Here is a 115,343-nt window from a genome sequence, read left to right as displayed (position 1 = left end):
CCATTCCATTTTTACTGAGTCTGCAGATAGCTGACAGACTGTTAAGCTAAGAGTAAAGAAATAGGCGCTCACTGCCGATGTATAGGGATGCGGGAGGAAGTATCAGCATGAAAACTGTCATCACTTACGGCACTTTTGATTTGTTCCACATCGGCCATGTGAATTTACTTAAGCGGGCGAAAAGCCTGGGAGATAGGCTGATCGTTGCCGTCTCTAGCGACGACTTTAATCGTCAGAAAGGTAAAACCACCCTGGTGCCTTACGAACACCGCCATGCGGTGGTGGAAAGTTGTCGCTATGTTGATCAAGTGATTTCCGAACACGACTGGCTGCAGAAAATCGACGATATCGAAAAATACCAAGTCGATGTGTTTGTTATGGGCGATGACTGGCAGGGCAAGTTTGACGAACTTAAACAGCACTGTGAAGTGGTATATCTGCCCAGAACCCGGGATATTTCCTCAACCGCCATTAAGCAGGCTATGGCCGTCATCGCCCAGGTTGAACGGGAACTACGTTGATATGTCAGCACCCAGTGTGACCGCGTTGATGACCACCTACAACTGCGCTGAAGTGGTGGGGGAAACCATCCAGAGCGTATTGGCGCAGACTCTCGATGACTTTGAGCTGTTGATTGTTGATGATGGTTCAACAGATGATACGGTGGAAAAAATTAGGTCTTTTTGCGATCCACGAATCCGCTTCTATCCGCAAGCTGATAATGCCGGAGTTGGCTATCGCCTCAATCAAGCCTTGCAATGGGTTAATTCCGCATTTGTTGCCAAAGTGGACGCTGATGATATCTGTATGCCGCAGCGCTTTGAAAAACAAAGGGATTATTTATTAGCGCATCCTGAACTTGGCATGGTGAAAAGCTATTTTGAGTATTTTACTGACGATCCTGTGGTAGCCGATAGTGAGCGCTATCGTCAGTTTAAACGGGTAAAAGAGCCTCAGCACAACAGCATAGATACTCCTCAGGCTCTGGCTTTACAACTGATGCGTTGGAACTGTGTGGTGCATACTAGCTATTTTGCCCGCACCGAAGTAGTTAAAAGAATCGGTTATCCTGATACCCGAATTGGTGAAGACTACAGTTTATTTTTTCGGGCGGCGAAAGATGGGGTAGGTATTGGTTGTGTGCCTGAGTGCCTGGTTAAAATGCGCTTGAGCCAATCATCCGTGACAACAAAAGCCGATTCTGCCCTGCATTTCGCTAAAACCCTGGTTGAGCTGAAGCAAGATGAATTGCGGGCTTTATATCAGCGACATAGTGAGCTTTGGATATATGGAACCGGCGCGTTGGCCAAGGGAATGATGCTGAGCTTACCTGAAATTGGGCTCAGTGCCAGCGGCTTTATCGATCGAAACGCCGCTGATTTTTATGCACCAGAGCTGGGCCGATACCCGGTACTGGCACTCAGTGAAACTCTGCCTAAAGGCGTAGTGATTGCAGCTCAGCCAGTGCGGGATGAGATCTGCAGCTTCTTTATCAACGCGGGTTGGGCTGAATGGTCTGATTTTATGGTGATAGCTTGATGAAAGTGTCAATTATTACGGCAACTTACAATAGTGCAAAAACGCTTTCTGCTTGTCTTGATAGTGTTGCTAGTCAAACCAAACTAGCTAATATTGAACACATTATCGTAGATGGTCGTTCCAGTGACGAAACCCTGACAATTGCAGGACGTTACGCGCATATAAATCAAATAATATCCGCACCGGACAGAGGGATCTATCACGCATTCAATCGGGGATTGGCTATTGCTAATGGTGAGATTGTGTATTTTCTGAACTCTGACGATAGCTTTTACGATCAGCATGTTCTCGAAGATGTACTAAATACATTTGAGCCAGAGACAGATTTTTATTGCGGTACGATTTTTTGCGTAGACCAAACTACTGGTAATTCCTTTTACACAGTGCCTTATTTGCAAAGTACTGATAGTTTTAAACCACGACACCAAGCATTCTTTTGTCGCAAGCGAGTGTTTGACAAGCTTGGGCCATTTAATGAATGTCTGAATATAGCAGCAGACACCTATTTTATGAAAAAGGCGATGAATAATTGCCAAGGTGTTTTCACCGAACGGGTGGTAGCCAAGTTTAGCTTGTTGGGAATGAGCTGTGATGATGAAAACAGAGCTGATGTATTAACTCAGGATCTTATTGTTGATACTTTACTTGGCCTTGCAACGAATCATGAAGAACATAGCAATAAACTCGCCACCCAACTGAAGAACCTTTCTCAGTTGAAGCAATTGATGCTCAAAGCTGTACAGGACAGTTTAGATCTGACTGCATTTATGGGAAAGCGTATCGCAATATTTGGTACGCGAGAGCTATCACTTATTTTGGGGCATTTGATATCAAGGCATGGTGCGCAATTAATATGTTATGTGGTGTCTTCAAATATGGAGAAGGAGACGGGAAGGGAAGTGCCTGTGATTGGATTGCCTCAACTGGCTGCTCAACAAGTAGATTTGGTAATCAACTGCATTGAAGGAGAGCATGAGTCGGCTGTGGCTGAACTTATTGAACGTGCTGAGCCTAATGCCACAGTCGTTAGTTGGCGGTACTTTTGTGAATAAGATTAAACTAGTTTATACAGAAGAAGTTTGAGATATGAAGCGAGCACTGATTACTGGCATTACAGGACAAGATGGCTCTTACCTGGCGGAACTGTTGCTGGAAAAAGGATATGAGGTTCATGGTATTAAGCGCCGCTCTTCATCTTTTAATACCCAGCGGGTCGATCACCTTTACCAGGATCCCCATGTAGACAACCGTAATTTTATTTTGCATTACGGAGACTTAACCGACACCTCGAATCTGACCCGTTTGGTGCAGCAGGTTCAGCCAGATGAAATATACAATCTAGGGGCACAAAGCCATGTGGCGGTGAGTTTTGAAGAGCCTGAGTACACGGCTGATGTAGATGGGCTTGGTACGCTGCGATTACTAGAAGCCATCCGTTTGCTGGGACTGCAGGATAAGACACGTTTCTATCAGGCATCGACGTCGGAGCTTTATGGTCTGGTGCAGGAAACTCCGCAACGAGAGAGCACGCCTTTTTATCCCCGTTCCCCTTATGCTGCCGCCAAACTCTATGCCTATTGGATTACGGTAAATTATCGTGAGTCTTATGGCATATACGCATGCAATGGCATTCTATTTAATCATGAGTCGCCACGTCGTGGTGAAACCTTTGTGACCCGCAAAATTACCCGTGGTTTGGCAAATATTGCCCAAGGGTTGGAGCAGTGTCTGTATATGGGCAATATTGATGCCTTACGGGATTGGGGCCATGCCAAAGACTACGTCTATATGCAATGGTTAATGCTGCAACAACATCAGCCTGAAGACTTTGTTATAGCAACCGGCCAGCAATATTCGGTACGGCAGTTTATTTTGTGGGCGGCGGCAGAATTGGGGGTGCAATTACGCTTTGAAGGGCAGGGCTTAGAAGAGACTGCTGTTGTTGAAAGTGTCACGGGAGACAATGCGCCAGCGTTAAAGCCGGGTGACATTGTTGTGCGTATTGACCCCAAGTACTTTCGTCCTGCAGAAGTGGAAACGCTGCTGGGAGATGCCAGTAAAGCGAAAGAAAAACTGGGGTGGCAACCCAAGATTGATGTGCGCTCGCTTTGCGAGGAAATGACCCGCCATGATTTACATGAAGCGAAAAGATTGGCTTTTTTAAAGCGCAATGGGTTTGATTGTGCGATAGGTGGTGAAGGGTAAATGGCTGGGGGATTGCATGAATAGGCGTAGGATATTTGTCGCCGGACACATGGGGATGGTTGGCCGTGCTTTATGCCGGCAACTGGCACTGGATAATGAGGTTGAGATTATCACGGCGACCCGCGCTGAGTTAGATCTCACCGAACAACGAACTGTACAAGCATTTTTTCAACAACATCGTATTGATGAAATGTATTTGGCTGCGGCTAAAGTGGGTGGAATCTATGCCAACAATACGTTCCCGGCTGAGTTTATCTATCAAAATATGATGATAGAAAGCAATCTTATTCATGCCGCTCATTTAGCCGATGTGCAGAAAATTCTCTTTTTAGGCTCCAGCTGTATTTATCCTAAACTGGCCCCACAACCTATTCCTGAAAGTGCGTTATTAACCGGGCCATTGGAGCCCACCAATGAGCCTTATGCCATAGCAAAAATTGCTGGCATCAAGCTGTGTGAAAGCTATAACCGGCAGTATGGCGGGGATTATCGCAGTGCAATGCCGACTAATCTGTATGGCCCCTATGACAACTTTCACCCAAAAAACAGCCATGTTATTCCCGCGTTGATAGGGAAGTTCCACCGCGCCATACAAAATAACGAACCTCACGTTGAGATATGGGGTAGCGGTAAGGCTAGGCGAGAGTTTATGCATGTGGATGATTTGGCGCGCGCTTGTGTGTACCTGATGGCTGTTCCTGCCCAACGCTATTGGCTAGAGTTAGATCCAATGTGTTCTCATATTAATGTGGGGACTGGCAGTGATTGTTCTATTCGAAAATTGGCTGAACTCTTGCAGGAGATTTGTCGATTTGAAGGTGAGTTGGTATTCGATAGCTCAAAACTAGAAGGGGCTAGGCTTAAAAGGCTTGACGTAAGCTTAGCTACCAGGTTGGGATGGAATAGTTCGATAGGACTTGACGCGGGATTACATAATGTTTGGAAATGGTATTTGAGTGAAGAAAATCCTTCGAATCGAGAGAGAATGATTTCAAATGGGTAATGATATAAAAGTTGTTCATTTGATCGCTGGTAGTCTTAGTGGAGGGGCTGCTCGAGGTGCTTATTGGCTGCATAAGGGCTTATTGAAAGAGGGAGTTAACTCTAGGATTATTACCTCAAGCACTATAACCCTAGGTGAGGCGGAAATTACTAGTGTTGCCAAAGGAAGAGGAATTGCAAAGTATCAAGCGAACAAAGAGGCCGAGCGTTTACTGCTTTCTTCATATCCGAATAGAAAAAATGAACTGTTTAGCTCGGGTATGTTTGGTTATGATTTGTTTGATCTTGATGTTTTTAATGAAGCTGACATTGTTCACCTCCATTGGATAAATGACAATTTTATTGATATTTCTATCATTAGAGAAATAGAAAAACCAATAGTTTGGACAATGAGAGATATGTGGCCAATGACTGGAGGCTGCCATTATGCGGTGGATTGTGATAAGTATGTAGACGGTTGTGGTAAGTGCCCTCTATTGAAAAGTGATATTGAGAGGGATCTTTCTACAGAGATCCAGCTATATAAATCAATTCATTTTCCTAGCAGAATACAGTTTGTAGGTATAAGCAATTGGCTTAGCGATCTAGCAAACAAAAGTTGGGTAATGAATGGCAAGGCGATTAGAACAATACATAACTGCATTGATACTGAATCATTTCTCCCTATTTCTAAAAGTGTCGCCCGCGAAATTTTGGGGCTGGCTACTCGTAAAAGAATAATTGTTTTTGGTGCCAGCAGGGTAAATGATTATTATAAGGGCTTCTCTTTTATAAAGCAGACCTTAAATCTTCTGAATAAAGAAAAATACTATCTTCTAATATTTGGTGCTTCGTATGAAGAGGACTTTAGTAATCTAGGTTTTGAATACAAAAGATTGGGTTACTTAAATGATATACTATCAATGCGTATAGCTTACTCGTCTGGAGATGTATTTTTATGTGCTTCTATCATTGAAGCATTTGGTAAGACGGTAGCTGAGTCTATGGCTTGCGGTACACCTGTTGTATGTTTTGACAATGCTGGGCCAGGAGAAATAGTCGAACATAAAATATCTGGCTATAAAGCAAAACCATTTAGTGCTCAGGATATGGCAAAAGGCATAGAATATCTTTGTTTTTCATGTGATATAAATATGATGAGTAGTGCGTCACATTCTCGCATTAAGAATTTTTTTTCATGTACAAAGATTGCACCTATTTATAAAGAATTATATAAATCCATGTTGTAGTGTATGGCCATTAAACGTATTGAAATCAAGCCTCATTTAGTTGAGTCATCTTGTTCTCTTGATGAACTAACTGCTATCATCTCTAAGGTAGAACCTAAGATATTATTTGTAATTAAAAAAAATGGAAAGCTTTTAGGTGCAATAACACAAGGTGATATTTTAAGATTAGAACCAAAGATAGAATATAAAGCTGATGATATTGCAAATAAAGAGACATTGTTTTGTGGTGAAAATGATTCTGATGATAAAATTACCAAAAGCATGACGAGTAAAGTTAATTGCATTCCCTTGCTCAATGAAAATACTGAGCCAGTAAAACTAGCCATAAAAAGTAATTCTTATGATAAAGTAAATCTTAATGTTGGTTCTGGAGGTGTTTTATTGCCAGGTTTTCAAAACTTGGATTTGGAATCTGAGTGGTATGGTGGAGGTAAAGGTGAATTTGTAGCCTATGATATGAGGAAGGATAAGATCCCTTTCGAAGATGATACGGTTGATAATATCTATTGTTCACATGTTATAGAGCATGTTAAAGACTGTACTGCGCTATTTTTCTTTAAAGAGGCATATCGGGTTCTAAAGAAAAATGGGGTGCTGAGAATATCCTGTCCTGATGCTGCGTTTCTTTGTAGGGTAAGCTCCTTTGATAATCAATACTGGTTTTGGCGAAGAGATTGGTTTTTGAAAAATAAACAAGATTTTCCATTAGTTGATATTAGGCAGGAAGACTTTCTAGTTAGGGAGATTGCAACAGAGAAGTTATTCAAAGCTGATGCTCCCAAGTTTCCAGATAATAGTGAAAAGTGGAATGAATATCTTGAGAACTTAACAGCCGATTTAGAGTTTTGTGCTGATAGTGTAGGTAACCATATTAACTTTTGGACCTTTGAAAAAGTAAAGCGTTTAACAGAAAATATTGGATTTTCATATGTTATTTTGAGCAAGTATCAGGGATCTGTTACTCCAGATATGATCGGGGAAAGCTTTGATCAAACAAAACCTGGTATGTCTTTGTACGTTGATTTCGTTAAGTAATTTACATTCAAATATTCATTTCAATCTTACTCACTTCCTTTGGCATTTCGTCGTAGGTCAGTAGCGCAGCGTCGCTGTTTGTATATAAAGTTGAACCAAATTTTCCAGGAAGATTAAAGTCGTTCAAAGTTACATCCAGCGGTTTGTAGCAATACAATCTTATTTGCGGGAAAGATAGATTTATAATATAAAAAGCGGTTGACGCATATCCATGTATTGATGAAGGTGGGGTCACTTGCTTTGAAAGCCAATCTTCAACAGGTTCACTTGTTTTTAGTAGTATAAGTTCTGGATTATTGCTTAGGATGTAATCTACATATTCTTCTGGCTGTCCTCTGTGGGGTATATAATAGACCTTTTCTTTCTTGCAGTTAGAAATAATTTTCTTTGTTAGCTTGTCATATAGCTCGAGCGTCATAAAGCCTCGCTGCACTATTTTTGCACCAATAATTATTGCAGCTTCTTCATCTAGGCTACTGAATGACTTTCTTAAATGTGTAAGGTTATTCTTCTTAAGCTCACCTTTAAAGTCCCTTGTGTGATGAAATATTGTATATACCTTAATGTTATCTAGTGGCTTGCTACAAATTCCCTCTTCAGTTTTAATTTTTTCTGCCTCTTTACGTCTTTCTACTGTTCCATAATTTGGTATGGAAAAGTATGTTTTAGAAGGCATGTGATATTTCATGAATGCTAGGGTTATAGCTCCATCATCAATTAAAAAAGTTTCATCATTCCTTAGCGTTTCTACAAAGTCTTTCTGCCATTGAGTTCTAAAGTCACTAAAAAACAAGTATGAATAACTTTTATTTCTAATGGAATTTAGAATGGAGGAATACTGATTTATTCTTTTCTTTAGATCTTTACCTTTTACTTCGTCATAGTCTAAGTATGTAACCTTGGTTTTTGCTTTTCTTTTTAACTCTTTAATTTTTCTAACGATTTGGTTGGTATTTTTAGATTGACCTTCAATATAAATTATCACCTCTATTTCATCTAATTTGAAATCAATAATTGCTTCTCTCAAGCATGTAATGTTGAAAGGTGCCGATATTAAAAAAAGTGCATTACTTGTTATCATGATTGATTTGGTGTTAAAAGTTGTATTTTTCTAATTTTTCAAGTGCAATCCAAAATCCTTCTCCATCATTCTTATGTCCCTGCCATATCTCTGGAATAAAGGATGCTCTAGGGCATAATTTGGAGAGGTTATCTGCTAGATCTGCGAAGTCAATTTCACCTTCATCTATTTGTAGGCCTTCTCCGTCGATACCATCTGCATCAACAATATGCAAATGCGCTGTGTAAGGGGCTACTTTCTGAATAAATTGGCTAAAGGACTCTTTTGTTAGATTACAAGCCAATTTAGAATGTGAAACATCTAAGCAAATTCTAGAATTATACTTATCGCAATACTTGGATATATCATCTGCGTCCATAAATAGATTGTGAAAACGTTGACCACCAAAATGCCATGGATAGGGGGGCATAGTTTGTGGAATTATCTCTACTCCTTCACTATCAATTTCATCTAGTGACTCTGCAATAATTTCGTACTTTCTCTCTCTATCTGTTCTCTTCATGAATCCATCTAATGTAAACCCACCTGCATTAATTATTATTAATGGCTTATCATTTTTATGAAAGTATGGCTTTAATTTTCTAGTTGCATTGATAACATTTTGTAGTTCTAAAATAGATCGCTTTCTATAACTCTCATCATCAGAACAGAGATCCATAATATGGTCGCCAGAAAAAAGCTCTGGGCTATGAACTAAAAAATCAAGTTGATAACCATTCTTATCAAGAAATTTAGCTGGTTCCAGATCCAGATCTTTATAACTTAAATGAAACTCTACAAAATCAAGGTTAGACTTTGCCGCTAGGTTGGAAAAATCATGATAACGTGCTGGAATTCCAAAAGGGCGAGTGAATTTGTACGAGCGAGAAGTTATTACGCTGTCAGCTAAGTCTGACTGATAAAAAAAGTCTCCTTCCTTGATATCTCTTAGCGCTTTCCGCCCAATTAGAGTTTCTTTGAAGTATGGAGCAAGGCCTTTTCCGGGGCTTCGGATGTCAATATCTAGTTCTGTAATGATGTCTCCTGCTTTAATTTCACGGTTGCTAAGCAGGCTTTTACCTAGAACCTCTCGGTTCATCATTTCTCCCTGGGTTACTTTTCTGGAGTCAGAGTGCCCTATAGCTTGCTCTACCTCTCTAATTCCTTGTGCCAGCTGTTTAAACTCATCGGGTAAGAGGCTAACTCTATGATCATTACCTTCCATATTCCTATCTAAGGTAAAATGTTTTTCAATTACTTTAGCTCCTATAGCAACAGCAGATATTGCAACAGAGGTACCTCTTTCATGGCCTGAATAGCCAACAAAACCTCCTCCTGATAGGTCTCGCAACCGCGAGATATACTTCAAATTGATGTCTTTGAAAGGTGCAGGATAAGTTGAGTTGCAGTGTAGTAGTACGAACGAAGCTCCGAGTTGCTTTAATAACGCTATTGCATCTTTGATTTCAGATTCAGTTGACATACCTGTGGAACAAAGCAATGGCTTGCCCGTTTTCGCAAGCTTTGCTAGTAACCCATGGTTAGTTAAGTCTGCTGAAGCTACTTTATAAGCTGGCATTCCGTACCGCTCTAGCGCTTCTAAGCTGGTTTTGTCCCACGGCGTGCACAGTGGGAGAATTCCTTTTAGTTTGCAGTAATCAAAGACTTCGAACATTTGCTCTGTTGATAGTTGAAACCGAGTCAGTAGATCTAGAGTGTATTCAGCCCCCAGATCTTCTCCACAAGTATCATCCTTTGCTCTCCTATACATGGAGTCCAAATGGCGAAGTTGGAATTTGGCGCAATCTGCCCCAGCAGTGATTGCTTCATCCACTAATCTTTTCGCTAACTGGATATCACCGTTATGGTTATTCCCTATTTCGGCAATGATGAAAACTTTGCTTTCATCAGAAATAGTGAAGCTACCAATTTTCAGTACTTGTGGTTTATGGGATGCAATTGCGACTAGTCTGCCTTGCTTGTCAAGTAGGGGAACATATTCGATTCTATCTGAAAATAGCTTTTCAATTTCATTTGGATGGGAATCTTCTTCCGCAGAGATGTAGTTAGTATTACAAGCAGAAGAGACTGGAAGTTTTAAGTTGAAATCATCTGTTTGAAGAAGCCAGCGACGAACATCACCATCTGTAAGTATTCCTTCCAGTACACCATTCTGTGACAATGCAAAGATAATTCTTGATTTATTGTTACTTATTTTTTGTAGAGCATGACCTAACTCGTCATCAGTAAACACAATAAAACGATTTATATTTCTTTCAACTATCATATGCCGCTTTCCTTTAAAAGCTGACTTACAATATTGAAGTCAGTTATTGAATCAATTTCCCATGACTCTACTTCACTCATGCAATACATTGCTATTCTTCCTGCTAGTCTATTTCCAGCCTTCTTTAACTGAGGCAACTTGGTTAGGTATATAGACCCATTCTCTCTGTATAGCCGCTCAACGGGTTGTATGTCTTGCCTACGAGGTCGATTCATGAAGTCGTATTGAGCTTTAGGATTCTGAATGTTTGTCCAGAAAAAAGAGTGACTCTCGCAAACGGATACTAAGGAATCAGCATTTTGTTGTTCAAAATAAGTGATGGCGTTGTCAAGTGTTGAAGCGAGTCTTATGGGGGAGGTTGGCTGTAGTAAAACAATGACCAAGTCTTCCTGCCATTCCAGCCAGTTTTGGGCAACGTGGATCATTACTGACTCTGTGGAAGCTGTATCACTAGCTAAGTGCGAAGGTCTTAGCTCAGGTACTTCTGCTCCTGCCTCTACAGCAATCTGTGCTATTTGCGGGCAATCGGTGGATACCAAAACTCTCGCAATTTTGCTACTACGTCTTGCTTGCTCTATGCTCCAGCAAACTAACGGCTTATTGTGTAGGAGCATTGTGTTTTTACCTGGCAAGCCTTTTGAACCCCCTCGTGCAGGGATAACTGCTACATATTTCATTTTTCTACACTAAAGCAATTGTTTGAAGTTTGGATAGAGCATGCCTGCCAGCTCTATTCTTTTTAGGAAGTCAGCATGAGGGGTAGAGATATTCCTGCCAGTTTGCTGAATTTGTCGTTTCATATTTTCTATGGAAAATTTTATAGTTTGACTATTATTGGCACCTACAGTAAAAAACATAGCCTTTTTAGAAGACTTTCCAATGATTTGATTGTATAAATTAAATATAACTTCACCAAATTTACAAGTGTTGTCTCTATCTCCTAGAAATTTTCCTATTGATAGGAATTTTCTTTCCAGCCAGTCTCTCTGTTTTCCTTTATGTGTTATTCTCACATCAAATATAACAACATCTCCAGGTTCTGAAGGAATAGAGATTTCTTCCATGCTTTCACTTCTTTCAACCAAGTGCGATCCAGGTTTAACTGTTAAGCCCCCTTTATCCTTGCTATGATCTCCCGTGTATATACCTATTTTATAAACTTGGCAATTTTCGTCAGACATGTAATCCCCATTAAAGTAGCGGCCTCTCCCATCATCTTTATGCCAGCCGAAGTTTATATTTCTATGAATATCTGCATGTCCAGTAAAATAAAAAATCTTATCGTCAAAGATGGATCTCATAATGTCAAGAATCTTTGGTTGAGTTAAGACCCACTCAAATTCTCTATTCTCATTTATGATGTTAGGCTGTGCTTTTCCATATCTATGAATTATTCCACTTTTCTTAAAGTGCTCAGTTATATGAAGATCTAGCTTTTCTATGTCTGATATTTTAAAAGCATTTTTGATCAAGGCATACCCTTCTGTATATAATTTCTTCCTGATTGAGTTTCTTTCAATTTCGCTGAAGGGGGGAGGGATTTGTTTCATTATAGGCTCTTTTTTTATACTATCGATGTAGTATCTTTGATTTTTCTTTTATTTAAATGTTTATTTATTACAGTCATTTGCCTTTTGTATGTGTTTTTTTCATTGAATTCTATTGGTTTTTTATTTGACAATTTAAATACTCCCCAAAGCTCGGAGTTTTCTTGCCCTATTATGACCGCTTCTAAACCTGCCATATTAGCAGATTTTACCAAGGTTTCCTTAGAGAAGTAGAAAGTATGTACGGTTCTGAACCAATAATTTTCTAACTCACCTTTAGGATTCATCATGTCTGGTACAGCTATATAAGCAAAGCTATCATTCTTCATATGTTGAGCAACTTTTTTGAGAGAAGATATTGGGGACATGAAATGCTCTAACACGTGTCTTAGTATAATTAAATCAAACTTTCCGGCATCCCAATTAGAATCCAGATCATCAGTTATGTATTGGATGAAGTCACTACTCTCTATGTTTTTCTTACATTCGCTTGATGGTTCAATAGCAGCGTAAACTTCAAAATTTTTGTAATTTTCCTTTAGCCATGAAAGTGAATATCCCATTCCTGCCCCAATATCTAATACACTTTTTTGGGCTTGGCCTACTTGGATACTTGAAAGCCGTTGCATAATTAACTCTATGCACTTGGAGTGGACTTTTTTTTCATCCTCTTTACTTCGACTACTTCTATAGTAATTATCATATTCTTCTCGGTAAAACTGATTATACTTGGGTTTACTCCAACGAGGAGTCAAATACACCAATCCATCATTTTCGCAGATGGACACATTGCATGTTAGTGAAAACTGTCCTTTTTGCGTTATTCTTTTAGGAGAGCAGTTTCCACACAGCGGACAGTTTACATCGACAAGATTTTTTAGTTCTAAAGGAGGAATATGCATGGCTATTTCTCAGGCTATTGTTTAATATTTTAAATAGTAATAATCAAATATTTCCATTATTTTTATAATGGCATCTTGTTTTAAGTGCCTTTTATCTTCCATCCAAGGATCTTCTATATAGTGGTTTATTAATTCATATGAGGGAAAGTAATATAGTGCTGGATCTTGCTCTAACGTGTTAGCTAAAAACTCATGAAGTGCAGCCTTTAAAGTTGACTTTGAAGCTGTATTAGCACTAATCACTGAGCGTCCCTGGTATGAGCCAAGTAAAGGAATTGGAGATAATGTGAATAATATTTTCGCGGACGGTAAATTGGCTCTAATAAGGTTATAAATTCTCTTTATGTTTTCTAAGTTTTCTGAAAATTTAACAAAGCGATTCTCAAATCGTCCCGAGTTTAGCTTTTTATTTGGTACAAACTTCCAAAGATATTGTTTTTTTTCTTTGTCATACCAAGCTTCAGTCAATCCTAAAGTGATGATGAAAAAATCGGTTTTTCTTATTAATTCTCGGCACTTTTCTAAATTATGATAGGTTTGAATTTTCTCTTCTGCACCGCCTATGAAAATTGACTCTAACGTTCTGTTAGAAAAAGCCCACTCAAATTGCATTAATAGGGCTGGAGTGTGAACCATTATTTCGTCAATTCTGATTATGTCAGACTGATTATGATCCCAATCGTGTCCATTCACAGAGTAGCCTTTTTGACGCATATATCTCGATACATTTCCAGCAAAACAGGAGCCAAAAGCAGTCACATTGTTCGATTTGGAAATCAATGGTTCATTAGGTGCGTATCCATTCATAAAGTAGTCAGCAACAGCTCCGGGTTTCCGAAGTTGCTCTTGAGTTGGCCATCGACTAATGCCTTGAAATCCATGTTTTTCTAACACAGTCATTTTTTTCATAATACTGCCTTAACGCGCGTTCTGTACGGGGTAATATGACGCTGGTGAACTAATGAACACGAGCGTGATTTATCAACAGCACAATTAAATGCTATTACCTCTATATTGGTTATCGACAAGTTGCTTAACAAATTGAGTGAACCTCTCTAAGAATTAGGCGACAGCCTGCTCGCTGATTCTTCAAGGGTAGGCGATAATCCCACTAGGGTCTGGATAGTATTGGTGGCATCAACTGCAGGGGGGACTTGCACATCCCTATGCACCCCGGTCAGCACGCGAACTGTCTGCATACCCAGCTTATTCAGATTGACAAAATCTTTGGCTGGGTTGTCACCAATGTACAGCATATCTTGCCAGTCGCAGCCCTCGGCCTTTTTTATCAACTCAAAACAATGGGTAGATGGCTTAGCATGCTGTATGCCGAAGCGGTGGGTGATAAATACCCGTTTGAATAAAGGGCCGATGCCGAGGGCATCAACTTTATTCTGCTGAACTATTTTATGCCCGTCAGTGACCAGGTAGAGTGGTTTAGGGAGTTCGTTTAGCAGAGCAAGATGCGCTTCGGGCATCTTTAGACTGGGTTTATGCCGTCGATAGCTGCGCACGCAGGCCTGAATATTGCCTTTGTTTGCCAATGAATGTGCCGCCAGCCAGTCGTCAAAAATGCGCCCTCGTCCCTGGCTGTCGAGTAGGTTAATTAGCCTGGCAAAACTTTGTGTTTTATCCAGTCCCCAGCGCTGCTGTGCCATATCAGCCACTGCTTGAAAGCCACTTTCAACATATTGGCGTTCGTCGTACAAGGTATCGTCTAAATCAAAAATAAAAATCATAAATAATGGTCGCTTGCATGGCGCACTTGGCGAATGGGCTGTGAGGCTGGGGTAAAGGGGAGCCCACTCAGGTCATGACCCAGGCTTTCGGCCAGACTCCAGTAAAGGCTATCTACACCCGCTCTAATGCCTAAGGTGGAAGCGCCGCCAAAACGGCTGTTACATTCAATGACATTCAGCCCGCCGTCGTTATCGATAATGGCTTGTAATACCACAGGTCCACTTAGCCTTAAGCTTTCCAATAAGGCTCGAATAACGCTGTCGAACTGGGGCAAAGTCACGGTGCTGCTGACTTGCGACTCGCCATGTACGACCTTTTCGCGGTAGCGGCAAATATGCCCCTTTAGTTGATGGTCACGACTAAGCCAGGCGTCAATACTGATTTCCTGTCCTTTTACGAAGGGTTGAAATATCGGCTGGCTGAGTTGTTGTGCATGTTGCAGTGCTTGGCTGTGGTTTAAATTTAAGCCCAAAGATTGACTGCCTGCACCAAAACGCTCTTTGACAACTAAGCGGGGAGCAGACAACTCGCAGGCTTTGCGACTGGCTGGAATGATCACCCCGTCAAAATCAGTGGTGAGCTGTGCGAAGGTCAGTTTGTCCAGGCATTGGGTAATTGCATCTGTGGGGGCTACCAGTATGTCTACACCGTGCTGGCGAAAGAATACCTGATGTTTTGCCCAAAACAATAACTCCCCATCCCTGCTTGGCAGAATATGGCTGATATTCTGTTGCTGGCAGCCGCGCAGGATATTATCGAGTTGTGCATCTTCGGTTGCCGGCATGGCCCAGAATTCATTGGCAAGGTAGCGGCAAACCACTTGGTCTGAAAGGTCAGCGGCTATTACCTGTCCTGTCGGCGAGAGTGTTTTTACTGCGTGCTCCAGCGCCCTCAATAGAGGAACTTTGGCACCGGCACTGCTTAGCATGACGCGTAAGGTCATTGTTTAACGTCCACTAAAAGCCGCTTACTCACCCGGGCTTTCATCTCTTCGACCGGTAATTGGGCGCGCCGATTTTGGTATTCGGTGATCTTCGTGCCTTGTTTGGGCTCTTTCCAGTTGCCATACATAAAGGTTAGAAATTCGTCGGCCTTGGTGGGGATATAAAATGGCTGCTCAAGAAAGCGGAGCTCGTCATACTGAGCAAAATGTTCAGCCGGGGCAAAGAACAGTCCTGAAGAGGAAACCAGCTCAGAATGAGAACCTTGCAATCTTCGCATTTGCAGGCTTAAGTCAAAAGGTACAAAGTCTGAAGCGGATTTGTTTATAAACTCAATATTAATGCAGCAATCCTCACCGTCTACTCTGAGCAAAACCACCTGCCAATCCAGCCTTTCTTGCTCTGGAAGCTGGTGATAGAACTCCGGAATCGCGGCGATCAAGCTGGAAAACTCACTGGCATCAATGGCCAAATCAATATCGTCATCCCAGGGAATAAAATCTTGATGGCGGATGGCGCCAAGCAAGGTTCCTGAGTCTAAACAGGCGCGAATTCCCCTAGCGCGCAAAAATGTGTTCAGACGTGTCAGTAGGCTCTGGGCTAATGCCAGGGTCGGCGGGTGAGAAAAGGGTAGGTTGGCCTTGACCTGCTGCTTGGTTGGCACCTCAATCTGTTCAGGGGCAACGCCTAATTCATTTATCAACTGGGTACGAATGGCGTCGGCCCATTGGCTGGTGATGACAATCCTATCAAAGCTAAGCTCAGCAATTCGTTCTGGTGCAAATATCTGTATGCCGTGGAACGTCTCCCCTTGGCGGGCAGGATCGTTGTCCACAAAGCCAAGGACATTCAGTTCAGGGTGTTGGCTTAAGAAAAATTCCCCGGCCTTGCTGGCCCCAAACAGTAATACAGACATACTCAGATCAACTCCCAGCTCATTGGTGTGCCCTTGGGGGCATCGGTTTTGATCACTTTACCCAATAACAAGGGCAGGTATTTGGGGGGTAAGCCCAAGCCCGGTCGCACGGAACGCAGATTCTTCTCTGTTAATATGTCCCCAGCTTTGACATTTTCGGCGATGTACAAGGAGCGACGATGGACTCTGGATGCTAATTCCTTATCTGTACAGCCGTAATGGACTTTGCCAAGGGCTGTCCAGGCGCGCTCGGTTTCTTCTACTAACATCTTGACTTCATGGGGTTCGAGGGAAAATTCCGCGTCAACTTCTCCGCCATTTCTATCCAGTACGAAGTGCTTTTCCACTACGGTCGCGCCTAGCGCAACGGCAGCCACGGCAACGCCTACCCCTGGGGTGTGATCCGATAAGCCTACCTGGCAGTTAAATAGCTCGGCCAGATGAGGAATAGTACGCAGATTGGCATCCACAGGCCGGGCAGGATAATTACTGGTGCACTTTAACAGGATAAGGTCTTTACAGCCCGCGGCGCGCAGTACCTCCACTGACTCGGCTATTTCTGTCTGACTGGCCATGCCGGTGGAGACAATCACCGGTTTGCCGGTTTTTGCCACGGCGGCTAGCAGGGCATGATCGATGTTTTCAAACGAGGCGATCTTGTAACAGGGAACGTTGAGACTTTGCAAAAAATCAACCGCAGTCAGATCAAAAGGCGTGCTAAACGCTACTAACCCTTTACTGCTGGCATAATCAAACAATTCCTGATGCCATTCCCAGGGCGTCATGGCTTCCTGATACAGGTTATAGAGCGAATTTCCCTGCCACAGACTATTTGGATCCGCGATAAAAAATTCACGTTCATGTACATCCAACGTAATGGTATCTGGTGTGTAGGTTTGCAGCTTTAGGGCGTGGGCGCCTGCGTTGGCAGCAGCATCAATGAGTGCTTTGGCTTTTTCTATTGATTGGCCGTGATTACCAGACATTTCCGCAATGATAAAAGGCGGGTGGTCTGGGCCAATTTGGTGGTGACCGATAGTAATACTAGCCATTTATACCTCTGATGATTCTGTCAATTTCTTCTATCACATAGTGAGTGCCAGCACTGGTCGGCACTATTTTATTGGCGGCACGTGACATGGTCTCTAGCTGGTCGGGCAGCTGAAGATACTTATCCAGTTGTGCGGCTAAGTAGCTGGCACTCATCTCTTCTGCCTTACCCAACCACAGGCATGCACCTTGCTCTGCGAGATAACGGGTGGTGGCTTCCTGATTGTCGGCCACGGTTACCACTAGCCCTGGGAGGGCGCAGATACATCTTTCCCAGTGGCTGGTACCGCCGCTACCCAGCATTAAACTGGCTTGATGCATTAACTTGGCCATGTAGTTACACTGCACGTGCAGGGTGAAATTTTCCTGCTCTGCAAGTTGCAGTACAAGCGCTTCTCGCCGGGGATGACTGGCACCAATAACAATATCGGCGTGAATATCGCTGAGCTTTAATTGCCCTAGGGCGTCTATTGCCATGCCAGTCATATTTTGGGCATCACTGCCACCAAAGTTTACCAGTATTCTGTTGTGCTGCCTTGGTGGAGCACTCTGATAGAACTCTTCCCGCAGCAGCGCAAAGCGCGGCCCCAGCATAAGATGGCAAGAGGCTGGCACAAGCGCGGTGTAGCGTGATGGCGCATCGGGGAACAGATTCTGATCAAGCAAGATATCGCAATCGTGTGAGCGGTTAGCCAGATCGTCGATCACCATGATATAGCGGCATTGTCCGCGCATCGCCTGGCTGTATTTTGCGCCTAATGCATAGTGGTCAATAATCAGTAAGTCGTAGTGCTTATCAAGATGTTGCAAACAGGCTGCTGCATCTTGTTGTTCGTTAAGCGGTGCTGTGGCGGGTAACATCAATAGCTTAAAGCCTTGCGCCGCTATCAGTTGCCCCAGATGCCCGGTTTCTGCACGACAAACAAAAGTGATATCGGCGTGGGGGCTTAAGCGCGCCGCTAACGCCTGGCAACGCATGATATGCCCGGTGCCAATTTGTACTGAGCCATCGACCCTAATCAGGACCCTCAAAGATATCCCTCTTGTTTCAGTAACTTGTAAAGTAATTCGGCGCGCTTCCAGTCATCCAGCGTATCAATATCTTGAACCAGGTAGTCAGGCAGTACGATCATTTGTGAGCTTGGACTGAAGATTCGCTTATCTAGATCAAGCCAGGTACGGTAGTGACCCCAGTAAAGCTGCCCGGCATCATGAAACGCAGGGGGGAGATCCTGAGAGCGTTGAGTGATACCGACCGGGTCAAAAGGTGTCACACCACCGGATTCTGTTTGCATAATGGCGCGCTGAATAGGAAAGGAGAAGCGAGCGGCGGCAAATACATAGTCTGCTTGTTCTGCAATAAGCTGCTGGTAAGCGCTGGCGACTAAACGCGGGGAAAGCAGCGGGGCCGTGGCATAGATACATGCTACATACTCAAGGGGCCAATCGAGTTTACGCAGCGCTTCGATAGCATGCCTAACGACCGGGCTAGTTCCCACATAATCATCGGCTAATTGTGGTGGGCGTAGAAAAGGTACCTCGGCGCCATAGCTTTTGGCCACTTCAGCAATTTCCTCATCGTCAGTTGACACCACCACCTTGTCCACCACGCCGCTTTGTAATGCACAGGTAATAGAATGAGCGAGCATGGGCTTGCCACAGAAGTCTTTTATGTTTTTACGAGGAATGCGTTTGCTTCCGCCTCGGGCTGGAATAACCACAATATTCATCTATCTATCCTGCCGGGTAATTTGAGGTTGTTTAACACAAGGGCCTTATGTGTTATCGGCTCGACTGGGAAAATCCTCACTTTCATCTCGTTCTGCCATTGCTGTCTGGACTTGTGGTCGGCGAGGTAAAAAGTTTGCGTAGCTGATGGTGCCAGCAATGTTGTTGCTCGATTTGTTGGTGAGCCTGTTTACGGCGTTGCTGGTACTCTTTGTCGCTAATTTGCCCGCTAGATTGCTTGGCATCCAGGCAGACCTGGGGAAAGGTTTGATTTACATAGGGTGTTTCAAAGGTCAGCACCAGTGTACCTAAGGCTAACGGATAGATAACCCGTTCATGTAAGCCACGCTCAAAGCCTGGAGAATTGTGCACCACATAACGTGCTGCGGCGATTTTTTGCTGCAGATCTGTAAAGTCCATGGCGTTTAGGTATTGATGCGTGGGCGCAATGGATTGGTAGCAATGCGAATTCCTGCCAATCACGGTTAAGTTCACATTTTGTTGTGCAAAAAAATGCAGGCAGGCCTCCCGTTGTTTGGCGCGCAGATAGCTATCGACGGTGACACACAGCCTTAATATTTGTTCATTCAGGGTCAAGCTAGCAGGCCGGTTTCCTATGGGAAGCACGCCAATAAATTGCATAAAACGGGTTACCGAGCGACTTTGTTCTACCCAATGCCCGATTTGTGACCAGTATGGTGTCAGTGCCTGTCGATGGCTGCCAGAGTCCATGTAAGAGACCGGGAAAACAACCTCGTTGCTTTTATCCTCCAGCGGCATCATTGAGGTGTTGGCAAGTTGCTGCTTACCAATAGCATGGGGGAATAACCTGGCGTTAAATCCGCACAGCTGCGCAAAGCTCACGTGTTCTTCATCGACGCAGAGCAGGATGACATTCAAGCCGATAATGCGCTTCAGAATATGCATGGGGTGGTCGACACAAAAAACCCAGACTGGCCTTTGTTTAAGATATTGCGGCACAGAGAGTTCAGCCTGTTCCAAATGCAGCCCCATACCATTAAAACTGATGAGCTGGTCATACTCTTGCAGTGGCAAAAGTTGAGGCAAATCTCTGTGGATATGTTGTTCTGATTCGACTGACAAACTGTCTGTGCGTACACCGACTGATTCTAAGTCCTCTCGCATGCCATCAAGAAAATGACTGACAACACCATATTGATTTTGTCCGGTAATAAATAGTACCTGCATTGGGTCCTTGTTCCGTCTTTTTGTATCCGCCGCATCTGTTCAGTGTATCTGGAGACCACCTTGTACCTGCCTTAACTTTAGGTATAAAAGTTAAGGGTAAAGGTATGGTTTGGCATAATTTTGCTGCGTTTGGCTGCTTACTTTCCCATCAACCCTCTGCTATTCTTAGGGCTGAGGTTTGAGGGGGGCTTATGTTAGAGATTAACAGTACCAAATCCAATGCGTCTTTGCTGCAACAGGTGCAGCAGAAGCAGAATTCGCTGTTTGAGAAACTGGCTTCGGGTAAGCGGGTAAACAGCGCTGCGGATGATGCAGCGGCCCAGCAGATTATTGATCGTTTGACGTCGCAAACATCCGGTGTGCGTCAGGCTTATAACAATGCCTATGACGGCGTGTCTTTAGCACAAGTTGCCGAAGGCGGTTTGTCAGGTATCAGTAACGATGTAAATCGTATTCGTGAACTGTCAGTTCAGGCCGGCAGCGGTATTCTGACCGATGGGGACCGCAAGGCATTGCAAAAAGAAGTGTCTCAGCTACAGGACAATATCAAGCAGACCATTGAGCAAACCGAGTTTGCCGGTAAGCCGCTGCTGTCAGGCGAGGGCGATGTTGATTTCCTGGTGGGCGCTAATGCCGGTCAGTCTATCAGTGTTGGCACCAAAGACATTGCCGGTGGCTTAAGTGATGTGCTGAATATTGATGTCAGCACGGCTCAAGGTGCAGCCGATGCGTTGGAAGCCGCTGATAATGCCGTTGATTATGTGGGAGCAGCACGAGCCGATTTGGGTGCCACTCAGAATCAGTTTGAAAGCGCGGCACGTAATCTGGCCAATACCGAAGTGAATGTACAAGCCGCCAAAAGCCGCTTGCAGGATTTGGATTATGCACAGGGCACGGCCGATAAAGCAGCCAATGATATTCTGAGTCAGGCGTCTATCGCTGTGCAGTCTCAGGCCAATCAGCAAAAAGGCCAGGTGTTGGCGCTATTGGGTTAAGCCACTAGTCCCCATAAAAAACGCCGCAATTGCGGCGTTTTTTATGGGGACTGCGATGGGCTTATTTCTTCACGATGCCAGCCAGTTTGCCGTTATTTAATACCAGCAGTGAAGTGATGCGGTTTTGTTCCATCAGCATAAAAGCATCCGACATCTTAGCGGTGATATCGATGCTTTTGGGGTTTAATGTCATCATCTGCGCGGCATTCAGATCGAAAACGTCTTTTTTGTGACGAGTAAAGCCTCGTCTGATATCACCATCGGTAATAATACCGTAGCCTTGCCCGGCATCGACAATGGCTATGCCCAGTTGTCCGGTGCTGATGGCGTCTACTACCTCGGCAAAACTGGCCGACAACGCTACCACTGGCAGAGGCTCGTTAACCATCTCATCCTGCACTCTGGATAGTAAACGTCTGCCAAGGCTGCCCCCCGGGTGGAAGCGCGCAAACTCTTCGGGTTTAAAATCTCTGGCTTTCATCAGGGTAACCGCCAAGGCATCCCCCATAGCCAGCGTCGCGGTGGTGGATGCGGTGGGCGCAAGCTGAAGTGGGCAGGCTTCTTTTTCAACACTGACATTCAGTACCGCATTTGATGCTTTGGCTAGGCTGGAGTTAAGGCCCCCCGTCATGCCAATCAAAAAGTTGCCATTTTCTTTTAGAAAGGACAGCAGTTTCACGACTTCTTCGGTTTCCCCAGAGTTGGAGATAGCAATAAAGATATCTTCTTTGGCTATCATGCCCAGGTCGCCATGATAGGCTTCGCCTGGGTGCATAAAAAAGCTTGGCGTACCTGTGCTGGCGAGTGTTGCGGCTATCTTGCGACCAATCTGACCTGATTTGCCCATGCCGCAAACCACTACGCGGCCTTTGGCCTGTAATATAGTGTCAATGGCCAGAGTGAATTGAGCATCCAGTTTGTCTGATAACTGGCTGACGGCCTGAGCTTCAATAGCAAATACGTCTTTAGCAATCTCTAAATAATTCAAGGGAAGGGATCCTGTTCGGGGCGAAACTGGCTACTTGAGGCTATTTTGACGAAAGGTGAGCGGCTTGTCGAATATCCTGGTGGATGCTTAGAGAGGTATTGGGGCTATGACTTATCCCTGGCGAACAAAAAAGATACCTATTATGTTATTGGCTACCCTTTGTAGCATTGCTATGCTGCTGTTGGAGAAGATCATTTCAGATGACTTTTCTGTCTGCAGGTCACTATCACGGGATCGCCTGACCAAAAACGACAAAAACAGGTTGTTAAAAACCATTCCAGGCGATTTATTGTGCGCTTCTTAAGCGCTTGATCATAAACCTGAATGTCTCAGGTTGCCATTGATTGGGTAATGGTTAAAATCCATGGATAGATGATTGGGCGTTGGCAAGCTAGTTTGTCGTCCTTCACACTCTCGTACGGCTAATCATGAATTAGTCAGGTTTAATGTTTTGCGTGGGTTGTCCGCAACTTTGAGGTCGCTAAGGTATGGGTAAAATTCTGATTATCAGTGGGCTGGAGGCTCGCCGGATAAGTCTTCAGACGGTACTCAACTTTATGGGCGAACATTGCGACTGCGCCTTGCCTGAGCAGGGCCCAGAGTATCTGGTCAAAGACGGCCCTTATGCCTGTGTTTTACTTGATGCCGAGTGCCGGGAGCTGAATGACAACCTGCTACGCCAATATCCAGCTCAACCTTTTGTGATGGTGGGCAGCGACGGCTTTGAACATCAGGGAAACCTGGTTGGTATATTACCGGAGCCGGTTACCTATCCGCAGCTAACCCAAATGCTGCACCGCTGTCAGGAATACTTGCAACGACGTCCCAATGTAGGCGGCGCGGTGCACAATAAAACTAAGTTGTTTCGCAGCCTGATAGGCAAAAGCTCGGGCGTGCAGTTAGTACGCCATATGATCGAGCAGGTGGCCCCAACCGACGCCAATGTGTTGGTGTTAGGAGAGTCAGGCACCGGCAAAGAAGTTGTGGCGCGTAATGTTCACTATCTGTCCAACCGCAGAGAAGGGCCGTTTATTCCTGTTAACTGTGGTGCTATTCCTGGTGAATTACTGGAAAGTGAACTGTTTGGCCATGAAAAAGGGGCCTTTACCGGTGCAGTGAGTGCCAGAAAAGGCCGTTTTGAATTAGCCGAAAGCGGCACGCTATTTCTCGATGAAATAGGGGATATGCCGCTGCAAATGCAAGTGAAGTTATTGCGGGTGTTGCAAGAGCGCAGTTACGAAAGAGTTGGCGGAACCAAGCCGATTCAATGCGATGTGCGCGTGATTGCTGCGACTCACCGTGACCTGGAAAGTATGATCAGTGAAGGAAAATTCCGCGAAGACTTGTATTACCGTCTCAACGTGTTCCCCATCGACAGTCCGCCGCTAAGAGAGCGTAAAGAAGATATACCGCTGCTTTTGCAGGAGCTGGTTTCTAGGGCTCTAAGCGAATCTGGGCGCTCTATTCGCTTTACCGAAGGTGCGTTGAAGTCGTTAATGGAACACCATTGGGCGGGTAATGTTCGCGAATTGTCTAATCTGGTGGAGCGCTTGCTTATCCTGTATCCGGATAAAGTGGTTGATATTGGCGATCTTCCGCACAAGTATCAGCACTTGCAGGCTGACAATTATGAGCCCGAGTACCCCGAAGAATTACTGGAGCGTGAGGCAATCAATGCCTTGTTTGGTGGCTTTAGTGACGATGATGAGGATACTGCCGTTGATGACAATACGGTGGCCGTGGCCCAGGAAAGCGAGCTCAACGGGCAATCTCAGGCGCTGCCAGAACAAGGGCTGAACCTAAAAGAGTATCTGGCTGAGTTAGAAGTTAGCCTGATAAGCCAGGCACTGGAGCAGCAGGAATGGGTGGTTGCCCGGGCTGCTGAAGTTTTGGGGATGCGACGTACAACGCTGGTGGAAAAAATGCGTAAATACGGAATGAACAAAGGCGAAGAGTAGCCTGACCACCATGTTGTTCTTACAGCGCAGAGTCTGTATAGCCATCTTTCTCCAAGCCAGAACCTTGTTGCTTGGCGGCCTGCTGTCTGCAGAGTAAGCTGTTAGCTTTGACTTTACAAAGCGAGGCAACCATATGGCGCGTATCCTGGCCTTTTCCGGCAGCAGCCGCAAAGATTCCTTTAATCAAAAGCTTGTTACTCTTGCTGCCAAAGCAGCCGAGCAGGCTGGCGCGAGTGTGACCCTGATAAACCTCGGCGATTACCCCATGCCTATTTACAATCAGGATCTGCAAAATGAGCAGGGTTTTCCGGCTGAAGCATTAGCCTTTAAAACCTTATTGCTTGAGCATGATGGACTACTTATTGCCTCACCTGAATATAATAGTGCCTTCAGCCCGTTATTGAAAAATGCCATTGACTGGGCGTCTCGCGCCAGTGAACCCAATGAACCCCCATTGAGTGCGTATCGTGGAAAAACCGCCGCTATTATGTCTTGTGCGCCCGGAGCCCTTGGTGGGCTGCGTGGGCTGAGCTTTTTGCGTATGTTGCTACAAAATATTGGCGTGATGGTAGTCCCAAATCAGCGGGCAATTGGGTTTGCCGGCGCTGCTTTTGATGAACAAGGGCAGCTAAAGGACAGTGAACAGCAAAAGGCTATAATCCGTTTGACTGAAGAATTAGTACAAACAGTAGATAAGCTTGTCAGCCGCTAACAGGCTGACTATTGGAGTGGGATATGCAAGAGCAGTCGTTGATTCATGCGTTGTTATTGGATGGGCAGGGGGGCGCCAGAGAGCTTGACTGGCCAGCCGTTAAACAATGGAAGCCAGAAGATGGCATTCTGTGGGTGCATCTGGATTATAGTCAGCCAGAGAGTATTGAATGGCTGGAGCAGCATTCTGGGGTCAACTCCGTTGTAAGTGATGCATTGCTAAGTGGTGAAACCCGGCCAAGAACTATTCGAGTTGAGAATGGTTTATTGCTTGCATTACGTGGAGTGAATCTGAATCCAGGTGCCGATCCTGATGACATGGTATCGGTGCGTCTGTGGGTTGAACAAGGCCGTATCATTAGTACCCGAAAGCGTCGCCTATTGTCGGTCACCGATGTGGCCACGTCTCTTAGGACAGGAGAAGGGCCGGCTAGCACAGATGACGTGTTGGCAAGTATTTTGGCCAGAATGGTTGCGCGGATGTCTGACACCGTGGATTACTTTGAAGAGCAGGTGGCTGACTTTGAAGAGCAGGCATTGGAACAACAAAGTGCGCAAATGCGTGCAGACCTTGGCCGGGTTCGTAGGCAAATTATTTCCCTGCGCCGTTATCTGGCACCACAGAGAGAGGCTATCTCACAACTGTTGTCAGACCGAATTGAATGGATTGGCCGGGATGTGCGTCTGAGTTTCCAGGAGACCCTGGATGGCTTGATGCGTCATATGGAAGATCTGGACGCGGTGCGAGAAAGAGCGGCTGTCACCCAGGAGGAGATAGGTAACCAACTGGCAGAACAAATGAACAGTCGCATGTATGTGTTGTCTATCGTGGCTGCTTTTTTCTTGCCTCTGGGCTTCCTTACCGGGTTACTTGGGATCAACGTCGGCGGTATTCCAGGTGCTGAGAATCCACTTGGCTTTGGTGTATTTATCAGCCTGTTGATTCTGGTTTGCGTCTTACAAGTGGTGTGGTTTAAACGCAAAGGATGGTTGTAAGCTCAAATTTTTAACAATTAATCTCAGGGGCTCTTGAGTTCTTGGTCTCTTGCTCCATATTAAGGGTATGAGCATTTTTCGGTATCGCCACGTGCGCCAAGCAGTACACAGGCCCCCTTACTCCAGCTTTCTGACAACAGCGCTATGTTTGCTGGCTTGTTGGTTTAGCAGCGCTGCAAGCGTTGCTAAACCCGGCTCAGATACATCTTTGCTCACGGTCAGTCAGTACGCTGATGGTCAGGCGCTGCAAACCGAACCGGATAAGGACGCTCCTTGTTTAGTTAGGGCTGCCCCATCTACAAATGTTATCACTCAAGCCTCTATGCTGGTTTCCTGTGTTCCAGCGGCTTTCTATTCTGCCAGTATTGGACTGCCTCAGCCAAGAGCACCTCCCCAGGCAAGTTGAACCCTAAAAGACATCCCGCATCGCCTATACTTATAACCTCGGTTTCTTTGCGAGCGGGCTAGCTATGTTCAGTTTGTTGGAGAACCCAAATGACAAATAAAATATTGAAAACCCAGGCGCTTGGCCAGGTAACCCAGTTTTGTGCTACCGAAAGCGCTGAACCCTTAAATCTCGATAGTGCTGCTACCAAAGTGGTGACCGATTTTACCCGTCGTAGTCCTCAGTTAATCGATAAAGATGTTTCTGTGGATCAGGCTTTGTTTATGATGAGGAAAGGTCATGTAAAGTCCAAGCTGGTGGTGGATGCGGAGCAGCAGTTTTTAGGCATTGTCAGCTTTGCTGATTTAAACAGCCGCAAAATACTGATGATTGCCAATCAGCGTCAGCAGGACAGGCATGAGTTGACCGTGGAAGATGTGATGGTGCCCCGCAGCGAGTTACACGGTATTCGCTACGAACACCTGAAGAATGCGACAATAGCTGACTTGGTCGATACATTGCGTAGTTTGGGGGAGCAGCATATTTTGTTAACCGATGAGCAAAGTCGGTTGCGGGGGCTTATTTCCTCCAGTGATATTGCCAGAGCGTTGCATATTCCGCTGGATATCAGTCTCAAAGCGAGCAGTTTCAGAGACATCTTTAATGTACTGCATGAGCACAGCGAATTAGTCTGATTCGATTAGTGCATTCTGTTTCAGCAGGTGGCTGGACCATCTGCTGAATTTCCTTTATCCCAACGCCCGCAGGGCCTGTCAATCCATGCTGTAATCGGCTAAAATCCGGCTCCTTTGTAAGCAAGAATTAATAGCTGATTTATGTTTGAAATCAATCCGGTGAAAAACGCCTTGGCGGATGTCCGGGAGCGCTCTGATGCGCTCAGGGGGTATCTTTGACTTCGATAGCAAGCAAGAGCGCTTAGAAGAAGTCAATCGTGAACTTGAAAGTCCCGATGTTTGGAATGAACCAGAGCGGGCGCAGGCTTTAGGCAAGGAAAAAGTTGCCTTGGAAAAAGTCGTTGACACTATTCTGGCCCTGGAAAATGGGGCCGAGGATGTGGATGGGCTACTGGAATTAGCGGTGGAAGCCGAGGATCAGGAAACTTTTGATGAAGCGCAAGCTGAGCTTCAGCAACTGATCGTAAAACTGGAAGACCTTGAATTCCGTCGTATGTTCTCCGGCCCCAATGACGCTAATGACTGTTATCTGGATATCCAATCGGGTTCCGGCGGTACTGAAGCTCAGGACTGGGCTAATATCATGCTGCGTATGTACCTGCGTTGGGGTGAAGAGCATGGCTTTAAGACCGAACTGATTGAAGTATCAGAAGGCGAGGTCGCCGGTATTAAAAGTGCCACTATCCGTTTCCAGGGTGAATATGCTTTTGGCTGGTTGCGCACCGAAACCGGCGTGCACCGCTTGGTAAGAAAGTCTCCCTTTGACTCAGGTAACCGTCGTCATACTTCTTTTGCTTCGGCTTTCGTTTACCCGGAAATTGATGACGATATTGAGATTGATATCAATCCGGCGGATTTACGTATTGATACTTATCGCGCGTCCGGCGCCGGTGGTCAGCACGTAAACCGAACCGACTCGGCGGTACGTATTACTCACGTGCCCAGCGGTATTGTGGTGCAATGTCAGAACGATCGTTCCCAGCATAAAAACAAAGATCAGGCCTTCAAGCAGTTAAAAGCCAAGCTGTACGAAATGGAACTGATGAAACAGAACGAGCAGAAGCAGGCCATGGAAGATGGCAAATCCGATATCGGTTGGGGTAGCCAAATCCGTTCATATGTACTGGATGATTCCCGTATTAAAGACCTGCGTACTGGCGTTGAAACCCGCAATACGCAAGCCGTGCTGGACGGTGGATTAGACCGATTTATTCAGGCCAGCCTTAAATCTGGCTTATAAGCGCAATCAGTAATCAGGAACAGAGCAGATGACAGACATTCAACAAGACGAGAATAAATTGATTGCGGAACGCCGGGGCAAACTGGCCGAGATTCGCAGCAATTGTCCGGCTAACGGCCATCCTAATGAATTCCGCCGTGAGCACTACAGCCAGGAGTTGCAGGATGCGTTTGGCGACAAGGACAAAGAAGAGCTGGCAGGCCTGAATCATCAGGTGAGTGTTGCCGGCCGTATTCTGGCTAAACGTGGCCCTTTTTTGCTTCTGCAGGATATGAAAGGACGTATTCAGGCTTATGCTAGCAAAGAGACGCAGCAGGATATTAAGCAGCGTTATGGGTCATTGGATATCGGTGACATTATCGGTGTTAAAGGGGCACTGCATAAATCCGGTAAGGGCGACTTGTATGTCGATATGGCTGACTATCAACTGCTGACCAAATCATTGCGTCCGTTACCTGAGAAATTTCATGGTTTGGCCGATCAGGAAACCAAATATCGTCAGCGTTATGTTGACCTGATTATGAGTCAGCAGACCCGCGACACTTTCAAAGTGCGTAGTCAAATTATCAATGGTATCCGTAAATTCCTGACCGAAAGGGACTTTATGGAAGTGGAAACCCCGATGCTGCAGGTTATCCCTGGTGGTGCCTCGGCTAAGCCTTTTGTGACTCACCACAATGCACTGGATATCGAAATGTATCTGCGTATCGCCCCTGAGCTTTACCTCAAGCGCTTGGTGGTGGGCGGTTTTGAACGAGTGTTTGAGATTAACCGTAACTTCCGTAATGAAGGTTTGTCGACCCGCCATAATCCAGAATTCACTATGATCGAGTTCTATCAGGCTTATGCGGATTACCATGACCTGATGGATTTGACCGAAGACATGCTGCGTACATTGGCGCAGGACGTGCTAGGCACCACCGAAGTGGTCAATACCCTGCGTGATGCAGATGGTAATGTGCTGCAGGAAAAACGTTATGATTTCGCTCAGCCTTTTACCCGTCTGAGCATGGGTGATGCGATTCTGAAGTATTGGCCAGAAGCCGATGAAGCCGCTATCCGCGATCCGGAGAATAATCTGGATGCCATGAAGGCCATGGCGAAGAAGCTGCACATCAAAGAGCCGGACGTGGATGGTATCTGGGGTGCGGGTAAATACTTGTGCGAAATTTTTGAAGCTACCGCTGAAGAGCAATTGGATCAGCCGACCTTTATTACTGAGTACCCCTGGGAAGTGTCGCCGTTGGCGCGTCGTAATGACAATAATCCATTCATTACCGACCGCTTTGAGTTCTTCGTTGGCGGCCGTGAATTAGCGAATGGTTTCTCAGAGCTGAATGATGCCGAAGATCAAGCCGCCCGCTTCCGCAAGCAGGTGGAAGAGAAGGAAGCCGGTGATGATGAAGCCATGCACTATGATGATGACTACATTCGCGCGCTGGAATACGGTTTGCCACCTACGGCAGGCGAGGGAATCGGTATCGATCGTCTGGTCATGTTGTTTACCGACAGCCCCAGTATTAAAGACGTAATACTGTTCCCACATATGCGTCCACAAGCCGCAGAATAATGCAAAAAAGCCGGGCAATGCCCGGCTTTTTTTCTTTAATATTAAGGCGTTAGCCTTAAGCATTAATGCTCGTGGCCGCAGCCGCCTTCACCATGCACATGGCCATGGGCTAATTCCTCTTCCGTGGCGTCTCGCACAGCCAGGACTTCAACATCGAATTTCAGGGTAACGCCGGACAGTGGGTGGTTGCCGTCGACGACAACTTCATCGTCGGTAATATCAATGATCATCACTGATTGATCACCATCATCAGTGGTCGCACGAAACTGCATGCCAACTTCTACATCCATGCCTTCAAACATAGACTTGGGTACCAGTTGAATCAGTTCGTCATGGCGTTCGCCGTAAGCATTTTCAGGGGCCACTTCGGCGACAAACTTATCGCCTGCAACTTTACCTACCAGGGCGTCTTCCAGGCCTTTGATTAAAAAATGTTGTCCGTGCAGAAAGCTCATGGGGTTACCATCGCGTGAAGAGTCGATTTGAACGTCTTCTTTAGTGCTGACAGTGTAGTGCATGGTCACGACTTTGTTTGGTGCGATTTGCATGGATAACTAGCCTTTATTTTCAAGTGAATAGGGTAGGGGCTGAACCTCGAAGACGACATCGGGTTGTGCCTTGCTGCGCAGCAGAGCGCCTTGCTGTGTGTCATTTGGCAAAATAGCCATCAACCAGGTTTCCTCGCTTAAGGTGGCACAGCTTAACACAGTCCCACCGCGACGCCAGTTTTCCTCAAGCTGTACTTCCAGGTCATCACCGGGGGCCATCTGTATGCCAACCTTTGCTCGCAGTATGTAGCTGGCACGTTTGTTTTTGCCTAGGTAACGGGTGCGGGCGACGGTTTCCTGCCCCATATAGCAGCCTTTGGTAAAGCTGATAGCATCCAGCGCCTGCATGTTCAGCATCTGAGGGACAAACTCACAGCTAGTTTGCGTGGCTAAGCTGGGAAAACCCGCCTGAATATCCAGCATTTGCCATAAACTGTGGCAATGGTGATAAGGCTGCATATGTGTCAGTAATTGCGCAGCCATCTGCTCATCCAAGCCTATCAGATAACGAAGTGTAGGACTGTCGTAACGTACCACCAACATGCCACCGGTTTGGGTATAGGTCAGATCTTCTGCAGGAAGCTGGCCTGCAATGTTCTGTAGCCAGGCTTCCAAATAAGGGCCCGCGCCGCCAAACCACACACGCTCACTCGTATGCCAGTCAACCTTGGAAAACACGGCGTATTTTTTCAGCTCAGGTAGCGATTTTTCTATAGCGGCGGTATCACCCAATAGCAATTGGCTATCCGTTAATGCCAACAGTTGATACAACGCCCAGGTCTTGCCCTTGGCATCGCAATGGCAAGCGCGCATAAGCTTGCCCGCAGACTGTGTGTTAAGGTCGTTGGTGAGTTGGCCTTGTAAATATTTTAGCCGCTCCTCTCCACCAACTTGAATGTCACTAAGCTGAGGCAATGTGACCAGATAGTCATCAGGCAGTGCATCTGCATGGGATATTGTCTGGAGAGTCGATGACATAAATGTCCTGCTTAAGTTAACTAAGTTCCGATCATGGGGTTTAAGCTAAACTGAAACAAGATCAGTTTGTTGAATTGAGTTAATATACTGGCCTTACCACAGGTTGTTTCAAAGAGGGCTGGATGTTTACAACGCAGAGAGTTAATCGGATCCGCTGGGCGTGTCGGCGTGGCATGCTTGAATTGGATGTCTTGTTTCAACCCTTCTTTGATGAAGTGTTCAGTGAGTTAACGGACGAAGACAAAGAAACCTTTGAACGACTTCTAACCTGTGACGATCCGGATCTTTTTGCTTGGGTAATGGGCCATCAGCAATGCGAAGATCCAATGCTGGCGGCCATGGTGGAGACCATAGTGAGCCGTGTTAAAGCATAGAATTGAGATAGGACGGTCAACCTACCAAAGGTGTATGTTGATTGCGCTGTATGTACTGCTCATCGGATCGGTGTGGTGTTGGCAGCCGCACGTTCTACCCTGGCAAACGGTTTGGCAGTTGTTATTGGCTGCGTTGCTCGGATTGATGCTTTATCGTCAGCTTAGAAAACCACAACCTACAGGTGTGGTAAATTTGAGTGAGGATGGAAAGTGGCAATGGCTGGATGGCCAAAGTTCCCCCATGCAAGTCACCGCAGATAGCAGGGTAACTGCCTGGCTGTTGTTTGTTTCTCTTCAGGATGCGCTGGATCATCGCCAGCGACAGTACCTGTGTATATTTCGTGATGCAGTTTCTGTGGCCGATTATCGACGTCTATGTCGTATACTCAGCTTAGGTCACCCATCCAGTTTGGAGGGCAATTGATGAATATTAGACAGTTTACCCCGGAATCTTTGCCTAAAGTCCCTGCCATGCTGTTGCGTGCAGCAGTCAAATCTGGTCAGCAAGCACCGGCGCCGCAGTTACCTGAGTTGGTACTGCGATGTGATGGCATAAGTGCCTGTTCTGACAAGCTGGATGAATACCATGGGTTGCTGGCCTGGCGGCAAGAGAGCGTGCATCCGGGGTGGTTGCATTGCCTGGCGTTGCCGCTGCATTTGGGATTGCTGCTGGACAAAGGTTTTCCGTTTAAGGTGATGGGACTGGTGCATATGGAAAACCATATTCGCCAGTATCGTGCCGTGGGGCGCCATGAAAAACTTTCCATTAGTTGCCGTTTTGACAAGCTTCGCCGCCATAGGTTGGGCTGGCAGTTTTCACTGTTAACCGATATTCAGGTTGGTGAAGAGATGGTTTGGCAAGGCCGAAGTGTCAGCTTGGTTCGTCATGGTGATTTGCCAAAACGCAGCTTACCTTCCGCGTCGGCAAATCTGCCCTGTGGCGAACAATGGCATTTAGATGCTAATTTAGGTCGCCAATATGCCAAGGTGTCTGGTGATTACAACCCGATTCACTTGTATCCCTGGTCTGCACGTTTCTTTGGTTTTAAGTCTCAGATTATTCACGGTATGTGGAGTAAGGCGCGCTGCATTACTGCACTAGCGCCCATAGTGGGAGAGGCATTTGAGCTGAGTGTGAGCTTTCGCAAACCGGTATTTTTACCCTGTGATGTCAGCTTTCACCATCAGCCAGAGCCGGATAAGGGCAGTTTTACCTTAGGCTCGGCAGATGGTCACGATTTGCATCTTAGTGGCAAATATCAGCGCTTCCCACTGGCGCCATTAAATTAATTTATGGCGGCTGGCAGCGCTATCTGGAGGGATAGCGCTGCGGGTATAGCACGGAAGGTTGGGGGGCGTCCTGCAAATCCGGGTAATCCAGATTGTAGTGTAGGCCGCGGCTTTCTTTTCTTTGCATCGCACATCTGACAATTAATTCAGAAACCGTCACCAAGTTACGTAATTCCAGCAAGTTATTACTAACCCTGAAGTTACTGTAATACTCATCGATTTCTTGTTTCAGCAGCTCAATCCTGCGTAACGCGCGCTCAAGTCGCTTGTTCGTGCGTACTATACCCACATAGTCCCACATAAAAAGCCTTAACTCATGCCAGTTATGCTGAATCACAACCTCCTCGTCGGAGTTGCTCACCTGGCTTTCATCCCAGGGCGAAATCGCTTCCTTTTCGTCCTCTTGTTCCAGTCTGGCCATAATGTGTGTGGCCGCCGCTCTGGCAAATACCACGCATTCCAGTAAGGAGTTGCTGGCCATGCGATTGGCGCCGTGCAGGCCGGTATAAGCCACTTCGCCTATTGCGTAGAGATTGTCTAGGTCGGTGCGGGCATCGAAGTCTGTCATCACTCCGCCGCAGCTGTAATGGGCGGCCGGGACGATAGGAATGGGATCCCGGGTAATATCAATGCCAAGTGAGCGGCACTTTCGATAGATAGTGGGGAAATGCTTGATAATAAAATCCGCAGGCTTGTGGCGGATATCCAGGTACATGCAATCGGCACCCAGACGCTTCATTTCATAATCGATGGCCCTAGCCACAACATCGCGCGGTGCAAGCTCAGCAAGTTCGTGGAACTTGTGCATAAAACGGGTGCCATCGGCATGGGTTAAATAAGCCCCTTCACCACGTAGCGCTTCGGTGATCAGAAAGTTTCTGGCCTGTGGATGATACAGGCAGGTTGGGTGAAACTGGTTGAATTCCATGTTGGCGACCCTGCATCCCGCGCGCCAAGCCATGGCAATGCCATCACCACTGGAGACATCCGGATTGGAAGTGTACTGATAGACTTTGCTGGCGCCGCCGGTTGCTAACGCAACGAAGCGGCTTCTGACCACCTCAACATGCTCAAGGTTACGGTTCCAGGCGTAAGCACCAAGTACCTTGTTAGGAGAGCGTCGGCTACGAATCAGATCGACCGCATTGTATCGTTCAAGCACTTCAATATTTGGATGACTGCGTACCGCATCAATCAAGGTTGTTTGCACGGCTTTCCCGGTTGCATCGGCAGCATGCAGAATGCGTCGGTGGCTATGCCCGCCTTCCCGCGTCAAGTGAAAGCGCGCTTCACCATGAGCATCGGTTTCCTGATCAAAGGGAACGCCGAAGTTAATCAACCATTCCATGGCTTGCTTGGCATTTCCCGCCGTAAATTCAACGGCGGCCCGGTCGCATAGGCCTGCGCCAGCGACCATGGTGTCTTCCACATGGGAGTCAATGGAATCGGTTTCATCGAAAACGGCGGCAATGCCGCCTTGGGCATACATAGTTGAGCCTTCACTAATGCCGCTTTTGCTTAGCACTATGATGCGGCACTTTTGGGCCATTTTCAGGGCCAGGCTGAGACCAGCTGCGCCGCTGCCGATGATTAAAAGATCACATTGATGTTCAACCGCTTGATGCATGGGGTAAACTGTTCAGGTTCTATTTCATTTGGGCATGATACTATCTTATTGGTTTAGTATGAATTCCCGTGTGGTTCAGACTGTTCTCTCGGCGCTTGTGATGGGCTTGGAAAGTTGATTTAGCGTACACTTTGCAAAAACATTTCATAAGCTTGAAATAATTTCGAACTTTTTTTCAGACTGACAGTCTATTTAGGTGCTTGCGAGAGCCAAGAGCATCAGAAAAGCGGTTCAAAAGGGGATGTGGCTCGGATGAGCGAGCAATTTACAGATCAACAATTGGTTGAGAAAGTACAACAGGGCGACAAAAACGCGTTTAATTTTTTGGTCATTAAGTACCAGCATAAGGTTGCCCACTTAGTGTCCCGATACGTTAAGAACAGCGGAGATGTTGCAGATGTGACGCAAGAAGCCTTTATTAAGGCTTACAGAGCGTTACCCAGTTTTCGCGGTGAAAGTGCCTTTTATACATGGTTGTATCGGATCGCGGTAAACAGCGCGAAGAATTATTTGGTGGCACAAGGCAGGAAGCCACCGGCTAATGATGTGGATGCAGAGGAAGCCGATTTTTATGACGGCAGTGACGCGCTTAAGGAGAATGCTTCTCCAGAGCGTAAGCTGATGTCAGAGCAGATGGAAAAGTTGTTGTTTGACACTGTCGATAAGCTGCCCGAAGATTTACGTATGGCTATTACCCTACGTGAGTTGGAAGGGCTAAGCTATGAAGAGATTGCTACTGTGATGGACTGCCCTGTGGGTACTGTGCGATCACGTATCTTCAGAGCGCGGGAAGCTATCGATAAAGTGATTCAACCCCTGTTACAGAAATAGCTGACACTGAAGTTAAGTGCCACGTTACTCAGGAACTTTGTTTAATGAAGCAGCAAAAACTAGAAAACCTCTCGGCCTTGGTAGACGGTGAACAGTCCTTAGAGGGACTGGCATTGGATGACCAAACCGAGCGGGAACTGGTCGATAAATGGCGCAGCTATCATTTGATTCGTGATGGCTTGCGAAAAGAACTGCCTCCCCAATTAGACTTTGATATAAGTAGCAAAGTATCTGCAGCGCTTGAAAACGAACCGACCATTCTGGCCCCGCGCAAAGGTTTACGTGACCTGCCGGTGATTGGCCATGTGATCCCTTTTGTTCGTCAAGGGGGCCAATTTGCCCTGGCCGCATCGGTGGCGGTAGCCATGATTTTAGGGGTTCAGCAGTTTAATCAGCCTAAGCCTGAGCAGCCATTTAGCTCAGCGCCAGCCTTGGCCATTCCAGGTATGCAGCAAGGTGGTTTGTCACCGGTGAGTTTAGAGCAGACCCGCCCTTTGCCACAGACGGATGCGCTTGAGCAAAAGCGCCGTATAAATGCCTACCTGACAGATCATGAAAGACAAATGCGTTTGAAAGCCAGCCAGCATAGTGAGGTTAGCGAGCACCCCGCACAACCAGAGCCGCAGCAGAAGTAATATGCGGCGATGGTGGTGGTGCGCAGTTTTTTGTTGTTTTTCGGTCGTAGCCCAACCTGACGATAGCGCCCAAGCCTGGATGGATAAAATGGCATCGGCGCTTAAGCAACTCAATTATCAAGTGTCCTTCGTATTGGTTCAGCCTAATGGTGGGTTTGAACCTTATCTTTGGCGTCATGCTGTTCAGAACGGCATAGAAGTCGAACATCTTAGTTTGCAAAACGGCCCCGGTAGGGAAATCGTCCGCATCGGAGACCTGGTCAGCTATTTCGAGCCTAATGTACCTGCATATTCTATACGTTCAACTTCCATAAATGGACCGCTGCCGGTTACTTTATTCCGTCAACCAAAGCTTCTTGAAGAGAGTTACGATTTTGTTGTGGTGGGTCGCAGTCGCGTGGCTGGACGCTCTGCCCAGCAGATTCGTATCATCAGTAAAGATCGCAGTCGTTATGGCTATAACTTATGGCTCGACCAAGACAGCGGTTTGTTGTTGAAACTGGATATGATGAATCTACAAGGGGAACCGCTGGAACAGGTGCAGGTAACCTCATTGCATGTTACGCCTGAGCCTGATGAGTATTTCTTGCGGATTGAAGAAGACAAAATGCCTGAGACCTTGCATCTCAATGAGACTGATCCGGTTCCAGGGAATTGGAAAGTAAACTGGCTGCCGGTTGGTATGGTTGAAGTGCGTCGTGATATGCATAGATTGCCAATGACGGGGCAGATGGTGGATTACGTCATGTTTAGCGACGGTCTTATCGACGTTTCTTTATATCTGCAAGCGGTGCAACCAGGCTCGTCTGAAAACGGCTGGCTGAAATATGGTGCAAACACCCTGCTGTCCTTACAAAAAGGTGCTCTGGAGATTACCGTGGTTGGCAAATTGCCACCGCAAACAGCCAATGCCATCGCCAACTCTGTGCAATATATCGAGACACCGCAGTGATTGAAGAGCTAGGTGTTATCAAAGCGGTCGATCAAGATCACATTTGGGTTGAAACTCAGATAAAGACTACCTGTGGGGGCTGCAGCGTTAATCAGGATTGTGGTACCGGTGCTGTCGCTAGGGGACTGTCACCAAAGAGTCAGTTATTGATTTTTCGTTGTACTAAACCCGCGACTATCGGTCAGCAAGTCAAACTTGGGATCCCGGAAGAGGACTTGTTGGGTGCCTCGGCGTTGATGTATCTACTGCCGTTGTTGGTATTGATGGCCAGTGTCTTGCTGGGCAGCGCGTTTTTACCTGCTGTTGGGTTACAGCACGAACTTTGGAGTGTGCTTCTGGCTGCTATATTTACTGCCCTGAGCTTTTGGCAGATAAAGCGTTACCTGCAAAGTGCGAAGCGTTCGCAGTATCAGCCACGTTTGCTGGAGTTACTTCCCTATCATGGTCAGACGCTGGATGTGGTTGAAGTCACCGATCACTAACCTGCCCGCCGTTATTTATCCCCGGCTTTTCCGCCAGTTTGAGTGCATACCATAACAAGATCGCAAAGCGCGCAATAAAACGGTAAAATCGCCGCCTTATTGCAATAGTTCAGTTTTTTGGCCTTAAGTAGGAATGTCAGACATTACCATGCAGCTCAAGCATATCCGCAATTTCAGTATTATCGCCCACATTGACCACGGTAAATCCACTCTTTCCGATCGCCTTATTCAGCATTGCGGCGGTCTGAGCGACCGGGAAATGGCTGCTCAGGTTCTTGATTCGATGGATCTGGAGCGTGAGCGTGGCATTACCATTAAAGCGCAGAGCGTTACCCTTAACTATAAGGCCAAAGACGGTGAGACCTATCAACTGAATTTCATCGATACCCCCGGACACGTAGACTTTTCTTATGAAGTGTCACGCTCCCTGGCTGCCTGTGAAGGGGCGCTGCTGGTGGTGGATGCTGGGCAGGGCGTAGAAGCCCAAACCCTGGCAAACTGTTACACCGCCATCGAAATGGATCTGGAAGTGGTGCCAATCCTGAACAAGATCGATTTGCCTCAGGCCGAACCTGATCGTGTGGCGGCCGAGATTGAAGATATTGTGGGTATCGATGCGATGAATGCCGTGCGTTGCTCTGCCAAAACGGGTATTGGCATCGACGACGTGCTGGAAGTTATTGTTAAGCAGGTACCTCCTCCGGTTGGTAATACCGAGGGCCCTCTGCAGGCATTGATTGTTGACTCCTGGTTCGACAACTATCAAGGGGTCGTGTCTCTGGTGCGCGTCATGCATGGTGAGCTTAAAGCCGGTGATAAAATTAAGATCATGTCTAACGGACAGGTTCATCAAATCGACAAGATTGGTATTTTCACCCCTAAAGCGACAGATACCGGCGTATTGCGTACCGGCGAGGTTGGCTTTGTTATTGCCGGCATTAAAGAGATCCATGGTGCCCCGGTAGGGGATACTATTACTCTGGCTAAGCAACCAGCTGATAAGGCGTTACCTGGCTTTAAGAAAGTGAAGCCGCAAGTCTATGCCGGTATGTTTCCCATCAGTTCTGATGACTACGAAGACTTCCGTGACGCGTTGGCGAAGCTGAGTCTGAATGATGCTTCTTTGTTCTTCGAGCCGGAAAACTCCAGTGCGCTGGGCTTTGGATTCCGCATTGGTTTCCTTGGCATGCTACACATGGAGATTATTCAGGAGCGACTGGAGCGTGAATACGATCTGGACCTGATCACCACAGCCCCAACGGTAGTGTACGAAGTGGTGACAACCAAAGGGCAGACTGTTCAGGTTGATAACCCATCAAAACTGCCGGCGGTTAATGATATTGCCGAGATTCACGAACCTATTGTTGAAGCCAATATTCTGGTTCCCAAGGATTACTTGGGTAATGTCATCACCTTGTGTATCGAAAAGCGTGGTGTACAAACCAATATGACCTATCACGGTAACCAGGTGGCGGTAACTTATGAGTTGCCCATGGCCGAAGTGGTGATGGACTTTTTTGACCGTCTGAAGTCAACCAGTCGTGGTTTTGCTTCCCTGGATTACAACTTTAAACGTTTCCAAACGGCCGATATGGTGCGCTTGGATATCTTGGTCAACGGCGAGCGAGTTGATGCCCTGGCAGTGATCACTCACCGCGAGAATTCACAATACCGAGGTCGGGAGTTGGTTGAGAAGCTGCGTGAGCTGATTCCAAGACAGATGTTTGATATTGCCATTCAGGCGGCTATCGGCAACCATGTCATCGCACGTAGCACGGTGAAGCAATTGCGTAAGAACGTTATTGCCAAGTGTTATGGTGGTGACGTAAGTCGTAAGAAAAAGCTGCTTCAGAAGCAGAAAGAGGGTAAGAAACGGATGAAGCAGGTTGGCAACGTGGAACTGCCGCAAGATGCCTTCTTGGCCGTACTGAAAGTAGGAAAGTAAATGGCAAATTATTTCTCCATAGGGCTAGTTTTTATCACCCTGGCATCAGGTTTGATTTGGCTGGCTGATGCCCTGTTATGGGCGCCTAAGCGTAAAGAAAAGATGGCATTGGCCAAAGCCAGTAACGGTGGCACCAATCTGGATGACGAGACACTGCAAAAGATAGCGCCAGAGCCTTATCTGGTGGATACCGCAAAGCAGATATTTCCGGTTATTGCCTTTGTTTTGGTATTACGTTCATTTTTATATGAACCCTTCCAAATTCCATCCGGTTCAATGATGCCCACCCTGCTGGTTGGGGACTTTATTCTGGTGGAGAAGTTTACTTACGGCCTCAAAGATCCTGTCGCCCGTAATAAGTTTCTGGAAGTAGGTGAGCCAGAACGCGGTGATATTGTGGTGTTTAAATACCCCGAAGATCCTAATATTGACTTTATCAAGCGTGTGGTTGGCCTGCCTGGCGATACAGTGGTATACAAAAATAAGCAGGTGTTTATTAAACCGGCTTGTGATGTCACTGCCACACCACAATGCCCACCGTTAAAGCCGGTGGAGCTGACGTTTGAGCAACGGGGTGAGTTCTTTCAGGATCTAGTGCCCCTTGAGCGCTTTACCGAAAAACTCGGAGAGGTGAGCCATCAGATTCTGCGTAATCCTGCCGTGCCGCCTCATCCTCAGATGTACTACCAACAGCCAGGTACCGCTGCCGGAGAGTTCCTGGTGCCAGAAGGCCAATATATGGTGTTAGGGGATAACCGTGACAACAGCCGTGATAGCCGCTACTGGGGATTTGTGCCGGATGAAAATCTGGTGGGCAAGGCCGTGGCTATCTGGATAAGTTTTGAATTTGATCGTGAGCCAAGCAGTTGGGTTCCTGGTTGGATCCCAACCGGTGTGCGTTTCTCTCGTGTAGGTGGTATCCACTAGATGCTGGATCCTTATAAGAGCCTGACAAGGAAACTGGGTTATCAATTTAAGGACATAAGCGGACTTGAGCTGGCGTTAACGCACCGCAGTGCTGCCAAACAGCATAATGAGCGCCTGGAATATCTCGGTGATTCTGTGCTGGGCATGGTGATTGCCAGGGCGTTGTATCTGCGCTTCCCCGAGCAGCCGGAAGGTAAGCTAACCCGTATGCGTGCCACTTTAGTAAAGGGGGATACGCTGGCAGAATTGGCACGGGAGTTTGAGCTGGGCGAATTGCTAAAATTAGGCCCAGGTGAGCTCAAAAGTGGCGGTTACCGTCGTGACTCTATTCTATCCGATGCGATGGAAGCCATTATTGGCGCGATATTCCTCGAAGCTGGATTAGATACCGTCAACAAGCTGATCCTAACCTGGTACGCCAGCCGTATTGAGCAACTGGATCCTAATGTTCACCCCAAAGATCATAAGACGCGCTTGCAGGAGTACCTGCAAGGCCGCAAGCAGCCACTGCCTGAGTACGAAGTGGTAGATGTGAAAGGTAAGTCCCATGATCAGACCTTTGTGGTGGAATGTCGGGTAGTTGAACTGCTCGAACCTATACAGGCTAAAGGCAACAGCCGCCGTCGCGCTGAACAACAGGCCGCCAAGTTGGTACTGGAGAAATTGAACCATGCACTCTGAACATTCAACCTATTGCGGCATGGTGGCCATTGTAGGGCGGCCTAATGTTGGTAAATCTACCTTACTTAACAAGTTGTTGGGACAGAAAGTCAGCATTACGTCACGTAAGCCACAGACCACCCGACATCGTATAGTAGGCATTGACACCGAGGGTGATTACCAGGCCATTTATGTAGATACGCCAGGTTTACACCGTGAAGAGAAACGCGCCATCAATCGCTTGATGAACCGTGCAGCCTCAAGCTCTTTGGCTGATGTGGGGTTAGTGCTCTTTGTGGTGGAAGGAACACGCTGGACCGAAGACGATGAGATGGTCTTGAGTAAGGTCAAGGAGTCCGGGCTGGAATGCTGGCTCTTGGTCAACAAAATTGATCAAATCAAAGACCGAGAGGCCCTGCTACCCCATCTGCAATGGTTAGGCAGCCAACATAAGTTTGAGCATGTGATACCGATTTCGGCAAAGCAAGGCAGTAACTTGGACAGACTGCGTGAGCTGGTTCACCAAAGCCTGCCCGAGTCGGAATTTTATTTCCCGGAAGAATATGTTACGGATCGCTCATCACGTTTTATGGCGGCAGAGATCATCCGAGAAAAACTTATGCGTTTCACCGGTGACGAGCTACCTTATTCGGTCACGGTGGAAATCGAGCAGTTTAAGTTGTCTGACAATGGCATCTATCAGATTAATGGTCTGATCTTGGTTGAGCGAGACAGTCAGAAAGCCATGGTCATAGGTAAGGGCGGACAACGCCTTAAAACCATTGGTCAGGAAGCGCGTCAGGATATGGAGCGTTTGTTCGATAATAAAGTGTTTCTGGAACTCTGGGTGAAGGTCAAGTCTGGCTGGGCCGATGACGAGAGAGCACTGCGCAGCTTAGGCTACGGTGAAAATGACTAACTAGTCGAACAGGTGGCCTGCGCCAGGTGGGCCAGTTCCCCGGCGCGGTATACCTATGTGCTACAGAGGGGAAGTGCATGCTGGATAAATTAGCCGATATTCGTCGTGAATACAGCCGGGGCGGATTGGACAGAAAAGATCTGAACGATGACCCCTTTGTACAATTTGAAGCCTGGCTGAAAGAAATTATAGCTACCGGCCTGCCAGATCCAACCGCGATGACAGTGGCGACAGTGGATAGCGCGGGGCAACCTTCGCAACGCATTGTGTTGCTAAAGGATGTGAGTCCCAAGGGCTTTATCTTTTATACCAACCTAGGCAGTCGGAAAGCTGCCGAGCTTAAATCCAATCCTCGTATTTCGTTGCATTTTCCCTGGCATCTTATTGAACGTCAGGTCAAGGTGTGCGGTGTGGTTGAGCCTTTGTCGACCTTAGAAGTCAGTAAATATTTCCTGTCCCGTCCCCGCGAAAGTCAGTTAGCCGCATGGGCGTCGGAGCAAAGTCGGCCGGTATCCACGCGTCAGCTGCTGATGAGTAAATTTGCTGAAGTGAAAGACAAGTTTGCCAAGGGCGAAGTTCCTCTGCCTAGTTTCTGGGGAGGGTATCGGGTTGTGCCGCATGAAATAGAGTTTTGGCAAGGTGGTGAGCATCGCTTGCATGACCGTTTTGTCTATCGCCGTCAATCTGATCAGTCCTGGACAATTGAACGCTTGATGCCTTAATGGGATGCTTGTCACTCAGAGGGCAGGCCAGTCAGGGTAAGTAAAATGATAGACAGTCATTGCCATCTGGATTTTGCCGCTTTTGATGCCGACAGGCAGGCTCAGATTGACTTGGCCGTCAGCAAAGGAGTCTCGGACTTTATCATTCCCGGTGTCAGTGCTGCGCAGTGGCCAGCATTGATTCGTTTGTGTCAGCGCACGCCGGCTTTGCATTTTGCCCTAGGGTTACACCCTCATTTTCTTACCGATTACCAACCCGAGAACCTGGCCTTACTGGACTCCTTGTTGCAGCAACATCGAAGCGCGGTGGTAGCGGTTGGTGAGATAGGCATTGACCTGGCGATTGATGTGGACCCGTCATTACAGGAGAAGCTTTTCTGCACTCAGCTTGAGTTAGCTAAGCAGTATAAGCTGCCAGCTATCGTGCACCATCGAAAGTCCCATCACCGTATTATGCATTGCCTGAAAGCAACCAAATTTGACCAGGGCGGTGTGCTCCATGCTTTCTCTGGCAGTCTGCAGCAAGCGCAGCATTACCTGGATATGGGATTTAAACTGGGTATTGGGGGCACCATAACCTACCCCAGAGCAGTGAAAACCCGTGATACGGTGCGTCAATTACCCCTGGAAGGGATTGTTCTTGAGACTGACAGCCCGGATATGCCAATAATGGGCCGTCAGGGGCTGCGCAACAGCCCAGTATATCTGGAGCAGGTTCGTGACTGCCTGGCGGATTTACTCGGGATGGACAGCCTCAGCGTGGAAAGGCAAACGGATAACAATGTGCAAAGGTTATTTAAACTCGGCAACTGAACGTGTAGTTTCTACATCCACAGAAAGTTTGCGATAACGGACCTTATAGAAAGCCCGGGTCACCAATACACCGATAGCGAAAGCCAACAGCAATAGCGCGTAGGTTTGCTGACGACGATGATCTTGGACCTGAGTTTGGTATTGCATAATGGCTTGTCTGTCCATAATCAGACGTATATAGCCAATTAACTGGTCGTCATTAAAAACTTCTTTTACATAGACCATAGGTTGATTTTGTACCTGGGTCTTAAATTGCGTCACCAGATCCAGTGGATCACCCGCTTCGTACATCAACTCACCTTTGTCATTATGCATGGTGGCATTGAGCACATGATTATCTTCCACTAACTGTTGTAACGTGCGCTGCACTGCGCTGATATCTTCGTCCTGCATCAAGGTCGCTGCGAGTTTGGCACTATGAGAAACCAGGCTATTGCCTAACTGGTCCGCCTGGGCTGCCAGAATATGCTGATCCTGATCGACACTGGATAACCAGATGTTGATACCAATAATGGCTGCAATGACCGCCAAGCCGAAGTTGGCCAGACGTTTATAAATGGAGTAGGTGCTAGGTAGCTCCCACTCCATATGAAAAAGATGCTTAGTATTCATAGCCGCTACAATAGGGGATTACTGGCTAAATGCAAGCTTGGCAGTTAATCAGACACCGGGGCATTTATTACCCCTAGGTGGACTAAGTGGGTCAACTCCTCGCCAGTTAAGCCCAGGCGTTGTCGTAAAATCTGTTCACTGTGTTGCCCCAATGCCGGTGGCGGGCTGTGGTATTGCACCGGCGATTGACTGAACTGGATAGGATTACCGACAAAGGGTTGTGTATGACCGTCTTTATCGCTGAACTGCCGCTGCATCTGCCGGTGCTGCACTTGTGGATTAGCAAATGCTTCTCCCACGTTATTGATAGGGCTGCATGGGATGGAAAGCGCTTCCAGATTCGTCAGCCACCACTGGCTGCTTTGCTGGCGTAAAATATCCGCCACTAGTGGCACTAATGTTTCTCTGTGCTGTACCCGCTGCGCATTGGTTAGATATTGCGGCTGGCCTAACAGTGCTTCACAACCTGGCAGGCTGCAAAAACGGGCAAATTGCTGGTCATTGCCGACAGCCAGAATAATATGGCCGTCGGCCGTGGCGAAACTTTGATAAGGCACAATATTCGGGTGGGCATTACCGAACCGGTTTGGAGATTGACCTGTGGTCAAATAGTTCATGGCCTGGTTAGCCAGGCAGGCTATTTGTACATCCAGTAACGCCAAGTCAATATATTGCCCAAGGCCAGTAGAATGACGGTAAAGCAGGGCCGCTTGAATCGCATTGCAGGCGTAGAGTCCGGTGAGAATGTCGGCCAGCGCCACACCCACCTTCATGGGCGAGCCATCTGGTTCACCGGTTACGCTCATTAGCCCCCCCATGGCCTGGATCATAAAGTCATAGCCTGGTTGGGATGCCATAGGTCCTTGCTGGCCAAAGCCGGTAATAGAGCAATAAATCAAGCCAGGATTACTGATTTTTAGGCTGTTGTAGTCAAGTCCGTACTTCGCCAGGCCACCCACCTTGAAATTCTCTACTACAACATCAGATTGGGCGGCTAACCTATGTATTAGTGCCTGGCCTTCGGGTTTACTGAAATCTATTGCCACAGAATGCTTGTTGCGGTTGGCTGTATGAAAATACGCAGCATCACAACCCTGTTGGCCCTGAATAAAGGGCGGTCCCCAGCCACGGGTGTCGTCCCCTTTGCCGGGAGGCTCAATTTTTATCACCTCAGCACCGAAGTCGGCCAGCATCTGAGTCGCCCAGGGGCCAGCCAAGACCCGGCTGAGATCCAATACCTTAATACCGGCTAACGCTGAGGTTTGATTTTGTTGCATATGTCCTCCGTCGTGCAGACTGAGTCATTATGCTACAACGGCTAAGCTGCGTTTAACTATTGAATTGTGCGGGCAAGCCTGCAAGAATCCTGAGCCTTATTTCGCCAGTCCCGCCAAGGTAGTCTAGTGACCGAATTACAATTGACCTCTGCACAACGTTGCTCAAGTGCTTTTCTCGTTAAGTTGTTTGCTATTCCTGAACTGCAGCTATTTCATCTGGAGGCGAGTCGCGTTTGCACTAACCTCAGTGCCGAGCAATTGGGTGGCATGGCGTGTTCCATAGGACAGAGCAGTGAGCCGCAGATAACACCTGACTGGCAACCCGCTGTTATGGTGGTGAATGCACAGGCGCTGACATTGGAGAAGTTGTTGTCTGTCCAGTCAGCCCTTAAGCCTTGGTTGCAAATTGGCAGTGTCACAAAGTGTCATACTGTTGATGAGTTGGATGGCCTGGCCGTTGCCATGCAGGTACGAGTTTGTCCGCAAGGGCTACCGTCAGGTACCCTGCAACAACTGGCTATTGCCCAACAGCTTGAACTCAATCTGTTGCAAAGCCAACCGCGTCTGGATCAGCCTGGTTTGCTGGTGATGGATATGGACAGCACAGTTATTCAGATGGAATGTATTGATGAAATTGCCACATTGGCCGGGGTGGGACCTGAGGTTGCAGAAGTGACCGAGCTGGCTATGCAGGGTAAATTAGACTTTGCGCAAAGCTTGACCCAGCGTGTTGGTTGCTTAAAGGATGCCGATGAAAAGATCCTTCAGCAGGTTCGTGACAGCTTGCCGCTGATGCCTGGATTGGAGCGCTTGGTCAAGGTGCTTAAGGCCCATGGCTGGAAGATTGCCATCGCGTCGGGCGGCTTTACCTATTTTGCTGATTATCTGAAAGTGCGTTTGGGACTGGATGCGGCAGTGTCAAATAAGTTAGGCATTGCTGATGGCAAGCTGACTGGATTGGTGGACGGCGCTATCGTTGATGCCAATGTTAAGGCGCAAACCTTAAAAGATCTGGCACAACAATATGGTATTGAACCTCAGCAAACCATCGCCATGGGAGACGGGGCTAATGACTTAGTCATGATGTCGGCGGCGGGCCTCGGCGTGGCATACAAAGCCAAACCCGTGGTGTTAGAGAAAGCCGACGCGGCGATTCGCTTCGGTGGACTGGATGAACTGCTGTATTTACTTAAGTAGACACCGATGAGCACAGAGCTTATTCACCATACAAGGTATCTGGATGGCGGCGATCATAAGCTGCATATTCGCCATATCCAGCATCATGCGCATCCACAAGGACCTGCGGTGTTGATGGTGCATGGCTCCATTGAAAATGGCCGGATATTCTATAACGACAAAGGTCGCGGCCTTGGTAACTATCTGGCCAGGCAGGGATTCAACGTTTATGTTCTGGATTTACGCGGTCGCGGACAAAGTAGCCCGGCTATTGGTCGGGGTGATGAACATACCCAGTGGCATTACCTGAGCGAGGATTTGCCTCGCGCTATGCACTGGGTGGCTGAACAACATCAAGGCAAGTTCTGTACGGTGGCGCACTCCTGGGGCGGGGTATTAATGATGGCCTGCTTATTGCGCCATCCTCATCTGATTGAGTTGGTTGAGCGCCAGGTATTTTTTGGCAGTAAGCGAAGCGTTAGAGTACACAACCTCGAACGTTGGTTTAAAGTGGATGTGGTGTGGGGCCTGGTATCTCCGCTGGTGGCTGGTTTTCATGGCTACTTGCCAGCCAGAAAAATTGGCCTTGGGGCTGACAATGAGACTTATGCCAACTGGCGGGATGTAACCAAATGGGTCAGACAGCGCCGTTGGATTGATGCCTCTGATGCTTTTGATTATCAGGCGGCAGCTAAAACACTGCGCCTTCCTCCCACCTGGTTTATCACAGGTAAAAAGGATCATGCTTTGGGTCATGTCAGAGATATGCGGCGTTTTATGGCTGAACTGGGGATGCATGATGCGCCCCAGGCATTGCTGAGTAAACGCAATGGTAACCTGCACGACTATGACCATATTAATATTCTTACCCATTCAGCCTGCCTGGATGATCACTTCCCTAAGGTTAGCCAGTGGTTAAAGGGCGAAGATAAGGATCCTCAAGTCAGTTAAGGGGGGGATGTAGTGGGTTTCTTATTGAATGAGAAGGAACCAAATACCGCGTATAATGTCTACCTTTCCTGATGAGCATAAGCTCGCATTACAATGGCGGAGGTTAGTATGGCAAGAAGCAAGGATACGCCGCATCAACATGAACGCGGTGTAATTAATGACAATGCGCTAAAAGCATTGGTGACCAGTAAACTTTTTACCACCCGTGTGGTGAAGGCGAAAAAGGGCAAAGGCTCCTACTCAAGAAAAGGGCGTAATTCCAAAAATTACGCCTTTTTTGTTTGTGGTCTGTTTGCGGTTTAAGCAACTCGATTTATTCGTTATCCTTTCGCATCTTACGCTCTGAACCCTGATAATTCGCTTCGATATGATGTTTGTTAAAACCATAGCGATACATCATCTCGGCGGTTACATCCTGCATATCCACCACAGCCGCCACATTCCATAATTGTTCTTCCAGTAGCTTGGCCTTGTGCACAGCATAGCCACCCACGTAGGTAAGCTCGGAGTGCAACAAGCTGATATCCGGCCTCCCCGTTTTGGTTAAGAACAACTTGAGCGCGTAGAAGCGGCCTTTGCCCATAGCCAGACTGATAAATTCACGTCGTTGGGCATCGTTATTGAACTGTTGTACCAGCTTAACTTGAATCGCTTGCTGGATATTGCCCAATGTCGGATTAAAAGCAATAAACAGCTCAAATGCGGCGGGAACGTTATGGGTGCGCATGTTTTTAAGGGTTTGCTCGATAAAGTTGCGACTTTCGATTCTTGCCGCATACAGCGCGTATAAGTTCAAATGCTGTTCATCACCGCGATATGCCAACAGGGGTTTCAGGCTATGTTCTGAGGGCACATGCGCAATGCTGTCTGGCAGTAGTTGCACGCCGTCTTTACGGATAAATATGGCGACATTAAGCGGGTTGGCGGCATAGATATTACGCAACGCTTCACCAATGCCTGCCATATCCTGCTGTTCATGCACGGGCTTCAGGCTACGTCTGTTGTTCTTTATCAGCTCCTGGAAAAATTCCTTGGCATGCAGTTCATGACTGCTGTCACCGAGCATTAAATGGACGATGTTTCGGTCTGCGCTGACATGCACAACCTGGTAAACAATGTCACTGAGGTGATGTTTTTGCGTCAGCTTTTGCAACTTTGGCAGGCTGATTTCTAACTGTGCGCCGACTTCCAGAGGAAACTGGTTTTGCAGTTCGATCCGCAGTCCGCCGGCGGAGAAGTCCTCTGATACGCCGTTTAATTTCATATCCTCATGCATCAGGTTGACTGGCGTACGCAGCAGAAAACGCGTTTCCCTGCGCAGTTCCTGATATTTAAAGCGAAATGGAATGATGGGCACCGGTGCGTGGTTACGGGGATGACAAAAAACCTGTAATTTGGCCAACAGCGCTTTGTGCAGCTTGCGTTTTTGGTAGGCCTGCGTCGCCCATTCACTGCTGATATCCGTCACCAGGGCGATGTAACGCAGGTTTTTCAGTTTGGATTGCAGCCTGGGGGAGGGCGGCTGGTTCTGCCGTCGTACCATCTCACTGACCGCATCCGGCAGAGACAACGGAATATGACATTGCTCCGGATGCATATCGCTCAGTTGCAGTTTAAACACCCGCCAACTTAGTTTACGTGAGCCATAGGCCAAAAATGCGCCTTTCAGCTCTGGGTGAGCATCCAGCTCGTCGCTACTGGCCGAATAGAAATAACAGCGTCCCTGGGTGACGTGTGAGAAAACAAACAATGTCATTTCCCGCTGACCAGGAGGCAGCTTAAGTAACTTTTGTAATCGTTGACGGCTGAACAGGTAACCGAGTCGCAGGGCATTGTTTTCATCCAGCCAATATTGGTAGATTTCCCGGTTACAGTCGTTAAACAACAGGTACTGCGGCTGTAGCTGATCTTCCTGCTGACTGATATAGACAGGCAGTGAAGTAAAGTGGGGAATGTAGTATTGCTCGTAGCCCTTAGCGACAATGGCATCTATGGTGTTGTCCATATTCACCTTGTAACGGCGCTTGTTGCCCTGGATGAACTTCTCCAGAAACTCATCAAAGGCTTTTTGCTCCTGATCGTACAGACGTTTCAGCGACAGGCGTTGCTCTTCACGGCTGCGATCAATGTCGGTGAGCAGGTAATGCACGCCCTCTCCGCGATTTAAGCCATAATCTAACTCCAGTCCGCGAAAATGTACGGTAAGGCGTTCACCGGGTTTGAACATATAACGCTTGGGGGCTTTGATTTTCAGACCACTGACGGAGATATCTATGCTGGTGGCATGAACAGACTCCTTCAATTCGGTAAATAGCTCTACCGATACCACAAAATTCATGCGTTCTTCACGGCGTTGACGTACACCGGAAAAATTGATTACCGGCGCTAAATAACGGGTTTCCAGCGGAAGGTTAGCTTGGCTGTCGCTATCGCCAGCAAGAATGTCAGTCTCTGTTTTTTCCTTGTTGTGCATGACCCGAAAGTTGTTTTCGGTATTACACACGGCTTCATAAACCCCTATGGTATAGCCGCCAAAACAGCGCACCTGACGTTCAAACATCTCCTGTGCGATGTCATCCAGATAATGTGTCAGGCCTTCATGTTCATAAGCATGACAATCGCCGTCTACCGAACCCCGCAGATCGATTCTTCGCTGGCAAGGTTTGGCCTGGCGCTTGAGTTCCATCTTGATCAGAAAGCGTTTAGGGCGGGGGATATTGGCAGCTACCTGAGACAGTATTTGATTAAAAGCTGGCTCTTTGACAACCGGTTTTAGTTGCTCAATAAGTTCCTGATATTGTTCTATTCCTGTTGTCATCGCCTGTGCCGAGCCCACATATCCTGTTTATCTTATCGGTAAATATGCAATTTACTTGTGTAACCATGAGCTGTCCAAGCAAAAAAAGTCAAGCTGTGGAGGATTTTAGCCTGGAAGACGCTGCTATGTGGCTAACGTTGAAACGCCCCAAGGCACGGTGATAACCCTTGCGTCGACCAAAAGGTTTTTTGTGTAGATAGCCTCGTTCAAACTTCGCTATCCAGACAAAACTGATATGCTTGGCGCCATTATTGATCGATGAGGGCCGCTATGGCTAAGCGAAAGACCGCGTTTGTATGTGCCGATTGCGGTGCTGAATTCCCCCGCTGGCAGGGACAATGCAATGATTGCGGGGCGTGGAATACCATTTCCGAGTTTGTCATCTCTGCGGCGAAATCTAGTCCTGATGCACGCCGTCACGGCTATGCAGGACAAACCTCAGCGCAGGTTCAAACCCTGAATAACATTGATTTACAGGCGCTACCACGTTTTTCTTCCGGTTTTAAAGAGCTGGATAGGGTATTGGGCGGCGGTGTAGTACCTGGCTCGGCTATTCTGATCGGCGGCTCCCCAGGTGCGGGTAAGAGTACGTTGTTACTGCAAACCATGTGCAATCTGGCCAATGCGCGGGAAGCCTTGTATGTCACCGGGGAAGAATCTTTACAGCAAGTGGCATTGCGTGCGCACCGTTTGGGGTTGCCCACCGATAAGCTAAAGCTATTGGCCGAGACCAGCATCGAAACCATATGCGATGTTGCTCTTGCTCATAAGCCGCAGCTTATGGTGATCGACTCCATTCAGGTAATGCATGTAGCCGATGTGCAATCCGCGCCAGGCAGTGTTTCTCAGGTCAGGGAAAGTGCAGCCTATCTGACTCGTTTTGCCAAGCAGCATCATATTGCCATGCTGATGGTGGGACATGTGACCAAAGACGGCAGTCTGGCGGGCCCTAAGGTGCTGGAGCATTGTATCGACTGCTCTATGATGCTGGAAGGGGATGGGGATAGCCGTTTTCGCACGTTGCGGGGACATAAAAACCGCTTCGGTGCGGTCAACGAGTTGGGTGTGTTTGCCATGACCGACAAGGGGCTAAAGGAAGTCAGCAATCCATCTGCGATTTTTTTAAGTCGGGAAGAGGAAGCCTCGCCAGGCTCACTGGTCATGGTGATATGGGAAGGCACCCGCCCCTTGCTGGTGGAAATTCAGGCCTTGGTGGATTACTCGCAGATGGCCAACCCCCGCCGTCTGGCTGTGGGCTTGGACCAAAACCGGCTGGGTATGTTGCTGGCCGTTTTACATCGCCACGGCAATATTCAGATGAACGACCAGGATGTGTTTGTCAATGTGGTTGGTGGGGTAAAAGTTGCCGAAACCAGTGCCGACTTGGCCTTGCTGATGGCCATGATATCCAGTTTTCGTAATCAGGCGCTGCCAAGAGAGCTGATTGTGTTTGGCGAAGTAGGGTTAGCGGGGGAGATTCGCCCTGTGCCTAATGGCGCTGAGCGACTGGCCGAAGCGGCCAAGCATGGGTTTACCCGCGCGATAGTGCCTGCAGCCAATATGCCCAAACAACCGATTCAAGGTATGAAAGTGACCGGCGTTAAGCGGTTAGCGGAGGCATTAGACGCCCTTTAAGGCTTTGACTCGGGGGAAACTAATGCTTCCAACTCCCTTTTCAACAGGGAGTCGTCCCCCACGTTCAGTTCAATAAGACGGCGCAGATTGGATGCGCTGTCTATGTCTATCATATTTATCTTGATACCGATTTGTTTGTTGTCGGCATGTTTGATTTGGCCGTCGAGCATAATACTGCTGGTCATTCCCGGTAGACTGACCACCAACAGGATGGATTGCTTCAGATCGGCATCAAAATCAGCAGGACACTCAATTAATACCCCTTTGAGGGAAATATCCAGCAAGCCGCATTGCCATTGCCGCTGCCCCTGACGTAATTCGCAGGGCGCAGAAAAAACGATACGGGTAAACTTACGGCGGTTTTCTGCTGTCATCGTACTTGGCCTTGCCACAATGTATTAAGCATAGTCTCAGATGCTTGAAAATACACCTTGAACCTAAAGCTAATTGTATGATTCATAGTGAAAAAACCAAGAGTGAAGGACAAAATTTTTTGTAACCTTTGGCGCTAGCCCAAGCAGCACAAGGCCCGCAGGCACAGTGGCGTGTGGAGAAAAGAAAAGCCGGGAGATGCCCGGCTTAAACTGTGTATAAATTCAATCTTGAGCTGCGACGTCCTGTCGCTATTCGTAGAACCTTACTTTGAAATTTTCTTGTACTTCAACCTATGTGGCTAGGGCTTCTTGATCGGTCGTTAGGCATCCTGCTGCGCGACTTAAAGAAGCGATACCAGGATGAACCCGGTATCGCGTACTTTCCTTCAGGAAAGCTGCGACGTCCTGTCGCTATTCGTAGAACCTTACTTTGAAATTTTCTTGTACTTCAACCTATGTGGTTCTACGACGTCCTTACCAAAGTTTTCTTTTAGCCAGGCTTCGTAGTCGGTGTAGTTACCTTCGTAGAAATTCACCTGACCTTCGTCACGGTAGTCCAGAATATGCGTGGCAACACGGTCCAGGAACCAACGGTCGTGCGAGATCACCATGGCACAGCCGGGGAATTCCAACAAGGCGTTCTCTAAGGCACGCAGGGTTTCTACGTCCAAATCGTTGGTCGGTTCATCAAGCAGCAAAACGTTACCACCGGCTTTTAACAGCTCGGCTAAGTGCAAACGGTTTCGCTCACCACCGGACAGATCCTTAACAAACTTCTGCTGGTCATTGCCTTTGAAGTTAAAACGGCTGACATAGGCGCGGCTGTTAATCTCAAAGCTGCCGATACGCAGAATATCCTGACCGTTAGACACTTGTTGCCAAACGGTCTTATCGCCATCGAGGTGATCGCGGAACTGCTCAACACTGGTGAGTTTAACTGTTTCGCCCACAACGATTTCGCCGCTATCCGGTTGTTCAATACCGCTTAGCATACGGAACAGGGTAGATTTACCGGCGCCGTTAGGGCCGATTATGCCGACTATAGCGCCTTTGGGCATAGTGAAGCTCAAGTCATCAATCAGAACCCGGTCGCCATAAGACTTACGCAGGTTTTTCACTTCGATAACCTTGTCGCCTAAACGCTCGCCGGGCGGAATAAACAGCTCATTGGTTTCATTACGCTTTTGGTAATCACCGCTGGACAGTTCTTCAAAGCGGGCCATACGGGCCTTGCTCTTGGCCTGGCGACCTTTGGCATTGCTGCGTACCCACTCCAGTTCCTGTTTAATGGAGCGCTGGCGGGCCTGCTCGCTTCTTTCTTCCTGCTCAAGACGTTGGTCCTTTTGTTCCAGCCAGGAGGAGTAGTTGCCTTCCCATGGAATACCGTAGCCACGGTCAAGCTCCAGGATCCAGCCGGCCACATTATCCAGGAAGTAACGGTCGTGGGTAATGGCTACTACTGTGCCTTCATAGTCGTGCAGGAAGCGCTCCAGCCAGGCAACGGACTCGGCATCCAAGTGGTTGGTTGGTTCGTCGAGCAGCAGCATGTCGGGTTTTTCTAACAGCAGGCGGCACAGTGCTACGCGGCGACGCTCACCACCGGACAGTTTGCTCACATCGGCATCCCAAGGGGGCAGGCGCAGGGCATCGGCTGCACGCTCAAGAGCATGATCCAAGTTGTGGCCGTCTTTAGCCTGAATAATGGCCTCAAGTTCGCCTTGCTCTTTCGCCAGAGCGTCGAAGTCTGCATCTTCGTCAGCATAGGCGGCGTAAACTTCATCCAGGCGTTTCAGGGCATGAACCACATCGGCTACCGCTTCTTCGATATTGCCGCGCACATCTTTACTTTCGTCCAGACGAGGTTCCTGTGGCAGGTATCCGATTTTGATACCAGGTTGTGGACGGGCTTCGCCCTCAATGTCCTTGTCGATGCCGGCCATAATACGCAGCAGGGTAGATTTACCTGCACCGTTCAAACCTAATACGCCGATCTTGGCGCCGGGGAAAAAGCTCAGAGAGATATTTTTCAGGATTTCACGCTTAGGTGGCACAACTTTGCCAACCCGGTGCATGCTATAAACGTATTGAGACATGGAAGTACAAGACTCTGCTGATTAAAGATGGCGGCTATTCTAAACAGTAACGCTGGCGGTTTAAAGCCGGTCAATCAAGCCGTTACAGTGGTTAATTTATTGTTATCAGATATACGGCGGCGGCAATCGGCGCAAGCCTATGTACATCCTGGGCAAAATGGCTAGAATATGGCCTCTTTTTTCGCAGACCGATTTGGCCAACGATGGCCCCCATTCCCTGAGGAGAAACGATGCTTTCACGCGCCATGAATATCCAAGATTTCGACCCTGAACTGTATCAGGCCATTCAGAATGAGACTCAGCGTCAAGAGCATCATATTGAGCTCATCGCCTCAGAAAACTACTGTAGCCCCAGAGTGCTGGAAGCGCAGGGTTCTCAGCTGACCAACAAGTACGCCGAAGGTTACCCTCATAAGCGTTACTACGGTGGTTGTGAGTATGTAGACGTGGCAGAAGATTTGGCCATTGAACGTGCCAAGCAGCTGTTCGGCGCCGATTACGCCAACGTACAGCCTCATTCGGGTTCACAAGCCAACAGCGCCGTGTTTATGGCATTGTTGGAAGCCAACGATGTGGTGTTGGGGATGAGCCTGGCACACGGTGGTCACCTGACACATGGTGCGAAGGTGAGCTTCTCTGGCAAAACCTATCACTCGGTTCAGTATGGTTTGAATGAAGAAACAGGTGAAGTGGATTACGCGCAGGTTGAAGCGCTGGCACTAGAGCATAAGCCGCGCATGATTATTGCCGGTTTCTCTGCTTACTCAGGCATTATGGACTGGTCCCGTTTCCGCGCTATCGCTGACAAAGTAGGTGCTTACCTGCTGGTGGATATGGCGCACGTTGCAGGTTTAGTTGCCGCAGGTCTGTATCCTAACCCATTGCCTCACGCGCATGTGGTAACAACGACGACGCACAAAACCCTGGCGGGTCCTCGTGGTGGTCTGATTCTGTCTGCCTGTGGTGATGAAGACATCTACAAAAAGCTTAACAGCTCAGTATTCCCAGGCAATCAAGGCGGCCCTCTGTGCCACGTGATTGCTGCCAAAGCGGTGGCCTTCAAAGAAGCCCTGCAGCCAGAGTTTAAAGCTTACCAACAGCAAGTAATAGTGAACGCCAAAGCTATGGTATCTGTTATGCAGGACCGTGGTTACAAGGTGGTTTCTAACGGTACTGAAAACCATTTGTTCCTGTTGGATCTGATTGACAAGGACATCACAGGTAAAGATGCCGATGCTGCCCTTGGTCGTGCCAACATCACGGTAAACAAGAACTCTGTACCTAATGATCCTCGTTCTCCTTTTGTTACCAGTGGCCTGCGTATCGGCACACCTGCTATTACGCGTCGCGGTTTTAAAGAAGAGCAGGCTAAGCAAGTGGCTAGCTGGATTTGTGATGTGCTGGACAACATGGGCGATGAGTCTGTGATTGAGCGTATCAAAGGTGAAGTGGTTACTTTGTGTGAAGCCTTCCCGGTTTACGCGTAATCAGGATTCAGCTTGATATAAAAAACGCAGCCAGTTGGCTGCGTTTTTTTATGTCTGCACTCAGACTTTAAAGCGACCTACATTGTCATTGAGTCCCTTGGCCATACTGGCAATTTCATCAGCCACATCTTTGGTGTTACCCACCACCGACATATTTTTCTGTGACAGGCTGTTAAGCATAGTGATGTTGCGGTTGATCTCATCCACCACTTTGCTTTGTTCTTCGGTGGCAGTGGCGATCTGGTAAATCATATCATTAGTTTGATTCACCGCATGTTCCACTGTATTGAGCGAAGACTGGATTCGCTGTGACATTTCAACCACGCCGTCGACCTCGCTGGTGCCAGCATTCATGGCACTGACTGCCTCACTAACGCCATTTTCAAGGCCCGCAATCATACGCTGGATATCTGCGGTTGATTGTTGAGTACGACTGGCCAGAGTTCTTACTTCGTCTGCAACTACGGCAAAACCCCGGCCTTGCTCGCCGGCCCGGGCGGCCTCGATAGCGGCATTTAGCGCCAGCAGGTTGGTTTGTTCGGCAATGCCGCGGATAACATCCAATACCTGGGCGATATTTTTGGACTCTTCGGCCAGCTTACTGATCACGCTGCTGGCGTGACTGACTGAGCCGGATAATTTACTGATGCTGGCGACGGATTCTTCCACCACAACCCCGGACTGCCCGGTTTTCTCTTTGGCTTCGCGAGTTTCAGCTAAGGCGGTTTGTGAATTACTGGCCACCTCATGTACCGCGTGGCTAAGCTCGTTAACGGCGGTGGCAATTTGATCCAGGTTAGAGTTTTGCTCTCCAGAAATGTTATGGCTCTCATCGGCAGAGTGATTTAACTTATTGACGGATGAGTCCAGGGTTTCTGCATCGCCCTTAATCATTCTGATAAGGTCCTGCAGTTTTTGCATCAGGCCGTTAAAGGTACCCGCCAGTTGCGACAACTCGTCTTTGCCTGAACTGTCCAGTCTGCCTCTAAGATCCCCTTCACCTTCGCTGATCGTGGCAATCATGCGATTAAGCTCTTCTACCCGGTTGGTGACCATTTTGGGACCAAAGAGGATGCTTATCGCACTGGCGGCAATAACCAGCAGAATTACTATCAGCATAGTGTTGCGCTGGGCAGCATTAGATTTCTGGGCCTGGCTGGCAATATCATCTGCCAGTTCCTTAACCATGGCGCCCATAACATCATAGTGTTCCCTGAGTTGTGCGAAATGGGCCATAACCTCAGTGCTGTTATGTTCGGCTGCCTCAGCGGTTTTGCCTGCATCAGACAGGCTGAAAACCTGGTTGGCGGCATTTAGCCAGGTTTGATAATCCCGATCGAAGTTACCGATGGCAGCGCCTATTTGTGGGTAATCTTTCACCATCGCACGCACTTGATTCATACGCTCCTGCGCCTGCTGGGCATTTTCTTGAAAATCTTTGCGATCCTGCTCCGCGCCCGATAACTGCAAATGCCGCTTGGTGACGTAGCTTTGGCTGGCGGTTAGCGCCTGATATAAGTCGCGGTCGGCATTTAAACCGGTATCTATGGCGTTCATAAAGGTGGAGGACAGCAGATTGGCGTCGTTGGAAAGTCGCCTCGCACTATTGATGCTAAGAACGCTAACCAGAATGGCTAGTAGGCCAATGATCAGTAAAGGAATAGAGAACTTAACCCGGATGGTCAGGTTATTGACGTCAACCATGATGGTGAATCCTTCTTAACGAATGCCCGGCGTGGGCCACTTAGCTGGGATGCATTTGTAACAATACCGCAACCTTGTTGATATAAAAAAGCATGTTTATTGACACCTTAGTATGATCATAAGCCATTGGTTAACAAGGTGATAGGTTATCCTTGCCAGCATTTGTGAATACTAGGTGCTCAGGTACCAGGATATCGGGAGAGAGACGCAATGCAGAGAAACAACATCGCAATACTGATTGCCGCAGGCATGTTCAGCACTTTGGCCAGCGCAGAGTTGGACCATCAGGGGCAGTTTTATGCCAAGTTGAATGTCAACGCGCAGTCTGCCGATGAAGGGCAGGATAACTTTTCGGAAATTCGTAGCAACAACTCTTGGATTGGGGTGAAAGGTGAGGTGGCGCTGGAGGACGATATCCAGGTTGTTTATCGTCTGGAATGGAAGGTGGATATCACCGGGGAAAAAGGTGTCGATAACCTTACCGAACGTCCTCAATATGTTGGGTTACGCAGCCGCCTGGGAGAGTTGACCCTGGGGCGCAATTTTACTGCATTGTGGATGGCCCAAGGAAAGATAGACCTATACAACCATTATGAGGGTGACATTGCCTCCATTTGGAAGGGAGAAAACCGTTTGTCTGATGTGGCCACTTACACATCGCCGGTCTTTGGCGGTTTTTATGGGGTGGTAAGTTATCAGGCTGAAAAGTCGGCAGAAGGTGACGATGCGGTATCGGCAGGATTGTTTTATGGTGATGCTGAGCTGAAAAAAGCCGATCTGTTTGCAGCGCTGGCGCAGGATTTTGATGTGGCAGGCTATGATGTCACGCGTGCTTCTTTGCATTATAAGTTAGGAGCCGGCAAGTTGGGCCTGATGCTGCAGCAGCAAGAACCGGCAGATGGTGGTGAAAGTCGTGAAGGGGGCTTAGTCAGTTACAGTCACCGATGGGGGGATTGGGAACTGCGCGCTCAGGCCCAAACCATGGAAGACGACCGTACTTATAACTTGGGTGTCGACTACCGTTTAGGTAAGCAAACCAAGTTGTATGTATGGGGCGCTAATATTGAGCAGCAAGATATCCCTGATCGACGTTACCTGGCCCTAGGGGTTGAACATAAACTCAGCGTAGGCTTTTAAGCTATTTTTTGTGTAGTTGCAGGGAGAAACCTTTTCCCTGCAACGACTCGACTCTTATTATCAGCTTGTCCTGCACCCTCTTGTAGTGAAGACGCTGAGGAAAATCATGCCCGGCGTTGACAAATATGGCTTCGCCAGCATGACAGTGTTGCAACAAAAAGGCTATCGGCAGTGGATTTTCGCTGACTTTTGCCAGATAAAATAGTTTCCCCTGCATATTCACTATCCGTAGCGCCTCCCGCTGAGCAGCATTCTGACTGCCACTGCCTGCTGTACCTTCAAAGCTATGTGGACTTACCTGATACCAATTTTCCTGATAGTTTTTATCGTCGCCTTGTTGTTGCCATTGGCCAAGCAGCCAATGTAACGCACTTAAGTCATTGCAGTCAGCGAATGTGGCAAAGGAAGGTAGCAGAAATATGACTAGCAGCAGTACGCTGTTGGTGTTACGCATCGCAATCACTGTTAACCAGAGCGTTTTTTTGATAGCTTAGCGGCGGCTGCCTGACTCAACAAGTCAAGCGCACAATTTGCCGCAGCTCGTTTTCCTTCCTGGAGTGACCATGTATTGTCCCTTTTGTTCTGAACAGGAAACCAAAGTCATCGATTCGCGTTTGGTGGCCGAAGGTCATCAGATTCGTCGTCGCCGTGAATGCCTCAAGTGTCATGAGCGCTTTACGACCTTTGAAACCGCTGAACTTGTCATGCCCAAAGTGGTTAAACGCGATGGCTCCAGGGAGCCCTTTAACGAAGAAAAATTACGGGCCGGCTTACAGCGGGCGCTGGAAAAGCGTCCGGTCAGCACTGAGCAAGTAGAGAAATGCGTTAACCGGATTATGTCCACATTACGTGCTACCGGAGAGCGGGAGGTCAGCAGCAAGCTGATTGGTAACGTTATAATGGATGAGCTCAAAGAGCTGGATAAAGTGGCTTACGTGCGCTTTGCTTCGGTTTATCGCTCGTTTGAAGATATCCGTGAATTTGGCGAAGAAATAGCCCGGTTGGGAGACTGATATGTCGGTATTCAGCCAGGTTGATCATCAGTGGATGGCCAGAGCACTGCAACTGGCAGCGCGTGGCCGCTTTACCACATCGCCCAACCCTAATGTTGGCTGTGTGATTGTCTCGGCCAGTGGCGAGATGGTAGGGGAAGGCTGGCATGAGCAGGCCGGCGGCCCTCACGCCGAAGTGTTTGCTTTGCGTCAGGCGGGCGCTAATGCGCGCGGGGCCACCGCTTATGTAACCTTGGAGCCTTGTAGCCATCATGGTAAAACCCCACCTTGTGCAGAAGGGCTTATCCAAGCCGGGGTTGCCAGAGTAGTGGCTGCCATGCAGGACCCCAACCCCCTTGTTGCCGGCCATGGTTTGCAAAAATTACGCGATGCGGGCATTGAAGTTCAGGTCGGGTTACTACAAGGACAGGCTAGCGCGCTGAACCGGGGGTTTATCCAGCGAATGAGCCAGGGGCGTCCCTGGGTGACCCTCAAACTGGCCGCCAGTCTGGATGGAAAAACGGCCATGGAAAATGGTCATAGCCAGTGGATTACCAGTGAAAAGGCACGCCTTGATGTGCAGCATCAAAGGGCAACCAGTTGCGCCATTCTGACCGGTTCGGGCACAGTGATGATTGATGATCCGCAACTGAATTTGCGCGTTAGTGCTGAGCAGTTAGGTATAGGCGAGCTGGCTGTGAGACAACCGCTTAGGGTAATTGTTGATAGCCGCAATCAATTAACACCGGAGTATCGACTTTTTCAAACCCCCGGTCCTGTCTTACTTGCGAATAAGTCCGTTAGTCCGCATTTATATGGGCAGCAGGTACGTCAGTGGCAATGCCAGGATAAAGGCAAGCGAGTGAGCTTACCTGCGTTGATGGCCCATTTGGCCGAGTCCGGCGTTAACAATCTATGGGTTGAAGCTGGTGCGGCCTTGGCGGGAGCGTTGTTGCAATATCAGTTGGTCGATACGCTGATGCTATATCAGGCACCTAAACTTATGGGTGATAAAGCCAAAGGACTTGCCTTGCTGCCGAGCCTTAGCCATATGGAGCAGGCGATAGGGTTAGAATGGCAGGATGTGCGATTGGTCGGAGAGGATCTCAGACTGACTGCTGCTGTGGGTTATTCGCAGGCCTGAGCCAGAATCAATAGTAACGGGGTAGAAGGTGTTTACAGGTATTATTCAAGCCGTTGGTAAGATCAACGCAATACAGCCAGTCGGCGGTGATGTCCGTTTGACGGTAGCCAGTGGCAAGCTGGATATGAGCGATGTGGCCTTAGGCGACAGTATCGCAACAAATGGTGTGTGCTTAACCGTGGTGGAGTTTTCCGACTCGCACTACGTAGCCGATCTTTCTTCCGAGACGCTAAAACGCTCAGGATTTGCCAGCTATCAGATAGGTCAGCGTGTCAATTTAGAGAAGGCCATGTTAGCGTCCACCCGTTTTGGCGGTCATATTGTCAGTGGCCACGTGGATGGCGTCGGGCAGGTTTTGTCGATACAAAGTACAGCCCGGGCGGTGGAAATTTGGATCCAGGCGCCAGACGAATTAGCAAAGTATATTGCTGAAAAGGGCTCGATTACCGTTGATGGCGTAAGCCTGACGGTGAACGACGTGGATGGGGCACGTTTTAAACTGACCTTGGTACCGCACACTCTCAAAGAAACTAATATTGGCGATTACCAAAGTGGTACCAAAGTGAATTTGGAAGTCGATGTGGTTGCCCGCTATCTGGAGCGCCTGTTACTCGGTGAAAAGGCCGCAGAGCCGGGACCAGGTAAAGATATCAGTTTGGCATTTCTGGCCGAGCATGGTTATTTGAATAATGGCCGTCGTTAAGGCGCCATTCAACGAATTTTAGTCACCGGCCTCGGGGCCGTTTTACCCTACAAGATTGAGTGAAGAATATGGCATTAAACACCACCCAGGAACTGATTGAGGATATTCGTCAGGGCAAGATGGTGATCCTGATGGATGACGAGGACAGGGAAAATGAAGGCGACCTGATAATGGCCGCAGAGTTTGTTACACCTGAGGCGATTAATTTCATGGTCACACATGCCCGTGGATTGGTTTGCCTGCCTATGACGGCTGAGCGTTGTATGCGCTTGAATCTACCCTTAATGGTCAACAATAACGGCGCACAGTTTTCGACTAATTTCACTGTCTCTATTGAAGCCGCCCAAGGGGTGACGACGGGTATTTCCGCAGCTGACAGAGCAAAAACTATTCTGGCGGCGGTGGCCCCGGATGCCAAAGCCGCAGATATTGTTCAACCTGGGCATATCTTCCCGCTGATTGCCAAAAACGGTGGGGTACTTAACCGTGCAGGTCACACCGAAGCTGGTGTGGATCTGGCGCGCCTGGCTGGTGCGGAGCCTGCTGCCGTGATTGTGGAAATCCTCAATGAAGACGGTACCATGGCCCGTCGCCCAGAGCTGGAAAAGTTTGCCGCCAAGCACGACCTGAAAATTGGTACCATCGCCGATTTGATTGAATACCGGAATCTTAATGAAACCACCATTAGCAAGGTTGCAGAATGCCGTTTGCCTACCGAATATGGTGAGTTTGAGCTGATTACCTTTAAGGATGAGATTGACGATCAAATACATTTTGCCCTGCGTAAAGGCGAAATCAGTGCTGATGCCCCCGCGTTGGTAAGAGTCCATTTACAGGATACTTTTGGCGATTTATTGGCCTCGCAACGCTCCCTGGACCGTAGTATGGGTCTGCCTCAGGCCATGGCCAGGATAGCGGATGAAGGTGGTATTCTGTTGCTGCTGGGTAAGGCGGAGTCCAACGAGGAACTGATTGCTAAGGTGCGTCAGTTTGAGTCTGAAGATAAAGGCGAGCAAACCCCGACGCCTAATTGGCAGGGAACATCGCGCACTGTGGGGGTGGGCTGTCAGATTCTTGCATCACTGGGCGTGCGTAAGATGCGCCTATTAAGTAAGCCGAAGAAATATCATGCGCTGTCAGGCTTCGGTCTGGAAGTGGTGGAATATGTGAGTTAATTAAGGGCGCGTAGCGCCCTTTTTTAAACTTTACCCACTACACTATGACACAGCAAAGCTCGACAAAACACTAAGTTAGCGATGGGATAGATGCCCAAGCATTGATCATTGATAGACCTTGAATTTTAGCCGTTCACCTCCCTCTCGGCTGTGGTATCATACGCGCCGTTTTGACTATGGGGATAGAGCATGAATATCATCGAAGGTAACCTGCGCGCTACGGGCAAGAAATTTGCTATCGTTGTGTCCAGATTCAACAGTTTCGTTGTAGAAAGCCTGGTAGACGGCGCACTGGATACGCTGGAGCGGGTCGGAGAGGTGAACGATCAGGACATTACTCTGGTACGTGTACCTGGTGCCTACGAGTTGCCGGTTGTGGCCAAAAAGCTGGCTGAAAAGCAGAAGTTTGATGCCATTATTGCCCTTGGTGCGGTGATTCGCGGTGGTACTCCCCATTTTGATTTCGTTGCCGGCGAGTGCAACAAAGGACTGGCCCAGGTTTCCCTGGAGTTTGGTATTCCGGTTGCCTTCGGGGTGATTACCACCGACAGTATCGAGCAAGCCATTGAACGCTCTGGTACTAAAGCTGGAAATAAAGGCGCGGAAGCGGCCATGGGTGCTCTGGAAATGGTCAATGTCATCGACCAGATCGAAGGAGTCTGACCGGTGAAGCCATCTGCCCGCCGCAAGGCACGTGAACTGGCATTGCAAGGTATTTATTCCTGGCAAATGTCTAAAAACCCGGCGCACCATATTGAGCTGCACCTGGCCACCACCAATGATATGACCAAAGTGGACCTGGCGTTTTTCCAGGAACTACTGCGTGCGGTCATTAATGATTACGACGAGTTGGATACTAAGATTCGTCCTTATCTCGGTCGTCTGCCTGAAGAATTGGATCCGGTGGAAAAAGCCATATTGCGTCTGGCCACTTACGAGTTGGTTAAGCGTGTGGATGTACCTTACAAGGTAGTAATTAACGAAGCCATTGAACTTGCTAAGGCTTTTGGTGCCGAAGAGAGTCATAAATTCGTTAATGGGGTGCTGGATAAAGCCGTTCGCACCCTACGTAAACACGAGCAAGCCTGATTCCCGTGAAAGAATTCGACATCATTGCACGCTACTTCAAGGAGCGTAGTCACGTTCGTCGTGACGTTCAGCTAGGTATTGGCGACGATTGTGCTGTGGTCAATGTGCCGCAAAATCAGTCATTAGCGGTCACCACTGATACCTTGGTTGGCGGCGTACATTTCCCTAATGATACCCCGCCTCGGGCCATAGCTCATAAGGCTGTGGCCGTGAACCTCAGTGATTTAGCTGCCATGGGGGCCGAGCCCGCCTGGATCAGCCTGTCGCTGTCGATGCCGGATGTAGATGAGCATTGGTTGGACGAGTTCTCTTTGGGCTTACAGGAGTTGACCGAGTATTATTCGGTGCAGCTTATCGGTGGCGATACCGTCAAAGGACCACTGAGTATTACTTTGACAGCACAAGGTTTTGTGCCAAAAGATCAAGCGCTTACCCGAGCAAAGGCGAAGCCCGGTGATTGGCTCTATGTTACCGGTACGCTGGGAGATGCAGGGTTGGGGCTGGATATGTTGCAGGGCCGTATGGATGTGCCGCCCAAGCACCGTAACTTTGTTGCCAATCGCCTGAATTATCCTACCCCCAGGGTTCTGGTGGGCACGGTCTTAAGGCGCATCGCCAGCAGTTGCATTGATGTCTCTGACGGCCTGATTGCCGATGTGCAGCATATTCTCAATGCATCTCATTGCGGTGCCGTATTACAGGTGGATAAGTTGCCCCTGTCTGAAGCGATGCGAGATAGCGTTCTGGCTGAGCAGGGCATTCGTTATGCTCTGACCGCAGGTGACGACTACGAGCTGCTATTTACGGTTTCTGAAGAGCAAAAAGGCAATTTGGATCTGGCTATGGCCACGGCCAGTGTGTCTGTTACTTGCATAGGTCAGCTTAATGGCGTGCAAGGAAAGCTGGAATTGCGTGATGGCAAAGAACGTTACGCCTTTGAAGGAAAAGGCTATCAACACTTCAGTTGAACCTAATCCGGTTCGTCTGCTCAGCCTGAAGAATCCCGCCCACTTTCTGGCGTTGGGATTCGGTTCCGGCTTGGCCCCTAAAGCCCCTGGTACTTTCGGTAGCATTGCTGCCATACCTTTAGTTCTGCTGGCAGCCTTATCTGGTAACCTGTTCTATCTGCTACTGACTTTTGTTGCCTGTGTGGCGGGCATTTGGATCTGTGGTAAAACCGCCGAAGATATGGGGGTGCATGACCACAGTGCCATCGTTTGGGACGAAGTGGCGGGTATGCTGTTGACCTTTATTCTGGTTCCCTTAAGCCCTGTTACGCTGCTAGTGGGATTTGTGTTGTTCCGGCTGTTCGACATTCTTAAGCCCTGGCCAATCAGCTATCTGGATAAGCATGTGCATGGCGGATTAGGCATTATGCTGGATGATATTCTGGCAGGTATTCTGGCCTGTGCGGGCGTTCATGCCCTGATGACATTCGGTGTGATATAAACCCTAAATCTGCTTAGCATAAGCTAGCAGCTGTGCTCCGTTTTCTGTTTTTGACTTCTTGCTTTATCTGCTTATTAACGCTGATGTCGCGGTGTATTGGAGGGATAAAAAAGGTGAAGTCGTCACTTCACCTTTTTAATGCTGCTCAGACTTTTTCGTTAAAGGCCTGAATTTGCGCCACAATGCCGGGACCATCAATCTGATGTTCAGCATACATTTGTTCCTGAGTGCCCTGCATAATAAAGCTGTCAGGCAAGCCCAAGGTCAGTAGACGGCAAGCTAGCTGCTGGCGATGCAGGCACTCACCTACAGCGCTACCGGCACCGCCCATTACTGCACCGTCTTCCAGTGTGACCAGTAGCTCGTGATCTTTGGCAAGTTCAGCCAGCAAGGCCTCATCCAGGGGTTTAACAAATCGCATATCGGCGACAGTCGCATTAATTTGTTCGGCAGCTTGTAGCGCGCCGGGGAGCAGGGTGCCAAAGTTCAAAATAGCAATATTGGCGCCTTTGCGCAGCACGTGTCCTTTTCCTAAGGGCAGGGCAGTCATCTCAGCCTCAAGGGCGGTGCCCATGCCTTGGCCGCGTGGGTAACGCACCGCAGCAGGACCGTTATGCAAATGACCGGTATACAGCATCTGACGACATTGATTTTCATCAGAAGGCGTCATAATCACCATATTGGGAATACAGCGCATAAAGGGAATGTCAAATACGCCCTGGTGGGTCGGGCCATCTGCCCCCACAACCCCTGCACGGTCTATGGCAAATAGAATCGGCAAATTTTGCAGTGCCACGTCGTGGATAAGCTGATCGTAAGCGCGTTGCAAGAAGGTGGAATAAATCGCCACCACGGCGTTGTAACCTTCTTTAGCGAGGCCAGCGGCAAAGGTCACGGCATGTTGCTCGGCAATCGCCACATCAAAATATTGCTCGGGGAATTGCTGTGAAAACTTCACCATACCCGAACCTTCGCGCATGGCGGGAGTAACCGCCATCAGCTTGTCGTCTTTGGCGGCCATATCGCAAAGCCAGTCGCCGAAAATACCGGAAAAACTCGGGCCGGTGCTTTTGGCTTTAGGCAGGCTGTTCTCGCTCGGATTAAACTTGGGCACCGCATGGAATTTAATCGGGTCTTTCTCGGCTTCTTCGTAGCCTTTACCCTTTTTGGTCACCACATGCAGAATATGCGGGCCACTCATCTGGCGCATATTACGCAAGGTATCCACCATGCCGTTAACATCATGGCCGTCGATGGGGCCGATATAGTTAAAACCCAGTTCTTCAAAAATGGTGCCGGGTACCACCATGCCTTTGAGGTGCTCTTCAGCGCGGCTGGCAAATTCTTTGATAGGCGGCATATTGGACAGCAGTTTTTTGCCACCGTCACGGATAGAGTTAAAGAAGCGACCTGTCAGCAGACGCGCCAGGTGACTGTTCAGGGCGCCAACATTCTCCGAAATCGACATTTCGTTGTCGTTCAGTACCACCAGTAAATCTTTTTTGATATCACCGGCGTGATTCATGGCTTCAAACGCCATACCGGCTGTCATGGCGCCATCCCCAATCACAGCAACAACCTTGCGGCCTTGGGCTTCTTTCTCGGCGGCCACTGCCATGCCCAGTGCAGCACTGATAGAGGTGGACGAGTGACCTACGGCAAAGGTATCGAACTCACTTTCCGGCGGCCAGGGGAAGGGGTGTAAACCATTCTTCTGACGTATGCTGGGCATGCGATCGCGTCGGCCGGTTAGAATTTTATGTGGATAGGCCTGATGGCCGACGTCCCAGATCAAGCGGTCAAACGGTGTGTTGTACACATAGTGTAACGCCACGGTCAGTTCCACCGTACCCAAGCCGGAGGCAAAATGCCCACTGCTTTGGCTGACGCTGGTCAACAGGTATTGGCGCAGTTCCTTGGCCAGTTGACGTAATTTATCCTGAGGCAGCTCGCGAAGTTGCTGCGGTGTGTCGGCCAAAGCCAAAGTTGGGTAATGGGCTAAATCCAGAGTCATGTGCACTTATTGTTTTAGTGGTTACGGTCGACGATATATCCGGCAAATGACCGCAAAAGATCCGTATTGTAAGGTAAAGGCTGCAAGGCTTGAAGTGCTTGTTGGTAAAGTTGTTGTGCCAATGCCTTTGCACCATCCAGACCAAGCAGCGCCGGATAGGTGCTTTTGTTCAGGGTTTGATCCGATCCCTGACGCTTGCCCAGGGTTTGGGTGTCGCCGGTGACATCCAGAATATCGTCCTGTACCTGGAAGGCCAGCCCGATATTCTCTGCGAATATCGCCAGTTGCTGTTGTTCGCTGGCAGGAATGTCTGCCAGAATACAAGCCATTTTTACCGACGCCTGCAGCAATGCACCGGTTTTGCATTGATGCAGTTGCTCTAATTGCCCGATATCTATCAGTTTGTCTGTGGCTTGCATGTCCAGCGCCTGTCCACCACACATGCCCAGATAGCCTGAGGCACTCGCTAAGGCACTAACCAGTTTAACTCGCTGGGGTTCACATGCAGCACTTAACGGATAATCACAAAGTAGCGAAAATGCCAGAGTTTGCAGTGCATCACCGGCCAGGATTGCACTGGCTTCATCAAAGGCGATATGGCAGGTTGGTTGCCCACGACGCAAATCATCATTGTCCATGGCCGGCAAATCATCATGCACCAGTGAATAACAATGGATACATTCTAATGCCATGGCGGCAGCATCCAGATCAGAGAGCTTAACGCCCAGCATTTGTCCTGTGGTGTATAACATGGCAGGGCGTACGCGCTTGCCGCCCATTAGCAGGGCATAGCCCATGGCGTCACGCAATACGGGGGCTAAAGAAGGTAAGCTTTCCACCTGATCTTTCAGCAACTGGGTGATTCTGGTCTGATACTGACCAAGTGCAGTTAACCAATCCTGGGACATGAGTTACTCGCCGGGTTGTTCAAAAGGTAGCAGTTCGGTTTGACCTTGCTTGTCCATCAGGATACTGACTTTTTGCTGTGCCTGATGCAATTTAGCCTGACTGTGACGCGTTAATTCAATACCCCGCTCAAATTGCGCTAATGCCTCATCCAAGGGAAGATCACCGCCTTCCATCTGTTTGACTATGCTTTCAAGTTCGGCAAGCGATTGTTCGAACGACAGATTTTCAGTTTTTTTGCGGCTTGTCATTGCTCTCTACTGACTATTAAAGGCCCGTCCGAACAGGGGATCAGCCGGGCGGAAAACCGGCTTCGCACCTTACCCGAGGGGCGATTTATGGTCAATCACTTTTGCCCCGGGCAAAAAGACGCTTTAGAAAGGCGCGCTGGCGTCGATAAATTGGTGAGCCAAGTCAATAAGTTAAACCAAAGGTCAAGACGCCCTGATAAGGTATGATTGGCAAGTCAAAGATTGTCGGGCAAGCGAAGTTGCGGCAAACTCTGCTGTTGGAACAGTTATTTCGTCTGGGGTAAACCTGGTGGTATTAGTGCGTTTGGGGAGGATGGTGTGGATTTAGCAACCCTGATAGGTATGTTGGGTGCCATTGGTTTTATCATAATGTCCATGGTGCTTGGTGGCGATATCATGATGTTCGTCAACGTACCCTCCATCCTGATTGTATTTGGGGGCTCATTGTTTGTAGTCATGAGCTCTTTCACCATGGGGCAATTTTTCGGCGCCGGTAAGATTGCCGTTAAAGCCTTTATGTTCAAAATTGAACCGCCCGAAGAGTTGATTGAGAAGATTGTTGAAATGGCCGATGCCGCACGTAAAGGCGGATTTCTGGCGCTGGAAGAAGCGGAAATCAACAATGTCTTTATGCAAAAAGGTGTGGATATGCTGGTGGATGGTCATGATGTCGATGTGGTGCGCGCTACTCTTGCCAAGGACATCAAGTTAACCTCTGAGCGTCATGAATTCGGTGCGTCTATTTTTAAAAGCCTGGGCGATATTGCACCGGCCATGGGCATGATAGGGACGCTGATTGGTTTGGTGGCCATGTTGTCTAATATGGATGACCCCAAAGCTATCGGACCTGCTATGGCGGTGGCCTTATTGACTACCTTATACGGCGCCTTTTTTGCCAACGTGATTGCTTTGCCTATTGCGCACAAGCTGACAAATCGGGCTGATCAGGAAAAGCTTAATCAAAGTCTGGTACTGGACGGAATTCTGGGCATCGCCGATGGTCAAAATCCCAGAGTGATCGAGGCCTTGCTGAAAAATTATTTAGCTGCCAGTAAGCGTGCCACCGGCGACACCGAGGAGTAAGGCGCATGTCTGACGAGCAGGAATGTCCCAAGTGCCCATCCGGCTTACCCGCCTGGATGGCTACTTTTGCCGATTTAATGTCGTTACTGATGTGCTTCTTTGTACTGTTGCTGGCGTTTTCCGAAATGGACGTGCTTAAGTTTAAGCAGATTGCCGGCTCTATGAAGTTTGCCTTTGGTGTACAAAATAAAATTGAGGTTAAGGACATTCCAAAGGGGACCAGCGTGATTGCGATGGAATTCAGGCCCGGCCGGCCTGATCCTACACCTATTGAGAATATTCAGCAGCAAACCATTGAAATGACCCAGCAGATGTTGGAGTTCCAGGCCGGTGATGAAGATTCTGCCGGTGGTCGTCAGAAACAGCGTGGCACGCAGCGTGGCGGTAAGTCGCAACAAACGGCACAGGAAACCGCCAGCAGTTCATCTCAGGCCGCCAGCCAGGAACAAACCAATGAACTGGTGAAAAAGATTGCCCAACAAATGGAGCGTCAGATCCTCGATGGTGCCATCGAAATGGAATCATTAGGCCAGCAGATCACCATTCGTATTCGCGAAAATGGGGCGTTTTCGGCAGGCTCGGCCTTCCTTCAGCCGCAGTTTGTACCTGTGCTACGTAAAATTGGTAGCTTGCTGGTAGATATTCCCGGAAAGATTGAAGTGTCAGGTCACTCAGATAATCAGAATATTTCCAATGAGTTGTATCGCTCCAACTGGGATTTGTCTGCCCAGCGGGCCGTGGCAGTGGCCGAGGCCATGCGCGGTGCCGAGGGTTTTGATGAATCCCGTATGACGGTGGTGGGCATGGCCGACAATAAGCCTCTGGCGCCAAATAACACCGCAGAAGGACGAAGCCGTAACCGTCGGGTGGAAATTGCCATTAATCAGGGCTCACCTAAAGAGTCTAAACCCATCTCTATTGTGGAACCGCAAGAGAACTAGTCCACATAGGACAGCGCATCGGGGATGGGACATGGAAAGCCTGTCCCGGGGGATATTGTGATAAAGACGCAAAGTCAGCCTCAACAAATAGGGTTTTCGCCTGACAAGGCGCCAGATGCGCATTCCGCCCCCCGTAAACTGGCTGTTTTGGCATCCATTACCCAGCCTGAACAGGCAAAGCTGGAATCCCTCTTTCTGCAAACCTTGCGTCACTTTGGTTACACCGCACAGCTATGGCAGCCTGCCTGTACGTTTCGCTGTGACATGCTAGTCGCTGTGTTTAATCAGGTATTTGGCAGTAAAGAGGCTGACTTTCTGGCTCAGGCTGAGTCTGTCATTGTGGTATTTGATGAGACAGGGGAAAAACATGCGGTCAGTCTATTTGCTTCCCTGAAGCTGGTACGAGGCAGCCTGCGTCACCCGGATTATGTGCATGCCTTAAGGCTGCATAAAGACAGGGAGAGGCCAAGAAGTTATTGGCAGTTTCGTACCATGCTAGCAAAACATCTGGACATCGCCTTGTTCGAGTCGGTGGAACCCGACGAACAACTGCCTTTGCCCGTTTTGGTACAGCGAACCTTGGAGCATGTGCTTAAACGCGCATAGCCTCTATACAGTGGCTGATGCATTGTCTGCCTAATTGGCTCTTCACGCTTATAAATTTCGCCCCTTCTTTGCTATACTCCGCGCACTTTTGCCCTAGGTTGTACCCAGATGAAATTTATCCTTAAGCTGCACCCAGAAATCTCCATTAAGAGTGACTCGGTGCGCCGCCGCTTTACCAAGATCCTTGAGTCTAATGTGCGTAATATTTTTAAGCCTTATGACTTCAAAGTGGCGGTATGGAATAAATGGGACAAACTGGTCATGGAAGCCAAAGCCGAAACCCCAGAGCAAGAAGCGCAGGTGGTTGACCAACTCAAACGTATCCCCGGTATTGAGCAGTGTTTGCAAGTACGCCAGAGCGAATATCAGGATTTGGACGATATTTATCAGCAAGTGAAGGCCGTTTGGCATAACAAGCTAGCCGGCAAGAGCTTTGCGGTGCGGGTAAAACGTCGCGGCAAACATGAATTCAGCTCGGTAGATGTGGCCCGTTATGTGGGCGGTGGCCTGAACCAGCATTGTGACACCGGTGGGGTGAACCTGACCAAGCCGGATATAATTGTGGAGCTGGAGATCGATAAAGAACACTTGTTGATTATTGACGACAGATTTAAATGCTTGGGGGGAATGCCGCTGCCAACCCAGGAAGATGTGGTGTCTTTGATCTCCGGTGGTTTTGACTCTGGCGTGGCCAGCTACCAGATGATCCGCCGCGGCGCCCGTACCCACTACTGCTTCTTTAATCTGGGTGGACGCCAACATGAGATTGGTGTTAAGCAGGTCGCTTGTTATTTGTGGAAGCAATATAGCGCGTCGCATCGGGTGAAATTTATCGGCGTGGACTTTGAGCCTGTGGTAGCACAGATACTGGAGCGGGTAGATAACGGCCTGATGGGCGTGGTGCTCAAACGTATGATGCTGCGCGCCGCCAGTATTGTGGCCGATAATCTGGATATCTCCACGCTAGTAACAGGGGAAGCCCTAGGCCAGGTGTCCAGCCAGACTCTGTCGAATCTGGCTGTGATTGACCGGGCCACCGAGAAGCTGGTACTGCGTCCGCTGATTTGCTGGGACAAGTCGGACATCATCAACCAGGCGCGCCAGATTGGTACCGAGGATTTCGCTAAAAGTATGCCCGAGTATTGCGGGGTGATTTCTAAAAAGCCCACGGTCAGAGCCATACTCAGCGAAGTGGAGGAGCAGGAAGCCAAGCTCGATGCCGATTTGATTGTCAATGTGGTAAGAGCGTCCCATGTGCTGGATATTCGCCGTATGTCGCAGGAAGCCGAGCAAGAAGTACCGCAAATTGAGGCCAGTGATGCGCTGCCAAGTGGTGCGGTGGTGCTGGATATCCGCAGCCCCGAGGAAGAAGAAGACAGTCCTCTGACTGTCGATGGCCATGAGGTGAAAACCCTGCCGTTTTTCCGAATTGCCAGCCAATTTGGCGATCTGGACCAAAGCCAGGAATATTACCTCTATTGTGCCCGCGGTGTGATGAGCCGTATGCAGGCGCTGCTATTACATGAACAGGGCTACCAGAATGTAAAAGTGTATCGGCCGCTAAGCAAGTAACTCAGCACTGATTAAGACAGGCGACCAGTTGGCCGCCGTTTGTCATTTTTTAGCCAATAAGCCTAGGATGACAATGTTTTTTGCCTAAGTGACGCTGAAGTCATCCAGATAGTCTTCAAAATAGGCAAGCTGCTGCATCAGAGTAAGCCGTGCTGGCAGGTTTGCTAGGGGAGCCGAACAGAAACCAGGTTACAAGCTTGCGAAGGCGAACTTTCGATAGAAAATTTACCCAGCAGAACCCTCAGATCTGAAGTGCCTTTATCGCCTGGTAAAGGCTGACGTGGCAGGGGAGCGATAATCCCAGGCGCTTGGCTTCGTTGATCAGGTAGCCGTTAATGTAGTCAATCTCAGTCTTTCGCCCATGCGTCACATCCTGATGCATTGATGAGTAATTGGCCGCGGTAGCGTCAATGACCTGCGTGAGTCGTGGAGCAAGGTCTTGTACACCCTGGATATTCAAGGCCCGCATCAGCATGGCGATTTCTTCATTCAATGCCTGGATTTGCCCTTGATACTCCGGCTGTGCCAATTGGCCGTTAGCAATATTGTGCAGTGCAGTGAGCGGATTTATTACGGCATTTACGGCCAGCTTAGCCCATTGTAATGGCTTGAGATCCTCATGCCACTGACAGGGAGTCAGTAATGCATCTAGCAAGTCTTCTACTGCTAGGCAATCCGCTTTAGGGGGCGGATTCACCCAGCCAAGATCTGTGCCTCCCAACCCGGTTTCCGTGACCCGGTTGGCTTGTTTCAGCGCCGCCATGCGGGTAATACCCAGCGCCAGCGGCAACCCCGGAAGCAAGGCCTCAACTTCGCTTTGTGTGCCCATGCCGTTGTGCAGCAGTAGCAGCTTTTGCTTTTTCAGATAGGGCTTGAGGAGTTTTAGTGCCGGCAGTATCTGATAGGCTTTTAGCGGCAGAATCAATAGTTCATCCCCCCGCATGGTCTGCGGTGTGATAGCGGGAGGGTTAAAACTGAACGGCTCGCCCTGATAAGGCTGCCAATCAATGGGCTGCAGTGTCGGTGTTCTGCCCAATACCCGATAATTCAAGCCCTGGGTGTGACAACGGGCGGCCAGCAAACTGCCGATTGCCCCCTGGCCAACAATGACGATATTCATGAGCGCTTACCCACTAATCGCTTGCCCAGTTTAATTAGCATCAGCAGCACATAAGCCAGTGCTATACCGGTCAGATTAGCCTGTAGGTCGTCCCAACTGCTATGTCGGTGTGGTACCCAATGCTGGGATAATTCCGAGAGGACCGCGAACAAGATCAGCATACATAGCTGCCAGGCCGGATGGTAACGAAGACTGAACCAGCAAAGTAAGGTCAGACCGAAAAAAAAGCCGATATGATGTTGCTTGTCATTGCTACCGTCGACCAGTAAATATTGGGTAGGTAACCACAGCATAATGCAAAAGATCACTAGTGCTGCCAGCATCAGGGCGAATATCCAGGGGTGACGGACACGACGCATCCAGCGCGAACGAGGTCTAGTCATAACTCTTCCGCCTTGCTGGCAGTTGAGGCCAGGGCAGTTCCCAGGGCGGCTGAAAACTGGCAATCGCTTGCTGACAGAGTGGGTCGATAAAATGCATACCGATTTTGGGCTGGCTTACTATCTGATGCTGTTCACCGCCGTATTCGAAGCGTAATGTCATAGCATGCAAGTAGGTACGGTCTGCCGGCGTGCCTGCATACAAAGTGTCTCCCAATATGGGACTGCCGAGACTTTTTAGCATCACTCTGATTTGGTGCGTTTTGCCTGTGTGGGGTTTTACAACAAAGAGTCGCAGACCATTACCAAGCCCGCTACTGAAAAACTGGCTGATAGCCGGCGACTGCTTACTGGGCAACAATTTCCATTGTCCGCGGCGGGCCTTTTGCATATCTCCAATTACCGCACCTTGCTTTTTGTTGGGCTTTTTATCAGCCAGTGCCAGGTAGTATTTTTCTACCTTACGCTCGGCGAATCGGCTGGATAGGGCCGCAGCTGCGTCGGCGTGTTTAGCCAGAAGAAGCGCGCCGGATGTGACTTTGTCCAGTCTGTGTACTGGCCAGAGAGGTTGATTTTGACGCTGTTGGCTAAGGAGGGTAACCACGCCGGGTTGCTCCCCTTCCTGGTGCATACCCAGGCCGACAGGTTTGTCTATAACCAGAAAATCATCTTGCTCGTAAAGTACTTCAAAGGTCATGCAATGGCCGGCTGCTGAAAGGTCAGGATGGATCCTGAATTTGTGCTAATAACTCAATGGCCTGATGGTACTCCAAGTCGCTGATCAAATCATGCAACTTACTCTGATCTTCAGGTGCTAATGCCATGGCATTCAGCCAGGTATCCAGCTGTGTTGGCGAGATGAACTCATTGCGTTTTAAACAACTAAATAAGTTGTCAACAGCTTGGAGATCCCGTTGTGTTGCCCGCTCTGGTTGGTCGCTGGGACTGACTGGTTGCAATGTGCTGAGTTGTTTGAGGGTTTCCTGTAAGGCATGTAAAAAAGGCCCTAAAAAGGCTTCAGCGTCCTCAGTCTCTTGTTTGAGGCGCAGCTCTAGGTGAGTGGCTGCTTGATACAGGGGCGTCATGCCCAGGTTTCCTGCCACGCCCTTGACGCTGTGTACCAACAGACGGGCATCTTGCCAACGATGTTCGGCCATTAATTGCTGTGTGTTGGTCATGGCCTGGGTGTATTGCTGGACAAAACGCTTAAACATCTTTTCCAGCAATGCCTGGTCACCGCCTAATTGTTGCAAGGCAAAGTCCATATCCAAATACTGCGTCATGAGGGCTCCTGTCTGTTTCCATGCTAGCCACAGTCAAGGTGGGGGAGGTTAACCCACTGCTAATGTTAACAGGAAATCTTATCGGGATACGACAAATGACCAATTCGTTACAGAATTTTGAAATATTTACCCTCACCTACCGGTCGGGAAGTAGCCAGTGTTTCAGGCAAAGTAAGCTGGCTTTACAAAAATGCTCAGTTGGCAACGCTTGAAATTAGTTTAATACTACCCATCTATGGGGTCTTGTATCCAAATTAGGATCGATTTTGCAGCAGAATACATCGACTTTCGCCCAACGACTTTCCATTCTGGCCATGCCAGAGGTTGCTGACACATTAAAAGGTGTTATGCGGGGAATTGAACGGGAAACCCTGAGAATCAACGGGAATGGCAGTATTGCACAGACGCCTCATCCCAACGCGCTGGGGTCGGCTTTGACCCATGAGTATATCACCACGGATTTTTCAGAAGCGCTGCTAGAGTTTATTACCATTCCACACCAGGATCCTCGTCAGGCCCTGGCCCAATTGCGCGATATCCATAAGTTTGTCTTAGCCCGTATGGGGGATGAGCGTTTATGGCCGATGAGCATGCCTTGCTACATTGAAAGCGAAGAGAGCATTCCTATTGCTCAATACGGCACGTCTAATGTCGGCAAAATGAAAACCTTGTATCGTGTGGGTTTGAAAAATCGCTATGGCAGTATGATGCAGGCCATTGCCGGCGTGCATTTTAACTTCTCACTACCGCAGGCATTCTGGGACAAGTGGTTGCCGGCCGTAACCGGCGGTAAAGCTGATCAGGATGGTGTTTCAGCCGCGTATTTTGCTTTGGTTCGAAACTATCGCCGTTTTTGTTGGCTGATTCCCTACTTGTATGGTGCTTCTCCAGCGCTGTGCGGCTCCTTTATCAAGGATAATAAATCAAGTTTGCCCTTTGAACGTCTGCCCAGCGGCGCTTACTTTCTGCCTTACGCTACGTCGCTGCGAATGAGCGATTTGGGCTATACCAATAAGGCGCAGTCGGGGCTGAATGTTTGTTACAACGAACTGGACAATTATGTACATTCTTTGCGTCAGGCCATTAATACGCCGTCAGCAGAGTATGCCAGGTTTGCGGTTAAAGAAGACGGTCAGTACCAGCAACTGAATGCCAATGTGCTGCAAATTGAGAACGAACTCTATTCACCCATCCGGCCAAAACAGCCCACCCTTAAGTTAGAAAAGCCCACCGACGCCCTGGCTGCTCGCGGGGTGAGCTATATTGAGGTGCGGGCGCTGGACGTCAATCCGTTCAGTGAAGTGGGAATTTCTCTTGAGCAGTTTTACTTCCTTGAAGCTTTTTTGGTGTATTGCGCGATTACCCCAAGTGCTGAGATGGACAGTGATGGGTTTGCGCAGACGGAGCAGAATCTTCGCGCGGTGGTACTGGAAGGCCGCAAGCCAGGATTACAGCTAAACAACCAAGGCCAGTCGGTGACGCTTTATGACTGGGCCACTGAACTGTTTGCGGGCATGATGGAGGTGGCTAAAGTGCTGGATCAGGTGCATGGCGGCAATGCTTATCAAAGCTCAGTACAGCATGAGCTGGAGAAGATTGAGCATCCTGAACTGACCCCATCGGCACGTATCCTTCATCATTTGCAAAGCACAGGTGAAGGCACCGGGGCTTATGCCTTACAAATGGCGAAGCAGTATAAGCAGCGTTTGTTGCAGCATCAGTATAGCTACCATAGCGAGCAAGAATTGGAACAGATGGCACTGACTTCATTGCAGGCTCAGCGAGATGCAGAGCAAGCCGATAAGCAGTCCTTTGATGCATTTTTGCAAGAGTATTTTGCTCAAGCCGGCAAGAACTGCGCCTGAGCAAAATCCAGGTAAAAAAAAGCCTGGCACTCAGGCCAGGCAACTAATTTACTAGGGACACACTCAAACACACATATACTCAGAGTTGATTAGTGGAAAGAAGTTCAGTTTGATGCAAAAAAAATTTTTACTGCCGTTTTGTTGCCTTCTGCCCTTGTTACTAGCGGGCTGCGCCACCAGTCCGCCTAAAGACAGCAGTAATATCTGTGAAATTTTTTACGAAAAGCGTGATTGGTATGACGCCGCCAGCGATATGAAGGATAGATGGGGCGTACCTATTCATGTGCCTATGGCCATGATGTATCAGGAGAGCTCTTTTCGCCATGACGCATTGCCGCCTCGCGACTATGTGTTTTTTGGCTTAATCCCCTGGGGACGAGTCAGCTCGGCCTACGGTTACTCTCAGGCGAAAACGCCCACCTGGCAGGATTATGTGCGCGAAACCGGCAATGGCTGGGCATCGCGGGAAGACTTTGACGATGCTATGGATTTTATGGGCTGGTTTATCAGCAAAAGTAATAAAATCAACGGCGTGTCTAAATGGGATGCTTACGCTCAGTACCTTAATTACCACGAAGGGTGGGGGGGCTATAAGAAAAAAAGTTACAACCGAAAAGCTTGGTTAAAGAAAGTGGCATCTAGAGTTAAAGAGCGCTCTTTACGGTACGCGGGGCAACTGAAAATCTGTCAGGAAGATTTAGATAAAAGCTGGTTATGGCGGATGATATTCGGCTAGGTCTGTTTAGCTTTTGAAGATTAGCGGCGGCGAGGATTCTCGCTGCTGAGTAATACCAGCAGGGCGCCGTTGCCGCCCCATTCCAGCGGAGCCTGATGAAAGGCCAATACGTCGGGGTGTTGTACCAGCCAGTTTGGCACAGATTTTTTCAAGATATGCTCACCTATACCATGCACTATACACACGCAGGCACAGTGCTGTTTAATGGCCGTATGCAGTAGGGCAGCAATTTCCAGTTTGGCGTCGTCTCGTTTCAATCCATGCAGATCCAGTATCAAATCTGGCGGGTAGTCTCCTCGTCGTAGTCGCTTCACTTCATGGCTGTCGCTGCCTGGCTTAACGTATTTCAGCGGCTGGTTTGGGTCAAACCAGGCTTCAAAGCCATCCGAAAACGCAAAACTGGCTGCCGCTTGACGGGCGTCCAGTCGTTCCTGCTGGTTAGTTCGCTTTGATCTAAGCTCTGCGGTTTTAAACTTGCTGCCGGGAGGCGGGGGGGGTATTTTGTCCTGCCTTATGCGTCTGACTCCTCTGATTTCACTGTGAAACAGCGACAGATCATCATCATTGAGGTCGGTTTTCTTGCTCATGGGGTCATTGCTTGGCTAAATCTGCCGGCATAATAACAAGGCTGCTTATGACGGCATAGAGCTAGGTGAACAGGTTTTTTCACCTTGTGGCCTATTTACAGTCGGCACAGAGGCCGGCAACTGGCATAATAGCCGCGGTTTTTATTCGGATATTAATTCATGACAGATAAGCTCAAATGGCCAGATGCCGTTACCGACCTACATAGCCTGCTGGATATGATGCGCTGGACCATGAGCCGCTTCAACGAAGCCGGCCTGTATTTCGGCCATGGTACCGACAATGCCTGGGATGAAGCGGTGTGCCTCGTATTGCAGGTGTTGCATTTGCCTCAGCAGGATCCTGCTGCCTTGTACAATGCGCGTCTTACCCAAACCGAGAAGCTGCAGATTGTAGAACTGGTGCAGCGCCGCGTTGAAGAGCGGATTCCGCTGGCTTATCTGACCAATCAGGCTTGGTTCTGTGGTCTGCCATTTTATGTGGATGAGCGGGTATTAGTACCGCGCTCCCCCTTTGCCGAGATGCTGGTGAACCATTTCACCCCTTGGCTCGACTATGAACCTGATACGGTATTGGACATGTGCACCGGCAGCGCCTGCATTGCCATTGCGGCGGCGTATACCTGGCCCGACGCTCAAGTGGATGCGGTAGATATCAGCCCGGATGCGCTGCAGGTAGCAGATATTAATATTCAGGAGCATGGACTAGGCGAACGGGTTTTCCCTATCCAGTCTGATCTTTATGCCAATCTCGGCGGGCAGCGCTACGACCTGATTATTGCCAATCCCCCTTATGTGGATGCAGAAGACATGGCGGATCTGCCCGAAGAGTTTCACCATGAGCCTGAGCTGGGTCTGGCAGCCGGCGAAGACGGGCTGGATCTGGTACATACCTTATTAAAAGAGGCACCCCAGCATCTGACCGAGCGCGGTTGGTTGTTTGTGGAAGTGGGTAACTCCATGGTGCACATGGAGCAGCAATACCCCGAGTTGCCGTTAAGCTGGCTGGACTTTGAACAGGGCGGTTTGGGCGTTTTTGCCATTAGCCGTGCGGATCTGGTGGCCTATTGGAATCAACAAGCAGGATAGAGAATAAAGCAACACTATGGCTGGAAATCATTTTGGAAGACTCTTTACCGTTACCACCTTTGGCGAGAGCCACGGTATTGCCCTTGGCGGTGTGATCGATGGTTGTCCCCCGGGATTGGAACTAAGCGAAGCGGATCTGCAAATCGATCTGGACAGACGCAAACCCGGTACCTCACGCTATACCACGGCGCGGCGCGAAGACGATGTGGTGAAAATTCTATCTGGCGTGTTTGAAGGCAAAACCACTGGTACGTCCATCGGCTTGTTGATTGAAAACACCGATCAGCGGTCCAAAGACTATTCCAATATTAAAGATATCTTCCGTCCCGGCCATGCAGATTATACTTACCAGCAAAAATACGGCCTGCGCGATTACCGTGGTGGTGGCCGTTCCAGTGCCCGTGAAACGGCTATTCGTGTTGCGGCTGGTGCCATCGCCAAAAAATATCTGAAAGATAAATTGGGTATTGAGATTACCGGTTATCTGTCGCAGCTAGGCCCTATTGAACTGGCGCCGGTAGACCTGTCTATTACCAATGACAACCCGTTCTTCTGTGCCGATGCGGCCAAACTGGAAGCGTTGGACGAGTACATGCGCGACCTGAAAAAATCAGGGGATTCCATTGGCGCTAAAGTGTCAGTGGTGGCCTGCCATGTGCCGGTTGGCCTGGGCGAGCCGGTATTTGACCGTTTGGACGCCGATATTGCCCACGCCATGATGGGCATCAATGCGGTTAAAGGCGTGGAAATCGGTGATGGTTTTGCTGTGGTTGAGCAAAAAGGCTCTGAGCATCGCGATGCCATGACACCTCAAGGCTTTACCAGCAATAGTGCCGGTGGCATTCTGGGCGGCATATCCAGTGGCCAGGATATTCTGGTGCATCTGGCCCTTAAGCCTACCTCCAGTATCAGTGTGCCGGGCGAAACCGTTGATATTAACGGACAATCAGCCGAAGTCATCACTAAAGGTCGTCACGACCCTTGTGTGGGTATTCGTGCGGTGCCTATTGCTGAAGCCATGCTGGCGTTAGTGTTGATGGACCACTTCCTGCGTCATCGCGGGCAAAACGCCGACGTTTGCTCACAAACACCAGTACTGCCGGGAAATCTGTCTGAGTAACCCCAGTCCCATCGGCCGTGGCCCGCTGATTTGGCTGGCCCTGGCTTACCTTTTATATTTCGGCCAGCTGGGGGTGTTAACTCCGTATCTGGCTATGTTTCTGGATGGGCGCGGGCTTAACTCGGTAGAAATCGGCCAGTTGCTGGCGCTTATCACCCTGACCCGAATTCTTGGCCCGAATCTGTGGGCTAATCTGGCCGATCGCAGCGGCAAGAGTTTACGCATTTTGCAAATTGGTGCGGCCTTGGCGCTGGCCAGTTTCTTTGTGATTTTTATCGCGGATGGCTTCTGGGGCCTGACCTTGTGTTTTGGTCTGATCATGATGTTCTGGACCGCCATTATGCCGCAGATGGAGGTAATTACTCTCAACTCTGTGGCGGGGGACGCACACAAATACAGCCGTATTCGCCTGTGGGGCAGTCTGGGGTTTATCCTTTTGACCATCAGTGCCGGACGGCTGATTGACTGGTTTGGCACCGAAGTCTTGCTGGTTATCTGCCTGGCGTTACTGGCCGCTTTGTTACTGGTCAGCACCCGTTTACGTGAGCCCGAACAGCTGCCGGATAACTCGCCGCATACAGGCTCTATTTGGAGCAAGTTAAAAAGCCCGGTATTTCTTGGCTTTATTTTGGCGTTATGCTTATTGCAGGTAGGGTTTGGCCCCTACAACAGCTTCTTTACCCTGTTTATGAAAGACCTGGGTTACAGCGGTATGCAAACCGGCTTGTTGCTGTCACTTGGGGTATTAGCCGAAATCCTGATTTTTTTGAAGGCCGGCAGGTTAATTCAGCGTTTTGGCATCAAATGGATGCTACTTATCAGCCTGGCATTAACCGTGGTCAGATGGGCGCTGCTGGCACACTTTGCTCATCTGCCCTGGGTGCTGATTGCCACCCAATGTATTCATGCCGCCAGCTTTGGTTTAACCCACGCCACGGCTATTCAGTTTATTCATCGTTATTTTGGACGCCGTTATCAAAGTCGCGGGCAGGCGCTGTATGTCAGTCTGGCGGGTGGCCTTGGCGGCGCTGTGGGTAACTTTGGCGCCGGATTGCTGTGGCAGCAAGGGCAGGGCGCCACACAGGCGTTTTTAGCTGCGGCTATGGTAGTGGGTGTGTCGCTAGTGGTGATTCTGCTTATCCCCTCACGCCATCTGGAATGTGCATCCGAGCCAGCGCGCTGACCTACAGTTTTATACAAAGGGCAACAACTCATCACAGAGCTCTCACAGCTTCCTGACGATGCACTACTTATGCTGTTACCTGCACATTCATTAGCAGGAACATGCCATGCAGAATTTACCTTTTAAACTGTCGGCCATTGCGCTGACCGTTTTTATCAGTCAGGGCTTGGGGGCACAGGAACGCCTGGAAAAAATCGAAGTTGTCCACAAGCGCAGCAGTATTTTGTCTGAAATTACCGAAAGCAGTGAAAAGCTTGTCGCCATGCCTGGCGCCTTGGGCGACCCACTGCAAGCGGTATTTGCCTTGCCGGGCGTGGTGGCCGCGGGGGGCTCCATGTCGTCACCGGCGGTGCGCGGCTCCTCCCCCAGCGATAACAGCTTTGAAGTGGACTTTATGCCCGCGGGTTATATTTTCCATGACTTTGGCAACTCTATTTTTAACAAGTACCTGCTGCAGGATTTTCAGCTTTATTCTGCGGCCTATGGTACCAGTTACGCTAACGTAACCGGCGCGGTGTTTGATGTGGCCTTACGTAATCCCAAATACCAAGCGGTGAAAACAACGTTGGACTTCAGCTTGTTTAATGCCGGGGTGTTTGTGGAAGGGGCCATTACCGACAACCTGGCGTTTTATTTGTCTGGACGAAAAAGTATGTTGCCGTTGTTCTTTTCCGAGGGCGAAGAAATTGAGGATGAAGACGGCGAGAAAACCGGGGTAATCATTAATGACGCTCCGGATGACAACGACTACCAAGGCAAGCTGGTGTGGGAGCCCAATGGCAACAACCAGTTTAGTCTTTCCTTTACCGGCGCAAACGACAGCGCCGCGGCCAATTTCAGTCAACTGGCCGAATTTTCACTGAAAAATCCTGAGTATCAGGGGGATGCCAAATTTAAACGCGGCTTTAACAGCCAAAGCCTGATTTGGGATCACTTTGCCCAGAATTATCAATTCAAGTTGGGTATTGGCTCGCTTGCGGGGGATGAACGCCTGGAATACGGTAAACAGGCCACCGGCACAGACGGCTTTTTCCAGGATAAAGAAAACAAGCAACTGTCTCTCAAGGGGCGTCTGAATTATCGGCTCAATGAAAAACATCACCTGCTGTTTGATGCTGGCTATTTTGACCATCAGGTGGTCTTTGACTACGACATGTTCCTGTACAACTGTACTGAGCTTGACCCGGATTGTGACCTGAAAAAAGGTGAGCGCATCACCGATAAGCACAAGGTGGATTACACCAGCCAGATGCTTGCGGCGTCACATATCTGGCAAATCAATGATGCGCTGCAATCGGAGCTTGGTGTGCAGTGGCACCGTAACGATTTAACCGACGAGAACTTTATCAACCCTCGCCTGGCTCTGCGCTATCAGTTAAATGACAGCAACCGTATTAACCTCAAGGCGGGTCGCTACAATCGTCTGCAGGATATCGAATATCTGGTTGAGGATATTGGTAATCCAGAGCTGGACTCGCAAACTGCCATGCATACCAGTATTGGCTATGAACAGGATCTGGCCGACGAGTGGAGCTGGTCAGTAGAGACTTACTATAAGACCATGGATAAGCTGCCGTTGGGCCTCAGTGGCTATGGTGATGCGGACAAACTGTACAGCAATGAGGTAGAAGGCCGAGCCTACGGCGTGGATCTGATGGTCAATAAAAATCGTACCGACCGCTGGTATGGCTGGTTTTCGGTAAGCTATGGCAAAAGTGAACGTACCGACCTGCGCGCCGATGTGACCCGCAACTATTATGCCGATACGCCTTTGGTGGTGAATGCGGTATTTAATTATCAAATTAACGAGCGCTGGAATGGGGGTTTTAACTTCACCGCCCGCAGTGGTCAGGCCTACACCCCGATAGTGGGGGTACGCGAAAATCCGGACTTTGACGGACGTTTCCTACCCATCTACGGCGAGCCGTTTTCCGAGCGCTTTGATACATACAGTCGCCTGGATGTGCGCTTTGAGCGTATGACCGATTTTTTCGGTCTGGATGCCAAGCTGGTGCTGGAAGTGATGAATATCCTCGGTACCGAAAACATCAGCCATATTGACCTGGACTACCGTAAGATCAATTCCACCTCAGATCTTATCCTTAAAGAGAATGAAGACGACTTTGGTATGCGCCCCTCGATAGGTTTTAGTGTGACCTTTTAAGATGTTAACCAAGGCGGGGCTCCCCCCGCTCTGGCTGTATTGCTTGATTTGCCCCTGCCGACAACTTGGGTACAGCTCTTGGCAATGATACAATCCGCGCCGTTTTGTGGTTGTAGGGCTTACTCGTGTCAGACATACATCAGGTGGAAGATTTAATTACCCTGTTTAACGGCCAGTTTGCCGCCAGTTTCAACACCCGTCTGGTGCGTGGTGAACACGAGCCCTTATACCTGCCCGCCAATTCCCACACCCCTTATCATCAGGTAATTTTCGCCCATGGCTACTATGCCAGTGCCCTGCATGAGATTGCCCATTGGTGTCTGGCCGGCGCCAAGCGCCGCGAGCTGGAAGATTATGGTTACTGGTATTGCCCGGATGGCCGGGATGCGGTGCAGCAAGCCGAATTTGAAAAAGTGGAGATAAAACCCCAGGCCATCGAATGGGGGTTGTGCGCAGCGGCAGGTAAAGCCTTTCGCGTCAGTACGGATAACCTGAACGGCGTTGAACCGGATCGCGCCGCATTTAGCCGCGCCGTACAGGCCCAAGCCTTAAGTTATCTGGCCAATGGGTTCCCCCCCAGGGCCAGACAGTTTATGCAGTGCTTGCAGCAGTTCTATGCCACGCCTATCTTAAGCCCGGCCAATTTTACCCTGGAGCCCGCCCATGTCCTTTAAGCTTGGACTGATTATCAACCCTTACGCCGGTATTGGCGGTTCCTTGGCGTTAAAGGGCAGTGACGGCAAGGCTATTCGTGAACAGGCTCTGGCCATGGGGGCGGTGCAACTGGCCCCTGAGCGCACCCGTCAGGCCCTGACACTGCTGTTGCCTTATCAACAGCAGTTGCAGATAGTCACTGCATCCGGCCCCATGGGCGAAGACTTGTGCCGTGAGATGGGTTTTAGCACCCAGGTGATTTACCAAAGTCCTGCTCAGTCAGAAGCCGAAGATACCGAAAATGCCGCCAAGGCCATGCTAACCGAGCAGGTCGACCTGCTGCTGTTTGCCGGTGGCGATGGCACGGCGCGTAATATTTGCAGGGCAGTAGAAGACCGCGTGCCGGTGCTGGGTATTCCGGCCGGCTGTAAAATTCACTCCGGGGTGTATTGTGTTACCCCAAAAGCGGCCGGGCGGCTGGTGGAAATGCTGGTACAGGGCGAGCTGGTCAGTTTGCTGGAAGCCGATGTGATGGATATTGATGAGTCGGCCTTTCGTGAGGGCACAGTGCGTGCCCGCCGCTATGGCGAGATGCGTATTCCCAGTGAACTGCGTTATGTGCAAGCCGTGAAAATGGGCGGTAAGGAGTCCGATGAGCTGGTGCTGGAAGATATTGCCGCCCATGTCATTGAACAAATGGACGAACAGCTTTTTATCATGGGTTCTGGCTCCACAGTAGCGGCGATAATGACTGAGCTGGGGCTGGAGAATACCTTGCTGGGCGTGGATCTGGTACAGCACCAACAGCTTGTGGCCAGTGATTTAACCGCCGCCCAACTGCTGGACGCCATTGATGGCCACGACGTTAAGCTGGTGATTACCTTAATCGGTGGTCAGGGACATATTTTCGGTCGGGGCAACCAGCAGCTAAGCCCCAAGCTGATTCGCGTTATTGGCCGCGACAATATTTTGCTGGTGGCCACCAAAACCAAGTTAAAAGCACTGGGGGGCAGACCACTTATTGCCGATACCGGCGATGCCGAGCTGGATAAACAGTTAAGTGGCCTTATCCCGGTGATCACCGGCTTTCACGATGAAGTGCTTTACCCCGTGGCGTCACCCGATTAAGCCCGTACTATTTCCAGAGGAAACCGAAGTTATGTCTGAGCAGGCGTTTAACCAATTTGTTGATACTACCGAAAATGCCTTTGATCAGGCGGTGGTGCAGGGCAGTGATCACGAGCTGTTTATCTCCAGCTACTTAAGCGGGCATTTTTCCCTGGTGGTAGCCAAAGCCCTGACCCAGGCAAATTACTGTCTGGCAAATCTCGATAGGGCTATGCAGCAGAGCCTAAGCGATGCCTTTGCCAACAACGAGCTCGACCCTGCCGACCAGCAGCAAGTATTGGCCCTGTGGCAGCAATTGCTGACACAAGGCCGTTAACCACCGACTTCTGAGTCAATGCCCTAGATAGAGCATTTTAGTTGCTGGCCGAGCATGGCGGCTGTGACCAGCGTCACGCCTTTGCTGGTGACGCGAAAACCGCGGGCCAGATCATCGTCTTTGTTGATGCCGATTTGCGTACCGTCGGGAATATCCACGCCGCGGTCAATAATGGCTTTGCGGATATGACAATGCTTACCTATATGCACACCAGGTAAGATCACCGAGTCTTCTACTTTTGAATAATCGCTGACCGTGACTTCGGAAAACAGCAGTGAGCCACGAATACGGGCGCCAGAAATCACACAACCGCCAGAAACCATGGAGTTGGTAGCCATACCTACCCGATCATTGTCTTCCAGCACAAACTTGGCCGGCGGCTGCTGTACCTGATAGGTCATAATCGGCCATCTTTCGTCGTACAGATTAAGCTCGGGCACCACCGAAATTAGCTCCATATTGGCTTCCCAGAACGCATCCAGGGTGCCCACATCGCGCCAGTAAGCACGCTCGCCGGTATCCTGATTACGAAACGGGAAGGCGTACACTTTGCAGCTTTCTATCAAAGACGGAATGATATTCTTGCCAAAATCATGCTCGGAGCTGTCGTTGTCGGCGTCTTTGACCAATTGATCAAACAAAAACTCGGTATTGAAAATGTAGTTGCCCATGGAGGCCAGGGTTAGATTGGGATCCTTTGGTAGTGGTGTGGGATTGGCCGGCTTTTCATCGAATTTACGAATGCGCCAGTCTTCGTCAACCGTCATGACGCCATAAGCACCGGCCGCCTCCTCAATGGGGACCTCAATGCAGGATACCGTCATATCGGCGCCGGACTCCACGTGGTAGGCCAGCATTTCACCGTAGTCCATTTTGTAGATATGGTCGCCGGATAGCACTAATACGTATTTAGGGGCCACAGAGCGGATAATATCGATATTCTGGAATATGGCGTCGGCAGTCCCTTTATACCAGGCTTCCGAGGTGCGCTGGGAAGCTGGCAATACATCAACAAACTCGCCCATATTAACATTTAGATGTGACCAGCCGCGCACCAGATGCTGAATCAGCGAGTGGGCTTTGTACTGGGTGGCGACACCAATTTTCCGGATACCTGAATTCAGGCAGTTAGATAAGGGAAAGTCGATGATACGGAACTTACCACCGAAGTAGACTGAGGGCTTGGCTCGCCATTCGGTTAGTTCATACAGTCTGGAGCCTTTGCCGCCGGCCAGGATCAAGGCATAGGTGTCGCGGGTAAGGCGGCTGATAAAACGCTGATTCTTGTCAAGCATCGTGATCTCCGTCTGGGCAGGTCTGAATTGAATACCAAATTGGCCACGTGACAACACAAACACGCGCTGCACTTCCTGTGCATCCGTTTTTACCAATATAACGTTGAAGATCCGGCCTTGATAGTCACAGATAACAAAAAAGTGAAAAAATACAGCGGGCTATATTAGTGGGGCTGATCTGCGACTAGTAGTCGTTTTGTGACCTAGAGCCGGAGCAACGTCGAATTGGAGAAAACACAAAGAAGCGAAATGTTCTGGCGCTACAGCTTTCTAAACCCTTTGTGTCCTCTGTGGTGAGAAATAAATTCCAGATAACCACAAAGGGCACGAAGAACACGAAGGAATACAAGTGCTGGGGGCATAGACTTTCTTATCTTTTTTGTCCTTTGAGGGCGTCGGGGTGGGGAATAAACTCAAAATAACCACGAAAGGCACTAAGTACACGAAGAAAGAGACCTGCCTGGTTTTAGGCCTCTTTATCTCTTCGTGTTCTCTGTGTTCTTCGTGGTGAGATGTTGTGACAATTATTGGTTGTCGGTAACTGGCTTACGCTGACAGTCGCGCACCACAAAGCGGTTGGGGCTAAGTGCGGCGAGTATGCTGTTATCCAGCGGTAGCGGCTCGCCGGTAAGCTGACTGGCAAGGGTCTCGGCCAGAAGCGGCGCGCTGCAAAGCCCGCGGGAGCCCAGGCCAACAAAGAGATATAAACCCGGCAAATCGCACGCCTGTGGGTAGCTAATATCCTTTTTACCCAAATAGAGCTCGGCATAGTCCTGCTTTTGCCTGGCAATATCTGGCATAGCCCCCATTAAAGGTAAATGATCCGGCAAACCTAATCGAATAGAAGCGCGCCCCTGTCCATCGGTCTTCAGGCTTTGTGTCCAATCACAGTCACGCATGGCCTGACGATGGGTGTTGAGGTTTTGCTCGGCTTCGCTTTCACGATGCTCACAGCTCATATCCATTTTGACGTAAGTGGACCCCAGCGCATGTCGGCCCTCGAAGGCAGGCGTCATATAACCTTTGTGGCAAAGCACGGTTTTCAATTCGCCATAGGCAGCTTGACTGGGAATATGTTCAACCTGGCCTCGCACGGGGCGAAGAGGCAGTACATCAAACAGCGGTAAATTCACTGACTCTGCCCCTGTTGCCATCACCACGACCGGATGAATATCCTCGCCACCGTCCTGCCATGTTAATTGCCAGCGCTTGGCGTCGACATCATAGTGCAGCTCTTGCAGTTGCTTGCCTTTTTGTACATTAAGCGCGTTTCCACATGCCGCCAATAGCGCCTGGGTCAGTGCCTGAGGGTTAATCCAGCCGCCGCCGGCCATATGCAGCGCGGGATAGGGAATGGCGATATTGGCCAGTTCGGTGGCTTGCTGGGCATCCAGCGGCGTGATTAAGTCCGCTGGCCAATGGCCTTTGGCGGCTAACTTTTGCTGTTTTTCCTGCAAGGCAGGAGTGAAGGCAATTTGCAGCACGCCACAAAAGTCATGGGGAACCGTTTTTGTTGCTAATACAGGCTGATACTCGCGCCTGGCAAAATCAAAGGCCAGGGCAAGCAGGCGGCTGGCCAGATTGTCATCCACATGTAACTGGGGATAAAAGCCGCCCTGGCGGTTACCAGAAGCACCATCAGCTATGCCTTGGCTGTACAGATTAACCTGATATCCACGCCGACATAGTGCATAACTCAATGTTGCCGCCGCCAGGCCGCCGCCAACGATTGCAATAGTTTTAGCCGGGCTGGCGCGTCGTTTAAACCAAGGTGCCTGAGTGGCGGCTTTCGGCGGTGTAGCCAGGTGACCGGCCAACATATCGCGCTTATGGCCAAAGCCTTTGCGTTTTTCTACCTTAAACCCCGCTTGTTGCAGGCCGCGTTTGACAAAGCCGGCCGCAGTAAAGGTCGCAAAAGTACAATCTGGGCGGGCTAGACTGGCCATCTGAGTAAATAGTGCATCTGTCCACATATCTGGATTTTTGCTGGGCGCAAAACCGTCCAGAAACCAGGCATCAACTAAACCTTGTTCGGGGCGATGCCACTGCGGGAGTAGGTCATGCAAGTCACCCAGCCATAAATCCAGCATCACTTCACCGCCTGGTACATCAAAACGTAGGCGATGGCAGCCGCCGCTGAGATAAGGGTAAGCCAGGATTAATTGTTTGCTGTAGTCGCTTAGTTGTGGCCAGTGGGCGAGGGCGCGGGTTAAATCTTCGCGGCTCAACGGAAACTTTTCGGTGGAGATAAAAAACAGTCGGGTTAGCGGAGATTGTGGCTGCTGGCGGCGAAAATCGACAAAAGCAGCAAAACTGGCCAGAAAATTAAGGCCGGTGCCAAAACCTGTTTCGGCAATTACAAAATGCCCGGACTCGGTTTGCTGCCAGCGAGCAGGCAACTGATTGTTGTGCAAAAATACATAATGGGTCTCGGCCAGGCCATCGGCATTGGAAAAGTACACATCGTCAAAGGCCTCGGCGACGGGAGTGCCTTGTTGATTAAAATGAATTTGGGCGGTTTCGATGGCCATGCAGGGTCTTTTATCAGCTCGCTAAGGGCGATATTCTACGCTATAGCCGGTTGGCAGTAAAAAGCTGTCAGGCCTGATTTGTGTTCTTAGGCTATTGTCTACAGGCCGCCGATGGAGCGGAACCAATGTGCTGTTTGTGCGTCACAAAGAGCAGACCAGTTATGTCGAGAAAATCATTACCATAAGGACACTTTTTCAAGTGAAGGTATCAAAATGAGAAGAGCCGTGATTACCGGTCTGGGCGTGGTGTCCAGCATAGGTAACAATAAGCAGCAAGTACTGGAATCCCTGCAGCAGGGCAAGAGCGGCATTCGCCACTCCCAGCAGTTCGCCGATATGGGCCTGCGTAGTCAGGTGTGGGGCAATATCGAGTTGGATGTCAGCGAGCATATCGATCGCAAGGCCTTGCGTTTTATGGGCGAAGCGGCCGCCTATGCCTATATCGCGATGCAGCAGGCCATTGAAGATTCAGGGCTGAGCGAAGAGCAGGTGTCCAATGTGCGTACCGGTCTGGTCGCAGGTTCCGGCGGCGCGTCTTCCAAGAATCAGGTGGAAGCTGCAGATATCCTGCGTGAAAAAGGCGTGAAACGTGTCGGCCCTTATATGGTGCCTCGCACCATGAGCAGCACAGTGTCAGCCTGTCTGGCCACGCCTTTTAAGATTAAAGGTATTAACTACACCATTTCCTCTGCCTGTGCCACCAGCGCGCACTGTATTGGCCATGCATTGGAGCAGATTCAATTAGGTAAGCAGGACATCGTATTTGCCGGTGGCGGTGAGGAAGTGGATTGGACCCTGGCCATGCAGTTTGACGCTATGGGCGCACTGTCGACAAAGTACAATGAAACACCGGATAAAGCGTCCCGTACCTATGATGCAGGCCGCGACGGCTTTGTTATCTCCGGCGGTGGCGGTATGGTGGTAGTGGAAGAGCTGGAGCATGCGCTGAATCGTGGTGCCAAGATCTACGCTGAAATCATCGGTTATGGGGCCACCTCCGATGGCTATGATATGGTTGCGCCGTCCGGAGAGGGCGCGGTGCGTTGTATGCAACAAGCCATGCAAGGTATCGAAGAGAATATTGACTATCTGAATACCCACGGCACCTCCACGCCGGTTGGTGATGTGAAGGAACTGGAAGCCATTCAGCAGGTATTTGGCGGTAAGTCACCGGCTATCAGTGCGACTAAGGCTATGACCGGTCACGCACTGGGTGCGGCAGGTGTCCATGAAGCCATCTATAGCTTATTGATGCTGGAAAACGGCTTTATCGCGCCATCGGTTAACGTTGAAAATCTGGATGAGAAAGCCGCCGGATTGGATATTGTTACTGCACCTCGTCAGGCCCAGCTGAATACTGTGATGTCCAACAGTTTCGGTTTTGGTGGCACTAACGCCACGCTAGTGCTGCGTCGTTACCAGAAATAAGACTAATTAAGTCAGTAAAAAGGCAGCGCTTAGCTGCCTTTTTACTGTCAGTCTTAACCCCCCAGTGGAGGGCCTTGTTGAACAAATGGACTGAACTTCTGGCGTTCCCGCTAATGTTGTTGTGTTGCAATATCGGACTTAAGGGATAGGCAAGGAAAAGAGCAATAAAAATAAACATATTTTCTTGTGATAATGCTTTTTTAATTGCTGGATTTTGCCAATTTTAAGTGAAAATATTTCCCGCACTTAAGGTTCCTAGATTCAATGGATGGACATCATCTCTAGCATATGAGGGAGTTTTATTATGCTTAATTTTAAACGGGTCAGTCTCATTACGTCAGCGATCACGCTTATTTTATGTATTGTACTTTTCATTTCTCCCAATTTAATTTTTACCCTGTTTGGAATTGAACCGCATAGTTCGACGTTTTTTGTCGGGAGAAGAACGGCGATACTACTGTTGGGCATCGCATTGCTGACCTTCTTGGGGAGAAATGCGCCTCACTCTGAAGCCAGGCAAGCTATCTGTTTGAGTCTGGCAATATCAATGTTCGCATTGGCTTTACTTGGTACTGCTGAATTCCTTCGTGGTTTTGCTGGTATCGGTATTTGGCTGGCGATCACAACGGAGACGGTGTTGGCTTTTGTGTACGTGAGAGTTTGGCGATACGGCAGTCAGTAAGGTTGTTCGCTTAATCGGTGGGAGTGAAAAAGCCATTCAGCACGAAGAATGGCTTTTTAGTTGTCAGTCTTAAACAACCTCCTGACGAAGAGGTGCGTCAACAGTGCTTAGCACTTTCTTGAGCAGAAAGCCCCCCTTCTATGCAGATGGATTTCCCAAGGTATATTGTTTGGCATCGCATAGACATTTTTCCTCTGTGCTGGTATAATCCGCCCCTCTTTTTTGGCATCCGTCGGTCGGTGCCTGTCTAGCGAATCCCAACCTAAATTCCCCAGACGTTTTTTATTTTCCCGCCTAAGACCGTGTCAGTGCCTTCGCACTGAGTAGGCCGGTTACGGAGTACAATTTTGAATTCATTTGACGAGCTTGGCCTGTCGGCCGAACTGCTGCGTGCTGTTTCTGAACAAGGCTACAGTCAGCCAACCCCTATCCAGGCCCAGGCCATTCCTGTGATCCTCGATGGTCGTGATGTTATGGGCGCGGCCCAAACTGGTACGGGGAAAACCGCCGGTTTTACCTTGCCGCTATTGCAACGTTTAAGCAGCCTGCCCTCTGTTAGGGGCCCTCGCCCGGTGCGCGCACTGGTACTTACGCCAACCCGTGAACTGGCCGCCCAAGTGGGTGACAGTGTGGCTGATTACGGTAAGTACCTGCCGCTGAGCAGTGCGGTGATTTTTGGTGGGGTAAACATTAACCCGCAAACCGCAGCGCTGAGACGTGGAGTGGATATTCTGGTGGCCACTCCCGGTCGTTTGCTGGATCATGCTAACCAACGAAATGTGGATCTGTCCAAGCTGGACATTCTGGTGCTGGATGAAGCCGACCGTATGTTGGATATGGGTTTTATCCATGATATTCGCCGGGTACTGAAATTGTTGCCGGCCAAGCGTCAGAATCTGCTATTTTCAGCTACTTTCTCGGATGAGATAAAAGCACTGGCTGATGGTTTACTGGATCAGCCAGTGCTGGTTGAAGTGGCCAGGCGCAATACCGCCTCAGAAGCCGTGGCACAGACTATCCATCCGGTGGATAAAAACCAGAAACGCCAGTTGTTGTCATACCTGATTGGCGCTAATAACTGGAAGCAGGTGCTGGTGTTTACCCGCACTAAGCATGGTGCTAACCGCCTGGCCCAGCAATTGGAAAAAGACGGTCTGACCGCCGCCGCCATTCACGGTAACAAGAGTCAGGGAGCACGAACCCGGGCACTGGCTGACTTTAAATCCGGCAAGGTAAGAGTGCTGGTAGCTACCGACATTGCGGCCCGTGGTCTGGATATTGACCAGTTACCGCATGTGGTGAATTTTGAACTGCCTAATGTGCCTGAAGATTATGTACACCGCATCGGTCGTACCGGTCGGGCCGGCAATGTTGGTGAAGCAGTATCCTTGGTGTGCGTGGATGAAAATAAACTGCTGCGTGATATCGAAAAGCTGATTAAGCGCGAGCTGCCTAAGGTGGTGATAGCTGGCTTTGAACCGGATCCGAATGCCGTGCCTGAGCCTAAGGAAAAACCACAGGCGCGTCCACCACGTCGCCGTTTGGGTGAAAAACCTAAAACACAGGGCGGTGAGCGCCCAAGCGGTGAGCAAAATCGCCGTCGCCGTCGTCGCAGCAAACCGAAGAATCCAGCCACTCAAGCAGCCTAAACCGGCAGATCGGACTGGTAATTCAAGCATAAGTGGGCAAAATAGCGGACTTTCTACTCCGCCTGTTTTGCCCATGCATATCTATTGTGAAGATTCCCTGCTGTACGCCCGCGAGTATTTTGCCGGTTGGGGAGAATTACACTTTTTTAGCGGCCGTACTCTGGATCCGCAAACTCTGGCTGATGCCGATATCTTGCTGGTGCGTTCCACCACCCGGGTGGATGAAACGCTGCTTAGCCACTGTCCCAACCTTAAATACGTAGGTACGGCGACGGCTGGCACCAATCATATGGATCTTCGAGCGCTTGAAGCCCGTGGTATTGCCTATGGTTCAGCCGCAGGCTGCAACGCTATTGCGGTAGCTGAGTATGTCATAAGCAGCCTGTTTGTGTTGGCTGAGCAACAGGGCTGGCAGCTTAAAGACAAGCGGATAGGTATTGTTGGCGCCGGGCATGTCGGCAGCCAACTGGACACTAAGCTAAAGGCCATTGGGGTTAACACCCTGTTATGTGACCCGCCATTGCAAGCCCTGGGCGATAAGCGCCCGATGGTGGATATTGACGCTATTATGGCTTGCGATATCATCAGTTTGCATGTGCCGCTGGTTGAGCAGGGGGAGCATCCTACCCGTCTGTTGTTTGACCGGCAAAGGCTAGCGGCGCTTAACGATGCGCAAATTCTGATTAACGCCTGTCGTGGTGAAGTCGTGGATAATCAGGCCTTACTGGCGCTGTATCAACAAGGCCGGCAATTTACCACCGTGCTGGATGTATGGGAAAACGAGCCGGACATTCTGACCGACTTATTACCCTATGTTACCCTGGCCAGTGCCCACATTGCTGGCCACACCCTGGAAGGCAAGGCGAGAGGCACCTGGATGTTATACCAGCAAGTGGCTGAGCTGTTGGGTTTACCGGGTGAGTTATCTTTGCAATCTGTGCTACCAGAAACCGAGTTTTGCCCGTCAACCCTGGCGCATTTGGAGCAGACCGAACTGGCCAGATTGGTGTTGTGTGTGTATGACATTCAACAGGACGACCAGCAGTTCAGAGCCCTTGTTGGCAAGCCGGGAGGTTTTGAATATATCCGCAGGCACTATGCTATACGAAGAGAATTTACGGCATTGCAAGTTAGTGCTGGAAATTCTTCGGTGAAAAAGGCAATCTGCGGGCTCGGCTTTACACTAAAGCCGGATACTCTTTGATCAGCGACGCTGATCGTCAGGCTTGACCTTAACTAAGGAGATTAAACAGAAAATGTCACGAGCCTTTGATGTTGCCGTTTTAGGTGCTACCGGCCTGGTAGGCCAGCATATGATAGAAATCCTTGAACAGCGGGATTTTCCGGTTAACAAACTTTACCCATTGGCCAGCGCTCGCTCTGCCGGTGGTACGGTGAGTTTCAAGGGTAAAGACGTGACAGTTCTGGACGCCGACACCTTTGATTGGTCACAAGTGCAGCTGGGCTTTTTCTCGGCCGGTGGCAGTGTGTCAGCTAAGTTCGCTCCCCTCGCTGCGGAAGCGGGCTGCGTGGTGATCGACAATACCTCACAATATCGTTACGAACCTGACATTCCTTTGGTAGTACCGGAAGTGAACGCCCATGCGTTGGCTGACTTCCGCAATCGCAATATTATTGCCAACCCCAATTGCTCCACTATTCAAATGCTGGTGGCCCTTAAACCTATTCATGAAGCGGTTGGCATTAGCCGCGTTAATGTCTGTACCTATCAGTCTGTCAGTGGTGCAGGTAAATCTGCGATGGAAGAGTTGGCCAGACAAACTGCGGATTTATTGTCCAGCCGTGAAGTGACACCCAAAGCCTTCAGCCGCCAGATTGCCTTTAACGCTATCCCGCAAATTGATGTATTCATGGATAATGACTACACCAAAGAAGAAATGAAGATGCACTGGGAAACCCAGAAAATCATGGGTGATGACAGCATTATGGTGAATGCGACCGCGGTGCGTGTACCGGTATTTTATGGCCACGGCGAAGCTATCCACATTGAAACCCATCAGCCTATCGATGCCGAAGCGGTTAAAGACCTGCTGGCCGACGCACCGGGCATAACCCTGATGCGTGAACCTGAAGACTTCCCCACTCAGGTCGGCAATGCCAGTGGCAAAGATGAGGTATTTGTTGGACGTATCCGTAAAGACTACACCCATCCCAATGGTCTGAACCTGTGGGTGGTATCTGATAATGTACGTAAGGGCGCAGCCACCAACAGTGTTCAGATTGCTGAAGTATTGATTCGCGACTATATGTAAATTGCCAGTTGTCGAACGAAAAAGGCCTGGGACTTTGTTCCGGGCTTTTTTACGTTTAAATTAATGCAACTGCAGCCGATATGGAGAAGAGTTGACCTGTTTAGCTGTATGGATCAGGGTTAGTATCTGGTTTATAGTTCGTGTTGGAATGCAACTTGCTCTAATTTTTGCTGATGCATTTAAGGTAGTAGTAATCCGGCGGGTTACTTATAAAAAATGATAACTATTAAATCTGCGCAAAGTACACGCTGTGCGGGTGATTTGTTGGGGCGGCGAAGGACAAATATGAGAATACGACAGTTGCTGATGCTTTGTTTAGCAAGTTTTTTCTCCCTTAGCCTGTCACTGACCAGTCATGCCCAGTCTATTGAGATAAAAGGCCCCAAAAACGCCACCCGTGAATATTCCGGCGTAGTTTATGGTCCGATAACCTCAGATGATACCTTGTGGCGCATCGCACAGCGGTATCGCCAGAATAAATCCCTGAGTATCTATCAGGTGATGGTGGCCATTTACGAGCTCAACCCCAACGCCTTTGAAAGACAGAATCTGAATCTAATGGTAGACGGCGCCATGCTGCGTCTGCCCAGCGAACAATATATTGCCCGTATTGATGCGGCGCTGGCTAAACAAAAAGCCGACCTAGATGATCAGGCGCTGAAAAAGCCTACCGCCAAGAAACCCAATGCAACCCCCGCACAACCCGAACCTGGCAGCAGCCTGGTTACGCCTCAAAATGCGGCCAGTACAGATGAGCTAGCACAAACCCGTCAGGCCATTGAGGCAAAACTTAGCAATATCGATGAGGAAAACCGCCAACAATTCGACAGTCTGAGGCAACAAATTGCCGCTTCTATCGATTCGGTGCAGGCTCTGCTGGATGAAAATAATCAAGTGCTGCAACGACTGGATAAGGTGAATGAAGATATTGAAGCCTTACGCCAGAGTCAGGAGCAGGATAAAACACAGTTGTCCTCATTGCTAAGTCAGCAGAATGAATTGGTGGATTTTTCCCGCGAGATTAAAACGCAGCAGGAAGCCGAGCGTCAGCAAAGTTGGCTAAGCAGCCCAGCGACCATAATTGGCGCTACGTTGATTCCGGCACTGTTGCTCCTGGGAGGACTCGCATTCTGGCTACGTCGACGTAATCAGGAAGCGCAGCCACAGCCCGCAGTTACTCAAGCGCCCCCTCCAGCACCAGTGGTTGAAGACAGCCCGATGGATGATTTGTCCGACGCGCTGACGGATGAACTATCTGGTGAACTGGAAGCTGATAATAAAGACGACGACTTGTTTGGCGAAGAACTGCTTGATGATGTCCTGACCGATGAGTTGGAAGAGTCCTTGGATGCTGCTCTTGGCGAGGAGTTTGATGACTTCCAGGAGTTAGCTGATGAAATGCTGGTGCCGGAAGAAAAAGCCGAGCAACAAAAGCAAGCGGACGATGCTGGTTTGCTGGATCAAAATGAGCTGGATGACTTGTTCGGCGAAGACCAGGAATTGCTGGATGAAGTCAGTGATTTGGATGACAGTCAGGCCATTGAATTATCCGAAGTAGATGAGGTTAATACTGCGCAAACGGCCGACACTAGCGATGATGACTGGGATGAAGGGCTTAATGAATTATCGACGCCTCCCTCAAACGATGAGAAGCCAGAGATCAGCATCGATGAATTGTTGGACGAACCCATGGCACAAAGCGCCGAGTCTGACGACGATGACTTTGACTTGGATGACTTCAACAAAGATACCGCGCTGAGCGATGAATTAATCGAGCAACTTGATCAGGAAATTGCCAGTCAGGGTAAGCAGTTAGATGAGCTAACCGACGAGTTGTTGATGGAATTGGAGCAAGCCGACAACTTGCAGGACGATTTGGCTGATGAACTGCTTGCTGAGCTGGAACAAGGCGAGGAACAGTTACTCTCTGATGAGCCAGATGAGAGCGAAACGACGCAGGTCGACGCCCAGTCAGAAGTGTCGGAAATGGACGACTTATCCGATGAATTACTCAATGAACTGGAAGCCGAGCAGCCTCCGGTGGATGATAAAGAGGTAGACGAGCCGGCTGATATCGACTCGGATACTGCAGAGCCAGAGCCAGAGCCAGAGCCAGAGCCAGAGCCAGAGCCAGAGCCAGAGCCAGAGCCAGAGCCATTGTCCGCCCAACAAGCCGAAGAGCTGGACACTATGTTGGCAGAGGATTTTGCTGATGAATTGACAGATCCTGTAGAAAACGAGCTGGCCGAATTTGAGCAGGCGCTGGAGGCGTTTGAACAGGAAGACCAGCAAGCACAGAGCGAAAGCCAGCCACCAGAAAATCATCAATCGGATCAAGGGGCTGAGATTGAGGAACCTGCGGCATCAACAGAGCCAGGTCTGGATGATATTCTGGATGATGATGCCTTGGAGCAGGCTCTGGCTGATATGGCCGATGAGCCACTGGACTCCGAAGAGCTGGCGAAAGAGTTAGATGAACTGCCAGCCCTGGGGGATTGGCTGGAAGGTAAGAAAAATCCTGAGAGTGCTCAGGTTCGGGAAGACGAACAGCTGTTAGATGAATTGGAGTCCTCTGACTTTGATGACATGCTGGAGTCTATTGAGTCCACTGATGCCCAAGATTCTGAAGCTGAGTCGCTTCAGGCGCAGGATGAGCGCGTTGGGCAAGACGAACAGGAATTAGATTTAGAAGCACTGCTTAACGAGCATTTACAGGATCCTGAGCCGCCGACGCCGCTGGCCGAATCAGAAGATGATTTCCTGGATATTGACGCTCTGCTGAATGAAAGCGTTGAAGCGGAAGAAGAGCCTCAAACCGAGAAGGCATTGAATCTGGATGTGGATCTTGATCAGTATGCCAGCGTCAAAGATGATGAGGACAGAGTGGATGTCGATCAGGACGGTGGCATCAGCGCTAAATTGGATTTGGCGCGTGCTTATTTGGAAATGGACGACAAAGAATCTGCAATTGAACTGTTACAGCAGGTTATCGACAAAGGCAGTGACGAGCAGCAAGGCGAAGCAAAGACTATATTGCAGGCCTTGGTGTAAGGCGTTAGTTTTAACCGTACTCGATATTCCTGATATACTCCGGCCACTTTTTATGGCGGAGTGAAGGCATGCGGATTGCCCTGGGCATTGAATACGACGGTTCCAAATACTATGGCTGGCAGCGCCAGCGCGAAGTTAACAGTGTTCAACAAGAACTGGAAACCGCATTAAGCCGCATTGCTGACCAACCTATCGAACTGGCCTGTGCCGGTCGCACCGATGCCGGGGTACACGCTACCGGCCAGGTGGTGCACTTTGACGTGGACAACCCCAGAGCGATGCGAGCCTGGACACTGGGAATGAACGCCAGTTTGCCAGACGACATAGCGGTAAGATGGGCTGTGCAGGTCGCGGACGATTTTCATGCCCGTTTTTCTGCTACGGCCCGCCGTTATCGTTACGTTATTTATAACCATCCATTGCGCTCTGGTATTCTTCGCCAGGGAGTAACCCATTATCATAGTCAACTGGATGTGGACCGTATGAATACGGCAGCCCAATGTTTGCTTGGTGAACATGACTTCAGTGCCTTTAGGGCCGCTATTTGCCAGTCTAAGTCGCCGTTTCGTAACGTGACCCACGTGGCGTTGCATCGTTTGGGTGACTATGTGGTGTTAGAAATTCAGGCCAATGCCTTTTTGCACCATATGGTGCGTAATATCACCGGCTCCTTGCTGGAAATCGGCAGTGGGCGACGTCCGGTGGAGTGGTTGGCGGAGCTGCTGGCGGGTAAAGACCGATCTCTGGCGGCTGCGACGGCCAAGCCCAATGGCCTATACTTGGTGGATGTAAGTTATCCAGATCAGTATCAGTTGCCAACCCTTGCACCCGGTCCTTTGTTTTTGCCGGTTCATCTGAGCTGAGTTTGAATACAACTTCTAAGACCAGTTAATATTTTTGGTCGAACCGCGATTTATGCTCTAATAGCGCAAATTTATCTGGGGCATGCCGAGCTATACTGGTGTATGACCCGGCGGCAGTAATGTCGGCCACCAAATTATAAAGCAGCGCAAGGCGTTGCATAACAGCAGGAATAAGGGTTTCATGAGCTGGATTCAGAAAATACTTCCCCGTACCCAACAGTCGTCTTCCAATAAGGCCAATGTGCCAGAAGGGGTTTGGACTAAATGTTCCGAGTGTAATGCCACCCTGTATAAGCAGGAGTTGGAGCGCCAGTTGGAAGTCTGCCCCAAATGTGACAACCATATGCGCATCAGTGCCAGGGCACGTATTGACAGTTTTCTTGACCAGGGCGAGCGTGTTGAGCTGGGTGGCGATTTAGAGCCCCAGGATCTGCTTAAATTCAAAGATTCGAAAAAGTATAAAGATCGTATCGTGGCGGCACAAAAGTCCACTAACGAGAAAGATGCGTTGGTGGTGATGAAGGGGAAACTGCATGGTAAGCCCGTCGTGGTGGCGGCCTTTGAATTCGCCTTTATGGGAGGTTCAATGGCCTCTGTTGTCGGGGCGCGTTTTGTCAAGGCGGTTGAAGCCTGTCTGGAAAATAACTGTCCATTGGTGTGTTTTTCTACCAGTGGTGGTGCACGTATGCAGGAAGCCTTACTGTCGCTGATGCAGATGGCTAAAACCAGTGCGGCACTGGCTAAAATGAGTGAAAAAGGCTTGCCGTATATTTCAGTGCTGACCGACCCTACTATGGGCGGTGTATCCGCCAGTTTGGCGATGCTGGGTGACGTGAACGTTGCCGAACCTAAGGCGCTGATTGGCTTTGCTGGTCCACGTGTTATTGAACAAACCGTGCGTGAGAAACTGCCGCCGGGCTTCCAGCGCAGTGAGTTTTTGCTGGAAAAGGGCGCCATCGATATGATCGTTGACCGCCGCGAGATGCGTGACAGACTCTTTGGTCTGCTTGATAAACTGCATCATTCCAACTGATTTATGTCTCACATATCCAATAACCAGCCTTCCAGTTTGGAAGGCTGGCTGCAATATCTCGAATCTATTCACCCGTCCACCATCGATATGGGCTTGGCCCGAACGCAGGACGTCTTTACACGCCTGAAGTTGGATTTCAGTCATATCAAGGTGATTACCGTTGCTGGAACTAACGGTAAAGGCACTACTTGTACATTCCTGGAACAGGCGTTCAGACAGCTTGGTCAAAGCACCTGCGTATACAGTTCCCCCCATATACTGGATTACCGTGAGCGCTTACGTGTAAACGGTGAAATGCTGGACGAGGCTGCACATTGCCGGGCATTTGCCAAAGTCGAGCAGGCCAGGGCAGAGATTAGTCTGACCTATTTTGAATTTGGAACCCTGGCGGCGTTGGTGCTGATCGCAGAGCGAAAACCAGATGTTGCGATACTTGAGGTAGGACTGGGCGGCAGACTGGATGCCGTGAACGTACTGGATGCGGATATGGGTGTCATCACCACCATTGATCTTGATCATCAGGATTGGTTAGGGGATACCAGAGAGCTGGTGGCAGCCGAAAAGGCGGGGATCTTCCGTCAGCAAGGTGCGGCGGTGATTGGTGAAAGCCAGCCCCCATCAAATCTATTTCAGATAGCTGACGAACTGCAATTAGATGCCAGTTGGCAGGGACAGGATTTCAGCTATCAGCTGGATGGTGAGCAATTCCATTGGCAAAGCCAGTCTGGTAAGACCCTATGCGGTCCTTTACCGGCAATTCCTGCCGCTAATGTGTCCACCGCGCTGTGCGTGTTGGAGCGTATGGGGGAGCTGTCGAAGTTAGACGTTCCCAGGTTGCTGCACGAAGTAAACGTTGTGGGGCGCTGTCAGCTCGTAGGTAAACATCCTGCTGTGCTAGTGGATGTGGCGCATAACCCTCAGTCAGCCGATTATCTGCTTAGTCAGATTCACCGGTTTTCTGCCAGCAAGGTGCACTTGGTGGTGGGGATGTTGAAAGACAAAGATATTCGCGCCTGCCTAACGCCGTTTACAGACTTAACGCCCAACTGGTATCTGGCTCCTCTTGCCGGTCCTCGTGGCGCTAGTGCGGCCATGTTGGCTGATTTGCTGCCTGATGGGCAAAAAGTGCTAGAATGCCAATCTGTTAAGCATGCATACCAGCAAGCCCTGCAAAATGCACAGGCGGAGGATCTGGTGGTGGTGTTTGGTTCGTTTTTCACTGTGGCCGAGGTATTGGAACCGACCGCCCAATAAACCCATTTGACAGCCAAGTCGGGGGAGGTAGTTTTGTCTTCAGCATTCCAGAATCGCCTGGTGGGTACCATTATCCTGGTCGCGCTGGCGGTGATTTTTCTGCCGGACCTGCTAGATGGAGAGAAGGTCTCCCATAAAGATACCTTTTTGCCGGTACCACCACGTCCTGCACAGGAACCAGTGTCAGAGACTGAGTCTTTTCCTATCGACGAGGTTCGTGAACGCGTTAGTCGCACTGTGGAAGTGGTGGAAGATGTAGCGTTGGATGACCCTGTAGAAAGCGTTGCCAGCGATGAGCCTGTCGACGCGCACGCGCCGCCGGTGGCACAGGCCGAATCGGCCCCTGTCAGTGAACCTGAGACTGTTACTGCCGGCTGGGTAGTACAGTTGGGCAGTTTTCGTCACCAGAAGAATGTTAAGGAACTGACCGATAAACTGGAAGCGGCTGGTTATCGCACTTTTAGTCGTAAGATTAAAACCAGTGCAGGGGAGTTGACCAAAGTCTTTGTTGGGCCGGACTTACAACGTGATAAGCTGGACAAAGCCTTACCACACCTCAAAGAGCTGACGTCTTTGCAGGGTAAAATAACCAAATTCAGGGCTGAATGATTCAGCCCTTTGTTTTTTCAGACCTTGGCATTCTCTCGCTAAAGCACGTAATAAAGAAGATTTTCAAACTGGCTTCTGCTAGAATGCGCGCGGCATTTTTCCATCGATTAACGGCATGAACTGGATCGACTACTGCATTATCGGCATCATCCTGCTTTCTACTTTGATTAGCCTGGTTCGGGGCTTCGTCAAGGAGGCTGTCTCCCTCGCCGTTTGGTTTGCCGCTTTTTTTGTTTCCAGTCAGTTTTATGCCGATTTAGCGGTCTATCTGGATAATATTTCCGACCAGGTACTGCGTAACGGCGCTGCTATCGCAATTTTGTTTGTTGCCACGCTGATTTTAGGCGGCCTGTTAAACTATCTTATTGGCCAGATGGTCCAATACACCGGCTTGTCGGGCACTGATCGTGCTTTGGGAGCGGTATTTGGCCTACTGCGTGGTGCGCTGGTGGTCAGTGCACTATTGTTTTTTATGGACGCGTTTACCGGCTTTGGCCAGGCACAGTGGTGGCAGCAGTCCATCCTTATCCCAGAATTCAGTATTGTCATCGAATGGTTCTTCGAATACCTGCAGAACCATTCCAGTTTCTTAAACCCTTGAGCATCGACGCCTTTGGCAAGATGCGCTGGAAAATATAGGTAACTTGCATGTGTGGTATCGTAGGTATCGTGGGTAAAGGCCCGGTCAATCAGGCTTTATATGATGGATTGACTGTATTGCAGCACCGTGGGCAGGATGCTGCTGGTATCGTCACAGTAGACGATGGCATGTTCAACTTGCGTAAGGCCAATGGATTGGTTCGGGATGTGTTCCATAGCCGCCATATGCAGCGTCTGACAGGGAACTTTGGTATCGGTCATGCCCGTTACCCAACTGCCGGCTCATCAAGCTCAGCGGAAGCCCAACCTTTCTATGTGAACTCTCCCTTTGGTATTGCCTTTGCCCACAATGGCAACCTGACCAACGCCCACGAGTTGGAAGAAGAGGTGTTCCGTATTGCCCGTCGCCATATTAACACTACCTCTGATTCTGAGTTGCTGTTAAACATCTTCGCTCACGAATTACAGGAAGGCTCTGGACTGACGTTAGATCCTCAGGATGTCTTCAATGCAGTTAGCCGCGTTCATCGTAAGATTAAAGGCGCCTATGCCGTAGTGGCGGCTATTATAGGTAACGGTATGGTGGCATTTCGCGACCCCCATGGTATCCGCCCTCTGGCGCTGGGTAAGCGCGAAACCGAGTTTGGTGACGAGTACATGGTGGCCTCTGAGAGCGTTGCGCTGGATGTAGTGGGCTTTACCTTTATTCGTGACGTTGCCCCTGGCGAAGCCATTTATGTGACCGAAGACGGTCAGCTGTTTACGCAGCAATGTGCCGACCACCCCAGCCATTCCCCCTGTATTTTTGAATTTGTATATTTTGCTCGTCCTGACTCCTTTATCGACGGCATTTCGGTATACGCTTCACGAGTGAATATGGGGCGTAAACTGGGGCAGAAAATTGCTCGTGAGTGGGCTGATTTAGATATTGATGTGGTGATTCCAATCCCGGAAACCTCCAATGATATCGCACTGCAAATCGCTCAGGAGCTAGACCTTCCGTATCGTCAGGGCTATGTGAAGAACCGTTATATCGGTCGTACCTTTATCATGCCAGGACAAACCCAGCGTAAAAAATCCGTACGTCGTAAGCTCAATGCAATCTCTTCTGAATTTGCAGGCAAGAACGTGTTGCTGGTAGATGATTCTATCGTGCGTGGTACCACGTCCGAGCAGATTATTACCATGGCTCGCGAATCAGGTGCGAAGAAGGTTTATTTCGCTTCTGCCGCGCCAGAGATTCGTTTCCCCAACGTGTATGGTATCGATATGCCGTCCGCCAATGAGTTGATTGCCCATGGTCGCGAAATTGATGAAATTTGCGAGTTGATTAAAGCCGACGGACTAATCTTTCAGGATATCGAAGATTTGGTGGAAGCGGTTCGTGAAGAGAACCCGGAAATCGTTCGCTTTGAGACCTCAGTGTTTGATGGTGAGTATATTACCGGTGATGTGGATCAGGACTATCTGAACCGACTGGAATTGTTACGCAATGACAATGCGAAACATAAAAAAGGTCAGATGGAATTATGCAATCTGGAAATCCACAACCTGGACGGTGAAGCCTAATACTGGTTGTTGAATATCGCCGTTCCAGTTCATCCATGAACTCACGGTATACGACCACCAGGGACGGTGGAAGTGCAGAAAATGCAGGAGCAACTTTTCTGCCGACCACCAGGGACGGTGGAAGTGCAGAAAATGCAGGAGCAACTTTTCTGCCCGTTCATCCCTGAACATCGCCGTTCTAGTTCATCCATGAACTCACGGCATACCGTTCATCCCTGAACATAAAAGCCACCTCAGCAGGTGGCTTTTTTACTTTTGACTATGGGTTAGTTTCAGGTCATATATTCAGGCCCGAATCCCATGCTCCAGAGGATCACGGAAGCGGCCATTATAATCACCAAGAGCACGAGTCCACAGGTCACTACCGAACTGGCATAGATAAAGCCTTTTTCTTCCGGAATTTTCATAATAATAGGAACACCGGAATAAAGTAGATAAACCGAGTAGGTTAATCCGGCTAAACCTATCATCATCACAAACCACAGAACGGGATACAGCGCCGCAAAACCGACCATAAACAGCGGTGTAGCGGTATAGGCTGCCAACTCCAGTGATTGAGTAAAGGATGGTTTAGCATCAAAGGTTTGTGCCATCCAGTGCACCAGATAAGCCAGACCAAGCACGCCGGCAACCAAAGCCAGGTACATACCTATGCTCATCATCATGGCACTTTGTTCGGTAAGTTTAATGACATCGCCGACACCGATACTCCAGCCTAAATGGGCGGCAGAGTAGTAAGCGGTAATCGCGGGAATTAAGGCCACGATAAGAATGTGGGTCAGGCTGTATGTTAGACTTTCATGACGTTTTTCAATGGTCTGCCATTCTTCCTTGGGGTGAGCATAAAGACCCCATAGATGGTTCAGGATCATAATCTACCTCACTTAGCGCATTGGCGTTTGCTACGTTGGTCCCGACGTTAAGGCGGGGAATGAATTAATGCCTTAACATTAATTTAACATTAGTTTCTGTGACCAGACCGAATTCGTCAATAGTTTATTTTATGTACAAAATAATCCTCTATTTTTCAGATGGTTACTTTTTGAACTTAAGCCTTAGCAGGGCGCTGAATAGCTGGTTTGGGTGAAAAATGTACAGTCTTGTTCGGGGAGAATAAACTGCGTTAATTACCCAGTGACTTAGATGGCGGCTTTTCCGGGGGGAGCCGTTGTCAGGTCGTTTTCACCTGCTTCGGGGCTTAAAACCGGGTAAAATGCCCAGGTTGGATTCCGGATGCTGTTATTTATGTTGAATAGTCTGTTACAACCCATTCATGGATTTTTGCACAATACCACCCCGCAAGCCTGGCTAGATGAGGCGGCTAAGCCGAAAAGTTTGCCGATCCTTCTTATTGATCACGCTAATTGCGAGTTGAAGGCGGCCCAAACCGCCATGTGGTTGATTCGCACTTATGCGGTGGAAAAGGAAAGCGCTGATGCCTTATTGGCCTGGCTTAAGCCTTATGAGGACTATGTTTATCGACGTATTGGCAGTGGCGACTTTAGCGGCTATCAGTCGGGATTATCCAAAAAGCTTATCAGTAAGACGGAGTTTGCCTTCGGTGATGAACTGATCGACAAAATGGTACTGCTTATCAAAGAAGAGTTGCATCATTTTCAACAGGTCATGGAATTTCTTGACCAGCGCGGCATTGCCTATGAAAACTTAAGTGCCGGTCGCTATGCCAAGGGGCTGATGCAGCAGGTGCGTAACCATGAACCAGCACGACTGGTGGATAAGCTGATTTGCGGTGCTTATATTGAGGCCCGTTCCTGTGAGCGTTTTGCGGCTCTGGCACCTTATATGGATAAAGAGCTGGGTGATTTTTATGTTTCTCTGCTACGCAGTGAAGCCCGGCATTTTCAGGATTATCTGACTCTGGCTGAGAAAATTGCCGGTGACGATATAAGCGCCCGAGTCCAACATTTCGGTCTGGTCGAGGCTGAGCTGATCAGCAGCCCGGATACTGAACTGCGTTTTCACAGTGGCAGCTTTATTGAACAATAGGGTAGTCCCTTACCCTATTTTGTATTTGATTAGCGGTTAATCAGCGCCAGTTCAACATCAGCGTTAAGCACCGCCCACCAACGATTGCCGTAGGTTTTATCAATACCAACCAATGGTTGGTTCTCGCAGCCAGCGCCGCGGGCAGGCATGCTTGTCAGCCAGTCTGCATGCCAGCTTTGCTCAATCACGCAGTCGGCAGTGGCCAGTGGTTGCCATTGGCCGTCCTGTACTGTTGCCAGTATCAGCTTGTCAGTCTGCAGGTTATCCGGGCCGGTAAACTGCACGACGTAGCTGTCGGCTTTAGCATTGCTGATATCCCAACTTTGTTTTGCCGAGGTTGGCAGGGCGACCGGTGGCTTGTGGCTGCCATCGGTGTGTGACATGGGTAGGCCGTTTTCGCTTTGAATATCTTTAGGCGCGCCGTATGCGCTTTGATAGCGCCCGGTTTGATTTTGAGTACCACTGATAATCAAGCGATCTGTGGCCGTATCGGTGGTTTTATCCAGCCAACTTAAAGTGACATGTTCTTTTAGGTCAATAGTGGTCTCAGGGATCAACAACTCATCCTCTGCGTCATCGGGGATAACGCGTAATGGGCTATTCAGGTTAGGCGTCCAGGACTCATGGGCGATAAACAGCCATTGGTAAGCCAGACGCGTTAAGTCCATCAGGCTCTCTGCGCGGCTGATTCCTGGGGTATACGACATGCTACGGGTGCGGGTATCAGTGCGGTTGAAGGTATCGTTGCTGCCGCCGATCAGGCGGGCAAAGGTACCATCCTCAGCGTAACAGTCTGTGGTCAGATATTGGGTCTGGAACACCAATACCGGGCGGGTGTCATGGTGAATGGAATTGGGGTAGATCATAGTTTCACAGCGATTGTTGCTGCGTGAGAACTTGTCCATCAGATACCAGTTGGCACTGAACTGTTGGTCCGCATTATTGCTCTTGGCAGTATGAGGCGCGGCATAGCTTTGGTAATCCACTCTGGGGCCTGTGAAGGTGAGCAGGCTGGAATTAACATCAAAATGCTCTGAGCCTTTGTCATAGGTGGCATTTTTTTGTGCCACCACCATCTGCACCAGCTCACGCTCACCATAGCGGTATTCGTAGCCTTTATATGAGGCATTACCGGCCATGATTTGGGTGTAAGCGCCCATTTTATAATTCCCACCTGTGGGCGTGGAACCCGAGGGCAGGGTAGTGAGGGTGGTTTTGGCAGTGATCAGCGAGCGCTGGTATTGATGCTCATGGCCTTGCACGTAGATTACATCGTGCTCGGCGAAAAACTGGCGAATCTGCGGCTGTACATCGTATACCCAACCATCATCTTTGGTGCCATCGACAATCTGCTCACGGGTTTGACCGTATTTGGCACCAATGAGTCCATCGTGACTGGCTACCACAATATGCTCAATCTGGTCCTCAAGGCTAAGCACAGTGTCTTTTATCCACTGGAATGCAATAGGCAGATTGTAATAGGCCAAGCCAATAACCAGCACATTGTCCCGTACTACGTAGTAGTTCACCCATTCATAGCCGGGCATATGAACGGCATCCTCCGGGATAAACTCACGCATATTGTCTATCCATTGCACGGTATAGGCGTAACTGGTTTCGTGATTGCCCATTACCGGCAGAAATTCAATGCCTTGCTCACGATATTGACGGGCTACAGACATCCACTCGTCAAATTCTACTGTGCTGCCTTTATCTGTCAGGTCGCCCAGGGCGATAACCATATTCACGCCTTTTCCGGCCTGATGTTTTAATACTTCACTCATCGGATGCATGGCCACATGGGCCTGACCTTGCGCATCGGTGCCACCTTGGGTATCTGGGAGTAAACCGAGTACAAATTTATTTGGGGTTGTGGGTTGGGGCGTAGGTTCCGGCGCCGGCGTTTGGGTAGCCGGTGGCGAAGGGGTGTCGTAGTCTGAGCCACCACAGGCACTGAGTGCGGCAGCAACAAGGCCGCATATAAATGGACGAAGTAATGTGTTTGTTTTTATTGCCGTTGGCATCTTGTGTTTCCTGAAGGTTAAAAGCCATAGATCACAACAGCCGTTGATGACGCTTTTATTTAATCAATACGAAGGTTGTTTGAATGTTTTTTGATCATTGGTTTGAGGGTGGACAAATATCGGTTAGGGCTGACCTTTGCTCAAGGCCAGCCCGGGAGCGATTAAAATGCACTGAGAATATCTTTGATACCGGTGGGCTGGTTAGCTTCAACTTGTTTGTGCAACACCTTATCAAGGGGGGCTAGCACGGCATCGCGTCCCTGATGAAAGCTCTGTTCGTCAACGATAAGCTTGTAGGCCTTGTTCAAAGCTAAGGCTCGCTCAATGCTTGGCATCAGCAAGGTGGATATGTCCTGATTGAGACGGGCGAACATGGCAGCTTTGGGGCGGCCCTTGCTATCAAAGAACTTATCCTGCACTTCCTGATTAGCGCGGAATTCATCGCCGGTAGGGTTTTGCTTGAGGTAATAGCTGTATTCGTATTCACCGTCGCTTTCACGTCTGGGTTCTGGCAATCCAGCCAGGGATTTTTGCTGCCAGTGATACCAGCCTTGCTGGAAGTTATCTGCAGGCAACTTACGGTAGAAGGACAGGGTGGTGTCTACTAAGGCCCCCATGCCGCTGTGACAACCGGCACAAGTACCATGCTCTTCAAAGGTTTGTGGGCGCAGTTCGCCTTGCTTATCTTCAATAAACCCCTGATAGGTCCAGCCCTGAGCAATTTGCACGCCCCGTTCGGCGTCACCGCGTAGCAATTTAGTGCGACTGGGGAAGTCATGACGTTCTTTAATCTCATCGGCTACGATAACTTCTAATTGATAGTAGGTCAGCCACTGGTCTTTACGGGCGTAACGCAGCTCCTTCATACGGGGTGCCATGGCTATCTGTTGCTGCGCATTGACATCCAGGTAGCGCACTGAATGCAAAAACTCAGTGCCTTCAGGGAAAAGCTTGGCGGCCAGGTGTAAATCGCCGTTCTTTTGTGCCAGCCTGGCTTTACCTACATAGCTCATCCAGCGTTTTTCTAACGGTGCCCAGTCGTATTTCACCTTACTGGCCATACCTAGCTGACCGTCTTTGTCCAAATCCACGCTAAAGAGGTGTTCATCCACCGGGTCGATGGGGATATCCTGCTCGCGGATCAGGGCCTCAACTATGGCTAAATTGGTTTTATATACAGTCAGGTCAAACTGACCTTGCTCGTTTTGGCGTAGTACCTCGGCCAGTCGAATACTGACATCGTCGGTTGAGCCATTAGTGGGCATAAAACTGCCCGGCATAGGGTAATAGGCATAGCTGCGCCAGCCTGTATATTCCCCTGCGGGGCTGCGATCAAAACCTTGCTGGTCAAAGTTAAAATAACTATCCGGTAGATAGCCATCCCACCTGCCATTGTTATTTTGATCAAAGGCCAGCGCTTGCTTGGTTAAACGCTGCGCCAACTTGATCTCGCCTTTGTCATCCAGATAGTTATCTTCACGGACATAATTAAGTATGTCCTTGTCTGCGATAGCAGCGATCTGTTTTTGCCTGTCCTTGTACATATTCAGCCAGGGATTGAGCAGGGCTTTTTCTGGAAAGCTGTATGCTTGTTGAACGTCGGTATCGTTTAGCAGGTTAGGACGCTTACTGTTGGTATGGCAGGCATAGCAGGGGTTGGTGGTGAGCGTGCTGTTAACCACAGGGTCTGTGTAACACTGCGGTGGAATGTATGGGGTGGCATGACTGAGTTTATTGACATACTGCGCAGAACTGGCCTGCGCTGAATGGGAAACAAGGCTGAAAATCGTCAGGGCAGCCAGGGGGTAAAAAGTGCGGCGGAACATAATCAATCTCTTTATCAATACACAAAAAGGGGGCATGCGCCCCCAGTTGATATCATCAAGCTAATGTTTTATTCAGACTTAGCCGGGAATGGACCGACATAACCGGTGTAGGCACGGCTCTCACCTGTGCCTGTGTCCTTGTCGCCATCAGATTCCCCGTAAGGGTGCTGGATTACACTGGTCAGGTAGGCCCAGCCGTTAATGTTCGGATACCAGTAAGGTGAGGTGGTTTCTGAACCGTAAGGTGTGGTTTGAATACGCGACAGTTTCTGGGTTTGCAGATCAAGGGCCCAAATCACGTCATTCTGGTGACCGCTACCAGTATCTTCCCCGATGATCAGGGTGTCATGGCCGGTCATATAAGTGACGTTATCTGGGTTGGCGATACCGTCGATATGACAGTCGTTCATGCCGTTGGCAAACTCGGCTGGGTTAGCCTTCACTGTGGCGGTGTTGGCCATGCCAGCCACGGCAGGAACACCCTGAATCAAACCGCTGATATTTTTTGCCACATAGTCAGAGCCAATACCGTTATCGGCGGACACATCCAACTGATACACGCCACCACATTGGTTGTAGCCAATCTTGATATCGTTGTTGCCGCCTTTGTCATAAGAGCTGCTGGCACTACCGTTTTTACCGAAGTCTTCCATACCACGACCAATTTCAGACATGGCCAGATATAGCTTGTTACGGGTAGCGTCGTAAGTGATGCCTTCTTCTTTACGCAGTTCGGTGGTGGCACCGAGCATGGCGGCATAGCGGCGGGTTTCCAGGCGGGAGGCCACTTTTTCCATACCGCTTTTCAGCTTCAGGCATTCCTGGCCGACGCCATTTTGGTTGACTGAGGTGTAGCCGGCGGCGCAGTTGCCATCAACCGGGTCGAGCGTATCAAAGATATCGGCAAACTTAAGCTGTGTATTGCCGTCAACATAAGGTCGGATTTCTTCGTCAGTGGCATGACCCAATTCAATCCAGCTCAGGTTGGCAGCTCCCATACCTTCGGCACTGGTTTGTTGCCATTTCATGGCATACAAGGTGCCAGCGGTGAGATCGCCTGCCACATCAGCGATATACATATACAAGCCCACGTTGGTACCGTCATCGGTCATATACACGGTTTTTTGATCAGGCATAACATACGCCAGCTCGTAAGCCAGACGACCGAAAGAGTAGTGCTTGCTCATCTCTGCTGCCGGTGTGGCCTGGCTGGCATCGACTTCTATCTCAATAGGCCAACCTAACTGGTAAGGGTTCCACTTAGTGACGTCATTGTTATGGTATTCCATAAAAGGCGCGGAATAGCCGTCATCCAGCGCGTCTTGTCCGGTTACCAGATAGCGGGCATCCGGCTCATATTCCTCTGAGGCGAAATGGGTATTCCAGGGCGTAACTGAGCCGGCACAATGCACCCAACCACCGTTAATGTTGGACATATCCAATTGCCACAGCTTCTTCACACTCAATTCGCCGTTGCTCTTGTCCTGGTCCAGTTCCATCATAAACATGGCGCCGGGGCGTGATTCGATTTGTGATACAGAGAACAAACGGTCGCCAATGGGTAACAAGGAGGTGAACTCGTTGGAGTCGGAAATCTTACGTGCACCGTCTTCGGAGTACAGGGGCTGACCATTGCTGTCAATCAACTGACCAAAGGCCACATCGCCATACTCGTCACCAGAGCGGGCCAGGATATGGTAGCCCACATCCAGCATGCGGGTTTCGTTGCCATCTACGGCTTTAGCCTGGCCCACCAGAATTTGGCGTTTTTCATAGTTGCTGGCGGGGGCGGCTACGCTATCAAACTGAATACGGGCTGTGGCGGCCAGTGGCTGCGCGCCGGCGGCAGCAGAACAGACCACGGACTCGCTTTGTACTTCGTCATCATCTAACTGCTGGTTATTGTTCTTATCCAGGCCGGCTTGCATCTTTGTGGCACCGTGCGGGCATTCATTACTGGCTGGCATATCAATCACTTTGGTGAGGCTGCTCAACCCGTTGCTGCCATCTGTGCCATTGCTGCCGTCTTTGCCGTCATCACTGCAGGCGATCAAGGTGATCATGGGGATACCAATCAGTAGTGCGCGAATGCTCACGGCAAGTTTCGACTGACTAAACATAAAGCGGTCCTCTCTCTTGTTCTTGAATGTTGTTGTGACTTTTCCTGTTTGGCAAACCCTGCCAAAACAGCAAGGAAATCATGAGGTTGGTTCGAGAAATCTAAGAGAAAGTAGCAAGTCAGTTTGACACTGCACTTGCAGTTTTATGAAGTTTAGGTGATGGATTTGTGGCATTTTTGCCGATGGGGTGTGACGGCTTTATTGATGTATTTGGGAAGGTAAACGCGATAACAATACGCCGCTAGAGCGGCGCATCAGTTAAAGAGAAGCCGGCGTTGTCAGCGGTCAGACAACTGCTTTGGCTGTACCAATCACCTAACACTATGCGTGTGGCATTCTGGCCATCCAGCATAAACTGGTGGGTGGCAGGTCTGTGAGTATGGCCGTGAATGAGGGTGAATACGCCTGCCTCACGCATCACACGTTCCACCTCGCTGGGCGTAACATCCATAATGTATTCGGGTTTGTTGGCATTGTGCTGTTTGCTTCTAGCCCTGGCATTTCGCGCCACCCGGCGGCGATACCACAACGGCATGCTCAGCATCAGGCGAGGCCACCACCAACCCCGGGATTTCTTGCGAAAGGCCATAAACACCTCATCGCGGGTACACAAGCTGTCGCCGTGCATAATCAGCACTTTCTCACCGTTAAGCTCAATGACTTGCTGTTCGGGCAAGAGGGTGATGCCGGTTTCCCTGGCAAAGCGGCGGCCAATCAGAAAATCCCGGTTACCGTGGATAAAAAATACCGGTACACCGCTATCAACCAGTTGCCTGAATGTTTGTTTAACCTCTTGGTTAAACGGGCTTTGGTCATCATCGCCAATCCAGGCTTCAAACAGATCACCCAAGACATAGAGTGCCTGCGCCTTGGTGGCTTGCTGGCGCATAAAACGCATAAAGGCCTGAGTAATATCAGGCCTGTCTTCGCTAAGATGCAAGTCGGCTATAAATAGCGTTGGCTGCATCAATGGCTTATTCACTCACCTCAACGGATTGAACAACCACATCTTCATTGGGTACATCATCGTGATAGCCGTGGCGACCAGTATCCACTTTACGAATTTTATCCACTACGTCCATGCCGTTAGACACTTCAGCAAACACGCAATAACCCCAACCTTGCATATCTTCGCTACGGAAGTTTAAGAAACTGTTGTCCGCTACGTTGATAAAGAACTGACAGGTAGCTGAGTGGGGATCATTCGTGCGCGCCATCGCAACGGTACCACGGTTGTTAGCTACACCGTTGTTGGCTTCATTTTGAATAGGATCCTTGGTGGATTTTTGCTGCATGCCAGGTTCCATGCCGCCGCCTTGGATCATAAAGCCGTCAATAACACGGTGGAAAATGGTGTTGTCGTAGAAACCTTCTTTGGCATAGGACAGGAAGTTCTCAACTGTCTTAGGTGCTTTGTCAGACAACATGGTCAGTTCGATAGCACCAAAGTTGGTGTTCAGGGTAACTTTACTCATAGTGGCTTTATCTCGTTAGCTTAATATTGGCGCTAAGTTTACCTAAAAGCACAGCCCAGGAGAACTGACAAATCCCATTGCCGGATAAAGGATGCGGCTTATTGCTATCTCTGGCGATGTTCACAGGCTGACGATAATAAGGTATCTAGCGGGGCCAAATTCACCCGTGAATCCTGCCTTTGTGGCGGGATTTTTGTTTATCAATCGGGTACACTCCGCCCTGAATCTTCACTTATACAGGAACCAGTAGATGCTGCACATTTTCAATACCCTAACCCGCCAAAAAGAGCTGTTTACACCTCTCAAACAAGGTGAAGTTGGGTTATATGTGTGTGGTATCACTGTCTATGACCTCTGTCATATGGGCCATGCCCGTACCTACCTAAGCTTTGATACCATGGTGCGCTATCTGCGCCATCTGGGTTACAAGGTCAATTATGTGCGCAATATTACCGATGTGGACGATAAGATTATCCGCCGCGCGGCCGAGAACGGGGAAACCCCGGCACAGCTGACCGAACGCACTATTGCTATGATGCACGAGGATTTTGCCGCGATTGATTTACTGCCGGCAGACGTAGAACCTCGCGTGACGACCCATATGGACGAGAT

Annotated in this window: 109 protein-coding genes (2 of these 109 cut by a window edge); 69 read left to right on the top strand and 40 right to left on the bottom strand. The window is 49.2% G+C overall.

Annotation, left to right across the window (positions count from 1 at the left end; translation table 11 throughout):
* The 8 genes from IEX02_RS17810 to IEX02_RS17775 all read left to right on the top strand — a co-directional run.
* A protein-coding gene (locus IEX02_RS17810) for a hypothetical protein (protein ID WP_188698364.1) crosses the window boundary here: on the top strand, window positions 1–34 show its 3' portion. It extends 917 nt beyond the left edge of the window; 34 of the gene's 951 nt are visible here — the last part of the coding sequence; its start codon lies beyond the left edge, outside the window; it ends in the stop codon at window positions 32–34.
* Window positions 35–107: 73 nt separating this feature from the next.
* Window positions 108–521, top strand: a complete 414-nt coding sequence (gene tagD, locus IEX02_RS17805; protein ID WP_188698361.1) for a glycerol-3-phosphate cytidylyltransferase — start codon at window positions 108–110, stop codon at window positions 519–521.
* A 1-nt stretch (window position 522) separates the two neighbouring features.
* A complete protein-coding gene (locus IEX02_RS17800; protein WP_188698358.1) occupies window positions 523–1,539 on the top strand; it encodes a glycosyltransferase family 2 protein in 1,017 nt (338 codons plus the stop codon).
* A complete protein-coding gene (locus IEX02_RS17795) occupies window positions 1,539–2,591 on the top strand; it encodes a glycosyltransferase family 2 protein (protein ID WP_188698355.1) in 1,053 nt (350 codons plus the stop codon). The genes IEX02_RS17800 and IEX02_RS17795 overlap by 1 nt, the downstream gene beginning before the upstream one ends.
* Before the next feature lie 34 nt (window positions 2,592–2,625).
* Window positions 2,626–3,744 (top strand): GDP-mannose 4,6-dehydratase, encoded by a 1,119-nt coding sequence (gmd, locus tag IEX02_RS17790; RefSeq protein ID WP_188698353.1) that lies wholly within the window; start codon window positions 2,626–2,628, stop codon window positions 3,742–3,744.
* 16 nt (window positions 3,745–3,760) lie between these two features.
* The gene (locus IEX02_RS17785; protein WP_188698350.1) at window positions 3,761–4,747 is read left to right on the top strand and encodes a GDP-L-fucose synthase family protein; all 987 of its coding nucleotides are present in this window, start codon (window positions 3,761–3,763) and stop codon (window positions 4,745–4,747) included.
* Window positions 4,740–5,975 carry a glycosyltransferase gene (locus tag IEX02_RS17780; RefSeq protein ID WP_188698348.1) on the top strand — a complete coding sequence of 412 codons (1,236 nt, stop codon included), beginning with the start codon at window positions 4,740–4,742 and terminating at the stop codon, window positions 5,973–5,975. Before IEX02_RS17785 ends, IEX02_RS17780 begins: the two co-directional genes overlap by 8 nt.
* A gap of 3 nt (window positions 5,976–5,978) precedes the next feature.
* Window positions 5,979–7,010, top strand: coding sequence for a methyltransferase domain-containing protein (locus tag IEX02_RS17775; protein ID WP_188698345.1), 1,032 nt, complete (start codon window positions 5,979–5,981; stop codon window positions 7,008–7,010).
* A gap of 7 nt (window positions 7,011–7,017) precedes the next feature.
* Here IEX02_RS17775 and IEX02_RS17770 read toward each other — a convergent pair whose 3' ends face one another.
* The 13 genes from IEX02_RS17770 to IEX02_RS17710 all read right to left on the bottom strand — a co-directional run bounded on the left by IEX02_RS17770 (window position 7,018) and on the right by IEX02_RS17710 (window position 20,390).
* Window positions 7,018–8,037 carry a hypothetical protein gene (locus IEX02_RS17770; protein WP_188698342.1) on the bottom strand — a complete coding sequence of 340 codons (1,020 nt, stop codon included), beginning with the start codon at window positions 8,035–8,037 and terminating at the stop codon, window positions 7,018–7,020.
* Window positions 8,038–8,104: 67 nt separating this feature from the next.
* The gene (locus IEX02_RS17765) at window positions 8,105–10,357 is read right to left on the bottom strand and encodes an N-acetylneuraminate synthase family protein (protein WP_188698340.1); all 2,253 of its coding nucleotides are present in this window, start codon (window positions 10,355–10,357) and stop codon (window positions 8,105–8,107) included.
* Window positions 10,354–11,034, bottom strand: a complete 681-nt coding sequence (locus IEX02_RS17760) for an acylneuraminate cytidylyltransferase family protein (RefSeq protein WP_188698336.1) — start codon at window positions 11,032–11,034, stop codon at window positions 10,354–10,356. Before IEX02_RS17760 ends, IEX02_RS17765 begins: the two co-directional genes overlap by 4 nt.
* 9 nt (window positions 11,035–11,043) lie before the next feature.
* Entirely contained in the window at window positions 11,044–11,907 is an 864-nt protein-coding gene (locus IEX02_RS17755; protein WP_188698334.1) for a phytanoyl-CoA dioxygenase family protein, read from the bottom strand.
* A 14-nt stretch (window positions 11,908–11,921) separates the two neighbouring features.
* Window positions 11,922–12,806, bottom strand: coding sequence for a class I SAM-dependent methyltransferase (locus IEX02_RS17750; protein WP_188698332.1), 885 nt, complete (start codon window positions 12,804–12,806; stop codon window positions 11,922–11,924).
* A gap of 21 nt (window positions 12,807–12,827) precedes the next feature.
* Window positions 12,828–13,715, bottom strand: coding sequence for a GSCFA domain-containing protein (locus tag IEX02_RS17745; protein ID WP_188698330.1), 888 nt, complete (start codon window positions 13,713–13,715; stop codon window positions 12,828–12,830).
* A 146-nt stretch (window positions 13,716–13,861) separates the two neighbouring features.
* The gene (locus IEX02_RS17740) at window positions 13,862–14,545 is read right to left on the bottom strand and encodes an HAD family hydrolase (protein WP_188698328.1); all 684 of its coding nucleotides are present in this window, start codon (window positions 14,543–14,545) and stop codon (window positions 13,862–13,864) included.
* A complete protein-coding gene (locus IEX02_RS17735; RefSeq protein ID WP_188698326.1) occupies window positions 14,542–15,489 on the bottom strand; it encodes an ATP-grasp domain-containing protein in 948 nt (315 codons plus the stop codon). Before IEX02_RS17735 ends, IEX02_RS17740 begins: the two co-directional genes overlap by 4 nt.
* Entirely contained in the window at window positions 15,486–16,403 is a 918-nt protein-coding gene (locus tag IEX02_RS17730) for a nucleoside-diphosphate sugar epimerase/dehydratase (protein WP_188698322.1), read from the bottom strand. Before IEX02_RS17730 ends, IEX02_RS17735 begins: the two co-directional genes overlap by 4 nt.
* Window positions 16,404–16,405: 2 nt before the next feature.
* Window positions 16,406–17,455 carry a pseudaminic acid synthase gene (pseI, locus tag IEX02_RS17725; RefSeq protein WP_188698318.1) on the bottom strand — a complete coding sequence of 350 codons (1,050 nt, stop codon included), beginning with the start codon at window positions 17,453–17,455 and terminating at the stop codon, window positions 16,406–16,408.
* The gene (pseG, locus tag IEX02_RS17720) at window positions 17,448–18,485 is read right to left on the bottom strand and encodes a UDP-2,4-diacetamido-2,4,6-trideoxy-beta-L-altropyranose hydrolase (RefSeq protein WP_188698314.1); all 1,038 of its coding nucleotides are present in this window, start codon (window positions 18,483–18,485) and stop codon (window positions 17,448–17,450) included. Before pseG ends, pseI begins: the two co-directional genes overlap by 8 nt.
* Window positions 18,482–19,183 (bottom strand): pseudaminic acid cytidylyltransferase, encoded by a 702-nt coding sequence (pseF, locus tag IEX02_RS17715; RefSeq protein ID WP_188698312.1) that lies wholly within the window; start codon window positions 19,181–19,183, stop codon window positions 18,482–18,484. Before pseF ends, pseG begins: the two co-directional genes overlap by 4 nt.
* An 82-nt stretch (window positions 19,184–19,265) precedes the next feature.
* Complete coding sequence (locus IEX02_RS17710) at window positions 19,266–20,390, bottom strand: hypothetical protein (RefSeq protein WP_188698309.1); 1,125 nt, start codon at window positions 20,388–20,390, stop codon at window positions 19,266–19,268.
* A 191-nt stretch (window positions 20,391–20,581) separates the two neighbouring features.
* Between IEX02_RS17710 and IEX02_RS17705 the strand changes: the two genes are divergently transcribed.
* On the top strand, window positions 20,582–21,385 hold the full coding sequence (locus IEX02_RS17705; protein ID WP_188698306.1) for a flagellin N-terminal helical domain-containing protein: 804 nt from the start codon (window positions 20,582–20,584) through the stop codon (window positions 21,383–21,385).
* A 61-nt stretch (window positions 21,386–21,446) separates the two neighbouring features.
* Here the strand turns inward: IEX02_RS17705 and IEX02_RS17700 are convergent, their stop codons facing one another.
* Entirely contained in the window at window positions 21,447–22,373 is a 927-nt protein-coding gene (locus IEX02_RS17700; RefSeq protein WP_188698303.1) for a KpsF/GutQ family sugar-phosphate isomerase, read from the bottom strand.
* A gap of 488 nt (window positions 22,374–22,861) precedes the next feature.
* Between IEX02_RS17700 and IEX02_RS17695 the strand changes: the two genes are divergently transcribed.
* From IEX02_RS17695 to lysS, 6 genes are all read left to right on the top strand, one after another.
* Window positions 22,862–24,331, top strand: a complete 1,470-nt coding sequence (locus tag IEX02_RS17695; protein WP_188698300.1) for a sigma-54 dependent transcriptional regulator — start codon at window positions 22,862–22,864, stop codon at window positions 24,329–24,331.
* A 133-nt stretch (window positions 24,332–24,464) separates the two neighbouring features.
* A complete protein-coding gene (locus IEX02_RS17690) occupies window positions 24,465–25,043 on the top strand; it encodes an NADPH-dependent FMN reductase (protein WP_188698297.1) in 579 nt (192 codons plus the stop codon).
* A gap of 23 nt (window positions 25,044–25,066) precedes the next feature.
* Complete coding sequence (zntB, locus tag IEX02_RS17685) at window positions 25,067–26,038, top strand: zinc transporter ZntB (RefSeq protein WP_188698294.1); 972 nt, start codon at window positions 25,067–25,069, stop codon at window positions 26,036–26,038.
* Between the two features lie 495 nt (window positions 26,039–26,533).
* Window positions 26,534–27,118 carry a CBS domain-containing protein gene (locus IEX02_RS17680; protein ID WP_188698291.1) on the top strand — a complete coding sequence of 195 codons (585 nt, stop codon included), beginning with the start codon at window positions 26,534–26,536 and terminating at the stop codon, window positions 27,116–27,118.
* 141 nt (window positions 27,119–27,259) lie between these two features.
* Window positions 27,260–28,358, top strand: a protein-coding gene (prfB, locus tag IEX02_RS17675) for a peptide chain release factor 2 (RefSeq protein ID WP_188698288.1) whose coding sequence is annotated in 2 segments (ribosomal slippage) — window positions 27,260–27,334 and window positions 27,336–28,358 — 1,098 coding nt in all. Because the reading frame shifts where the segments join, the coding sequence is not laid out codon by codon here.
* A 28-nt stretch (window positions 28,359–28,386) separates the two neighbouring features.
* The gene (lysS, locus tag IEX02_RS17670) at window positions 28,387–29,928 is read left to right on the top strand and encodes a lysine--tRNA ligase (protein WP_188698285.1); all 1,542 of its coding nucleotides are present in this window, start codon (window positions 28,387–28,389) and stop codon (window positions 29,926–29,928) included.
* A gap of 62 nt (window positions 29,929–29,990) precedes the next feature.
* Here the strand turns inward: lysS and IEX02_RS17665 are convergent, their stop codons facing one another.
* The gene (locus IEX02_RS17665; protein ID WP_188698282.1) at window positions 29,991–30,476 is read right to left on the bottom strand and encodes an FKBP-type peptidyl-prolyl cis-trans isomerase; all 486 of its coding nucleotides are present in this window, start codon (window positions 30,474–30,476) and stop codon (window positions 29,991–29,993) included.
* A 6-nt stretch (window positions 30,477–30,482) separates the two neighbouring features.
* Window positions 30,483–31,454, bottom strand: a complete 972-nt coding sequence (gene ygfZ, locus IEX02_RS17660; RefSeq protein ID WP_188698279.1) for a tRNA-modifying protein YgfZ — start codon at window positions 31,452–31,454, stop codon at window positions 30,483–30,485.
* A 122-nt stretch (window positions 31,455–31,576) separates the two neighbouring features.
* Here ygfZ and IEX02_RS17655 point away from each other — a divergent pair, with 122 nt between their 5' ends.
* Genes IEX02_RS17655 through IEX02_RS17645 form a run of 3 tightly spaced genes read left to right on the top strand, consistent with a single transcriptional unit; the run spans window position 31,577 to window position 33,118 of the window.
* Window positions 31,577–31,828 carry an FAD assembly factor SdhE gene (locus IEX02_RS17655; RefSeq protein WP_188698277.1) on the top strand — a complete coding sequence of 84 codons (252 nt, stop codon included), beginning with the start codon at window positions 31,577–31,579 and terminating at the stop codon, window positions 31,826–31,828.
* A complete protein-coding gene (locus tag IEX02_RS17650; RefSeq protein ID WP_268237440.1) occupies window positions 31,815–32,252 on the top strand; it encodes a protein YgfX in 438 nt (145 codons plus the stop codon). Before IEX02_RS17655 ends, IEX02_RS17650 begins: the two co-directional genes overlap by 14 nt.
* Window positions 32,252–33,118 carry a MaoC/PaaZ C-terminal domain-containing protein gene (locus IEX02_RS17645; RefSeq protein ID WP_188698271.1) on the top strand — a complete coding sequence of 289 codons (867 nt, stop codon included), beginning with the start codon at window positions 32,252–32,254 and terminating at the stop codon, window positions 33,116–33,118. Before IEX02_RS17650 ends, IEX02_RS17645 begins: the two co-directional genes overlap by 1 nt.
* Before the next feature lie 19 nt (window positions 33,119–33,137).
* On the opposite strand, the gene nadB is transcribed toward IEX02_RS17645, so the two are convergent.
* Window positions 33,138–34,745: an L-aspartate oxidase gene (nadB, locus tag IEX02_RS17640; protein WP_188698266.1), complete on the bottom strand. Its 1,608-nt coding sequence runs from the start codon at window positions 34,743–34,745 to the stop codon at window positions 33,138–33,140.
* 252 nt (window positions 34,746–34,997) lie between these two features.
* Here nadB and rpoE point away from each other — a divergent pair, with 252 nt between their 5' ends.
* The 10 genes from rpoE (at window position 34,998) to IEX02_RS17590 (ending at window position 43,631) form a co-directional block, all read left to right on the top strand.
* On the top strand, window positions 34,998–35,576 hold the full coding sequence (gene rpoE / locus IEX02_RS17635; protein WP_188698263.1) for an RNA polymerase sigma factor RpoE: 579 nt from the start codon (window positions 34,998–35,000) through the stop codon (window positions 35,574–35,576).
* 44 nt (window positions 35,577–35,620) lie between these two features.
* Entirely contained in the window at window positions 35,621–36,211 is a 591-nt protein-coding gene (locus IEX02_RS17630; protein WP_188698260.1) for a sigma-E factor negative regulatory protein, read from the top strand.
* Between the two features lies 1 nt (window position 36,212).
* On the top strand, window positions 36,213–37,163 hold the full coding sequence (locus IEX02_RS17625; RefSeq protein ID WP_268237439.1) for a MucB/RseB C-terminal domain-containing protein: 951 nt from the start codon (window positions 36,213–36,215) through the stop codon (window positions 37,161–37,163).
* Entirely contained in the window at window positions 37,160–37,645 is a 486-nt protein-coding gene (locus IEX02_RS17620; RefSeq protein ID WP_188698253.1) for a SoxR reducing system RseC family protein, read from the top strand. The genes IEX02_RS17625 and IEX02_RS17620 overlap by 4 nt, the downstream gene beginning before the upstream one ends.
* A gap of 148 nt (window positions 37,646–37,793) precedes the next feature.
* A complete protein-coding gene (gene lepA, locus IEX02_RS17615) occupies window positions 37,794–39,590 on the top strand; it encodes a translation elongation factor 4 (protein ID WP_188698526.1) in 1,797 nt (598 codons plus the stop codon).
* A complete protein-coding gene (gene lepB / locus IEX02_RS17610) occupies window positions 39,591–40,517 on the top strand; it encodes a signal peptidase I (protein ID WP_188698250.1) in 927 nt (308 codons plus the stop codon).
* The gene (gene rnc, locus IEX02_RS17605; RefSeq protein ID WP_188698247.1) at window positions 40,518–41,198 is read left to right on the top strand and encodes a ribonuclease III; all 681 of its coding nucleotides are present in this window, start codon (window positions 40,518–40,520) and stop codon (window positions 41,196–41,198) included.
* Window positions 41,188–42,096, top strand: a complete 909-nt coding sequence (gene era / locus IEX02_RS17600; protein WP_229702283.1) for a GTPase Era — start codon at window positions 41,188–41,190, stop codon at window positions 42,094–42,096. The genes rnc and era overlap by 11 nt, the downstream gene beginning before the upstream one ends.
* Before the next feature lie 77 nt (window positions 42,097–42,173).
* Window positions 42,174–42,818, top strand: a complete 645-nt coding sequence (pdxH, locus tag IEX02_RS17595) for a pyridoxamine 5'-phosphate oxidase (RefSeq protein WP_188698243.1) — start codon at window positions 42,174–42,176, stop codon at window positions 42,816–42,818.
* Window positions 42,819–42,863: 45 nt separating this feature from the next.
* A complete protein-coding gene (locus IEX02_RS17590; protein ID WP_188698241.1) occupies window positions 42,864–43,631 on the top strand; it encodes a TatD family hydrolase in 768 nt (255 codons plus the stop codon).
* Here IEX02_RS17590 and IEX02_RS17585 read toward each other — a convergent pair.
* Both IEX02_RS17585 and IEX02_RS17580 read right to left on the bottom strand, forming a co-directional pair.
* Window positions 43,611–44,243 (bottom strand): AhpA/YtjB family protein, encoded by a 633-nt coding sequence (locus IEX02_RS17585; protein ID WP_188698239.1) that lies wholly within the window; start codon window positions 44,241–44,243, stop codon window positions 43,611–43,613. The two genes, IEX02_RS17590 and IEX02_RS17585, sit on opposite strands and share 21 nt — an antisense overlap.
* Window positions 44,244–44,287: 44 nt before the next feature.
* Window positions 44,288–45,520 (bottom strand): CaiB/BaiF CoA transferase family protein, encoded by a 1,233-nt coding sequence (locus IEX02_RS17580; protein ID WP_188698236.1) that lies wholly within the window; start codon window positions 45,518–45,520, stop codon window positions 44,288–44,290.
* A 126-nt stretch (window positions 45,521–45,646) separates the two neighbouring features.
* Here IEX02_RS17580 and serB point away from each other — a divergent pair, with 126 nt between their 5' ends.
* From serB to IEX02_RS17565, 3 genes are all read left to right on the top strand, one after another.
* Window positions 45,647–46,717, top strand: a complete 1,071-nt coding sequence (serB, locus tag IEX02_RS17575; RefSeq protein ID WP_229702282.1) for a phosphoserine phosphatase SerB — start codon at window positions 45,647–45,649, stop codon at window positions 46,715–46,717.
* A gap of 6 nt (window positions 46,718–46,723) precedes the next feature.
* Entirely contained in the window at window positions 46,724–47,647 is a 924-nt protein-coding gene (locus IEX02_RS17570) for an alpha/beta fold hydrolase (RefSeq protein WP_229702281.1), read from the top strand.
* Window positions 47,648–47,755: 108 nt separating this feature from the next.
* Window positions 47,756–47,950, top strand: coding sequence for a ribosome alternative rescue factor ArfA (locus IEX02_RS17565; protein ID WP_188698234.1), 195 nt, complete (start codon window positions 47,756–47,758; stop codon window positions 47,948–47,950).
* Window positions 47,951–47,960: 10 nt separating this feature from the next.
* On the opposite strand, the gene IEX02_RS17560 is transcribed toward IEX02_RS17565, so the two are convergent.
* Window positions 47,961–50,465: a PilZ domain-containing protein gene (locus IEX02_RS17560; RefSeq protein ID WP_188698230.1), complete on the bottom strand. Its 2,505-nt coding sequence runs from the start codon at window positions 50,463–50,465 to the stop codon at window positions 47,961–47,963.
* 270 nt (window positions 50,466–50,735) lie between these two features.
* Between IEX02_RS17560 and radA the strand changes: the two genes are divergently transcribed.
* Window positions 50,736–52,100, top strand: coding sequence for a DNA repair protein RadA (gene radA / locus IEX02_RS17555; protein WP_188698229.1), 1,365 nt, complete (start codon window positions 50,736–50,738; stop codon window positions 52,098–52,100).
* On the opposite strand, the gene IEX02_RS17550 is transcribed toward radA, so the two are convergent.
* Both IEX02_RS17550 and ettA read right to left on the bottom strand, forming a co-directional pair.
* Window positions 52,097–52,474 carry a PilZ domain-containing protein gene (locus IEX02_RS17550; protein WP_188698226.1) on the bottom strand — a complete coding sequence of 126 codons (378 nt, stop codon included), beginning with the start codon at window positions 52,472–52,474 and terminating at the stop codon, window positions 52,097–52,099. The two genes, radA and IEX02_RS17550, sit on opposite strands and share 4 nt — an antisense overlap.
* Before the next feature lie 425 nt (window positions 52,475–52,899).
* Window positions 52,900–54,567, bottom strand: a complete 1,668-nt coding sequence (gene ettA / locus IEX02_RS17545; protein ID WP_188698222.1) for an energy-dependent translational throttle protein EttA — start codon at window positions 54,565–54,567, stop codon at window positions 52,900–52,902.
* Window positions 54,568–54,797: 230 nt separating this feature from the next.
* Here ettA and glyA point away from each other — a divergent pair, with 230 nt between their 5' ends.
* Complete coding sequence (gene glyA / locus IEX02_RS17540; RefSeq protein ID WP_188698219.1) at window positions 54,798–56,054, top strand: serine hydroxymethyltransferase; 1,257 nt, start codon at window positions 54,798–54,800, stop codon at window positions 56,052–56,054.
* Window positions 56,055–56,114: 60 nt separating this feature from the next.
* On the opposite strand, the gene IEX02_RS17535 is transcribed toward glyA, so the two are convergent.
* Window positions 56,115–57,758 (bottom strand): methyl-accepting chemotaxis protein, encoded by a 1,644-nt coding sequence (locus tag IEX02_RS17535; protein ID WP_188698216.1) that lies wholly within the window; start codon window positions 57,756–57,758, stop codon window positions 56,115–56,117.
* 210 nt (window positions 57,759–57,968) lie between these two features.
* On the opposite strand from IEX02_RS17535, the gene IEX02_RS17530 reads away from it, so the two are divergent.
* Window positions 57,969–58,895, top strand: coding sequence for a porin (locus tag IEX02_RS17530; protein WP_188698213.1), 927 nt, complete (start codon window positions 57,969–57,971; stop codon window positions 58,893–58,895).
* A 1-nt stretch (window position 58,896) separates the two neighbouring features.
* On the opposite strand, the gene IEX02_RS17525 is transcribed toward IEX02_RS17530, so the two are convergent.
* On the bottom strand, window positions 58,897–59,349 hold the full coding sequence (locus tag IEX02_RS17525) for a DUF6265 family protein (protein ID WP_188698212.1): 453 nt from the start codon (window positions 59,347–59,349) through the stop codon (window positions 58,897–58,899).
* A gap of 109 nt (window positions 59,350–59,458) precedes the next feature.
* Between IEX02_RS17525 and nrdR the strand changes: the two genes are divergently transcribed.
* From nrdR to IEX02_RS17485, 8 genes are all read left to right on the top strand, one after another.
* A complete protein-coding gene (gene nrdR / locus IEX02_RS17520) occupies window positions 59,459–59,908 on the top strand; it encodes a transcriptional regulator NrdR (protein ID WP_188698210.1) in 450 nt (149 codons plus the stop codon).
* A 1-nt stretch (window position 59,909) separates the two neighbouring features.
* Window positions 59,910–61,031 carry a bifunctional diaminohydroxyphosphoribosylaminopyrimidine deaminase/5-amino-6-(5-phosphoribosylamino)uracil reductase RibD gene (ribD, locus tag IEX02_RS17515; RefSeq protein WP_188698208.1) on the top strand — a complete coding sequence of 374 codons (1,122 nt, stop codon included), beginning with the start codon at window positions 59,910–59,912 and terminating at the stop codon, window positions 61,029–61,031.
* 28 nt (window positions 61,032–61,059) lie between these two features.
* Window positions 61,060–61,734: a riboflavin synthase gene (locus tag IEX02_RS17510; RefSeq protein WP_188698205.1), complete on the top strand. Its 675-nt coding sequence runs from the start codon at window positions 61,060–61,062 to the stop codon at window positions 61,732–61,734.
* Between the two features lie 68 nt (window positions 61,735–61,802).
* The gene (gene ribBA, locus IEX02_RS17505) at window positions 61,803–62,909 is read left to right on the top strand and encodes a bifunctional 3,4-dihydroxy-2-butanone-4-phosphate synthase/GTP cyclohydrolase II (protein WP_188698203.1); all 1,107 of its coding nucleotides are present in this window, start codon (window positions 61,803–61,805) and stop codon (window positions 62,907–62,909) included.
* Window positions 62,910–63,098: 189 nt separating this feature from the next.
* On the top strand, window positions 63,099–63,572 hold the full coding sequence (gene ribH / locus IEX02_RS17500) for a 6,7-dimethyl-8-ribityllumazine synthase (RefSeq protein ID WP_188698200.1): 474 nt from the start codon (window positions 63,099–63,101) through the stop codon (window positions 63,570–63,572).
* A gap of 3 nt (window positions 63,573–63,575) precedes the next feature.
* Window positions 63,576–63,998, top strand: a complete 423-nt coding sequence (nusB, locus tag IEX02_RS17495) for a transcription antitermination factor NusB (RefSeq protein WP_188698197.1) — start codon at window positions 63,576–63,578, stop codon at window positions 63,996–63,998.
* A gap of 5 nt (window positions 63,999–64,003) precedes the next feature.
* Complete coding sequence (gene thiL / locus IEX02_RS17490; protein ID WP_188698194.1) at window positions 64,004–64,966, top strand: thiamine-phosphate kinase; 963 nt, start codon at window positions 64,004–64,006, stop codon at window positions 64,964–64,966.
* Window positions 64,914–65,447 (top strand): phosphatidylglycerophosphatase A family protein, encoded by a 534-nt coding sequence (locus IEX02_RS17485; protein WP_188698189.1) that lies wholly within the window; start codon window positions 64,914–64,916, stop codon window positions 65,445–65,447. The genes thiL and IEX02_RS17485 overlap by 53 nt, the downstream gene beginning before the upstream one ends.
* Before the next feature lie 145 nt (window positions 65,448–65,592).
* On the opposite strand, the gene dxs is transcribed toward IEX02_RS17485, so the two are convergent.
* The 3 genes from dxs to xseB are packed head-to-tail and all read right to left on the bottom strand — an operon-like array spanning window position 65,593 to window position 68,618.
* Window positions 65,593–67,461 carry a 1-deoxy-D-xylulose-5-phosphate synthase gene (gene dxs, locus IEX02_RS17480; protein WP_188698186.1) on the bottom strand — a complete coding sequence of 623 codons (1,869 nt, stop codon included), beginning with the start codon at window positions 67,459–67,461 and terminating at the stop codon, window positions 65,593–65,595.
* A gap of 14 nt (window positions 67,462–67,475) precedes the next feature.
* Window positions 67,476–68,369 carry a (2E,6E)-farnesyl diphosphate synthase gene (ispA, locus tag IEX02_RS17475; RefSeq protein ID WP_188698184.1) on the bottom strand — a complete coding sequence of 298 codons (894 nt, stop codon included), beginning with the start codon at window positions 68,367–68,369 and terminating at the stop codon, window positions 67,476–67,478.
* Between the two features lie 3 nt (window positions 68,370–68,372).
* Complete coding sequence (xseB, locus tag IEX02_RS17470; protein ID WP_188698182.1) at window positions 68,373–68,618, bottom strand: exodeoxyribonuclease VII small subunit; 246 nt, start codon at window positions 68,616–68,618, stop codon at window positions 68,373–68,375.
* Window positions 68,619–68,936: 318 nt separating this feature from the next.
* On the opposite strand from xseB, the gene pomA reads away from it, so the two are divergent.
* The 4 genes from pomA (at window position 68,937) to thiI (ending at window position 72,820) form a co-directional block, all read left to right on the top strand.
* Window positions 68,937–69,701 carry a flagellar motor protein PomA gene (gene pomA, locus IEX02_RS17465; protein WP_188698181.1) on the top strand — a complete coding sequence of 255 codons (765 nt, stop codon included), beginning with the start codon at window positions 68,937–68,939 and terminating at the stop codon, window positions 69,699–69,701.
* 5 nt (window positions 69,702–69,706) lie between these two features.
* Window positions 69,707–70,642 carry a flagellar motor protein MotB gene (locus tag IEX02_RS17460; RefSeq protein ID WP_188698179.1) on the top strand — a complete coding sequence of 312 codons (936 nt, stop codon included), beginning with the start codon at window positions 69,707–69,709 and terminating at the stop codon, window positions 70,640–70,642.
* A gap of 57 nt (window positions 70,643–70,699) precedes the next feature.
* Complete coding sequence (locus IEX02_RS17455; protein WP_188698178.1) at window positions 70,700–71,248, top strand: hypothetical protein; 549 nt, start codon at window positions 70,700–70,702, stop codon at window positions 71,246–71,248.
* Between the two features lie 108 nt (window positions 71,249–71,356).
* Window positions 71,357–72,820 carry a tRNA uracil 4-sulfurtransferase ThiI gene (gene thiI / locus IEX02_RS17450; protein WP_188698177.1) on the top strand — a complete coding sequence of 488 codons (1,464 nt, stop codon included), beginning with the start codon at window positions 71,357–71,359 and terminating at the stop codon, window positions 72,818–72,820.
* A gap of 241 nt (window positions 72,821–73,061) precedes the next feature.
* Here thiI and IEX02_RS17445 read toward each other — a convergent pair whose 3' ends face one another.
* Genes IEX02_RS17445 through IEX02_RS17430 form a run of 4 tightly spaced genes read right to left on the bottom strand, consistent with a single transcriptional unit; the run spans window position 73,062 to window position 75,603 of the window.
* The gene (locus tag IEX02_RS17445; protein WP_188698175.1) at window positions 73,062–73,940 is read right to left on the bottom strand and encodes a ketopantoate reductase family protein; all 879 of its coding nucleotides are present in this window, start codon (window positions 73,938–73,940) and stop codon (window positions 73,062–73,064) included.
* Window positions 73,937–74,323 carry a VanZ family protein gene (locus tag IEX02_RS17440; RefSeq protein WP_188698172.1) on the bottom strand — a complete coding sequence of 129 codons (387 nt, stop codon included), beginning with the start codon at window positions 74,321–74,323 and terminating at the stop codon, window positions 73,937–73,939. Before IEX02_RS17440 ends, IEX02_RS17445 begins: the two co-directional genes overlap by 4 nt.
* A complete protein-coding gene (locus tag IEX02_RS17435) occupies window positions 74,316–75,017 on the bottom strand; it encodes a TIGR01621 family pseudouridine synthase (protein WP_188698168.1) in 702 nt (233 codons plus the stop codon). Before IEX02_RS17435 ends, IEX02_RS17440 begins: the two co-directional genes overlap by 8 nt.
* A 22-nt stretch (window positions 75,018–75,039) precedes the next feature.
* On the bottom strand, window positions 75,040–75,603 hold the full coding sequence (locus IEX02_RS17430; protein ID WP_188698166.1) for an Hpt domain-containing protein: 564 nt from the start codon (window positions 75,601–75,603) through the stop codon (window positions 75,040–75,042).
* A 266-nt stretch (window positions 75,604–75,869) separates the two neighbouring features.
* On the opposite strand from IEX02_RS17430, the gene gshA reads away from it, so the two are divergent.
* Both gshA and IEX02_RS17420 read left to right on the top strand, forming a co-directional pair.
* The gene (gene gshA / locus IEX02_RS17425) at window positions 75,870–77,468 is read left to right on the top strand and encodes a glutamate--cysteine ligase (protein ID WP_188698163.1); all 1,599 of its coding nucleotides are present in this window, start codon (window positions 75,870–75,872) and stop codon (window positions 77,466–77,468) included.
* Window positions 77,469–77,580: 112 nt separating this feature from the next.
* Complete coding sequence (locus IEX02_RS17420) at window positions 77,581–78,204, top strand: transglycosylase SLT domain-containing protein (protein WP_188698160.1); 624 nt, start codon at window positions 77,581–77,583, stop codon at window positions 78,202–78,204.
* A 20-nt stretch (window positions 78,205–78,224) separates the two neighbouring features.
* Here the strand turns inward: IEX02_RS17420 and smrB are convergent, their stop codons facing one another.
* Window positions 78,225–78,791 carry an endonuclease SmrB gene (smrB, locus tag IEX02_RS17415; protein ID WP_188698157.1) on the bottom strand — a complete coding sequence of 189 codons (567 nt, stop codon included), beginning with the start codon at window positions 78,789–78,791 and terminating at the stop codon, window positions 78,225–78,227.
* A gap of 159 nt (window positions 78,792–78,950) precedes the next feature.
* Between smrB and prmB the strand changes: the two genes are divergently transcribed.
* From prmB to IEX02_RS17380, 7 genes are all read left to right on the top strand, one after another.
* A complete protein-coding gene (gene prmB, locus IEX02_RS17410; protein ID WP_188698154.1) occupies window positions 78,951–79,877 on the top strand; it encodes a 50S ribosomal protein L3 N(5)-glutamine methyltransferase in 927 nt (308 codons plus the stop codon).
* A gap of 16 nt (window positions 79,878–79,893) precedes the next feature.
* Window positions 79,894–80,997, top strand: coding sequence for a chorismate synthase (gene aroC / locus IEX02_RS17405; protein ID WP_188698151.1), 1,104 nt, complete (start codon window positions 79,894–79,896; stop codon window positions 80,995–80,997).
* Window positions 80,984–82,180 (top strand): MFS transporter, encoded by a 1,197-nt coding sequence (locus tag IEX02_RS17400; protein WP_308422509.1) that lies wholly within the window; start codon window positions 80,984–80,986, stop codon window positions 82,178–82,180. Before aroC ends, IEX02_RS17400 begins: the two co-directional genes overlap by 14 nt.
* Window positions 82,181–82,286: 106 nt before the next feature.
* Entirely contained in the window at window positions 82,287–84,344 is a 2,058-nt protein-coding gene (locus IEX02_RS17395; RefSeq protein WP_188698148.1) for a TonB-dependent receptor plug domain-containing protein, read from the top strand.
* A gap of 134 nt (window positions 84,345–84,478) precedes the next feature.
* Window positions 84,479–85,018 carry an elongation factor P hydroxylase gene (locus IEX02_RS17390; protein ID WP_229702288.1) on the top strand — a complete coding sequence of 180 codons (540 nt, stop codon included), beginning with the start codon at window positions 84,479–84,481 and terminating at the stop codon, window positions 85,016–85,018.
* Window positions 85,008–86,126: an ATP-NAD kinase family protein gene (locus IEX02_RS17385; protein ID WP_188698143.1), complete on the top strand. Its 1,119-nt coding sequence runs from the start codon at window positions 85,008–85,010 to the stop codon at window positions 86,124–86,126. The genes IEX02_RS17390 and IEX02_RS17385 overlap by 11 nt, the downstream gene beginning before the upstream one ends.
* A 31-nt stretch (window positions 86,127–86,157) precedes the next feature.
* Window positions 86,158–86,442, top strand: a complete 285-nt coding sequence (locus IEX02_RS17380) for a YfcL family protein (protein ID WP_188698140.1) — start codon at window positions 86,158–86,160, stop codon at window positions 86,440–86,442.
* A gap of 23 nt (window positions 86,443–86,465) precedes the next feature.
* Here IEX02_RS17380 and glgC read toward each other — a convergent pair whose 3' ends face one another.
* Together glgC and mnmC are read right to left on the bottom strand one after the other, a co-directional pair.
* Window positions 86,466–87,737 (bottom strand): glucose-1-phosphate adenylyltransferase, encoded by a 1,272-nt coding sequence (glgC, locus tag IEX02_RS17375; RefSeq protein WP_188698137.1) that lies wholly within the window; start codon window positions 87,735–87,737, stop codon window positions 86,466–86,468.
* 524 nt (window positions 87,738–88,261) lie between these two features.
* On the bottom strand, window positions 88,262–90,268 hold the full coding sequence (gene mnmC / locus IEX02_RS17370; RefSeq protein ID WP_188698134.1) for a bifunctional tRNA (5-methylaminomethyl-2-thiouridine)(34)-methyltransferase MnmC2/FAD-dependent 5-carboxymethylaminomethyl-2-thiouridine(34) oxidoreductase MnmC1: 2,007 nt from the start codon (window positions 90,266–90,268) through the stop codon (window positions 88,262–88,264).
* Window positions 90,269–90,481: 213 nt separating this feature from the next.
* Here mnmC and fabB point away from each other — a divergent pair, with 213 nt between their 5' ends.
* The 12 genes from fabB to purF all read left to right on the top strand — a co-directional run bounded on the left by fabB (window position 90,482) and on the right by purF (window position 105,279).
* Window positions 90,482–91,696, top strand: a complete 1,215-nt coding sequence (fabB, locus tag IEX02_RS17365; protein WP_188698131.1) for a beta-ketoacyl-ACP synthase I — start codon at window positions 90,482–90,484, stop codon at window positions 91,694–91,696.
* A gap of 304 nt (window positions 91,697–92,000) precedes the next feature.
* Window positions 92,001–92,378, top strand: coding sequence for a hypothetical protein (locus IEX02_RS17360; protein WP_188698129.1), 378 nt, complete (start codon window positions 92,001–92,003; stop codon window positions 92,376–92,378).
* Between the two features lie 347 nt (window positions 92,379–92,725).
* Complete coding sequence (locus IEX02_RS17355) at window positions 92,726–94,027, top strand: DEAD/DEAH box helicase (protein WP_188698126.1); 1,302 nt, start codon at window positions 92,726–92,728, stop codon at window positions 94,025–94,027.
* Window positions 94,028–94,100: 73 nt separating this feature from the next.
* Entirely contained in the window at window positions 94,101–95,231 is a 1,131-nt protein-coding gene (locus tag IEX02_RS17350; RefSeq protein ID WP_188698123.1) for a 4-phosphoerythronate dehydrogenase, read from the top strand.
* Between the two features lie 52 nt (window positions 95,232–95,283).
* A complete protein-coding gene (locus tag IEX02_RS17345; protein WP_188698120.1) occupies window positions 95,284–96,300 on the top strand; it encodes an aspartate-semialdehyde dehydrogenase in 1,017 nt (338 codons plus the stop codon).
* Window positions 96,301–96,585: 285 nt separating this feature from the next.
* The gene (locus IEX02_RS17340) at window positions 96,586–99,351 is read left to right on the top strand and encodes a FimV/HubP family polar landmark protein (protein ID WP_188698116.1); all 2,766 of its coding nucleotides are present in this window, start codon (window positions 96,586–96,588) and stop codon (window positions 99,349–99,351) included.
* A 68-nt stretch (window positions 99,352–99,419) separates the two neighbouring features.
* Entirely contained in the window at window positions 99,420–100,214 is a 795-nt protein-coding gene (gene truA / locus IEX02_RS17335; protein ID WP_188698113.1) for a tRNA pseudouridine(38-40) synthase TruA, read from the top strand.
* 181 nt (window positions 100,215–100,395) lie between these two features.
* Window positions 100,396–101,247, top strand: a complete 852-nt coding sequence (gene accD, locus IEX02_RS17330; RefSeq protein WP_188698110.1) for an acetyl-CoA carboxylase, carboxyltransferase subunit beta — start codon at window positions 100,396–100,398, stop codon at window positions 101,245–101,247.
* Window positions 101,248–101,250: 3 nt separating this feature from the next.
* Window positions 101,251–102,501 carry a bifunctional tetrahydrofolate synthase/dihydrofolate synthase gene (gene folC / locus IEX02_RS17325; RefSeq protein WP_188698107.1) on the top strand — a complete coding sequence of 417 codons (1,251 nt, stop codon included), beginning with the start codon at window positions 101,251–101,253 and terminating at the stop codon, window positions 102,499–102,501.
* A 33-nt stretch (window positions 102,502–102,534) separates the two neighbouring features.
* On the top strand, window positions 102,535–103,110 hold the full coding sequence (locus tag IEX02_RS17320; RefSeq protein ID WP_188698105.1) for an SPOR domain-containing protein: 576 nt from the start codon (window positions 102,535–102,537) through the stop codon (window positions 103,108–103,110).
* A 115-nt stretch (window positions 103,111–103,225) separates the two neighbouring features.
* Complete coding sequence (locus tag IEX02_RS17315) at window positions 103,226–103,711, top strand: CvpA family protein (protein ID WP_188698102.1); 486 nt, start codon at window positions 103,226–103,228, stop codon at window positions 103,709–103,711.
* 47 nt (window positions 103,712–103,758) lie between these two features.
* Window positions 103,759–105,279: an amidophosphoribosyltransferase gene (gene purF / locus IEX02_RS17310; protein WP_188698100.1), complete on the top strand. Its 1,521-nt coding sequence runs from the start codon at window positions 103,759–103,761 to the stop codon at window positions 105,277–105,279.
* 272 nt (window positions 105,280–105,551) lie between these two features.
* On the opposite strand, the gene IEX02_RS17305 is transcribed toward purF, so the two are convergent.
* The gene (locus tag IEX02_RS17305; protein ID WP_188698097.1) at window positions 105,552–106,151 is read right to left on the bottom strand and encodes a Yip1 family protein; all 600 of its coding nucleotides are present in this window, start codon (window positions 106,149–106,151) and stop codon (window positions 105,552–105,554) included.
* Between the two features lie 361 nt (window positions 106,152–106,512).
* On the opposite strand from IEX02_RS17305, the gene miaE reads away from it, so the two are divergent.
* The gene (miaE, locus tag IEX02_RS17300; protein ID WP_229702279.1) at window positions 106,513–107,286 is read left to right on the top strand and encodes a tRNA isopentenyl-2-thiomethyl-A-37 hydroxylase MiaE; all 774 of its coding nucleotides are present in this window, start codon (window positions 106,513–106,515) and stop codon (window positions 107,284–107,286) included.
* A 29-nt stretch (window positions 107,287–107,315) separates the two neighbouring features.
* On the opposite strand, the gene IEX02_RS17295 is transcribed toward miaE, so the two are convergent.
* The 5 genes from IEX02_RS17295 to IEX02_RS17275 all read right to left on the bottom strand — a co-directional run bounded on the left by IEX02_RS17295 (window position 107,316) and on the right by IEX02_RS17275 (window position 114,731).
* Window positions 107,316–109,310: a metallophosphoesterase family protein gene (locus tag IEX02_RS17295; RefSeq protein ID WP_229702278.1), complete on the bottom strand. Its 1,995-nt coding sequence runs from the start codon at window positions 109,308–109,310 to the stop codon at window positions 107,316–107,318.
* 161 nt (window positions 109,311–109,471) lie between these two features.
* Window positions 109,472–111,136 carry an Aq_1262 family (lipo)protein gene (locus IEX02_RS17290; RefSeq protein ID WP_188698094.1) on the bottom strand — a complete coding sequence of 555 codons (1,665 nt, stop codon included), beginning with the start codon at window positions 111,134–111,136 and terminating at the stop codon, window positions 109,472–109,474.
* 68 nt (window positions 111,137–111,204) lie between these two features.
* Window positions 111,205–113,256 (bottom strand): alkaline phosphatase PhoX, encoded by a 2,052-nt coding sequence (locus IEX02_RS17285; protein ID WP_229702277.1) that lies wholly within the window; start codon window positions 113,254–113,256, stop codon window positions 111,205–111,207.
* A 241-nt stretch (window positions 113,257–113,497) separates the two neighbouring features.
* A complete protein-coding gene (lpxH, locus tag IEX02_RS17280; protein ID WP_188698091.1) occupies window positions 113,498–114,223 on the bottom strand; it encodes a UDP-2,3-diacylglucosamine diphosphatase in 726 nt (241 codons plus the stop codon).
* A 7-nt stretch (window positions 114,224–114,230) separates the two neighbouring features.
* Window positions 114,231–114,731, bottom strand: a complete 501-nt coding sequence (locus IEX02_RS17275; protein WP_188698086.1) for a peptidylprolyl isomerase — start codon at window positions 114,729–114,731, stop codon at window positions 114,231–114,233.
* Between the two features lie 250 nt (window positions 114,732–114,981).
* Between IEX02_RS17275 and cysS the strand changes: the two genes are divergently transcribed.
* Window positions 114,982–115,343, top strand: partial view of a cysteine--tRNA ligase gene (cysS, locus tag IEX02_RS17270; RefSeq protein WP_188698083.1) — the beginning only. The gene runs 1,021 nt beyond the window's last position; the window shows 362 of its 1,383 coding nt (coding positions 1–362); the start codon lies at window positions 114,982–114,984; the stop codon falls past the right edge of the window.

The sequence above is a fragment of the Bowmanella pacifica genome, assembly GCF_014645355.1.
In the GTDB taxonomy this organism is placed as follows: Bacteria; Pseudomonadota; Gammaproteobacteria; order Enterobacterales; family Alteromonadaceae; genus Bowmanella; species Bowmanella pacifica.
This window is presented reverse-complemented; position numbering and strand designations above follow the sequence as displayed.

What these genes read in the sequence shown, in the direction of transcription:
- tagD (WP_188698361.1), top strand. Translation starts at nt 108, where the DNA reads ATGAAAACTGTCATCACTTACGGCACTTTTGATTTGTTCCACATCGGC.
- IEX02_RS17800 (WP_188698358.1), top strand. Translation starts at nt 523, where the DNA reads ATGTCAGCACCCAGTGTGACCGCGTTGATGACCACCTACAACTGCGCT.
- IEX02_RS17795 (WP_188698355.1), top strand. Translation starts at nt 1,539, where the DNA reads ATGAAAGTGTCAATTATTACGGCAACTTACAATAGTGCAAAAACGCTT.
- gmd (WP_188698353.1), top strand. Translation starts at nt 2,626, where the DNA reads ATGAAGCGAGCACTGATTACTGGCATTACAGGACAAGATGGCTCTTAC.
- IEX02_RS17785 (WP_188698350.1), top strand. Translation starts at nt 3,761, where the DNA reads ATGAATAGGCGTAGGATATTTGTCGCCGGACACATGGGGATGGTTGGC.
- IEX02_RS17780 (WP_188698348.1), top strand. Translation starts at nt 4,740, where the DNA reads ATGGGTAATGATATAAAAGTTGTTCATTTGATCGCTGGTAGTCTTAGT.
- IEX02_RS17775 (WP_188698345.1), top strand. Translation starts at nt 5,979, where the DNA reads ATGGCCATTAAACGTATTGAAATCAAGCCTCATTTAGTTGAGTCATCT.
- IEX02_RS17765 (WP_188698340.1), bottom strand. Translation starts at nt 10,357, where the DNA reads ATGATAGTTGAAAGAAATATAAATCGTTTTATTGTGTTTACTGATGAC.
- IEX02_RS17760 (WP_188698336.1), bottom strand. Translation starts at nt 11,034, where the DNA reads ATGAAATATGTAGCAGTTATCCCTGCACGAGGGGGTTCAAAAGGCTTG.
- IEX02_RS17755 (WP_188698334.1), bottom strand. Translation starts at nt 11,907, where the DNA reads ATGAAACAAATCCCTCCCCCCTTCAGCGAAATTGAAAGAAACTCAATC.
- IEX02_RS17750 (WP_188698332.1), bottom strand. Translation starts at nt 12,806, where the DNA reads ATGCATATTCCTCCTTTAGAACTAAAAAATCTTGTCGATGTAAACTGT.
- IEX02_RS17745 (WP_188698330.1), bottom strand. Translation starts at nt 13,715, where the DNA reads ATGAAAAAAATGACTGTGTTAGAAAAACATGGATTTCAAGGCATTAGT.
- IEX02_RS17740 (WP_188698328.1), bottom strand. Translation starts at nt 14,545, where the DNA reads ATGATTTTTATTTTTGATTTAGACGATACCTTGTACGACGAACGCCAA.
- IEX02_RS17735 (WP_188698326.1), bottom strand. Translation starts at nt 15,489, where the DNA reads ATGACCTTACGCGTCATGCTAAGCAGTGCCGGTGCCAAAGTTCCTCTA.
- IEX02_RS17730 (WP_188698322.1), bottom strand. Translation starts at nt 16,403, where the DNA reads ATGTCTGTATTACTGTTTGGGGCCAGCAAGGCCGGGGAATTTTTCTTA.
- pseI (WP_188698318.1), bottom strand. Translation starts at nt 17,455, where the DNA reads ATGGCTAGTATTACTATCGGTCACCACCAAATTGGCCCAGACCACCCG.
- pseF (WP_188698312.1), bottom strand. Translation starts at nt 19,183, where the DNA reads ATGAATATTGTGGTTATTCCAGCCCGAGGCGGAAGCAAACGCATTCCT.
- IEX02_RS17710 (WP_188698309.1), bottom strand. Translation starts at nt 20,390, where the DNA reads ATGCAGGTACTATTTATTACCGGACAAAATCAATATGGTGTTGTCAGT.
- IEX02_RS17705 (WP_188698306.1), top strand. Translation starts at nt 20,582, where the DNA reads ATGTTAGAGATTAACAGTACCAAATCCAATGCGTCTTTGCTGCAACAG.
- IEX02_RS17695 (WP_188698300.1), top strand. Translation starts at nt 22,862, where the DNA reads ATGGGTAAAATTCTGATTATCAGTGGGCTGGAGGCTCGCCGGATAAGT.
- IEX02_RS17690 (WP_188698297.1), top strand. Translation starts at nt 24,465, where the DNA reads ATGGCGCGTATCCTGGCCTTTTCCGGCAGCAGCCGCAAAGATTCCTTT.
- zntB (WP_188698294.1), top strand. Translation starts at nt 25,067, where the DNA reads ATGCAAGAGCAGTCGTTGATTCATGCGTTGTTATTGGATGGGCAGGGG.
- IEX02_RS17680 (WP_188698291.1), top strand. Translation starts at nt 26,534, where the DNA reads ATGACAAATAAAATATTGAAAACCCAGGCGCTTGGCCAGGTAACCCAG.
- lysS (WP_188698285.1), top strand. Translation starts at nt 28,387, where the DNA reads ATGACAGACATTCAACAAGACGAGAATAAATTGATTGCGGAACGCCGG.
- IEX02_RS17665 (WP_188698282.1), bottom strand. Translation starts at nt 30,476, where the DNA reads ATGCAAATCGCACCAAACAAAGTCGTGACCATGCACTACACTGTCAGC.
- ygfZ (WP_188698279.1), bottom strand. Translation starts at nt 31,454, where the DNA reads ATGTCATCGACTCTCCAGACAATATCCCATGCAGATGCACTGCCTGAT.
- IEX02_RS17655 (WP_188698277.1), top strand. Translation starts at nt 31,577, where the DNA reads ATGTTTACAACGCAGAGAGTTAATCGGATCCGCTGGGCGTGTCGGCGT.
- IEX02_RS17645 (WP_188698271.1), top strand. Translation starts at nt 32,252, where the DNA reads ATGAATATTAGACAGTTTACCCCGGAATCTTTGCCTAAAGTCCCTGCC.
- nadB (WP_188698266.1), bottom strand. Translation starts at nt 34,745, where the DNA reads ATGCATCAAGCGGTTGAACATCAATGTGATCTTTTAATCATCGGCAGC.
- rpoE (WP_188698263.1), top strand. Translation starts at nt 34,998, where the DNA reads ATGAGCGAGCAATTTACAGATCAACAATTGGTTGAGAAAGTACAACAG.
- IEX02_RS17630 (WP_188698260.1), top strand. Translation starts at nt 35,621, where the DNA reads ATGAAGCAGCAAAAACTAGAAAACCTCTCGGCCTTGGTAGACGGTGAA.
- IEX02_RS17625 (WP_268237439.1), top strand. Translation starts at nt 36,213, where the DNA reads ATGCGGCGATGGTGGTGGTGCGCAGTTTTTTGTTGTTTTTCGGTCGTA.
- lepA (WP_188698526.1), top strand. Translation starts at nt 37,794, where the DNA reads ATGCAGCTCAAGCATATCCGCAATTTCAGTATTATCGCCCACATTGAC.
- lepB (WP_188698250.1), top strand. Translation starts at nt 39,591, where the DNA reads ATGGCAAATTATTTCTCCATAGGGCTAGTTTTTATCACCCTGGCATCA.
- rnc (WP_188698247.1), top strand. Translation starts at nt 40,518, where the DNA reads ATGCTGGATCCTTATAAGAGCCTGACAAGGAAACTGGGTTATCAATTT.
- era (WP_229702283.1), top strand. Translation starts at nt 41,188, where the DNA reads ATGCACTCTGAACATTCAACCTATTGCGGCATGGTGGCCATTGTAGGG.
- pdxH (WP_188698243.1), top strand. Translation starts at nt 42,174, where the DNA reads ATGCTGGATAAATTAGCCGATATTCGTCGTGAATACAGCCGGGGCGGA.
- IEX02_RS17590 (WP_188698241.1), top strand. Translation starts at nt 42,864, where the DNA reads ATGATAGACAGTCATTGCCATCTGGATTTTGCCGCTTTTGATGCCGAC.
- IEX02_RS17585 (WP_188698239.1), bottom strand. Translation starts at nt 44,243, where the DNA reads ATGAATACTAAGCATCTTTTTCATATGGAGTGGGAGCTACCTAGCACC.
- IEX02_RS17580 (WP_188698236.1), bottom strand. Translation starts at nt 45,520, where the DNA reads ATGCAACAAAATCAAACCTCAGCGTTAGCCGGTATTAAGGTATTGGAT.
- IEX02_RS17570 (WP_229702281.1), top strand. Translation starts at nt 46,724, where the DNA reads ATGAGCACAGAGCTTATTCACCATACAAGGTATCTGGATGGCGGCGAT.
- IEX02_RS17565 (WP_188698234.1), top strand. Translation starts at nt 47,756, where the DNA reads ATGGCAAGAAGCAAGGATACGCCGCATCAACATGAACGCGGTGTAATT.
- IEX02_RS17560 (WP_188698230.1), bottom strand. Translation starts at nt 50,465, where the DNA reads ATGACAACAGGAATAGAACAATATCAGGAACTTATTGAGCAACTAAAA.
- radA (WP_188698229.1), top strand. Translation starts at nt 50,736, where the DNA reads ATGGCTAAGCGAAAGACCGCGTTTGTATGTGCCGATTGCGGTGCTGAA.
- IEX02_RS17550 (WP_188698226.1), bottom strand. Translation starts at nt 52,474, where the DNA reads ATGACAGCAGAAAACCGCCGTAAGTTTACCCGTATCGTTTTTTCTGCG.
- ettA (WP_188698222.1), bottom strand. Translation starts at nt 54,567, where the DNA reads ATGTCTCAATACGTTTATAGCATGCACCGGGTTGGCAAAGTTGTGCCA.
- glyA (WP_188698219.1), top strand. Translation starts at nt 54,798, where the DNA reads ATGCTTTCACGCGCCATGAATATCCAAGATTTCGACCCTGAACTGTAT.
- IEX02_RS17535 (WP_188698216.1), bottom strand. Translation starts at nt 57,758, where the DNA reads ATGGTTGACGTCAATAACCTGACCATCCGGGTTAAGTTCTCTATTCCT.
- IEX02_RS17530 (WP_188698213.1), top strand. Translation starts at nt 57,969, where the DNA reads ATGCAGAGAAACAACATCGCAATACTGATTGCCGCAGGCATGTTCAGC.
- IEX02_RS17525 (WP_188698212.1), bottom strand. Translation starts at nt 59,349, where the DNA reads ATGCGTAACACCAACAGCGTACTGCTGCTAGTCATATTTCTGCTACCT.
- nrdR (WP_188698210.1), top strand. Translation starts at nt 59,459, where the DNA reads ATGTATTGTCCCTTTTGTTCTGAACAGGAAACCAAAGTCATCGATTCG.
- ribD (WP_188698208.1), top strand. Translation starts at nt 59,910, where the DNA reads ATGTCGGTATTCAGCCAGGTTGATCATCAGTGGATGGCCAGAGCACTG.
- ribBA (WP_188698203.1), top strand. Translation starts at nt 61,803, where the DNA reads ATGGCATTAAACACCACCCAGGAACTGATTGAGGATATTCGTCAGGGC.
- ribH (WP_188698200.1), top strand. Translation starts at nt 63,099, where the DNA reads ATGAATATCATCGAAGGTAACCTGCGCGCTACGGGCAAGAAATTTGCT.
- IEX02_RS17485 (WP_188698189.1), top strand. Translation starts at nt 64,914, where the DNA reads ATGGCAAAGAACGTTACGCCTTTGAAGGAAAAGGCTATCAACACTTCA.
- dxs (WP_188698186.1), bottom strand. Translation starts at nt 67,461, where the DNA reads ATGACTCTGGATTTAGCCCATTACCCAACTTTGGCTTTGGCCGACACA.
- ispA (WP_188698184.1), bottom strand. Translation starts at nt 68,369, where the DNA reads ATGTCCCAGGATTGGTTAACTGCACTTGGTCAGTATCAGACCAGAATC.
- xseB (WP_188698182.1), bottom strand. Translation starts at nt 68,618, where the DNA reads ATGACAAGCCGCAAAAAAACTGAAAATCTGTCGTTCGAACAATCGCTT.
- IEX02_RS17460 (WP_188698179.1), top strand. Translation starts at nt 69,707, where the DNA reads ATGTCTGACGAGCAGGAATGTCCCAAGTGCCCATCCGGCTTACCCGCC.
- thiI (WP_188698177.1), top strand. Translation starts at nt 71,357, where the DNA reads ATGAAATTTATCCTTAAGCTGCACCCAGAAATCTCCATTAAGAGTGAC.
- IEX02_RS17445 (WP_188698175.1), bottom strand. Translation starts at nt 73,940, where the DNA reads ATGAATATCGTCATTGTTGGCCAGGGGGCAATCGGCAGTTTGCTGGCC.
- IEX02_RS17440 (WP_188698172.1), bottom strand. Translation starts at nt 74,323, where the DNA reads ATGACTAGACCTCGTTCGCGCTGGATGCGTCGTGTCCGTCACCCCTGG.
- IEX02_RS17435 (WP_188698168.1), bottom strand. Translation starts at nt 75,017, where the DNA reads ATGACCTTTGAAGTACTTTACGAGCAAGATGATTTTCTGGTTATAGAC.
- IEX02_RS17430 (WP_188698166.1), bottom strand. Translation starts at nt 75,603, where the DNA reads ATGACGCAGTATTTGGATATGGACTTTGCCTTGCAACAATTAGGCGGT.
- IEX02_RS17420 (WP_188698160.1), top strand. Translation starts at nt 77,581, where the DNA reads ATGCAAAAAAAATTTTTACTGCCGTTTTGTTGCCTTCTGCCCTTGTTA.
- smrB (WP_188698157.1), bottom strand. Translation starts at nt 78,791, where the DNA reads ATGAGCAAGAAAACCGACCTCAATGATGATGATCTGTCGCTGTTTCAC.
- prmB (WP_188698154.1), top strand. Translation starts at nt 78,951, where the DNA reads ATGACAGATAAGCTCAAATGGCCAGATGCCGTTACCGACCTACATAGC.
- aroC (WP_188698151.1), top strand. Translation starts at nt 79,894, where the DNA reads ATGGCTGGAAATCATTTTGGAAGACTCTTTACCGTTACCACCTTTGGC.
- IEX02_RS17395 (WP_188698148.1), top strand. Translation starts at nt 82,287, where the DNA reads ATGCAGAATTTACCTTTTAAACTGTCGGCCATTGCGCTGACCGTTTTT.
- IEX02_RS17385 (WP_188698143.1), top strand. Translation starts at nt 85,008, where the DNA reads ATGTCCTTTAAGCTTGGACTGATTATCAACCCTTACGCCGGTATTGGC.
- IEX02_RS17380 (WP_188698140.1), top strand. Translation starts at nt 86,158, where the DNA reads ATGTCTGAGCAGGCGTTTAACCAATTTGTTGATACTACCGAAAATGCC.
- glgC (WP_188698137.1), bottom strand. Translation starts at nt 87,737, where the DNA reads ATGCTTGACAAGAATCAGCGTTTTATCAGCCGCCTTACCCGCGACACC.
- mnmC (WP_188698134.1), bottom strand. Translation starts at nt 90,268, where the DNA reads ATGGCCATCGAAACCGCCCAAATTCATTTTAATCAACAAGGCACTCCC.
- fabB (WP_188698131.1), top strand. Translation starts at nt 90,482, where the DNA reads ATGAGAAGAGCCGTGATTACCGGTCTGGGCGTGGTGTCCAGCATAGGT.
- IEX02_RS17360 (WP_188698129.1), top strand. Translation starts at nt 92,001, where the DNA reads ATGCTTAATTTTAAACGGGTCAGTCTCATTACGTCAGCGATCACGCTT.
- IEX02_RS17350 (WP_188698123.1), top strand. Translation starts at nt 94,101, where the DNA reads ATGCATATCTATTGTGAAGATTCCCTGCTGTACGCCCGCGAGTATTTT.
- IEX02_RS17345 (WP_188698120.1), top strand. Translation starts at nt 95,284, where the DNA reads ATGTCACGAGCCTTTGATGTTGCCGTTTTAGGTGCTACCGGCCTGGTA.
- IEX02_RS17340 (WP_188698116.1), top strand. Translation starts at nt 96,586, where the DNA reads ATGAGAATACGACAGTTGCTGATGCTTTGTTTAGCAAGTTTTTTCTCC.
- truA (WP_188698113.1), top strand. Translation starts at nt 99,420, where the DNA reads ATGCGGATTGCCCTGGGCATTGAATACGACGGTTCCAAATACTATGGC.
- accD (WP_188698110.1), top strand. Translation starts at nt 100,396, where the DNA reads ATGAGCTGGATTCAGAAAATACTTCCCCGTACCCAACAGTCGTCTTCC.
- folC (WP_188698107.1), top strand. Translation starts at nt 101,251, where the DNA reads ATGTCTCACATATCCAATAACCAGCCTTCCAGTTTGGAAGGCTGGCTG.
- IEX02_RS17315 (WP_188698102.1), top strand. Translation starts at nt 103,226, where the DNA reads ATGAACTGGATCGACTACTGCATTATCGGCATCATCCTGCTTTCTACT.
- purF (WP_188698100.1), top strand. Translation starts at nt 103,759, where the DNA reads ATGTGTGGTATCGTAGGTATCGTGGGTAAAGGCCCGGTCAATCAGGCT.
- IEX02_RS17305 (WP_188698097.1), bottom strand. Translation starts at nt 106,151, where the DNA reads ATGATCCTGAACCATCTATGGGGTCTTTATGCTCACCCCAAGGAAGAA.
- miaE (WP_229702279.1), top strand. Translation starts at nt 106,513, where the DNA reads ATGCTGTTATTTATGTTGAATAGTCTGTTACAACCCATTCATGGATTT.
- IEX02_RS17295 (WP_229702278.1), bottom strand. Translation starts at nt 109,310, where the DNA reads ATGCCAACGGCAATAAAAACAAACACATTACTTCGTCCATTTATATGC.
- IEX02_RS17290 (WP_188698094.1), bottom strand. Translation starts at nt 111,136, where the DNA reads ATGTTCCGCCGCACTTTTTACCCCCTGGCTGCCCTGACGATTTTCAGC.
- IEX02_RS17285 (WP_229702277.1), bottom strand. Translation starts at nt 113,256, where the DNA reads ATGTTTAGTCAGTCGAAACTTGCCGTGAGCATTCGCGCACTACTGATT.
- lpxH (WP_188698091.1), bottom strand. Translation starts at nt 114,223, where the DNA reads ATGCAGCCAACGCTATTTATAGCCGACTTGCATCTTAGCGAAGACAGG.
- IEX02_RS17275 (WP_188698086.1), bottom strand. Translation starts at nt 114,731, where the DNA reads ATGAGTAAAGTTACCCTGAACACCAACTTTGGTGCTATCGAACTGACC.